Source organism: Gluconacetobacter takamatsuzukensis (genome assembly GCF_014174275.1).
Lineage (GTDB): Bacteria > Pseudomonadota > Alphaproteobacteria > Acetobacterales > Acetobacteraceae > Gluconacetobacter > Gluconacetobacter takamatsuzukensis.
The window spans coordinates 1-114919 of record NZ_JABEQK010000007.1 but is presented as its reverse complement, the minus strand read 5'-3'; the positions used below and the strand labels follow the sequence as shown (position 1 = coordinate 114919).

98 protein-coding genes, 1 tRNA gene and 1 pseudogene (1 of these 100 cut by a window edge) are annotated in these 114919 nt (G+C 66.9%); 46 read left to right on the top strand and 54 right to left on the bottom strand.

The genetic code is table 11. From position 1 onward, the window contains the following. From HLH27_RS10490 to HLH27_RS10480, 3 genes are all read left to right on the top strand, one after another. On the top strand, positions 1 to 1064 hold the 3' portion of the coding sequence (locus HLH27_RS10490) for a Na+/H+ antiporter (protein ID WP_182949976.1). 517 nt of this gene lie to the left of the window's left edge; the window shows 1064 of its 1581 coding nt (coding positions 518-1581); its start codon lies beyond the left edge, outside the window; its stop codon occupies positions 1062 to 1064. A gap of 136 nt (positions 1065 to 1200) precedes the next feature. Further along, positions 1201 to 2043: a helix-turn-helix domain-containing protein gene (locus HLH27_RS10485; RefSeq protein WP_182949975.1), complete on the top strand. Its 843-nt coding sequence runs from the start codon at positions 1201 to 1203 to the stop codon at positions 2041 to 2043. Positions 2044 to 2337: 294 nt separating this feature from the next. Next, the gene (locus tag HLH27_RS10480; RefSeq protein WP_182949974.1) at positions 2338 to 4554 is read left to right on the top strand and encodes a TonB-dependent siderophore receptor; all 2217 of its coding nucleotides are present in this window, start codon (positions 2338 to 2340) and stop codon (positions 4552 to 4554) included. A gap of 60 nt (positions 4555 to 4614) precedes the next feature. On the opposite strand, the gene HLH27_RS10475 is transcribed toward HLH27_RS10480, so the two are convergent. Further along, complete coding sequence (locus tag HLH27_RS10475; protein ID WP_182949973.1) at positions 4615 to 5535, bottom strand: LysR family transcriptional regulator; 921 nt, start codon at positions 5533 to 5535, stop codon at positions 4615 to 4617. A 124-nt stretch (positions 5536 to 5659) separates the two neighbouring features. On the opposite strand from HLH27_RS10475, the gene HLH27_RS10470 reads away from it, so the two are divergent. The 3 genes from HLH27_RS10470 to HLH27_RS10460 all read left to right on the top strand — a co-directional run bounded on the left by HLH27_RS10470 (position 5660) and on the right by HLH27_RS10460 (position 8192). Next, the gene (locus HLH27_RS10470) at positions 5660 to 6760 is read left to right on the top strand and encodes an alkene reductase (protein ID WP_182949972.1); all 1101 of its coding nucleotides are present in this window, start codon (positions 5660 to 5662) and stop codon (positions 6758 to 6760) included. Between the two features lie 136 nt (positions 6761 to 6896). Further along, positions 6897 to 7316, top strand: a complete 420-nt coding sequence (locus tag HLH27_RS10465) for a DoxX family protein (RefSeq protein WP_182949971.1) — start codon at positions 6897 to 6899, stop codon at positions 7314 to 7316. 57 nt (positions 7317 to 7373) lie between these two features. Continuing rightward, positions 7374 to 8192 carry an alpha/beta fold hydrolase gene (locus tag HLH27_RS10460; RefSeq protein ID WP_182949970.1) on the top strand — a complete coding sequence of 273 codons (819 nt, stop codon included), beginning with the start codon at positions 7374 to 7376 and terminating at the stop codon, positions 8190 to 8192. A gap of 174 nt (positions 8193 to 8366) precedes the next feature. On the opposite strand, the gene HLH27_RS10455 is transcribed toward HLH27_RS10460, so the two are convergent. Beyond that, entirely contained in the window at positions 8367 to 11087 is a 2721-nt protein-coding gene (locus tag HLH27_RS10455; RefSeq protein WP_220790371.1) for a TonB-dependent receptor plug domain-containing protein, read from the bottom strand. A gap of 290 nt (positions 11088 to 11377) precedes the next feature. Here HLH27_RS10455 and HLH27_RS10450 point away from each other — a divergent pair, with 290 nt between their 5' ends. Then, positions 11378 to 12313 carry a LysR substrate-binding domain-containing protein gene (locus HLH27_RS10450; RefSeq protein ID WP_182949969.1) on the top strand — a complete coding sequence of 312 codons (936 nt, stop codon included), beginning with the start codon at positions 11378 to 11380 and terminating at the stop codon, positions 12311 to 12313. A 126-nt stretch (positions 12314 to 12439) separates the two neighbouring features. Here the strand turns inward: HLH27_RS10450 and HLH27_RS10445 are convergent, their stop codons facing one another. After that, positions 12440 to 13906, bottom strand: coding sequence for an aspartate ammonia-lyase (locus tag HLH27_RS10445; protein WP_182949968.1), 1467 nt, complete (start codon positions 13904 to 13906; stop codon positions 12440 to 12442). Between the two features lie 203 nt (positions 13907 to 14109). On the opposite strand from HLH27_RS10445, the gene HLH27_RS10440 reads away from it, so the two are divergent. After that, positions 14110 to 15312, top strand: a complete 1203-nt coding sequence (locus HLH27_RS10440; protein WP_182949967.1) for a pyridoxal phosphate-dependent aminotransferase — start codon at positions 14110 to 14112, stop codon at positions 15310 to 15312. A gap of 132 nt (positions 15313 to 15444) precedes the next feature. Here the strand turns inward: HLH27_RS10440 and HLH27_RS10435 are convergent, their stop codons facing one another. From HLH27_RS10435 to HLH27_RS10420, 4 genes are read right to left on the bottom strand one after another with little or no spacing between them, the layout of a single operon-like run. Then, a complete protein-coding gene (locus tag HLH27_RS10435; protein ID WP_182949966.1) occupies positions 15445 to 15876 on the bottom strand; it encodes an acetyl-CoA carboxylase biotin carboxyl carrier protein subunit in 432 nt (143 codons plus the stop codon). After that, a complete protein-coding gene (gene accC, locus HLH27_RS10430) occupies positions 15873 to 17237 on the bottom strand; it encodes an acetyl-CoA carboxylase biotin carboxylase subunit (protein WP_182949965.1) in 1365 nt (454 codons plus the stop codon). Before accC ends, HLH27_RS10435 begins: the two co-directional genes overlap by 4 nt. Further along, entirely contained in the window at positions 17234 to 17701 is a 468-nt protein-coding gene (locus HLH27_RS10425) for a biotin/lipoyl-containing protein (protein WP_182949964.1), read from the bottom strand. Before HLH27_RS10425 ends, accC begins: the two co-directional genes overlap by 4 nt. A gap of 5 nt (positions 17702 to 17706) precedes the next feature. Further along, on the bottom strand, positions 17707 to 18462 hold the full coding sequence (locus HLH27_RS10420) for an SDR family oxidoreductase (protein ID WP_182949963.1): 756 nt from the start codon (positions 18460 to 18462) through the stop codon (positions 17707 to 17709). Between the two features lie 357 nt (positions 18463 to 18819). Between HLH27_RS10420 and pxpB the strand changes: the two genes are divergently transcribed. The 5 genes from pxpB (at position 18820) to HLH27_RS10395 (ending at position 23598) form a co-directional block, all read left to right on the top strand. Next, entirely contained in the window at positions 18820 to 19494 is a 675-nt protein-coding gene (pxpB, locus tag HLH27_RS10415) for a 5-oxoprolinase subunit PxpB (protein WP_182950090.1), read from the top strand. Further along, entirely contained in the window at positions 19491 to 20492 is a 1002-nt protein-coding gene (locus HLH27_RS10410) for a 5-oxoprolinase/urea amidolyase family protein (RefSeq protein WP_182949962.1), read from the top strand. The genes pxpB and HLH27_RS10410 overlap by 4 nt, the downstream gene beginning before the upstream one ends. Continuing rightward, on the top strand, positions 20492 to 21259 hold the full coding sequence (locus HLH27_RS10405) for a LamB/YcsF family protein (RefSeq protein ID WP_182950089.1): 768 nt from the start codon (positions 20492 to 20494) through the stop codon (positions 21257 to 21259). Before HLH27_RS10410 ends, HLH27_RS10405 begins: the two co-directional genes overlap by 1 nt. Before the next feature lie 114 nt (positions 21260 to 21373). Continuing rightward, positions 21374 to 22294 carry a DMT family transporter gene (locus HLH27_RS10400; protein ID WP_182949961.1) on the top strand — a complete coding sequence of 307 codons (921 nt, stop codon included), beginning with the start codon at positions 21374 to 21376 and terminating at the stop codon, positions 22292 to 22294. A gap of 128 nt (positions 22295 to 22422) precedes the next feature. After that, positions 22423 to 23598 (top strand): MFS transporter, encoded by a 1176-nt coding sequence (locus HLH27_RS10395; protein ID WP_246375779.1) that lies wholly within the window; start codon positions 22423 to 22425, stop codon positions 23596 to 23598. A 79-nt stretch (positions 23599 to 23677) separates the two neighbouring features. Here HLH27_RS10395 and HLH27_RS10390 read toward each other — a convergent pair whose 3' ends face one another. Beyond that, positions 23678 to 25225, bottom strand: a complete 1548-nt coding sequence (locus HLH27_RS10390) for an FAD-dependent monooxygenase (protein WP_338029886.1) — start codon at positions 25223 to 25225, stop codon at positions 23678 to 23680. A gap of 277 nt (positions 25226 to 25502) precedes the next feature. Then, entirely contained in the window at positions 25503 to 26678 is a 1176-nt protein-coding gene (locus HLH27_RS10385; RefSeq protein WP_182949958.1) for an MFS transporter, read from the bottom strand. 329 nt (positions 26679 to 27007) lie between these two features. On the opposite strand from HLH27_RS10385, the gene ada reads away from it, so the two are divergent. Both ada and HLH27_RS10375 read left to right on the top strand, forming a co-directional pair. Next, positions 27008 to 28084, top strand: coding sequence for a bifunctional DNA-binding transcriptional regulator/O6-methylguanine-DNA methyltransferase Ada (ada, locus tag HLH27_RS10380; RefSeq protein WP_182949957.1), 1077 nt, complete (start codon positions 27008 to 27010; stop codon positions 28082 to 28084). A gap of 8 nt (positions 28085 to 28092) precedes the next feature. Further along, positions 28093 to 28785 (top strand): 2OG-Fe(II) oxygenase, encoded by a 693-nt coding sequence (locus HLH27_RS10375; protein ID WP_182949956.1) that lies wholly within the window; start codon positions 28093 to 28095, stop codon positions 28783 to 28785. A 36-nt stretch (positions 28786 to 28821) separates the two neighbouring features. On the opposite strand, the gene HLH27_RS10370 is transcribed toward HLH27_RS10375, so the two are convergent. Continuing rightward, entirely contained in the window at positions 28822 to 29523 is a 702-nt protein-coding gene (locus tag HLH27_RS10370) for a glutathione S-transferase (protein WP_182949955.1), read from the bottom strand. 172 nt (positions 29524 to 29695) lie between these two features. Continuing rightward, complete coding sequence (locus tag HLH27_RS10365; RefSeq protein WP_182949954.1) at positions 29696 to 30091, bottom strand: winged helix-turn-helix transcriptional regulator; 396 nt, start codon at positions 30089 to 30091, stop codon at positions 29696 to 29698. A gap of 114 nt (positions 30092 to 30205) precedes the next feature. On the opposite strand from HLH27_RS10365, the gene HLH27_RS10360 reads away from it, so the two are divergent. After that, the gene (locus HLH27_RS10360) at positions 30206 to 30643 is read left to right on the top strand and encodes a nuclear transport factor 2 family protein (RefSeq protein ID WP_182949953.1); all 438 of its coding nucleotides are present in this window, start codon (positions 30206 to 30208) and stop codon (positions 30641 to 30643) included. Between the two features lie 4 nt (positions 30644 to 30647). Beyond that, positions 30648 to 30815: a hypothetical protein gene (locus HLH27_RS10355; RefSeq protein WP_182949952.1), complete on the top strand. Its 168-nt coding sequence runs from the start codon at positions 30648 to 30650 to the stop codon at positions 30813 to 30815. 15 nt (positions 30816 to 30830) lie between these two features. On the opposite strand, the gene HLH27_RS10350 is transcribed toward HLH27_RS10355, so the two are convergent. From HLH27_RS10350 to rplM, 3 genes are all read right to left on the bottom strand, one after another. Beyond that, positions 30831 to 32057, bottom strand: a complete 1227-nt coding sequence (locus HLH27_RS10350; protein ID WP_182949951.1) for an MFS transporter — start codon at positions 32055 to 32057, stop codon at positions 30831 to 30833. A 178-nt stretch (positions 32058 to 32235) separates the two neighbouring features. Then, on the bottom strand, positions 32236 to 32736 hold the full coding sequence (gene rpsI, locus HLH27_RS10345) for a 30S ribosomal protein S9 (RefSeq protein WP_182949950.1): 501 nt from the start codon (positions 32734 to 32736) through the stop codon (positions 32236 to 32238). A gap of 4 nt (positions 32737 to 32740) precedes the next feature. After that, entirely contained in the window at positions 32741 to 33223 is a 483-nt protein-coding gene (gene rplM / locus HLH27_RS10340) for a 50S ribosomal protein L13 (protein WP_182949949.1), read from the bottom strand. A 216-nt stretch (positions 33224 to 33439) separates the two neighbouring features. On the opposite strand from rplM, the gene HLH27_RS10335 reads away from it, so the two are divergent. Both HLH27_RS10335 and HLH27_RS10330 read left to right on the top strand, forming a co-directional pair. Further along, positions 33440 to 34783 (top strand): hypothetical protein, encoded by a 1344-nt coding sequence (locus tag HLH27_RS10335; protein ID WP_182949948.1) that lies wholly within the window; start codon positions 33440 to 33442, stop codon positions 34781 to 34783. Further along, entirely contained in the window at positions 34780 to 35652 is an 873-nt protein-coding gene (locus HLH27_RS10330) for an NADH-ubiquinone oxidoreductase (protein ID WP_182949947.1), read from the top strand. Before HLH27_RS10335 ends, HLH27_RS10330 begins: the two co-directional genes overlap by 4 nt. A gap of 65 nt (positions 35653 to 35717) precedes the next feature. Here HLH27_RS10330 and HLH27_RS10325 read toward each other — a convergent pair whose 3' ends face one another. The 3 genes from HLH27_RS10325 to HLH27_RS10315 all read right to left on the bottom strand — a co-directional run bounded on the left by HLH27_RS10325 (position 35718) and on the right by HLH27_RS10315 (position 37413). Further along, positions 35718 to 35981: a helix-turn-helix domain-containing protein gene (locus tag HLH27_RS10325; RefSeq protein ID WP_182949946.1), complete on the bottom strand. Its 264-nt coding sequence runs from the start codon at positions 35979 to 35981 to the stop codon at positions 35718 to 35720. 87 nt (positions 35982 to 36068) lie between these two features. Next, positions 36069 to 36144 (bottom strand) — tRNA-His (locus HLH27_RS10320). Positions 36145 to 36240: 96 nt separating this feature from the next. Beyond that, positions 36241 to 37413: an aminotransferase gene (locus HLH27_RS10315; RefSeq protein ID WP_182949945.1), complete on the bottom strand. Its 1173-nt coding sequence runs from the start codon at positions 37411 to 37413 to the stop codon at positions 36241 to 36243. A gap of 221 nt (positions 37414 to 37634) precedes the next feature. Here HLH27_RS10315 and HLH27_RS10310 point away from each other — a divergent pair, with 221 nt between their 5' ends. Both HLH27_RS10310 and glnA read left to right on the top strand, forming a co-directional pair. Beyond that, positions 37635 to 37973, top strand: coding sequence for a P-II family nitrogen regulator (locus HLH27_RS10310; protein ID WP_182949944.1), 339 nt, complete (start codon positions 37635 to 37637; stop codon positions 37971 to 37973). Positions 37974 to 38115: 142 nt separating this feature from the next. Further along, entirely contained in the window at positions 38116 to 39576 is a 1461-nt protein-coding gene (gene glnA, locus HLH27_RS10305) for a type I glutamate--ammonia ligase (RefSeq protein WP_182949943.1), read from the top strand. 151 nt (positions 39577 to 39727) lie between these two features. Here glnA and HLH27_RS10300 read toward each other — a convergent pair whose 3' ends face one another. After that, positions 39728 to 41578, bottom strand: coding sequence for a chloride channel protein (locus HLH27_RS10300; RefSeq protein ID WP_408870827.1), 1851 nt, complete (start codon positions 41576 to 41578; stop codon positions 39728 to 39730). Positions 41579 to 41760: 182 nt separating this feature from the next. Here HLH27_RS10300 and HLH27_RS10295 point away from each other — a divergent pair, with 182 nt between their 5' ends. Continuing rightward, positions 41761 to 42747, top strand: coding sequence for an NAD(P)H-quinone oxidoreductase (locus HLH27_RS10295; protein ID WP_182950087.1), 987 nt, complete (start codon positions 41761 to 41763; stop codon positions 42745 to 42747). Positions 42748 to 42891: 144 nt separating this feature from the next. Then, entirely contained in the window at positions 42892 to 43683 is a 792-nt protein-coding gene (locus HLH27_RS10290) for an alpha/beta fold hydrolase (protein WP_182949942.1), read from the top strand. Between the two features lie 80 nt (positions 43684 to 43763). On the opposite strand, the gene HLH27_RS10285 is transcribed toward HLH27_RS10290, so the two are convergent. Beyond that, positions 43764 to 44426: a DNA-3-methyladenine glycosylase family protein gene (locus HLH27_RS10285; protein WP_182949941.1), complete on the bottom strand. Its 663-nt coding sequence runs from the start codon at positions 44424 to 44426 to the stop codon at positions 43764 to 43766. 152 nt (positions 44427 to 44578) lie between these two features. On the opposite strand from HLH27_RS10285, the gene HLH27_RS10280 reads away from it, so the two are divergent. The 3 genes from HLH27_RS10280 (at position 44579) to HLH27_RS10270 (ending at position 47689) form a co-directional block, all read left to right on the top strand. Next, positions 44579 to 45724, top strand: coding sequence for an energy transducer TonB (locus HLH27_RS10280; RefSeq protein WP_182949940.1), 1146 nt, complete (start codon positions 44579 to 44581; stop codon positions 45722 to 45724). Between the two features lie 66 nt (positions 45725 to 45790). Next, positions 45791 to 47248, top strand: a complete 1458-nt coding sequence (locus HLH27_RS10275) for an AMP nucleosidase (protein ID WP_182949939.1) — start codon at positions 45791 to 45793, stop codon at positions 47246 to 47248. A 96-nt stretch (positions 47249 to 47344) separates the two neighbouring features. After that, entirely contained in the window at positions 47345 to 47689 is a 345-nt protein-coding gene (locus HLH27_RS10270) for an acyl-CoA thioesterase (protein WP_182950086.1), read from the top strand. A 27-nt stretch (positions 47690 to 47716) separates the two neighbouring features. Here HLH27_RS10270 and HLH27_RS10265 read toward each other — a convergent pair whose 3' ends face one another. From HLH27_RS10265 to HLH27_RS10240, 6 genes are all read right to left on the bottom strand, one after another. Next, positions 47717 to 48196 (bottom strand): flavin reductase family protein, encoded by a 480-nt coding sequence (locus HLH27_RS10265; RefSeq protein ID WP_182949938.1) that lies wholly within the window; start codon positions 48194 to 48196, stop codon positions 47717 to 47719. 68 nt (positions 48197 to 48264) lie between these two features. Further along, the gene (locus tag HLH27_RS10260; RefSeq protein ID WP_182949937.1) at positions 48265 to 50823 is read right to left on the bottom strand and encodes a TonB-dependent receptor plug domain-containing protein; all 2559 of its coding nucleotides are present in this window, start codon (positions 50821 to 50823) and stop codon (positions 48265 to 48267) included. A gap of 335 nt (positions 50824 to 51158) precedes the next feature. Further along, a complete protein-coding gene (locus tag HLH27_RS10255; protein ID WP_182949936.1) occupies positions 51159 to 51887 on the bottom strand; it encodes an amino acid ABC transporter ATP-binding protein in 729 nt (242 codons plus the stop codon). Beyond that, positions 51884 to 52540, bottom strand: coding sequence for an amino acid ABC transporter permease (locus HLH27_RS10250; protein WP_182949935.1), 657 nt, complete (start codon positions 52538 to 52540; stop codon positions 51884 to 51886). Before HLH27_RS10250 ends, HLH27_RS10255 begins: the two co-directional genes overlap by 4 nt. A gap of 2 nt (positions 52541 to 52542) precedes the next feature. Further along, positions 52543 to 53208 carry an amino acid ABC transporter permease gene (locus tag HLH27_RS10245; protein ID WP_182949934.1) on the bottom strand — a complete coding sequence of 222 codons (666 nt, stop codon included), beginning with the start codon at positions 53206 to 53208 and terminating at the stop codon, positions 52543 to 52545. 54 nt (positions 53209 to 53262) lie between these two features. After that, positions 53263 to 54090: a transporter substrate-binding domain-containing protein gene (locus tag HLH27_RS10240; protein ID WP_182949933.1), complete on the bottom strand. Its 828-nt coding sequence runs from the start codon at positions 54088 to 54090 to the stop codon at positions 53263 to 53265. Positions 54091 to 54577: 487 nt separating this feature from the next. Here HLH27_RS10240 and HLH27_RS10235 point away from each other — a divergent pair, with 487 nt between their 5' ends. The 4 genes from HLH27_RS10235 to HLH27_RS10220 all read left to right on the top strand — a co-directional run bounded on the left by HLH27_RS10235 (position 54578) and on the right by HLH27_RS10220 (position 58087). Continuing rightward, positions 54578 to 55672 (top strand): LLM class flavin-dependent oxidoreductase, encoded by a 1095-nt coding sequence (locus HLH27_RS10235; protein WP_182949932.1) that lies wholly within the window; start codon positions 54578 to 54580, stop codon positions 55670 to 55672. 24 nt (positions 55673 to 55696) lie between these two features. After that, positions 55697 to 56467 carry an SDR family NAD(P)-dependent oxidoreductase gene (locus tag HLH27_RS10230; RefSeq protein ID WP_246375750.1) on the top strand — a complete coding sequence of 257 codons (771 nt, stop codon included), beginning with the start codon at positions 55697 to 55699 and terminating at the stop codon, positions 56465 to 56467. A gap of 130 nt (positions 56468 to 56597) precedes the next feature. Further along, positions 56598 to 57029, top strand: coding sequence for a Rid family hydrolase (locus HLH27_RS10225; RefSeq protein WP_220790370.1), 432 nt, complete (start codon positions 56598 to 56600; stop codon positions 57027 to 57029). 329 nt (positions 57030 to 57358) lie between these two features. Beyond that, positions 57359 to 58087, top strand: coding sequence for a GntR family transcriptional regulator (locus tag HLH27_RS10220; protein ID WP_220790369.1), 729 nt, complete (start codon positions 57359 to 57361; stop codon positions 58085 to 58087). Between the two features lie 216 nt (positions 58088 to 58303). On the opposite strand, the gene HLH27_RS10215 is transcribed toward HLH27_RS10220, so the two are convergent. Next, on the bottom strand, positions 58304 to 59224 hold the full coding sequence (locus HLH27_RS10215; RefSeq protein WP_182949931.1) for a LysR family transcriptional regulator: 921 nt from the start codon (positions 59222 to 59224) through the stop codon (positions 58304 to 58306). 175 nt (positions 59225 to 59399) lie between these two features. Between HLH27_RS10215 and HLH27_RS10210 the strand changes: the two genes are divergently transcribed. The 7 genes from HLH27_RS10210 to HLH27_RS10180 all read left to right on the top strand — a co-directional run bounded on the left by HLH27_RS10210 (position 59400) and on the right by HLH27_RS10180 (position 69174). Next, on the top strand, positions 59400 to 61049 hold the full coding sequence (locus tag HLH27_RS10210; RefSeq protein ID WP_182950082.1) for an MFS transporter: 1650 nt from the start codon (positions 59400 to 59402) through the stop codon (positions 61047 to 61049). Between the two features lie 21 nt (positions 61050 to 61070). Next, positions 61071 to 62147, top strand: a complete 1077-nt coding sequence (locus HLH27_RS10205) for an HlyD family secretion protein (protein ID WP_182949930.1) — start codon at positions 61071 to 61073, stop codon at positions 62145 to 62147. Between the two features lie 166 nt (positions 62148 to 62313). Beyond that, a complete protein-coding gene (locus tag HLH27_RS10200; RefSeq protein WP_182949929.1) occupies positions 62314 to 63849 on the top strand; it encodes an efflux transporter outer membrane subunit in 1536 nt (511 codons plus the stop codon). Between the two features lie 19 nt (positions 63850 to 63868). Beyond that, positions 63869 to 64603, top strand: coding sequence for a pirin family protein (locus HLH27_RS10195; RefSeq protein ID WP_182950081.1), 735 nt, complete (start codon positions 63869 to 63871; stop codon positions 64601 to 64603). 87 nt (positions 64604 to 64690) lie between these two features. Beyond that, positions 64691 to 65737 (top strand): sulfite exporter TauE/SafE family protein, encoded by a 1047-nt coding sequence (locus HLH27_RS10190; protein ID WP_182949928.1) that lies wholly within the window; start codon positions 64691 to 64693, stop codon positions 65735 to 65737. Between the two features lie 4 nt (positions 65738 to 65741). Next, complete coding sequence (locus HLH27_RS10185) at positions 65742 to 66458, top strand: MgtC/SapB family protein (protein WP_182949927.1); 717 nt, start codon at positions 65742 to 65744, stop codon at positions 66456 to 66458. A 298-nt stretch (positions 66459 to 66756) separates the two neighbouring features. Then, a complete protein-coding gene (locus HLH27_RS10180; protein ID WP_182949926.1) occupies positions 66757 to 69174 on the top strand; it encodes a TonB-dependent receptor in 2418 nt (805 codons plus the stop codon). A gap of 273 nt (positions 69175 to 69447) precedes the next feature. On the opposite strand, the gene HLH27_RS10175 is transcribed toward HLH27_RS10180, so the two are convergent. Together HLH27_RS10175 and HLH27_RS10170 are read right to left on the bottom strand one after the other, a co-directional pair. After that, on the bottom strand, positions 69448 to 71850 hold the full coding sequence (locus HLH27_RS10175; RefSeq protein ID WP_182949925.1) for an ATP-binding protein: 2403 nt from the start codon (positions 71848 to 71850) through the stop codon (positions 69448 to 69450). 346 nt (positions 71851 to 72196) lie between these two features. Next, positions 72197 to 72913, bottom strand: a complete 717-nt coding sequence (locus HLH27_RS10170; RefSeq protein WP_182949924.1) for a response regulator transcription factor — start codon at positions 72911 to 72913, stop codon at positions 72197 to 72199. 739 nt (positions 72914 to 73652) lie between these two features. On the opposite strand from HLH27_RS10170, the gene HLH27_RS10165 reads away from it, so the two are divergent. After that, positions 73653 to 73880, top strand: coding sequence for a hypothetical protein (locus HLH27_RS10165; RefSeq protein WP_182949923.1), 228 nt, complete (start codon positions 73653 to 73655; stop codon positions 73878 to 73880). 369 nt (positions 73881 to 74249) lie between these two features. Further along, on the top strand, positions 74250 to 74693 hold the full coding sequence (locus HLH27_RS10160; RefSeq protein WP_182949922.1) for a hypothetical protein: 444 nt from the start codon (positions 74250 to 74252) through the stop codon (positions 74691 to 74693). 199 nt (positions 74694 to 74892) lie between these two features. Here HLH27_RS10160 and HLH27_RS10155 read toward each other — a convergent pair whose 3' ends face one another. From HLH27_RS10155 to tkt, 12 genes and pseudogenes are all read right to left on the bottom strand, one after another. Further along, positions 74893 to 75525 (bottom strand): YitT family protein, encoded by a 633-nt coding sequence (locus HLH27_RS10155; RefSeq protein WP_246375748.1) that lies wholly within the window; start codon positions 75523 to 75525, stop codon positions 74893 to 74895. Between the two features lie 89 nt (positions 75526 to 75614). Continuing rightward, entirely contained in the window at positions 75615 to 75803 is a 189-nt protein-coding gene (locus HLH27_RS10150) for a hypothetical protein (RefSeq protein WP_182949921.1), read from the bottom strand. Positions 75804 to 76081: 278 nt separating this feature from the next. Continuing rightward, positions 76082 to 76330: pseudogene (locus HLH27_RS17345) on the bottom strand (aspartyl protease family protein); the annotation flags it as partial. Positions 76331 to 77097: 767 nt separating this feature from the next. After that, complete coding sequence (locus HLH27_RS10140) at positions 77098 to 77676, bottom strand: gluconokinase (protein WP_182949919.1); 579 nt, start codon at positions 77674 to 77676, stop codon at positions 77098 to 77100. Continuing rightward, positions 77673 to 78377, bottom strand: a complete 705-nt coding sequence (gene rpiA / locus HLH27_RS10135) for a ribose-5-phosphate isomerase RpiA (RefSeq protein ID WP_182949918.1) — start codon at positions 78375 to 78377, stop codon at positions 77673 to 77675. Before rpiA ends, HLH27_RS10140 begins: the two co-directional genes overlap by 4 nt. A gap of 63 nt (positions 78378 to 78440) precedes the next feature. Beyond that, positions 78441 to 79175: a 6-phosphogluconolactonase gene (pgl, locus tag HLH27_RS10130; RefSeq protein ID WP_182949917.1), complete on the bottom strand. Its 735-nt coding sequence runs from the start codon at positions 79173 to 79175 to the stop codon at positions 78441 to 78443. Beyond that, positions 79175 to 79996: a Cof-type HAD-IIB family hydrolase gene (locus HLH27_RS10125; protein WP_182949916.1), complete on the bottom strand. Its 822-nt coding sequence runs from the start codon at positions 79994 to 79996 to the stop codon at positions 79175 to 79177. Before HLH27_RS10125 ends, pgl begins: the two co-directional genes overlap by 1 nt. Before the next feature lie 141 nt (positions 79997 to 80137). Beyond that, positions 80138 to 80980 (bottom strand): Cof-type HAD-IIB family hydrolase, encoded by an 843-nt coding sequence (locus tag HLH27_RS10120; protein ID WP_182949915.1) that lies wholly within the window; start codon positions 80978 to 80980, stop codon positions 80138 to 80140. After that, complete coding sequence (gene zwf, locus HLH27_RS10115; protein ID WP_182949914.1) at positions 80977 to 82509, bottom strand: glucose-6-phosphate dehydrogenase; 1533 nt, start codon at positions 82507 to 82509, stop codon at positions 80977 to 80979. The genes HLH27_RS10120 and zwf overlap by 4 nt, the downstream gene beginning before the upstream one ends. Positions 82510 to 82733: 224 nt before the next feature. Further along, positions 82734 to 83729: a phosphogluconate dehydrogenase (NAD(+)-dependent, decarboxylating) gene (gnd, locus tag HLH27_RS10110; RefSeq protein WP_182949913.1), complete on the bottom strand. Its 996-nt coding sequence runs from the start codon at positions 83727 to 83729 to the stop codon at positions 82734 to 82736. A 108-nt stretch (positions 83730 to 83837) separates the two neighbouring features. Beyond that, the gene (locus tag HLH27_RS10105; protein ID WP_182949912.1) at positions 83838 to 86705 is read right to left on the bottom strand and encodes a bifunctional transaldolase/phosoglucose isomerase; all 2868 of its coding nucleotides are present in this window, start codon (positions 86703 to 86705) and stop codon (positions 83838 to 83840) included. A 123-nt stretch (positions 86706 to 86828) separates the two neighbouring features. Continuing rightward, the gene (gene tkt / locus HLH27_RS10100) at positions 86829 to 88937 is read right to left on the bottom strand and encodes a transketolase (protein ID WP_182949911.1); all 2109 of its coding nucleotides are present in this window, start codon (positions 88935 to 88937) and stop codon (positions 86829 to 86831) included. 412 nt (positions 88938 to 89349) lie between these two features. On the opposite strand from tkt, the gene HLH27_RS10095 reads away from it, so the two are divergent. The 4 genes from HLH27_RS10095 (at position 89350) to HLH27_RS10080 (ending at position 92641) form a co-directional block, all read left to right on the top strand. Further along, positions 89350 to 90420 (top strand): MBL fold metallo-hydrolase, encoded by a 1071-nt coding sequence (locus HLH27_RS10095; RefSeq protein ID WP_182949910.1) that lies wholly within the window; start codon positions 89350 to 89352, stop codon positions 90418 to 90420. Between the two features lie 46 nt (positions 90421 to 90466). After that, on the top strand, positions 90467 to 91015 hold the full coding sequence (locus HLH27_RS10090; RefSeq protein ID WP_182949909.1) for an ankyrin repeat domain-containing protein: 549 nt from the start codon (positions 90467 to 90469) through the stop codon (positions 91013 to 91015). Positions 91016 to 91121: 106 nt separating this feature from the next. After that, the gene (gene hisC, locus HLH27_RS10085; RefSeq protein WP_182949908.1) at positions 91122 to 92192 is read left to right on the top strand and encodes a histidinol-phosphate transaminase; all 1071 of its coding nucleotides are present in this window, start codon (positions 91122 to 91124) and stop codon (positions 92190 to 92192) included. Between the two features lie 164 nt (positions 92193 to 92356). After that, on the top strand, positions 92357 to 92641 hold the full coding sequence (locus HLH27_RS10080; protein WP_182949907.1) for a mitochondrial import receptor subunit TOM20: 285 nt from the start codon (positions 92357 to 92359) through the stop codon (positions 92639 to 92641). 340 nt (positions 92642 to 92981) lie between these two features. Here HLH27_RS10080 and HLH27_RS10075 read toward each other — a convergent pair whose 3' ends face one another. Next, on the bottom strand, positions 92982 to 94664 hold the full coding sequence (locus HLH27_RS10075) for a Na+/H+ antiporter (protein WP_182949906.1): 1683 nt from the start codon (positions 94662 to 94664) through the stop codon (positions 92982 to 92984). Between the two features lie 261 nt (positions 94665 to 94925). On the opposite strand from HLH27_RS10075, the gene gabT reads away from it, so the two are divergent. Then, positions 94926 to 96197: a 4-aminobutyrate--2-oxoglutarate transaminase gene (gabT, locus tag HLH27_RS10070; protein WP_182949905.1), complete on the top strand. Its 1272-nt coding sequence runs from the start codon at positions 94926 to 94928 to the stop codon at positions 96195 to 96197. Between the two features lie 213 nt (positions 96198 to 96410). Here gabT and HLH27_RS10065 read toward each other — a convergent pair whose 3' ends face one another. From HLH27_RS10065 to HLH27_RS10025, 9 genes are all read right to left on the bottom strand, one after another. Then, positions 96411 to 99200: a bifunctional aconitate hydratase 2/2-methylisocitrate dehydratase gene (locus HLH27_RS10065; protein WP_182949904.1), complete on the bottom strand. Its 2790-nt coding sequence runs from the start codon at positions 99198 to 99200 to the stop codon at positions 96411 to 96413. Between the two features lie 635 nt (positions 99201 to 99835). Further along, positions 99836 to 100981, bottom strand: coding sequence for an acyltransferase family protein (locus HLH27_RS10060; protein WP_182949903.1), 1146 nt, complete (start codon positions 100979 to 100981; stop codon positions 99836 to 99838). Positions 100982 to 101080: 99 nt separating this feature from the next. Further along, a complete protein-coding gene (locus HLH27_RS10055; RefSeq protein ID WP_182949902.1) occupies positions 101081 to 101647 on the bottom strand; it encodes a redoxin family protein in 567 nt (188 codons plus the stop codon). Beyond that, the gene (locus HLH27_RS10050; protein ID WP_182949901.1) at positions 101644 to 102183 is read right to left on the bottom strand and encodes a MauE/DoxX family redox-associated membrane protein; all 540 of its coding nucleotides are present in this window, start codon (positions 102181 to 102183) and stop codon (positions 101644 to 101646) included. Before HLH27_RS10050 ends, HLH27_RS10055 begins: the two co-directional genes overlap by 4 nt. A 69-nt stretch (positions 102184 to 102252) precedes the next feature. After that, entirely contained in the window at positions 102253 to 102771 is a 519-nt protein-coding gene (locus HLH27_RS10045; protein ID WP_182949900.1) for a hypothetical protein, read from the bottom strand. Positions 102772 to 102809: 38 nt separating this feature from the next. Next, a complete protein-coding gene (locus HLH27_RS10040; protein WP_182949899.1) occupies positions 102810 to 103361 on the bottom strand; it encodes a methylamine dehydrogenase light chain in 552 nt (183 codons plus the stop codon). Between the two features lie 39 nt (positions 103362 to 103400). Beyond that, a complete protein-coding gene (locus HLH27_RS10035) occupies positions 103401 to 104015 on the bottom strand; it encodes a thioredoxin domain-containing protein (RefSeq protein ID WP_182949898.1) in 615 nt (204 codons plus the stop codon). Next, complete coding sequence (locus HLH27_RS10030) at positions 104015 to 105190, bottom strand: amine dehydrogenase large subunit (protein ID WP_182949897.1); 1176 nt, start codon at positions 105188 to 105190, stop codon at positions 104015 to 104017. The genes HLH27_RS10035 and HLH27_RS10030 overlap by 1 nt, the downstream gene beginning before the upstream one ends. A 64-nt stretch (positions 105191 to 105254) precedes the next feature. Beyond that, a complete protein-coding gene (locus tag HLH27_RS10025; protein WP_182949896.1) occupies positions 105255 to 107792 on the bottom strand; it encodes a TonB-dependent receptor domain-containing protein in 2538 nt (845 codons plus the stop codon). A 327-nt stretch (positions 107793 to 108119) separates the two neighbouring features. Between HLH27_RS10025 and HLH27_RS10020 the strand changes: the two genes are divergently transcribed. After that, the gene (locus HLH27_RS10020) at positions 108120 to 109061 is read left to right on the top strand and encodes a LysR substrate-binding domain-containing protein (protein ID WP_182949895.1); all 942 of its coding nucleotides are present in this window, start codon (positions 108120 to 108122) and stop codon (positions 109059 to 109061) included. On the opposite strand, the gene HLH27_RS10015 is transcribed toward HLH27_RS10020, so the two are convergent. The 3 genes from HLH27_RS10015 to HLH27_RS10005 form a co-directional block, all read right to left on the bottom strand. After that, positions 109058 to 109837, bottom strand: a complete 780-nt coding sequence (locus HLH27_RS10015; RefSeq protein WP_338029885.1) for a sulfotransferase family 2 domain-containing protein — start codon at positions 109835 to 109837, stop codon at positions 109058 to 109060. The genes HLH27_RS10020 and HLH27_RS10015 overlap by 4 nt on opposite strands. A 140-nt stretch (positions 109838 to 109977) precedes the next feature. Further along, on the bottom strand, positions 109978 to 111222 hold the full coding sequence (locus HLH27_RS10010) for a lipase family protein (protein ID WP_220790368.1): 1245 nt from the start codon (positions 111220 to 111222) through the stop codon (positions 109978 to 109980). 32 nt (positions 111223 to 111254) lie between these two features. Beyond that, entirely contained in the window at positions 111255 to 112046 is a 792-nt protein-coding gene (locus HLH27_RS10005) for a class I SAM-dependent methyltransferase (protein ID WP_182949894.1), read from the bottom strand. Positions 112047 to 112306: 260 nt separating this feature from the next. Here HLH27_RS10005 and HLH27_RS10000 point away from each other — a divergent pair, with 260 nt between their 5' ends. Beyond that, complete coding sequence (locus HLH27_RS10000; protein WP_182949893.1) at positions 112307 to 112648, top strand: hypothetical protein; 342 nt, start codon at positions 112307 to 112309, stop codon at positions 112646 to 112648. Here HLH27_RS10000 and HLH27_RS09995 read toward each other — a convergent pair. Beyond that, the gene (locus tag HLH27_RS09995) at positions 112645 to 114783 is read right to left on the bottom strand and encodes a TonB-dependent receptor family protein (RefSeq protein WP_182950077.1); all 2139 of its coding nucleotides are present in this window, start codon (positions 114781 to 114783) and stop codon (positions 112645 to 112647) included. The two genes, HLH27_RS10000 and HLH27_RS09995, sit on opposite strands and share 4 nt — an antisense overlap. Positions 114784 to 114919: the final 136 nt, after the last annotated feature.

The following is a 114919-nucleotide window of genomic DNA, read 5'->3' as shown; positions in this document are numbered from 1 at the left end:
CGGGGCTGTTCGACCCCGTGGCGGCGGTGGGGGCGTTCGGCCTCGTTTCGGTCGGCGGGGTGGCCATCGGGGCGGTGATGGGGTGGGGCGGGCTGTGGCTGATCCGCCGGCTGCGCGACAGCGACCTGATCATTACCGCGACCGTGCTGCTGGCGGCGGCATCGTATATCGGGGCCGACCGGCTGCATGTCTCCGGCGTGCTGGCCACCGTGACCACCGGGCTGATGCTGGGGTGGAGCCAGCATGCCGATTTCAGCGCCAGTACGCGGGTGCGCGGGCTGGCCTTCTGGAAGGTCATGGTCTTTCTGCTGCAATCGGTGCTGTTCATCCTGATCGGCCTGTCGCTGCGCGGGGTGCTGCACCGGCTGGAGGGGACGACGGACCTGCTGCACCAGCTGGTGATCCCGATCGCCGCGATCCTGGGGACCATGATCGTCTCGCGCTTTGTCTGGCTGTTCGGCGCCGATGCGGTGCGGGCGGTGCTGCGGCGCTGGTGGCCGCGCCGGTTTGCCACCCCTTCCCTGCCCGAGACGATCGTCATGGGCTGGTCGGGCATGCGCGGTGTCGTGACCCTGGCCGCCGCGCTGTCGCTGCCCGAGACGCTGCCGGGCCGCGACCTGGCGCTGTGCTGCGCCTTTGCCGCCATCCTGGTGACGGTGCTGTTGCAGGGCATTACGCTGGAGCCGCTGGTCCGTGCGCTGAAGCTGACCGACGACGAGGCCGCGAGCATCCGGACCAACGAGAACACCGCCTGGGTCCGCGTGGCCGAGGCGCAGCTTCGGGCGATCGAAGAGGCCTCTCGCCTGCCGGACGGGGGGGAGCGCCATCCGCGCCTGCTGGAGCAGTATCGGCACCGGCTGCGCGTGACCCGGGATTATGCCCGGGACATGTCGGCCCACCGGCCGGAGGAGATCGCGCATTACGAGGCCGTGCTGGCGGCGATCCGGGCGGCGCGGGCGGAAATCCTGGCGCTGCATCGCCAGGGGCAGATCCACGACCATGCGTTGCGGGCGCTGGAGCAGGACCTGGACATGCAGGAGATCGCGGCGGAGACGCGGCTGTAGGGACGCGCATGGCGGGTTTCGCCTTGGCAGGCCGGCGGCGACGGAGGATAATCGGGCTGGCCGGCCCTGACGGGCCCGGGGTCGTTTTTTCTCTTGCCGGGCGCTGTTCGTGAAAAATGGGCGGGATCGTCGCGTCATGAAACGCACTGCCGATCTTCCGCCCCATCCGCCGCCCGTCGTGGGTTTTGCGGATTGCTATGTCGGCGGCTTCGTGGACCGGTTCCATGCCCATGAGCGGGGCCAATTGTCGCTGTTCCTGGCCGGGAGCGTGACGGTCAGCACGCAGGACAGGCGTTTCGTGCTCGGCCCCGGGCAGGGGATGTGGATTCCCGCCGGCATGATCCACGAGGCCGATTGCCGGACCGACCTGGTGTTCCAGGTCGTCTATATCGATCCCGGCCTGACCGGTGCGGACCTGTCGTGCAGGATGTTCGACGTGTCGTCGCTGATGCGGGGCCTTGTGGACGAGATTATCGCCATGGGGTTCGATTTTGCCATGGACGCGCGCATGGCGCGCATCGCCCGGCTGCTGGTCGATGAAATCGGGCGGGCGCCACGGATCGCGGATCGGCTGATGCTGCCGTCCGACCCCCGGCTGCGCCGCGTGTGCGAGGCGATTACCGCCCGGCCGGGGGATTGCCGCGACATCGATTACTGGGCGCGGGAGGCCGGGATGGCGCGGCGGACCTTTACCCGCCTGTTCCAGCAGGAGATGGGCCTGGGATTCGCCGCGTGGCGGCGGCGGGTGCGGGTGATCGAGGCGGCGTCGCGGATCGCCGCCGGCCAGTCGATCGCGGAGGTCGCGTTCGACCTGGGCTACGACAATGCCGGCAGTTTCAGCACCATGTTCCAGCGGACCTTCGGCGTTTCGCCCAGGACGCTGCGCGCCGGTTCGTCGCCGGCGCTGCGTCCCTACCCCGTTTTGCCGGCGCGGCAGGACGACGATGGGGCGGAACCGGGCGGCGGCGGGGAACGCTGATCCCCGCCGGTCGCGACGCCGTCGCGGCCGTGCGGAACATCCCTGTCTTTTCCGATGGCATGCGGATCGGCTCCCTCCCCCGGTCGGGAGCGTGCGCGCGCACGCGCGGCACGCGCGATCTGCGCAATAGCGGCGATCGGGCACATTTTGCCCGCGTTCGGGCCAAGGGGAGGCGCGTGGCTTGCTGCGGGTTCGGCGCGCGGTTATGAGCGCAATTAATTCTCGTTCTTAACATCAACGTCGGCCGTGCCCCCTTCCCCCGGCAGCAGAAGCCCGCAACACGATGAGTCCGGTATGCAGTACAGCAGGATTATCTATACTATTCTTTTCTCGCTCGTGCTGAGCGAGGCGGCGATTGCTGCCGAACAGGAGACGAAAACCGACAGGCTGCGGCAGACCGGAACGGCCACGCCGAAGGGGGCCGTCGACACGGCGAAGGCAAAGGCCAAGGCCCCGCAGGCGGAGCGGGTGCAGGTACTGGGCCATACGGCCTCGACCGTCGCGTCTTCCGCCACCAAGAGCAATACGCCCCTGGTCGAGACGGCGCAGTCGGTTACTGTCGTGACCCGCAACGAGATGGATGTGCGCGGGGTACTGACCCTCAACCAGGCCGTGCGGTACGCCGCGGGCATTACCGCCGACACCCGTGGCGGGGAAGGGACGCGCTACGACCTGTTCGATCTGCGCGGGTTTACCGTGCCGACCTTTCTCGACGGGTTGAAATTCCAGGACAGTCCCACCGGTTTTGCGGTGGCCCAGACTGATACGTTCCGCCTCGAACGGGTCGAGCTTCTGAAGGGTCCGGCCTCGGCGCTTTATGGCCAGTCCAGCCCGGGCGGCCTGACGGCGTTGTCCAGCAAGCTGCCGACCGACCAGCGATTCTACGGCAGTGTGAACACGACCGGCGGGATGTTCGACCTCTATCGCGTCGATGCGGATGTCGGCGGGTTTGCGACCGATGACGGGCTTGTCCGCTACCGGATCTATGGCACGGCGAACGGGCAGCATACGCAACTGAGCAAGACCGGAAGCCGGCGCTTCAGCATCAGTCCCGCCTTTACGTTCGGGGGGGACGGGCCGACCACGCTGACGCTTCTGGGCAACTACCAGTACGATCCGGAAAGCGGGTCCTATGGCGGGGTGCCGCTGGTCGGATCGCTGGTTCGGGCATCGTATGGCTATCTGCCCCGGAATTTCTATGACGGTGACGTGCCTTCGGAAAAGTTCAACCGCAGGCAGGGGGCGATTACCTATATCCTGAACCATCGCTTCAACGACGACTGGAGCTTCAGCACGCGCGGGCGGTACGACGATATCCGGACCATTTACCGCAGCGTCTACGATAACGGGTATTACGACAGCGACGACGGCACCAGCGGCACGCTGCTTTCGCGTTCGGCGTACGGGACGCAGGAGCATACCTACAACCTGGCCTTCGACAGCCAGTTCAAGGGGCGTGTACGCACCGGGCCGCTGCGGCATATGCTGATGTTCGGGTTCGACTACATGCAGCAGAGGGCGAACGACACGGAAGCCTATGGCGACGCGCCCGACCTGGATGTGCTGCATCCGGACTATCATATGGTCATTCCGGGCCTGACGCCCTATCTGCACTATGTCACGGATTCCCATCAGATCGGGACCTATGGGCAGGACGAGATCCGCTGGCGCCGGCTGATCCTGACCGGCAGCATCCGCAACGATTGGTACCGGTCGCACCAGGTCGAGTCTTTCGAGCCGTCCGACACGCGGCAGAGTGCGAGCCAGATTACGTGGCGTGCGTCGGGCCTGTATCATTTCGATTTCGGCCTGGCGCCCTATATCAGCTACTCGACCTCGTTCCAGCCGCAATCGGGGCTGGTTTCCAGCGACGGGGGCACCACGCTGCGGCAGGCCAGCCCTTCGGTCGGCAAACAGCTTGAAGGCGGGCTGAAATATCAGCTTCCGGGCACCTCGCTCCTGCTGACCGCCGCCGGATTCCATATCGAGCAGAGCAATGTTCTCGTCTCGGTCGCCAATAGCGGCTACAGCGTCCAGAGCGGGCTGGTGCATTCGGATGGTTTCGAGTTCGAAGCCCATGCCGAGCCGTTCCGGAACCTGATGCTGACGGCGGCCGTCAGTGTCCAGAAGGTGCATGACGATTCGACCGGAAAACCGCTGATCCAGTCGGGCAAGGGCAATGCCTCGCTGTTTGCCTTCTACACCATGCCGTCGGGCCCGGTGAAAGGCCTGGGGTTCGGGGGCGGGATGCGGTATTCGGCGAAGGCGTATGGGGGCGAGGCGACGTATGGCAGCGTCTGGCTGCCGCAATATGCGCTTTTCGATGCTTCCGTCAGCTACGATCTGTCGAATGCTTCCCGCTCGCTGCGGGGATGGAAGATATCGGCCAATGTGCGGAACCTGTTCGACAGGAAGTATATCGCCAATTGCTTTGCCTACGGTGCCGATGGCGAATATTGCTATTACGGCGAGCGGCGCAACGCCCAGGCCAGCATAGGGTATAGCTGGTAAAGAGCCTGATATGGTCAGGAGATTCTGGAAGGGTGCGTTATCTCCCTGCCGGATGGGCGATCATGAGCCGCCCTGCCCCGTCGGAACCGCTGCCTGCGATGCGCCGACGAGAGACTGCACGAAATCGGAAAACGCGCGGGCGCGGGCGCTGGTCAGGCGGCCGGCGGGGTAGAGGGCCCACAGGTCCACCGGCGCCAGGTCCCAGCCCGGCAGGCAGCGCACCACCGCGCCGCTTGCCAGTTCCGGCTGGAACATCCAGTCGGCGGCGACGGTCAGGCCCAGATCGGCCAGGACGGCGGCGCGGATGCCCTCGGCGGCGCCGAGATGCAGGCGGGCGTGGAGGGGGACCGTCATGTCCGTGCCGTCGGCGCGGCGGAAGGTGGGTTTGAGCGTGCCGCCGCGCGTGTAGAGGATGGCCTGGTGGACCGGGAGGTCTTCCGGCGTGTCCAGCACCGGGGCGGCGGCGAGGTAGCGGGGGGTGGCGATCACGGAGCGGCGGCCCCGGGCGAGGCGCCGGGCGATGACCGCGCTGTCGTTGAGCGGGCCCACGCGGATGGCGATGTCGATGCCTTCCGCCACCAGGTCCACCCTTCGGTCGTCGAGTTCGATATCCACGTCCAGCCTGGGGTGGGCGGCGAGGAACGTGCCCAGTTTCGGCACGATCTGGATGCGGCCGAAGGTCGTGGGCAGGGCGACGCGCAGGCGGCCGTCGAGGCTGGCGGTGCTGTCGCGTGCCGCGCGATCGGCTTCCTCGGCCTCCGCGACGATGCGGGCCGCGCGCTCGAAATAACGCTGGCCGGCGTCGGTGGGCGCGAGGCCGTGGGAGGAGCGCAGCAGGAGCTGGACGCCCAGCGTGCGTTCGAGCTGCGCGACGGCCTTGGAGACCGCCGGCTGGCCCAGGTGCAGCCGGCGGGCGGCGGCGGTGAAGGAGCCGGTTTCGACGACCCGCACGAAGGCGGTCATGGCCTGGAGACGGTCCATTGTTATTCCAGACTGGAATGGAGACTATGGAATTATCCTGTCTGCCAATCCGATGTGGAACTGTCCATCCTGTATTTCGACGGCCGCCCCCACCGGGTGGCCCCCGATGACAGGATGACCCGATATGACCGACCTGCTGTTTTCACCAAAATTCCTGGGCCCGACGCGGCTGGACCATCGCATCGTCATGGCGCCGCTGACCCGCATGCGCGCCAGTGCCGGCGACATGCCCAACGAGATGATGCGGACCTATTACGCCCAGCGTGCCACGTCGGGCGGGCTGCTGATTTCCGAGGCGTCGCCCGTTGCGCTGACCGGCTATGGGTTCGAGCGGGCTGCCGGGATCTATGACGATGCGCAGATTGCCGGCTGGGCGCGGATTACCGAGGCCGTGCATGCCAAGGGCGGGCGGATGGTGCTTCAACTGTGGCATGTGGGGCGGCAGTCGGCCCGGGTGCTGCAACCCGGGGGTGTGGCGCCGGTTGCGCCCTCGGCCATTCGCGCCGACGGCACGGCGTGGACGCTGAACGGGACCGTGCCCTACGACATGCCGCGCGCGCTGGAGCGGGAGGAAATTCCCGGGCTGGTCGCCGCCTATGGTGCCGCGGCGGAGCGGGCGTTGAGGGCGGGGTTCGACGGCGTCGAGATCCATGGGGCGAACGGGTATCTGCCCGACCAGTTCTTGCAGGACGGGACCAACAGGCGGACGGACGCGTATGGCGGGCCGGTCGAGAACCGGGCGCGGTTCCTGCGCGAGGTGACGCAGGCGGCCGTGGATGTGTGGGGGGCGCCGCGCGTGGGGGTGCGGCTGACGCCCAGCGGGGCCTATGGGTCGATGGCCGACAGCGACCGGCATGCGACGTTCGGCTATGTCGCGCGGATGCTGGACCGGATGGGGATCGGGTACCTGCACATCGTGCAGCCCCGGATCGGGGCCGATGCCGAGGCGAACCCGGTGGATGCCACCATCCTGCGGCCGCTGTTCGGCGGCGCGATCATCGCCGCCGGCGGGTTTACGCGGGACAGCGCGGAGCGGCTGCTGGCCTCGGGCGATGCCGACCTGATCGCGTTCGGGCGCAATTTCATCGCCAACCCGGACCTGGTGGCGCGTTTGCGCCATGACTGGCCGCTCAACCGCTACGACCGCGCGACCTTCTATGGCGGGGATGCGCGGGGGTACACCGACTATCCGTTTCATGACGGCCTGGAGGGGGTGCGGGTGTAACGGTTAATAAATGGAACCGATGTGTTTCAGTTGTTTCCGTTTTCTTTGGACCTGTTCGCTCATAACGTGATGGCAACGTCGACAGACGGAAACCACGGATTTTCCGCTTCACCTTATCCGACCAAGGATGCCTGCCATGTTCACGCCCGCCACCCGCGATGCCGCACTGCTGTTCTCCCGCATTGCCCTTTCGCTGCTCTTCCTTGTCATGGGGTGGGGCAAGCTGTCGGATTATTCCGGCGCCGTTGCCTACATGGCCCAGACCGGTGCCCCCCTGCCCGCCCTGTCGGCGCTGGTCGCGACGGGGGTGGAGCTGGGCATCGGGATTGCCCTGGTGCTGGGGGTGTTTGTCGAGCCGCTGGCGCTGCTGCTGGCTGTCTATACCGTGGCGACGGGTTTTATCGGCCATCATTTCTGGACCATGGAGGGGATGCTCCGGTACGACATGATGATCCATTTCTACAAGAATATCGGCATTGCCGGTGGGCTGGTCGCGCTGGCGGTGGCCGGGCCGGGACGGTTTGCGCTGCGCCTGCGCCGGGCGCCCGGCGCCTGAGGGCCGCCCCCTGCCCCAACGGACGAATACCCATCAGAATCAGGAAAGGACAGGATTATGACACGCTTTACGACTTCCGACGGTGTGGGCCTCTATTACAAGGACTGGGGCGCGGGGCAGCCCGTTCTGTTCAGCCATGGCTGGCCGCTGAGTGCCGACATGTGGGACGAGCAGATGCTGCATCTGGCGGAAAACGGTTTTCGGGCCATTGCCTTCGACCGGCGCGGCTTCGGCCGGTCGGACCAGCCCTGGCAGGGCAACGAGTATGATCGGCTGGCCGACGATATTGCCGAACTGATCGCGCATCTGGACCTGCGCGACGTGATCCTGGTCGGGTTTTCGATGGGGGGCGGCGATGTGACCCGGTATATCGCCCGTCATGGCAGCGAACGGGTGGCCAAGCTGGCGCTTCTGGGCGCGGTCACGCCGCTGTTCATGAAGACGGCCGACCATCCGGTGGGCCCCGAGAAAAGCGTCTTCGACGGGATCCGGGCCGGGCTGCGGGCGGACCGGGCGCAGTTTCTGAAGGATTTTTCTTCAGTTTTCTATGGGATCGATCGCGGGGTACCGGTTTCGGACGGTGTTCTGGCGCAGACATTGCAGATGGTGCTCCAGGCGTCGCTGAAGGCGACCATCGATTGCGTCACCATCTTTTCCGAGACGGATTTTCGGCCGGACATGGCGAAGATCGATGTGCCGACGCTGGTGATCCATGGCGATGACGACCAGGTGGTGCCGCTGGAGGCCACGGGCGCGCTGGCGGCGCAGATGATCGCGGGGGCGGAGCTGAAGATTTACGAGGGGGCGCCGCATGGGTTTGTCGTGACGCATGCGGAGCGGTTGAAGGGGGATCTGCTGGCGTTTGCGCGGGGGTAAGGAAGGGTTCTTCTTTTTCTGAAGAAAAAGAAGCAAAAAGACCTTTATCCGTTTTGGGCCATCGCGTGTCCCGGCAAAAACCCTTGAACAGATCAAAAGTTTTTTGGTTCTTTTTTTCAAAAAAGAACGCCTTTGCCCCGCCCGGATGATTGTTCCGGGCGGGGCAAAGAGACGTCAGAACGTAGCGTCGACGCGGCCGTAGTAGTAGCCGCCGGTCATCGGGATGCCTGCCGCGAAGGTGTCGTAGATGTTGGTCCCGTTATAGCGGGTGGATTGCGGGATTTCGCGGGGGCGGATGTTGAAGATGTTGTTGCCGCCGATGGCGACGTGCCAGTGGGGGGTGACGCGGTAGCCCACTTGCAGGTCGGTCAGCCAGCGGGGGGCGCCCTTGAACTCGTACCAGCATTTTGTCGAATATTGCTGGGACGATCCGTCGGCGCAGGTGCCGGTGGCCCAGTCCTGGTAGGTCAGCAGGCTCTTGGTCTGGCCGTAGCGGCTCTGGCGGATGTTGATGTCGAAATCGCCGATCGTCCACAGGGCGTTCAGGATCAGCTTGCTGCGCGGATATTCCGTGGTGAACTGGGAAATGGCCTGGGCGTTGAGCAGCGGCGTGCCGGTCGCGTTGGTGGCGATGTGCCCGACGCGGGTGCGGTTGAGGTCCAGCGCCGCCGACAGGGCCAGGTTGCCGTATTGTTGCAGGTGCAGCGTGTAGTCGGCCTTGATGTCGACGCCCTGGGTGCGGGTGCTGGCGCCGTTGGTGATGTAGTTGGCCGTGACGTTCTGTGCCGGGATGGTGGAGGGCACGGTGAAGCCCAGGGAGGCGAGGGCTGCGACCGCCGCCGGGCCGCTATAGCTGCTGCTGCTGACCAGGCGGTCGCGGATGGCGATCTGGTAGGCGTCGACCTCGACATGGAAACCGTCGACCGGTTCGAGGACGAAGCCGCCGGAGAGGTTCCATGACCGTTCGGGCTTGAGCGGGGTGGCGCCGAGTTCCTGCGCCGCCGCCGAGTTGGCGGGGAGGAGGCCGCCGGCGACCGTGGGCGACAGGGCGGCGGAGCTGTAATGCTGCTCGGCCAGGGTGGGGGCGCGGAAACCGTTGCTGACCGTGCCGCGGATGGCGATCCGCTTGCTGAAATCGTAGCGGGTGGAGACCTTGCCGTTCTCGGTGTTGCCGGAGTCGGTGTAATGTTCGAACCGGCCGGCGAGATCGATGTCCCAGTGCGGCATGATCTTGAAATCGGTATCGAGGTAGCCGGCCCAGATGTCGCGGCTCCACGACCCCGCATTGGTGGGGGTGAGGCCGACGATGGCCTGCGGGCCGCCGAGCTGGTACGAGGAGGGCTCGCCCGGTGTCAGCTCGTAGGTTTCCAGACGGTGCTCGGCGCCGAAGGCCAGGTTGAGCGGGATGTGGAACGGCAGGGTGAAGCCCCGGCGGAAATCCAGCTTGTTGTCCCACTGCGCGGCGGTGAAGCCCTTGAGGAAGAACTTGTCCTTGACGTAGCCGCAGCCGTCGCCCGACGCGTAGAGCGAGGTGGGATCGACCGAGGCGGGGACGCAGGTGGATTTCAGCATGCCCAGGTTGACGTTGTTGGTCGTGGAGAGATTGACCTGGTCGGCGCCGTAGGTGGTGCTGAGGTTCCAGTCGAAGCCGAAGAGATTGGTGCCCTTGAGGCCGAGCGTGGCCGCGTAGTCGTTTTCCTCGCCCACATCGAGGGGTTCGAAGCCGGCCGGGTAGGCCGAGGGCAGGACGGTGGGCAGGCGATATTGCTCGAAGGCCTGCGAGTGGCGGTGGGCGTAGGTGATGAGGCCGTAGCCTTCGACCTTGTCGGTCAGGGGCTTGCCGAAGCTCAGGGCCAGGGATTCCCGCGTTTCCTCGGGAACGTTGGTGACCTGGTTGGAATAGAGGGGGACCGGGAGGCTGCCGGTATAGGCGCTGCCCGTATAGGCGCCGGCGGGGGCCTGGTCCTCGATCAGCCGGTGGTCGATGGCCTTGATGACGGAATCGTCGCGGTGCATGTACTGGCCGGAGAGGTGCAGGTAGCCGTCATCGCCCAGGCGGATGCCGCCATCGGCGTCGACCTGCGCCGTCCAGCCGTCGCCCAGATAGGCGTTGGCGCCGGTGGTGGCGCTGACATGCAGGCCCGAGGGCTTCTTCTTGGTGATGATGTTGACCACGCCGGCGATGGCGTCGGACCCGTAGAGGGCGGCGGCGCCGTCTTCCAGGACCTCGATATGGTCGATCGCGGCGGCCGGGATCATGTTGAGGTCGGTGGGGGTGGAGCCGAAATTGACGCCCGCGCCGGTGCTGATATTGGCCGTGGTGTGCCGGCGGATGCCGTCGACCAGGACCAGCACGTGGTTGGGGTTGAGGCCGCGCATGCGGATGGACGAGGTGAGTGCGTCCGCGTTCTGGCCCATCGCCTGGATGTTGATGGACGGGTAGGTGCGGGCCAGGGCCTCGGCCAGGTTCGGCAGGCCGGTGCGGGCCAGGGTGGCGGCGGTGACGACCGTGACCGGGCTGGAGCTTTGCCGGGCATGGCGGTTGGGCGCGCGGGTGCCGGTGACGATCACCTGTTCGTCGGCGTCGGCCTTGTGCCTGGGCTGCGCGCGACCATGTGCCTTGGCGGGCGTTGCCTTGACGGTGCCGGTGCCGGAACCGGTGGCATCGGCCGTGCTATCGGGTGCGCGGGCGCCGGCCGGGCGCGCGGCCAGGGTGGTGGCGGCGAGGAGGCCCGCGACGGCCCAGCAGGCGACCGGGCGCAGGGCGGTGCCGGCCTTCCACCACGATGCGGGCGGGACCGGCGCGATTCCCTGCCGTTGCGCGGACACGGCAGCCGGAAGAGCGATATCGGCATTGCCATGGGATCGCGGCAGCCGGGAATATTGAAGCAACATATTCGCCACCCATCTGGTTTGATTGAGGAATGTTCCTGTTATGAAACATGATGTTCACGATGACACCGGCGGCCGCCCGGCCCGTGGGCGCACCACGGGCGATTTGGGAAAATCTTAGACAGCGACACCAACTGCGTATGCAGAAGTTACGATGCAGATATGAATATGGCAGCATAGTTAAATCATATGGGTCGTGGCCGGCGGGGGTGGCGGGGGTGCGCGTGTTCGTTGACGGGGGGCGGGGCGATGCCTACTATCGGGTGCCCCATGCCCGCGATACGGAGTGACAGTTGGACATCAGACGGTTGCAGGCATTTGTAAAAATTATAGATCTCGGCAGTATCTCCCGCGCTGCCGACCTGCTGAACATTGCCCAGCCCGCGTTGAGCCAGCAGCTGGCGGCGCTGGAAAGTACCTTTCGGCAGAAACTGGTGATCCGCAGCAAGAGCGGCGTGACGCCGACGATGGCGGGGGTGGAGCTGTACCGGCACGCGCAGACCATCAGCAAGCAGCTGGACCGGGCGATGACGGAGATTGCCCTTGGCGCGGGGCCGCTGGTGGGGAAGGTTTCCGTCGGGCTTTCGCCCTATAGCGCCGGGTCGACGCTGGCGGTCGATCTGCTCCAGCGGGTGCGGACCAGCCTGCCGGGGGTGGTGCTGCATCTGACCGAGAGTTTCGACGAAATATACAGCGAACTGATCATGACCGGGCGACTGGACATGGCGGTGATCCATGGGGCCGGGCCGATCAAGGGGGTTTTGTTTACGCCCTTGATGAAGGAGGATTTTTTTCTTCTGGCGCCGGAAGCGCTGGATTTTCCGCAGGATTCCGCGGGTGCGGTGCAGCTTGCGGACATCATCGAGATTCCGCTGCTTGTGCCGCCGCGGCACAATTTCGTCCGCCAGCGGATCGACATGGCGTTTCTGCGCAAGCAGCTCGTGCCCAATATCGTCGCGGAGATCGAGGCGGTGCCGACCTTGCAGGAGGCGATTGCGCAGGGGATCGGCAGTACCATCCTGCCCTGGTCGGTCGCCAGCCGGATCGTGGTGCCCGGGCGGTCGAAGATCCACCCGCTGCGCAACCCGGTGATCCAGGAAGACGTGTCGCTGTGCATTCCCGAGACGGTGCCGGAAACCGAGGCTTCGGTCGCCGTGCGGGAACATCTGGTCGATCTGGCGCGGGCCATGGCGACGTCGCGCAACTGGCCGGGCACGCAGGCCACCTGACAGTCCCCTGCCCTGCCTGCGTGAGAGCCTGAGCGTAAATGCGGACTAGCGGCGATCCGACGCGCGTTTCCTGCGCGCCGGTGCTCGGAAACAGACGACGGGCGCGGCCCGGCGGGCCGCTCTCGCTCACCAGTCCGCATCTACGCTCAGGCTCCCGAGATTGGGGCTGGTGAGCCGGTCGGGGCTCAGGAGGTCCGTGAGTCTTTCGCGCGACAGCAGGTCTTCTTCCAGCACCAGGTCGGCGATCCGGCTGCCTTCGGCCAGGGCACGCCTGGCGAGGGCGGAGCAGGTTTCGTACCCCAGCACGGGGACGAGGGCGGTGACGACGCCGAGGCTGTTGTCGGATAGTGCGCGGCATCGTTCGCGGTCGGCCGCAATCCCCGCGATGCAGCGGGTGCGCAGCGTGTCGATGGCCGGGGTGAGCAGGGATATCGACGAGAGCAGGCAATAGCTGATCATCGGTTCGAACGGATTCAACTGGAGCTGGCCGCCTTCGGCGCACAGGGTGATGGTGACATCGTGCCCGGCGACGAGGTAGGCGACCTGGCTGACCATTTCCGGGATCACCGGGTTGATCTTGCCGGGCATGATCGACGAGCCGGCCTGGACGGCGGGCAGGACGATTTCGCCCAGGCCGGCACGCGGGCCGCTGGAGAGCAGGCGCAGGTCGCCCGCGATCTTGGACAGTTTGAGGGCCAGCCGCTTCAGCGCGCCCGAAAACTGGGTGAAGGCGCCGACATCGGACGTCGCCTCGATGAAATCGGGGGCGGATGTGATCGGGTGACCGGTCAGGCGGGCCAGTTCCGCCGTGACGAGGCGCGCATGATCGGGGCGGGTGTTGATGCCGGTGCCGATGGCGGTGCCGCCGAGATTGACCTGGAGGAAGGCGGCGGACTGGGCGCGCAGGTTGCGGATTTCGGCCTGGACCATGCTGCGGAAGGCGCCGAATTCCTGACCCAGCGTCATGGGCACCGCGTCGCGCAACTGCGTGCGGCCGACCTTGAGGATCGGGGCGAATTCCCGGGCCTTGGCGTCCAGCGCCTCGGCCAGGGCCGCCAGTGCGTCCAGCAGGGGGTCGACCGCGAACAGGGCGGCGAGGCGCAGGGCGGTGGGATAGGCGTCGTTGGTCGACTGGGCCATGTTGACATGGTCGTTGGGGTGGAGGGCGGCGTAATCGCCCTTCGGCCGGCCCATGATCTCCAGCGCCAGGTTGGCGATGACCTCGTTGGCGTTCATGTTGGTCGAGGTGCCCGCCCCGCCCTGCATGGCGTCGACGACGAACTGGCTGTGAGAATGCCGGTCCTGCCGGATGCGGATGCAGGCGGCCTCGATGGCCGCGGCGCGTTCCCCGTCCAGGTCGCCCAGCGCGTGGTTGGTGCGGGCGGCGGCCTGCTTGACGATGGCCAGCGCCTGGACCAGTTCGGCAAACCTGCCGATGGGGGTGCCGCTGATGGGGAAATTGGCGATTGCCCGGCTGGTATGGACGCCCCAGAAGGCGTCGGCGGGGATTTCGGCCGGGCCCAGCAGGTCGCGCTCGATACGGCAGGCGGCTGGGCGGGCGGCGCTGTCGTCGTTGCGTATCGTGTCCGCCATGAATTCTGTACCTCGGGTGGGGGCCGGTCGGTTCGTCGGGTGAACCGTATCTGCATCGTAATGGTGGCGGAGCCGCCCCTCACCATACAATAGTTGTATGGGGCCAGATTATTTTCGACAGTATCTCGGGGGATGCGAAAAGACCTAGATTGTCCGGTGCGCCCTGTGCGCCACATATGCCATCGCGCCTGGAGAAAGCATCGATGCCTGGCTTTGCAGACCGACTGAATGGGATTGCGATTTCGGCGTCCGCCGCCATGACGGACAAGGCGTCGGCGCTGAAGGCGCAGGGGGCGCGGATTGTCAGCCTGTCCTCCGGCGAACCGGATTTTCCCACGCCCGACCATGTGGTCGATGCCGCCATTGCCGCCGCGCTGGGCGGGGACACCAAATATCCGCCGCAGGCCGGCAAGCCGGCCCTGAAGGCGGCCGTGCAGCGGAAATTCCTGCGCGACAATCATCTGGATTATGCGCTCGACGAGATCCTGGTGGCCAACGGGGCCAAGCAGATCATCTATAATGCCATGATGGCCACCTGCAATCCGGGTGACGAGGTGGTGCTGCCCACCCCCTACTGGATCAGCTATGCCGACATTGCCCGGCTGGGGGGCGCGCGGATCGTGCAGGTGCCCTGCCCGGCCGACAATGATTTCCGGCTGCTGCCGGCGGACCTGGATGCCGCCATCACGCCCCGGACCAAATGGCTGGTGCTGAACTTCCCCAACAACCCGACCGGCGCCTGCTGCCCGCGCCGGGACCTGGAAGAGATTGCCGCCGTGCTGATGAAGCACCCGCATGTGTGGGTGCTGACCGACGATATCTACGAACATCTGATCTATGACGATTTTGCCTTCCATACGCTGGCGGAAATCGAGCCGCGCCTGAAGGACCGGGTGCTGACGGTGAACGGTGTGTCGAAGAGCTATGCCATGACCGGCTGGCGCGTCGGCTTCTGCGGTGGCCCGCGCGACCTGATCGCGGCCATGAACAACATGCAGGGGCAGGCCACCAGCGGCATCAACACCATTGCCCAGGCGGCCGCCATCGCCGCGCTGGACGGGCCGCAGGATTACCTGAAGGTGCGGGCGGCGGAATATCAGGCGCGGCGCGACCTGGTCGTGGGGCTGCTGAATGCCATCCCCGGGCTGCACTGCCACACGCCGCAGGGGGCTTTCTACGTCTATCCCGATATCGGTGCCTGCATGGGCAAGGTTTCGGCCGGGGGCCGGAAGATCGACAGCGATACGGATTTTGTCATGGCGCTGCTGGAAGAACAGCAGGTGGCCAGCGTGCAGGGTGCGGCGTACGGGATGAGCCCGTTCTTTCGGATTTCCTATGCCACGGATACCGATACGCTGCGGGAGGGGTGCCGGCGGATTGCGGAATTCGTTGGGGGGCTTGTTTGAGGTTCTTCTTTTTCTGAAGAAAAAGAAGCAAAAAGACTTTTATTCGTTCAGGAGTTTTGTGCCGGGAACACGCGAAGCCCCTGAACGAATCAAGGTTTTTTGGTTCTTTTTTTCAAAAAAGAACGAAACCTGTCACGGCCGGATACTCAGGATCGCCGCCCCGTACCCGACCAGCGCGCCCTCCTGCCCCAGAATTTCGGCCACGATGCCGTCGGCTGGTGCGGTGACGGGGACCTGGAGCGTATCGAGGGTCAGTAGCGCGATGGTGTCGCCCTTGCGCACGGTGGCGCCGAGGGGCGCGAAGGGCTCTGCCCGGAGCGGGTGGCGCAGGGCGAGGTGGCCGAAATAGGGTGCGGTGGCGGTGATCGTTTCGGCCGGTGCCGGAGCGGCGGGCGGCGGCGTGACGGGCGATGGGGCGACGGTGAGGCGCAGCCTTGCGCCCGCCGCGTTGGACAGGTCCATGGAGGCGAGGCCGGCCTCGGCCAGCCATGTGGTGATCTGGGCGATTTCCGCGACGTCCGGGAGGGTGGAGAGGTCGGGGAGCAGGGGCGGCTTGCCGGTCATGGGGTTGCCCTCTCCGCGAGCCAGCGTTCGAGATAATGGATGTCGACGCCGCCTTGCTGGAAGTGCGGGTCGGCCAGGATGTCCTGGTGCAGGGGGATGTTGGTGGAGACGCCCTGCACCTGCATTTCGGCCAGGGCCACGCGCAGGCGGGCGATGGCCTGCTGGCGGGTGGCGCCGTGGGCGATGACCTTGCCGATCAGCGAGTCGTAATAGGGCTGGACGGTGTAGCCGGCGGTGACATGGGTATCGATGCGGATGCCGGGGCCGCCCGGCAGGTCCCAGCTGGTGATGCGGCCGGGGGACGGCATGAAGGTGCGCGGATCCTCGGCATTGATGCGGCATTCGATCGCGTGGCCGAGGGTTGCGATATCCTGCTGGCGGATGGCCAGTTTTTCGCCCTGGGCGATCTGGAGCTGGGCAGCGACGATGTCGATGCCGGTGGTGGCCTCGGTAATCGGGTGTTCCACCTGGACGCGGGTGTTCATCTCGATGAAGGCGAAGATGCCGTCTTCGTAGAGGAATTCGAACGTGCCGGCGCCGCGATAGCCGATGCGGCGGCAGGCCTGGGCGCAGCGTTCGCCGATATCGGCGATGATATCGGGGGAGATGCCGGGGGCCGGGGCTTCCTCCAGCACCTTCTGGTGGCGCCGTTGCAGGGAGCAGTCGCGGGCGCCCAGCCACAGGGCCGTGCCGTGCGTGTCGCACAGGACCTGGATTTCGATATGGCGGGGCTTCTGCATGAAGCGTTCGAGATACAGCGTGGGGTTGCCGAAGGCCTGCTGGGCTTCCTTGGCCGTGAGGGTGACGGCCTGTTCCAGCTCGTCCGCGTTCCAGACCACGCGCATGCCGCGTCCGCCGCCGCCGCCCGAGGCCTTGACGATGACGGGGAAGCCGACCTGGGCCGCCATGGCGTGGATGGCGTCCATTTCGGGCGGCAGGGGGCCGTCGGAGCCGGGGACGCAGGGGACGCCGGCATCGCGCATGGCGCGCTTGGCCGTGATCTTGTCGCCCATCATGCGGATGGAGGCGCCGGTGGGGCCGATGAAGGTGAGGCCCCCATCCTCGACCGCGTCGGCGAAGGCCGCGTTTTCCGAGAGGAAGCCGTAGCCGGGGTGGATGGCCGAGGCGCCGGTGGCGCGGGCGGCCAGCAGCAGGGATTCGGCATCGAGATAGGAGCGGGCCGCCGGGGCGGGGCCGATGCACAGGGCGATGTCGGCCTGGCGGACATGGCGGCTTTCGGCGTCGGCCTCGGAATGGACGGCGACCGTTTCCAGCCCCAGGGCGCGGCAGGCGCGCTGGATGCGCAGGGCGATTTCGCCGCGATTGGCGATGAGCACCCGGTCGAAGCGGCGCGCGCTCATGCCAGGCGGAACAGGGGGGTGCCTGCCTCGACTTCCGCGCCGTCCTCGACGAGGATCTGCGCGACCCGGCCCGACAGGGCGGCCTTGACGGCGTTGAAGACTTTCATCGCTTCTACCAGTCCTACCTGCTGGCCCGCCTGGACATCCTGCCCCACCGCGACATAGGGCGGGGTCCCCGGGGAGGGGGAGAGATGGAAGACGCCGTAGGTGGGGGCCGTGATGATGCGCGGGGCCTCGGGCGGCGGGGCCGGGGCGGCCTGTGGTGGGGGGGCGGGAGATCCGGCAGCTCCGGCGGCCGGATCGGCGGACGCGGCCCCTGCCCCGGCCCCGGCCCCGGCCCCGGTCGTGCCCCCGCTCGGACCACGGGTCAGGCGGATGGACTGGCCGCCTTCCGTGATCTCCAGTTCCTGGAGCGGGGAGCGGGCGAGCAGGTCGATCAGGTGCCTGAGCTGCTGGATGTCCACTGGCGTCAGGCCGCGCCGGGGGTTTTCTTCGCGAAGTTCAGGCCGCCGACCACCTGCATGGTCGGCAGGACCTCCATGAAGCTGACATTCATCCGCTGCGGGGCGAGGACGGCGAAGGCGACGGAATCGGCGATGTCGGCCGGCAGCAGGGAATCGTATTCGTCGAAGAAGCGCCTTTTGGCTTCTGCCATGTCGCCGATCAGGCGGCCGAAGACTTCGGTTTCCACCCGGGCGGGGGAGATTTCGGTGACGCGGATGTGCGAGCCGTAGAGGTCGCAGCGCAGTTGCTGCGACAGGGAATGCACGCCGGCCTTGGTCGCGTGGTAGACCGTGTTGCCGCCCGCGAAGGCGTAATGGCCGGCGATCGAGCTGATATTGACGACATGCCCGCGATCGCGCCGGACCATGCCGGGGACGATCAGGTTGGTCAGGTGCAGGACCGCGCGCAGATTGACGTCGATCAGCGCGTCGATATCGTCCGGCGTGGTGTTGGTGATGTTGCCGGTGCGGGACTGGCCGGCATTGTTGACCAGGATATCGATCTCGATCTCCTCGGCCAGGGCCGCGATGGCGGCGTGGTCGGCGACGCTGAGGGCGTGGGGGACGCAGCCGGTGTCCTCGGCCAGCCGGGCCAGGCGGTCCTTGTCGCGGGCGACCGCGTGGACGGTAATGCCGGCCTGTTGCAGCCGGCCCACGATCGCCGCACCGATGCCGGACGACGCGCCGGTGACGAGGGCTGTACGGTAGGGCTGGGTGCTCATTGCTTGAAATCCTGATCCTGCAAGGAAAAATGACGCGCGGCGCGGATCGTGGCGCGTCGGCCCGACATGGTGTTTTTTGATGCTAGTAGCGTAACGACCGGAGCGCCAAGAGCGGTTCGTTCTCGCGTCATAAGATAATGCGATGGAAGGGATCGGGGGGCCGAGCCATAAGATTATCCGATGACATCACACTGAAAATGGCTCTGGCGAGCGGTCGGCAAATCGCCATAGGGTCGGGTGCCGGACAGGGAAGATCTGCCCCATATCGTTGCGATATCGGTTTCAGATCCCGCCTGCCGCGCCACGATGCATGAATGACGATCGGGCTGGAGGCAGCGCAAGGTGAGCAGGGACACGATGCACGATCCGGCCCCCGTTGCCGATGGGCCCGTCATCAGCATGATCGGTACCCGGGCGATGCTGTTCGAGGCGCCGGGGGACTTTACGCTCGGCCGGCAGCGGCGGATCTGGGCGCTGATGGAAGAAGCCGGTGCGCGCAGCGACGTTGCGGAGCTGATCCCCGGCGTGACCAACCTGATGCTGGTGTTTTCCACCCCGCCGGAGGAGCCCCGGATCTTGGCCGACTGGCTGCGCCATGCGTGGGAGACGCTGCCCGAACGGCATATTGCCGGGCGGCTGTTCGAGATCGGCGTGCAGTATGGCGGCGCGCTGGGCGAGGATCTGGCGCATGTGGCGGACCATGCCGGCCTGTCGCCGGCCGAGGTGATCGCGCTGCATCATGCGGGCGAATACACGGTCTGCGCGCTGGGGAGCGCGCCGGGCTTCGGCTACCTGCACGGGCTGGACCCGCGCATCGCCACCCCCCGCAAGGCGGTGCCGTCGCTGAAGATGCTGGCCGGGACGGTGACGATCGGCGGCATGCAGGCGGGGATTTCCGCCCTGACCGGGCCGAATGGCTGGAATTCGATCGGGTTTGCCGAGGTTGCGCTGTTCGACCCGCTGCGGGAGCCGCCGGCGCTGTTCGCCATCGGGGACCGCATCCGCTTCTATCCGGAAAGTATCGAACTGTGATCACGATTCTGGAAAGCCCGGCGCTGAATACGGTGCAGGATCTGGGGCGGCCGGGTTATCGGCAGCTGGGGGTGGGCACGTCGGGGGCCATGGATCCGCTGGCTCTGGAAATCGGCAATATCCTGCTGGGCAATGCGTCCGGGGCGGCCGGGATCGAGGTGCAGACCTATCCGTTCGTGCTGCGTTTCGAATCTGCGTGCAGTTTTGCCGTGACCGGCATCGAGGCGGCGCTGGACCTTGATGGCTGTGCCGTCCTGCCCTGGGCGGCGGTGCATGCGGCGGCCGGGCAGGTGCTGACGGTGTCGCCGCCCCGGCAGGGGGCGCGGGGTTATGTCTGTGTCTCGGGCGGGGTGGATGTGCCGGTGGTGCTGGGGTCGCGCAGCACGCAGTTGCGCGGGGGGTTCGGCGGGCTGTCGGGCCGGCCGCTGGAGGCGGGCGACAGGCTGGCCGTGGCGGGGGGACCGGCTTTGTCGGGCTATGGGGCGGTGCCGCCCTCGGTCGTGTTGCGCCGGCCCTGCGACGGGGGGGATGGGGTGGTGGTGCTGCGGGCGATTCCGGCCACCGATTTCCATCTGTTCACCGAGGCGTCGCGCGCGCGGTTCTGGGACACGGAATGGCAGATCACGCCGCAGAGCGACCGGGTGGGCTATCGGCTGAAGGGCGAGGCGCTGGGGCTGGAGCGGCCGGTCGAGCTGCGGTCCTACGGGATCGTGCCCGGGATCGTGCAGGTGCCGCCGGCCGGGACGCCCATCGTGCAGTTGGCCGATGCCAATACGGCCGGTGGCTATCCGCGGATTGCCGCCGTGATCGAGGCCGATCTGTGGCGGCTGGCGCAGGCGCGCATTGGCCGGCGGGTCCGCTTTCGGCCCTGCGACCATGATGAGGGGGTGGCGGCCATGCGGCCGATCGCCGCGTATCTCGATGATCTGCGCATGATGGTGGGCCTGTATGGCGCATCTGCCCGGCGACGGGCGCCGCGCGCAGCCGGAGCCAAATGATGAAGATCGACCTGAATTCGGACATGGGCGAAGGGTTCGGCCGCTGGAGCATCGCCGACGATGACGGGCTGATGGATGTGATTTCCTCGGCCAATATCGCCTGCGGGTTCCATGCCGGGGACTATGCCATCATGGACCGCACGGTGCTGGCCGCGAAGGCGCGGCAGGTGGGGATCGGCGCGCATCCGGGCCTGCCGGACCTGATGGGGTTCGGGCGCCGGCCCATGGCGGTTTCCGACACCGAGATGGAGGCGATGCTGGCCTGCCAGATCGGGGCGCTGCAAGGCATCGCGGCGCGGCATGGGCACCGGGTGACGCATGTGAGCTATCATGCCGCCTTCGGCACCATGGCCAATGCGGATGAGGGGCGCGCCCTGCGGCTGGCGCGCGTGATTGCCGCGCTGGACCGCGAGCTGACCGTCTTCTGCATGCCCGGGCAGTTGAGCGAGCGCGCGGCGCAGACCGCGGGGCTGCGGGTGCTGACGCTGTTCCTGGCCGACCGGGCCTATACGGCCGAGGGGGCGCTGGTGCCGCGCGGGCAGCCCGGGGCGGTGATCCACGACCTGGCTTCGGTCCGGGCGCGGGTGCGCCGGTTTCTGGAAGATGGCGTGGTGGAGACCATCGATGGCGGGCGGCTGCCGGTGAAGGCGCGTTCGATCCTGGTGCATAGCGACACGCCCGGATCGCTGGCGCTGGCGCAGGCCGTGCGGGCCGAGATCGCGGCGGTGGGTGCCGAGCTGACGCCCGCGCATCTGCTGGCCGACTGACGCCGGGGAAGGATCGGACCGTGCCAGACCGCCCTGCCCTGCCCGGACCCCGCGCGCACGTTATTGCGGTATCGGTACGGTATGAATCCGGAATGACGGGGGCGGTGTCGGCGCATGCGGCATGACCTGAAGCGTGGGGCGATGCTGCTGGCCTCGGCCATGCTGTTTACCGCGATGGTGAACGGGTTGCAGAAGGTCACGGGGCCGCGCCTGCCGGTGCTGGAGATCATCTTCTTCCGGAACCTGTTTTCGCTGCCGTTTGTGATGATGATCGCGGCGCGGACGAAGATGACGCTGAAGACCCGGCATTTCGGCGGGCACCTGATGCGCTCGGTCGTCGGGCTGGCCAGCATGGTCATGGTCGTGGTCACGGTGACGCGGCTGCCGCTGGCCGAACAGCAGGTGCTGTCCTACACCCAGCCGCTGTTCCTGGTGCTGCTGTCGATTCCGCTGCTGCACGAGCGGCCGTCGCGGCATCGGTGGATTGCGGTGTTTCTCGGCTTCTGCGGGGTCGTCGTCGTGGCCATGGGGCGGGACGTGCCCAAGGTCGGGGTGGTCGGGGCCGTTGCCGGGTGGGCGTATCTGGTGGCGCTGGCGCAGGGCGCGGTGGGGGCCCTGACCACCATGCAGATCCGCCAGTTGTCGGCCACGGAATCGAGCACCACGATTGCCCTGTGGCAGGCGATCCTGATGACGATCGCCACCGCGATGCCGCTGCCCTTCATCTGGACCACGCCGCAGATGGGCGATGCGCTGTGCCTGGTCGCGGTGGGGGCCTTTGCCGGGATCGCCCAGGTCTTGCAGACCGAGGCCTTTGCCTCGGCCCAGGTGTCGGCCATCGGGCCGTTTGCCTATTCCGGGCTGCTGTGGGCCGCGCTGATCGGCTGGCTGGGGTTCGGGGAGATCCCGGGCCTGGCCATGCTGGCGGGCGGCCTGCTGATCGTCGGGTCCGGGGTGTGGATGTTGCGCCATGACCGGCCGCAGCGCCCTGCCCCCGCCCTGCCCTCCACCCCCGTCGAAGGAACGCCGTCATGAGCGCCGCCTCCAGCACGCATCCTGCCGGCCCCGATGGAACCGCCGACAGGCCTGCCCCGGCCGCCTTCGCGGCGCCGTCGCGGGGGCCGCATGCCGCGCGGTATGTCTTCTTCGGCCTCGTGTTCCTGATGTACGTCATCAGCTATGGGGACCGGGCGGCGCTGTCGATCGCGCTGCCGGCGCTGGGGAAGGAGTTTTCGCTGACGCCGGTCGAGATGGGCTGGGTTTCGTCCAGTTTCCTCTGGTCGTATTTTCTGTTGAACCTGCCGTCGACGATCGTGCTGGACATGGTCGGTGCGCGGCTGGTGGGCAGTGTCGCGGTCGCGCTGTGGTCGTGCGCGATGCTGCTGGGCGGCATGGTGCAGAATATCTCGCAGTTCCTGATGACCCGCGTGCTGCTGGGCGTGGGCGAGGCGCCGACCTTCGGCGTGGGGGCGACCGTCGTGCGGAACTGGGCGCTGCCGAAGGAGCGCGGGTCGGTGATGACCGTGCTGCTGACCGGCATGCAGCTTGGGCTGGCGGGCGGGACCATCGCGGGGGCCTATCTGATCGCGCTGTTCGGCTGGCGGCTGGAATTCATCCTGCTCGGCGTGATCGGGCTGGTTTGGGCGGTGGTGTGGTGGCTGGTCTATCGCAACCCCGACGCGGGGGTGCTGCGGCAGCCGCGGACGCCGATTTCGGTCGGCGAGGTGCGGGCGCTGTTCCGCTCGCGCTCGTTCTTCGGCATTCTTGCCGTGCAGTGCACGCAGAATTACCTCAACTTCCTCGTCATGTCGTGGATGCCGCTCTATCTGATCCACGAGCTGCAGGTCGATGTGACCGGGTCGGGGACGCGCACCGCGCTGTGCTACCTGGCCGCCGCCGCCGGGGCGGTGGTGGTGGGGCGCGTGGCCGAGCGCATCGTGTTCCGGCGCCATCTGCACCCGCCGCGCCGCCGCTTTATCGTCGCCGCGTGCGTCACCGGGGCCGCGAGCATCGGGTTGCTGCCGCATTTCCACACCATGACGCCGATCCTGCTGGTCCTGTCGTTTTCGCTGTGCTGCCTGATTGCCGCCAATGGGGCCAATACCGCCCTGCTGACCGATCTGGTGGAAGACGGAAGCCGGATCGGGGCCGTGACCGGCGTGACGCTGACCTTCAGCAATTCGCTGGGCCTGCTGGCGCCGATCGTGACCGGATATATCGTGTCTTATACCGGGCGGTTCGACATTGCGTGGTATATGTGCGCGGCGGCGCTGGTGGTGGCGGGCATGTTGTCGATCGTGCTGGTCGAGCGGCCGATCGTGATGAAGAGCGGGGCGTAGGGTCGGCATTGCGGGTGGTCGTGCCGGGGGGAGACGCGCGCCGGGGGCGATCCGGCGGGCGTCTTTCGCGCCTGGGTGATCAGGGTTGCGGTGTGCCGGGCCGGGAGGGGGTTGCGAACCATCGCGAGCCGGCCTGGCATGCCTGTTCATCGTCGTCGGCATGGTCGCCGGCCCAGGCGACGAGGCCGTCGGGTCGTACCAGTATCGCGCTCAGGCCCAGACGGTCCTGCGCGTCGCTGGCGATGTAATCGACTTGGCCAGTCCAGCGAGCCGCGAGGGCCTGGCGTGAGGGACGGGCGGCGAAGTCGAGGAACAGGCCGCGCCCGGTGCGGAGCCGTTCGTTCAGCCTTGTGCCGTCGGCCAGGGCGAAATCCGGTGCGCTTTGGCCCACCAGCGGATGGGTGCCGCCGAGATCGTGGCGGAGCCCGGTGCCCCAGACGCGACCGGCACAATAGCTTGCGCCGTCGCGCGTTTCGACCAGGTCGCGGATGATGGCGGCCAGCGCGCGCGCACCGGGGTCCGGGCGCATGAGGGCGACCTGTGCCCGCGACCAGTCGAGCACCTGTGCGCCGACCGGATGGCGTTCGGCCGCATAGCTGTCGAGCAGGCCGGGTGGTGCGTCGCCCCGGATCGTAGCGGCGAGTTTCCAGCCGAGATTGATCGCGTCGCCCAGTCCGAGATTGAGGCCCTGCCCGCCCAGGGGCGCGTGGATATGGGCGGCGTCGCCCGCGAGCATTATCCGCCCCCGGCGGTAGTCGGTCGCCTGGCAGGCGCGATCGGTCCAGGTCGTGGCGAGCCTGAGCGCCGTTACCGTGACGTCGGTGCCGGAGACCTTGCGCAGCACGACCTGGATATGATCGCGCGTGACGGGCTGGGTGCGATGGAACGCGCCGCCGTCGAAATCGACCATCGCGACCAGGCTGGGGGGCGCGTAGGTGTAGAGGCCCGTCGCGGTATGGTGGCGGCCGGGCTTGAGTTTGTCCGGGTCGGCCAGTTCGACCTCTGCCGCGTAGCCGGTCAGTTCCGGCGCGGTGCCGGTGAAGCCGATGCCGGCCGCCTTGCGTACCGTGCTGCGGCCGCCGTCGCAGCCCACGAGCCAGCGTGCCTCGACCGTTCCGCCGCTGGTGCGGATGCCGATGCCTGTTTCCGACTGCGTGACGGTCTCCACGCCGCAGCCGCGCCTGATTTCGGCACCCATGGCCGTTGCGCGTTGGGCCAGCACGGTTTCGATGCTGGTCATGTCGGATGCCATGCCGCCTGTGGGCCCGGGCAGGCGATAGGGCCAGGTCGCGCTGTCGATCCGGTCGTGGAAGAACGGGATGCCGGCGAAATGACCGGCGGGGCGGCGGCCTTGCTGCATCCAGTGCGCCGTGGCGGGAATGTCGCGGTCGGCGCCGCGTGCCTGGAGGACGGCCAGCAGGTCGCGCCGGTCGAGGCTGTCCATGGTTGCCGCCGAAAGGCCGCGCAGGCCGAACGGCAGGTCCTTCAGCGGGGAGCCGGCCTGCGGCGCCTGCTCCAGCACCAGGACCGAACAGCCCGCGAGGGCCAGCTCGCCGGCCAGAAACAGGCCGACGGGACCGGCGCCGGCAATGACGACATCATGGCATTTCGAAAAATCTTTGTGCACGGAAGGCTCCATTGTCGATGTTCGACCGGAGCGTTCCTGGCATCGGAACCCCGCGCGGACGAACGACCGGATGCCCGGGAGGCATCCGCTGTTCGTCGTGGGGGTCCTGGGTGCGAGGCCAAAGACCAGAGCTTTCGTTACCGAAAGGACCCGGGCTTACCAGACCAGATCTGCCTTTTCCGACACCGACTGCGTAGCAGCGTGGGGCGCGTGCCGCAAATGAAAGGTTTTTTCGGGGACGCGACGGGGTCGGCTGCCCCGTCGCGTTGTGGCCGCCTTATCGGGCCTGGGGGGACAGGCGGCCGGTGCGGGACAGCAGGACCATGAGCACGCCCAGCAAGCTGATGCCCAGCCCGGCGGCGGAGACCATCGGGTAGCCGAACCCGAGGGACAGGACCGCGCCGCCCAGCGCGGCGCCCAGCGCGTTGCCCAGGTTGAACGCGCCGATATTGACCGAGGATGCCAGGCCCGGCGCATCGTGCGCGGCCTGCATGGTGCGCATCTGCAATGCCGGCATCAGGGAGAAGCTGGCGATGCCCCACAGCAGGACGCCGACCAGCGCGCCGGCCGGCGTCTGCGCCGCGAAGGGGAAGGCCAGCATGATCAGGCCCAGGATGGGGAAGAACACCAGCAGCGTGCCGGCCAGCGAGCGGTCGGCCGCCCGGCCGCCAATGGCGTTGCCGATGCTGAAGCCGACGCCGATAAGCATCAGCGCCGTCGTCGTCAGGGCCGGGCCGGCCCGGGTGATATGCTCCAGCATCGGCACGATATAGGTGTAGAGTTCGAACATCGCGCCCGCGCCGATGACCGTGACGCCCAGTGCCATCAGCACGTTGGGGCGCAGGATGGCCTTCAGTTCGGCCGCCGCGTCCGGCCGGGGGCCGGCCTCGGCCAGCGGCAGGGCGAGGGAGAGGGCGGCGGCCGCGACGACCCCCAGCCCCGAGATGGCGGCGAACGCGCTGCGCCAGCCCAGCGTATCGCCCAGCCAGGTTGCCGCCGGCACGCCGAAGATGTTGGCGACGGTCAGCCCCATGAACATGCCCGCCACCGCGCTGGCCTGGCGGTTGGGCGCGACCAGGCTGGCGGCCTCGACCGCGCCCAGCCCGAAGAACGCCCCGTGGGCCATGCTGGTGAGGACCCGCGACAGCAGGAGCTGCGTGTAGTCGCCGCTGGCGGCCGAGGTCAGATTGCCGATCGCATACAGGACCATCAGCCCGATCAGCGCGTATTTGCGCGGGTAGCGTGCCAGCAGCAGGGTGACGAAGGGCGCGCCGCCCATCACGCCGAAAGCATAGGCGCTGATCAGGCTGCCTGCCTTGGGCACGCTGACATGGACGCCGTCGGCCAGGACGGGCAGCAGGCCCATGGGCGTGAATTCGGTGACCCCGATCGCGAACGCGCCGCAGGCGAGGGACAGCAGCGCAAGGCTGGACGAATAACCGGCTTTCGACAAAAGGACCTCTTTTCCCCTGATGGGTTGCGCACGCGGCCGCCACCCGGTTTTCAAGCTGCGCCCATGCTAGCAGCCGTGCCGGTCAATCACGAATACCGGCAGGCCGGTCGGATTTGATCGCATGGTTCGGAGTGTGGGGCGGCGCGGGCGGGGGTACGGTGGGGCACAGCATACCTGACCGGAGACGAACGATGGTGCTTTCTCTCTTTTGCCGCGCGCGGGGCGTGGGCGGACGGATGCCGGAGCGGGCGTGCCGTGCGATCGGTGCCCCGGTGGGGAGCGGAAACCGGTATGATGGGGTGCCGGGCCGGCGGAGTGGAGGTGACGCGATGGGAACGGAAGAGGCGAGCGTGCGGGCGGCGCGGATCACGCGCGATCCGCGTTGGGTCGGGATCGTCAAGCGGGACCGCGGGGCCGATGGCCGGTTCTGGTATTCCGTGACCACCACGCAGGTTTATTGCCGTCCCTCCTGCCCTTCCCGGCTGGCGCGGCCGGAGAATACGCGGATTCACGATACGGTGGAGGAGGCGCGGGCAACCGGCGCCCGCCCGTGCCGGCGCTGCGATCCGGACGGGGCGTCGGCCGAAGCCGGGCGGATTGCGCGGGTCGTTCGGGCCTGCCGGTTGATCGAGGCCAGTGAGGCGCCCCCGACCCTGGCGGTGCTGGCGCGTGACGTCGGGTTGAGTCCCGGTCATTTCCAGCGCGTCTTCACCGGGGCCACCGGGCTGTCGCCCCGCCAATATGCCGAGGCCTGCCGGAGCGGGCGGCTGCGCGAGGCCCTGCGCGCCGCGCCCAGCGTGACGGATGCGCTCTATGCCGCCGGGTATGGGTCGAGCAGCCGCTTTTACGAAAAGGCCGCCGGGATGCTGGGGATGACGCCGAGCGCGCTGCGCCGGGGGGCGCCGGCCGAGCGCTTGCGCTTTGCCGTGGGCGAGAGTGCGCTGGGGGCGATCCTGGTGGCGTCGAGCGACAAGGGGATCGTGGCGATTTTGCTGGGGGACGATCCGGAGCGGCTGGTGCGGGATCTTCAGGATCGTTTTCCCCGGGCGGAGATCGTCGGTGGGGATCGGGATTATGAGGGGTTGGTGGCGCGGGTGGTGGGCTTTGTGGAAAGGCCGGGGGTTGGGCTGGAGCTGCCGGTCGATATTCGCGGCACGGTGTTTCAGCAACGCGTCTGGAATGCCCTGCGGGAGATTCCTGCCGGCGGGACCGCGACCTATGCCGAGATCGCGCGCCGGATCGGGGCCCCGGCGGCCGTTCGCGCGGTGGCGAATGCCTGTGGTGCCAATGCCCTGGCCGTTGCCGTTCCGTGCCATCGCGTCATCCGCCATGACGGAACGCTGTCGGGATATCGCTGGGGGGTTGCGCGCAAGGCGATGCTGCTGGAACGGGAAAAATTCCGGTGATTGGCGGCATGTTTTCCACATTGGACTGGCGGGCGCTGGCCGGGGGACTGGATGGGAACGGGTGGGCCATGCTGCCCGGATTGCTGGATGCCGGGCAATGCCGGTCCCTCTCTGCCCTGTATGATTCCGGGACCGGTTTTCGCAGCCGGGTCGTGATGGCGCGGCATGGGTTCGGACGGGGGGAATATCGCTATTTTTCCTACCCCCTGCCGCCGCTGGTCGCGGCGATGCGGGCGGGGCTGTATCCTTGCCTGGCCCCGATCGCGAATGAGTGGTCGGCACGGATGGGGCTGGCCGTGCGCTTTCCCGATACGCATGCAGCGTTCCTTGCCCGCTGCCATGCGGCCGGGCAGGTGCACCCTACGCCGCTGCTGCTGCGGTACGGGCCGGACGATTATAACTGCCTGCATCAGGATCTTTACGGCGAGCACGTCTTTCCGATCCAGCTTGCGGTCCTGCTGTCCTGCCCGGAGGCGGATTTCAGCGGTGGGGAATTCGTGCTGACGGAGCAGCGGCCGCGCATGCAGTCGCGGGCGGAAATCGTGCCGCTGCGGCAGGGGGATGGCGTGCTGTTCGCCGTCAGCCAGCGCCCCATGCGCGGAGTGCGCGGGGATTATCGCGTAACCATGCGCCATGGGGTCAGCCGCGTCCGGACCGGGACGCGGCATACGCTGGGGGTTGTTTTTCACGATGCCGCGTGAGCCGGACGGGCGGGATCCCTGCCCGTTCCCTGAAAATTACGTGTTCAGGACCTTGCGCAGCGAGGCCTCGATCTGGCCACCGCAATAGGCGTCGCCATAATCCTGTCGCGCCCTGGCGGCCAGTTCGGCCAGCGGCGGCAGGTTGCCCATCCGTCGCGTCAGGGCAGCCGTCATGGGCGCGGATTCCGCGAAAATCGCTGCGATATCGGGGAAGCGGTCCCCCATGGTCGACCACAGGGTCGCCGTCACGATGTCGGCGATACCCGGCGCCTGGGTGCCGAGCAGGAAGCCGGACTCCATCCCGAGGCCGCAGCGTCGCCCGGTTTCCTCCCAGAGGGACATCCACTTCCCCAGACGCGGGATGAAATCCTGCCAGCGTTTCTTCGTCCACATCTCGCGGCCGCCATCCAGCGTGATCTCGTCGATCACATCGTTGGCGTCGTTGACGATTTTCATGGTCAGGGCGCGCTGGGCGGGGGTGGCGGGCATGAGGTTCAGCGTCTCGCCCAGATAGAGGAGGATGGCCGGCATTTCGGCAATGGCGAAGTCCGCCTTTCTGTCGATCAGCATGGGCGGCCCCATGAACGGGACGGGCATGGCCTCCACCGGCCCTTCCATCAGTTTCGCAATCGCGGCGTCGCTGCTTTCGGTCCAAGTTCTGCCGGCATAGGCCAGGACCGCGCGTACGAACTGGCCGCGGAACGGCACGGACCAGTAATAGAGATCGTAGTCGGACATTTCAGGCGCTCGCGATAGGGCGGGCGATGTCCACCGGAAATGCCGTCATGTCATCCTCCTTTCCGAGATCTGTTTTTTTCGGTCGTGGGACGACGAACGCCGTGCCTCGGCAGAATGTTCCCGTCGATCGTGGTGCGTCGCGGCCTGCCGGCCGTCGCGCAGGATGTTGCTGTTATCGGTCGTCGTATCGGGACTGGGCGGTGCGGACCTGGTTCCAGTTTTCCTTTGCCCACTCGACCAGACCCTGCATGGGGTGGAGCAGGCTTCGGCCGAGGGGGGTCATTTCGTATTCGACGCGCGGGGGGACTTCGGGGAAGACTTCGCGGGTGAGCATTCCGTCGCGTTCGAGCGTCTTGAGGGTGGCGGAGAGCATGCGTTGCGAGATGCCGGGCACCGCGCGTTCGAGGTCGGAGAAGCGGGCGCGGCCGCCCAGCAGGTCGAGCGACAGGACGGTGAAGATCGTCCATTTGTCGCCGACGCGGGTCAGAAGTTCCCGGACCGCCAGCGGGTCGGCGCTTCGGCAGACGGATGCGGGGTCCAGCGGTTGCGTCCGGGCGGGCTTCGGCATGACTTACCTCGACGTAAGTAACTGATACGAAAGTGCCTTCTTCTGCCAAGCCGGGTTGTGCCCTACAGAAGGTCCCGTTCGGCACGCACCGTCGCGAACCGCGGAGAGACCAGGATGCCAGATTCGAAATACGCAGCCTACCAGCCCGCCGCCCCCTATTTCGACCTCGTTCGGCGCGCGCTCGGCGACCGGGTGGATGGGGCGCATTTCTTCGATCTCGTCACCGACGAGACCGTTTACGAAGTGCTCTACGACGTGCCCGGCTGGCCGCGTGTCATCACGGGGCGGGACGCACTGATGGCGGCGTTCCGGGGCTATGTCGGCGCCATTGCGCTGGAGTCCGCCGACCGGCTGGTCGTGCACGTGGCCGACGGGGGCGCCGTCATCGTCATCGAGTACGAAGTGCGCGGGACGATCCTGGCGAGCGGGGTGCGCTACGCCAACCGGTTCTGCTCGATCATCACCATCGGAAACCGCAAGATCGTGCATTGGCGCGACTATATGGACTCGCTCGCGGCCTGGGCCGCGCTGACCGCGCCGCGGGGGGTGTGAGGCCGTGCGGCAGATTCTCATGATCGAGGCCAGCCCGCGCGGGGCGGAATCGGCCAGCCGGGCGGTGTCCGATGCGCTCGCGGCGCGGCTTGTGCACCGGGATCTGGCGGCCGAGCCCCTGCCGCATCTGGACGGGGCCACGCTGCGGGCCATCGGGGCGCTGGCGCTGTAGCGGGCGGGGGCGGGTTCAGGACGGGTCGGGTGCCTGCCGCCGCAGCAGGGCGAGCAGGACGACCGCCGCCGAGGCCAGGCCGGCCAGGGCGCCCACGCCCAGCGCCCAGCGGGGGCCGAAACTGTTGGCGACCCAGCCGACGATGGGGGCGCCGATCGGGGTGCCGCCCAGCGCCACGCCGACGCGCAGGGCCATGACGCGGCCGCGCATTTCGGGCGGGGTTGAAAGCTGCATCAGGCTGTTCGTCGTGTTGGTGACGGTCAGCGCGGCCACGCCGATGACGACCAGCGCGGCGGCGAAGAACCAGTAGCCCGGGGCGATGGCGGCCAGCGTGCAGCCCAGGCCGAAGACGCCCGCGCCGGTCAGCAGCAGGTCGAAGCGCGGGGCCTTGCGGACGGCGCCAAGGAAGGCACCCGCCAGCGAGCCGACCGCCATGATGGCCGACAGGATGCCATAGCCGCGCGCATCGGCATGGAAGACGCTGACGGCCATGGTGGAGATGAAGATGGGGAAGTTGAGGCCGAAGGTCCCGATCAGGAACAGCATGATCAGGGTCGCCCGCAGGTCCGGCCGCCCCCATGCGTAGCGGAACCCCTCGGCGAAGCTGCCCCTGGTCCGGTGGGCGCGGGCATTGGGGCGCAGGGCGCCCACGCGCAGCGCGGCCAGGGAGGCCAGCACGCCCACGAAGGACGCCCCGTTGATCAGGAACGCCCAGCCGGTGCCGATGGCGGCGATGACCAGCCCCGCCACGGCGGGGCCGATCATGCGGGCGGCGTTGAACGAGGTGGAGTTGAGCGCCACCGCATTGTGCAGGTCGCCCTCGCCCACCAGTTCGGCCACGAAGGTCTGGCGCACCGGGGCGTCGAACGCGGCCGCGCATCCGAACAGGAAGGCGAAGACATAGACGTGCCAGAGTCGGACCACGCCCGTGACCGTCAGGGCCCCCAGCGCCAGGGCGAGGATGCCCATCGCCGCCTGGGTGACCATGAGCAGCCGGCGCTGGTTGAAACGGTCGGCCGCGTAGCCCGTCCATGGCAGCAGGAGCATCTGCGGCCCGAATTGCAGGGCCATGACCAGCCCCACGGCGGAGGCGTCGTGATGTGTCAGTTCGGTCAGCACCAGCCAGTCCTGGGCCGTGCGCTGGACCCAGGTGCCGATATTGGAGACGAAGGCCCCGGCGGCCCAGATCCGGTAATTGACGTTTCGCAGCGACCGGAAGGCGCGCGGGATGCGCAGCGTCATGTCTGCTCCGGCCCTGGCGGGCGATGCGGCGGAGGAGAGGGATGCGGGCCGGCAGGATGCCGCCCGGATGGCATGGTGACAAAAAAAACGGGGGATATCCAGCCGCGTGGCGGCCGGATATCCCCCGTTTGAAGTCCCCCGGCCGGGGCGCTGGTCGCGCCGCCGGCCGGCAGGGCAATCAGCGCTTGCTGAACTGGAAGGAACGGCGGGCCTTGGCGCGGCCGTACTTCTTGCGCTCGACAACGCGCGAATCGCGGGTCAGGAAGCCGGCGGCCTTGAGGATGCCGCGCAGCGTGGGCTCGTAATGCGTCAGCGCGCGGCTGATGCCGTGGCGGACCGCGCCGGCCTGGCCGGACAGACCGCCGCCCGTGACCGTGCAGTAGACGTCGAACTGGTTGTAGCGGTCGGCCACCAGGAACGGCTGGGTGATCAGCATCCGCAGCACCGGACGGGCGAAATAGGTGCCGACCGGACGGCCGTTGACCGTGATGTCGCCCTTGCCCGGCTTGATCCACACGCGGGCAACCGCGTCCTTGCGGCGGCCGGTGGCGTAGGAACGGCCCTGCGCGTCGCGCTTGGCCTCGTAGACCGGGGCATCCTGCGTGGAGACGACCTGGCCAGTCGCGACGGCACCCTTCAGGTCGGCCAGCGTGCCTGTACGCTCTTGGGTTTCGGACATGGTATCAGGCCCCGATCTTCTGGGTGTTGATGGTGTTCTTGCGGTTCAGCGCCGCGACGTCGAGCGTCGTGGGCTGCTGGCCGGCATGCGGATGCTCGGTGCCTGCATAGACATACAGGTGCTTCATCTGCGCGCGCTGCAGCGGGCCGCGGGTGATCATGCGCTCGACCGCCTTCTTCACCACGTGGCCGGGGTTCTTGCCCTCCAGCCGCTGGGTGATCGTGCGCTGCTTGATGCCGCCCGGATAGCCGGTGTGGTAGTGGAACAGCTTCTGGCCGACCTTGTTGCCGGTCAGGCTGATCTTCTCGGCGTTGATCACGACGATGTTGTCGCCGCAATCGACGTGCGGGGTGAACTGCGGCTTGTGCTTGCCGCGCAGGCGCTGCGCGATGATGGCGGCGAGACGTCCCAGAACGAGGCCTTCGGCGTCGATCAGGATCCAGTCTCGCGTCACCTCTGCGGGCTTCAGCGAGAGGGTGGTCTTCATCTGTTTGTGTTCCGTCTGATGATATGGAGCGGTAACGGGTGGCGCGTTATCCGCGCAGGGACGCATCGCGTCAAGACAAAAACGGGTTTTGCGCCGATTTTTCGGGCAACTAGGCGTGCGGTATCCCCATACCACATGGTGCCCCCGAGACGGAGATTGCCCATCGGCATGGGAATGTTATAGCTGTCGCACCGGCCATAGACGGGTACCCCATACGTGAAAAAGCTGACTTCCGCCCTTGTCCTGCTGCTGATCATCGTGATCGTCGGGGGGCTGGGCCTGCGGCATCTGGCCCAGAGCCGAATGGAATCCGCGATTGCCGACCTGCGGGCGGCGATCGGGCCGGGTGCCAGCTTCACCTACGCCACCGCCGCCCCGCGCATCCTGGCGCGCGGCGCGCGGCTGACATCGGTGACCTATCGCAACCCGGGGCTGACCCTGACGGCGTCGGAGGCGATCGTGGGCCGTGTGACCGGCAATGCGGTCGACGGCCAGCATGTGGGCACGCTGGTGCTGCGGAACGTGCAGATCATGGAACCCGGCGCCACGGCGTCGGCCGCGTCGCTGGTGCTGAAGGGGCTGGTGCTGCCCAATACCGGGCCCGAGTTGTTCCGCGCCGCGCCGCCGCCGCGCCTGGATTCGCTGGTGCTGGATTCCGCGCTGCTGACGGAACTGCATGTGGCGGTGCCCGCCGGCCAGACCGACCTGACCGTCGCCCGCGCCATGATCCGCGATTACGGGCTGGGCCGGACCTCGCACCTGGATGTCGAGACGCTGGGGGTGCAGATCCGGCTGGCGCCCACGCGCCGCATCGGGGTCGGCCACCTGCGCATCGACGGGCCGGATTTTGCCGGGCAGATCGCCAGCCTGCTGCAATCGGGGCATCTGATCCACACTGTCGGCCGCCGCCGGTTCGACATTTCCGCGCTGACCATCGACACCACCAGCCCGCTGCTGCGCGTGGGGCACCTGGAGGCCGAGCAGGAGGCGAGCGTCGGCCAGGACGAGCTTGAGACCACCATCACCGACCTGACCGCCTGGCCCACCCCGCCGGCGGACCAGTCGCTGCTGCGGATGATCGGCTACGACCAGTTTGCCGGGCGCATCCATGCCGTGAGCACCATCCAGCGCCAGGCCGGGACCATGACCCTGCATCCGCTGGAGATCGACGCCCCCGCCATGGGGCATATGAGCATCATGGCCGACCTGGACCAGATCCCGGTCGACGACCCGGCCAACCTGCCGGAGACCGCGCGCATCGTCTCGGCCACCATCGACTGGCAGGACCATTCGCTGGCCGACCATGTGCTGGACGGGCTGGCCCGCGCGCGGCAGGTGCCGCCCGATGCCTATCGCCAGCAGATCCAGGCCGCGCTGGCGGGGGCGCCCGATCCCTCGATGCAGGCGCTGGGGCATTTCCTCGCCCAGCCCGACCAGCGGCTGCGCGTGATGCTGCGCCCGCCCCGGCCGATCAGCGTGCTGATGCTGGGCGTGGCGCTGTCGATGGCCGGCGATCCGTCGACGGCCGGGCTGCTGGGCCTGTCGATCAGCACCCCGTGACCCTGCCCCCCGCCCCCGGCGGGCCCGTGCATGTGATCGGGGCGTCCGGCCGGTCGGGGACCGCGCTGTGCCGGGCGCTGATGGAACAGGGCACGCCCTTCATCCCCGTGGTGCGCGATGCCGGGCGCTGGCGGGCGGCGGGCCTGCCCGGGGAGCCCGTGCTTGCGGACCTGACCGGGCCGCCGGATGCGCTGCGCGGGGCGCTGGCGGGGGCGACGCGGGTGGCCAGTACCGCGCATGCGCGGCATGTGCCGGCCCTGCTGGCGGCGATGCCGGCCGGGGCCACGCTGGTATGTCTGGGCAGCACGCGCAAATTCACCCGCTGGCCCGACGCGCACGGAAACGGCGTGCTGGCCGGCGAGGCCGCGCTGATGGAATCGGGGCGCAACGGGGTGATCCTGCACCCCACCATGATCTATGGCGCGCAGGGCGAGAACAATGTCCGCCGGCTGGCGGCGCTGCTGCGCCGGTTGCCGGTGACGCCGCTACCCGGTGGCGGGCGCGCGCTGGTGCAGCCGATCCATCAGGACGACGTGACGCGCAGCCTGCTGGCCGCCCTGGGCCGGGCATGGGCCGGGCCGCATGCGCTGGTGATCGCGGGCGCCACCGCCCTGTCCTATCGGGATTTCGCCGCCATGGTCGCGCGCCTGTCGGGCCTGCGGCCGCGCCCCGTGGTGCCGGTGCCCGTGGGGGTGATGATGGCGGCGGCTGCGATCATCCGGCTGGTGCCCGGCCTGCCCTCCGTGGGGGCTGCGGAGATCCGGCGGTTGCTGGAGGACAAGGCGTTCGGGATCGGGCCCATGGAACGGGAACTGGGCGTGGTGCCGATTGGCCTGGAGGAAGGGTTGGGGCGGTTGTTTCGCGGCTGAGTGGGAGAAGGCGAGGGCGCTGCCCTCGACCCGCAAGGGGTCTGGACCCCTTGACCCCGATTCAGTCAGGGCGTGGGCGCGATTGTCCGCGCATGGGCGATGGCGCAATCGGGGGCTGTTGCCCGGGCCTGTTCCCAGGCGCGCAGGGTGCCCACGGGAACCTGGAACCCGCCGGCGAACTCGGCCTGCGACAGGCCCAGGTCCGTCCGGGTCTTGCGGATGAGGCGGGCACGCTGCCCACGGTCCATTGCTTCCGCGGTGACGGCGAAATCTGCCGGGTCCGCAGGATCGGCAGGGATGACATGGTGATTCGAGATTTTCTGGATCATGGCCAGACCTGTGTCGCGACGCTTTGGAAATGATGCGTTCGGGATTTCAGGTGGTGCAAGTGAATATGTATATTCACTTTGTGCTGGTGGGGCGAACGACGGGACTCGAACCCGCGACCACCGGTACCACAAACCGGCGCTCTACCAGCTGAGCTACGTCCGCCACAGCGGGCTGTGATGTAGAGAAGTGATTCCCGCCCGTCAATCGTCCAGCGTGCATGTCGGCAGGAAAAAATCCTGCCGCCCGGGTGCGGGGGCGCTATGCGCCCCGCAGATCGGGCAGGCCGGCGCGCAGGCGGGCGATGGCTTCGACCAGCACCGGTTCCTGCTTGCAGAAGGCGAATCGGACCAGGTGGGTCGGGGCGTCGGGCGTGGTGTAGAAGGCCGAGACGGGGATGGCCGTCACGCGGCAATGCTCGGTCATCGCATGGCAGAAGGCCATGTCGTCGCCCGTAAAGCCGGTGGGACGGATGTCGGCCACCACGAAATAGCTGCCGTCGCAGGGCAGGACGTCGAACCCGACCGCGCGCAGCCCGTTGGACAGCAGGTCGCGCCTGGCCTGCATGTCGGAGGCCAGCGTGGCGAAATAATCCGTGTCCTTGTCCAGCCCCACGGCCACCGCGCGTTGCAGGTTGGGGGCGGTGGTGAAGGTGAGGAGCTGGTGGGCCTTGGCGACACAGGCCGCGATGGCGGCGGGCGCGGTGACGTAGCCGACCTTCCACCCGGTCAGCGAGAAGCTCTTGCCCGCGCTGCCGATCCGCACGCAGCGGTCGCGCATGCCCGGCAGGGTCATCAGCGGGATGTGGCGGGCGCCGAAGGTCAGATGCTCGTACACCTCGTCGCAGATCGCATAGGCGTCGTGGCGGGCGAGCAGGTCGGCGATGATCGCCAGTTCGTCGGGCGTGAAGACCTTGCCCGTCGGGTTCATCGGCGAATTGAGCATGATCGCCTTGGTGCGCGGCCCGAAGGCCGCCGCCAGCTCCGCGCGGGGCAGCGACCAGTCGGGGGGTGTCAGCCGCACCGGGCGGGGGATCGCGCCCAGGGCGCGGATCATCGGCACGTAGGTGTCGTAGAGCGGTTCCAGCACCACGACCTCGTCGCCCGGGTCGACCAGGGCCATCAGGGAGGCCGCCAGGGCCTCGGTGGCGCCGGAGGTGACGATGACCTCGCTGGCCGGGTCGACCGTGAGGTTATGGAAACGCGCGTTGGAACGGGCCACGGCCTCGCGCAGTTCGGGGACGCCCGTGAGCGGGGGATACTGGTTGCGGCCATCGCGCAGGGCGGCGGCGGCGGCCTCGACCAGGTCGGCCGGGCCCTCGGTATCGGGGAAGCCCTGGCCGAGATTGATCGCGCCATGCCGCACGGCCAGGGCGGACATCACGGTGAAGATGGTCGTCGGCAGGCCGGACAGCATGCTGTTCAACGGTTTCATGATCGCTCTTTCCTGGCAGCGGGGCGCGCTTGCCGCCGTCCATGCGCAGATGTGCGGAAAATCCCGGCAATTTGCAATCCGCTCCGATTGCCTGTGGGCGCGACCCGTGCCACGGTATCGCGGGCGGCCGGCCAGGCGATTTCCGCGCCGGACGGATCGGGGCGCCCAGGCACAGCGCGGTCCCGGCCCCCGGCACCGCCCCAGGATGTGGCGACGCGGGCATGAAGAAGATCGAGGCCATCATCAAGCCGTTCAAGCTGGACGAAGTGAAGGACGCGCTGCACGAAATCGGCCTGATGGGCATCACGGTGACGGAAGCCAAGGGCTTCGGTCGCCAGAAGGGCCATACCGAACTGTATCGCGGCGCCGAATATATCGTGGACTTCCTGCCCAAGGTGAAGCTGGAGATCGTCTGCGCCGACGACATGGTCGATCGCGCGGTCGAGACGATCGTGGCGGCGGCCCGCACCGGGCGCATCGGCGACGGCAAGATCTTCATCATGCCGGTCGAGGACGTGATTCGCATCCGCACCGGGGAACGCGGCGACGATGCCGTCTGACCCCCCGCACCCCATCCCGTCCCCGCGGCGCCGCGCCGCGGGCGATGGCGGGCCCTGTCATCCTATCGACAACGGGCCCCTAGTTTCGTAACCGTTCCACTGCCGTGTCATGCGGCACCTTCAGTTCAAGGCAGGTATATCGATGGCGAAGAAAGCCCAGAGTTCAGCTCCGACCACCCTTCCGTCCCCTTCCGCTGAGGCTGTCGCCAAGGTCTTCAGCCTGATCCAGGAACATTCCGTGGAGCTGGTGGACCTGCGCTTCACCGATCCGCGCGGCAAGTGGCACCATACCTGCCAGCATGTCTCGACCATCGAGCAGGACACGTTCCGCGACGGCTTCATGTTCGACGGCTCGTCGATCGGCGGCTGGAAGGCCATCAACGAGAGCGACATGGTCCTGCTGCCCGACCCGACGACGGCCGTGATGGACCCGTTCTCGGCCAAGCCGCAGCTGATCCTGATCTGCGACATCATCGAGCCCTCGACCGGCCAGTTCTATAACCGCGACCCGCGCTCCACCGCCAAGCTGGCCGAGGCGTACCTGAAGTCGACCGGCCTGGGCGATACCGCCTTCTTCGGTCCGGAAGCCGAATTCTTCATCTTCGACAACGTCAAGTTCGGCACCGGCCCGAATTTCGGCATCTATCAGCTCGACAGCATCGAAGGCCCCGGCGCGTCGCTGAAGGACTACCCGGAAGGCAATATGGGCCATCGCCCCGGCGTCAAGGGCGGCTATTTCCCCGTGCCGCCGGTGGACAGCGAGTCCGACCTGCGCGCCGAGATGCTGACCACGATGGGCGAGATGGGCCTGCCGATCGAAAAGCACCACCACGAGGTCGCGCAGTCGCAGCACGAGCTGGGCACGAAGTTCAGCACCCTGGTCGAATCCGCCGACTTCATGCAGATCTACAAATACTGCGTGCACAATGTCGCGCATTCCTACGGCAAGTCCGCGACCTTCATGCCCAAGCCGATCTATGGCGACAACGGGTCGGGCATGCATGTGCACCAGTCGATCTGGAAGGGCGGCAAGCCCGTCTTCGCCGGCAACGGCTATGCCGACCTGTCGGACCAGGCGCTGTACTATATCGGCGGCATCATCAAGCATGCCAAGGCGCTGAACGCCTTCACCAACCCCTCCACCAACTCCTACAAGCGCCTGATCCCGGGCTTCGAGGCGCCGGTGCTGCTGGCCTATTCGGCACGCAACCGCTCGGCCTCGTGCCGTATCCCCTACGCGACCAGCCCCAAGGCCAAGCGCGTCGAGGTGCGGTTCCCCGACCCGACCGCCAACCCCTACCTGGCCTTCGCCGCCATGCTGATGGCCGGCCTGGACGGTATCAAGAACAAGATCCACCCGGGCGACGCCATGGACAAGGATCTGTACGACCTGCCGCCCGACGAGCTGAAGCAGATCCCGACCGTCTGCGGGTCGCTGCGCGAGGCGCTGGAGGCCCTGGCCGCCGACCATGAGTTCCTGCTCGCCGGCGGCGTGTTCACCAAGGACCAGATCGAGAGCTATATCGACCTGAAGTGGCAGGAAGTGTTCACGTTCGAGCACACGCCGCACCCGGTCGAGTTCGAGATGTACTACTCCGTCTGATCCCGTTCGGGATTGGAGGAAAGGAGCGCCGGGTCCGAAAGGGTCCGGCGTTCTTTTTTTGAAAAAAAGAACCAAAAAAACTTCTGATCCGTTCAGGAGTTTTGTGCTTGCACGTTCCGCGGCTCCCCGAGCGAATCAAAGTCTTTTTGCTTCAAACCCTCGGCCGTCCTTCCCCCGCCAGCTCGCGCCGGGACCTATCCAGTTCCTCGCTATACCGGCGCAGCGCATGCTGCTCGGTCAGCATTCCGCGCACCTGCCGCCCTTCCGCGCTATCCACCACCACCAGCGCGTCGCTTTCGGCCTGTGCGAAGCGGGTGATGGCGTCGCGCAGGTTCATCTGCGGCACCAGCATCTGGTCGCGATACTGGGCGAAGCGGGACAGGGTTTCCTCCGGCAGGGCGGTATCCACGTACAGGTCCGGCACCAGCACCAGCCCGACATAGCGGCCGGACTGGTCGACCAGCACGAGCCGTTGGGCCGAGCCCAATGGAAAGGCCCGGCGGGCGGCCTGGACCGTCGTGTCCTGGCACAGGGCCTTGACGTCGTGGCGCATCATGCGCCCGACCGTCAGGGTGCGGATCCAGCCGACATCGACGGCCGAGCGGATCGATTCCCCGCGCAGGTGGAAGCGCCAGGTGGCGAAGGAGTAGCCGAAGGTGCGGCGCACCGTCAGGCTGGCGATGACCGAGGCGACCAGCACGGCGGCGGTCAGCGGCAGGCTGCCCGTCATTTCCAGCGCCAGGAACACCATGGTCATGGGCGCGCCCACCACCGCGACGGCCATGGCGCTCATGCCCACCAGGGCGCAGAGCTCGGCCGAAAGGGGGGTAGCCGAGATCAGGGCCAGGCCGCCGCCGAAGGCCGCCCCGGTGAGGACGCCCAGATAGAGCGAGGCGAAGAACAGGCCGCCGCGAAAGCCGGAGCCGATCGAGACCGAGGAGGCCAGCGCCTTCATCGCCAGCAGGGCCAGGACCCAGCCGGTGGGGTAGTCATGTTCGAGCGCGATGCGCATCGCCCAGTGGCCCGAGGACATGACGGTGGGCGAGGCCAGCGCCAGCAGGCCCACCACCAGCCCGCCGACGGCCGGGCGCATCCAGACCGGCAGGCCGGAACGGCGGAACAGGGTTTCGGCCAGCGTCACGCAATACATCAGCCCCACGCCCAGCAGGGCGGCCACGATCCCGAGCGTGGCGATGGGCAGGTAGTCGTCGACCCGCAATTCGGCAGGCAGGACCACGCTGACGCCGGGGGCCGCGCTGTGCAGCAGGCGCGTGACGCCGATGGCGCAGACCGAGGCGGCGGCGACCGGGGCCAGGTTGGCCAGCGAATAGGTGCCGATCACCAGTTCGAACGCATAGAACGCGCCGGCCAGCGGGGCGTCGAACGCCGCCCCGATGGCGCCGGCCGCGCCGCAGCCGACCAGCAGGCGCAGATCCTCGCGCCGGACGCGGAACATGCGGCCCAGGCGTGAGCCGGTGGCGGCGCCGATCTGGGTGAACCCGGCCTCGAGCCCCACCGAGGCGCCCACGGCGTTGGAGAGGACGGTCTGGAGGGCGACGATCGCGCTGTCGCGCATCGACATGCGGCCGCCATGCAGGGCGTTGGCCTCGATCGGGTCGACCGGGCGGCCGGGGAGCCAGCGGGCGATGAAGACGCCCAGCACGCCGAAGAGCAGCCCGCCCAGGGTCGGCACCAGGATCGCGCGCAGGGGGATGATGGCGGCCAGCCCGGAGATGCGGCCCTCGCCGGGGGCGGCGAACAGCACGCGGTGGGCCAGCAGGGTGGCGTGGTTCATGATGCTGACCAGCAGGCCCGCGCCGCAGCCGACGCAGGCGGCCAGCACCACCAGCCACAGCTCGTCCGCGCGGACCAGGGCGCGCAGCAGGCGGGGGACGTAGGGCACACGGTCTTCGCGCACGCTGCCCTCTGCCCCTTCCTGGGGCAGGAAGGCGCCGCGATGGCGGCGCAGATGGTTCAGCAGGCCGAGAGTGGAGGACGGCACGGCAGGTCACTTTCGCGCGGCGGCCGGCCGCCGGCCATGTGCGGCACCGGGGCGCCCGTAGCGACTATTTGAAGTGATGCGCCTGTCGGATCAACCGGAATTCCGCCTTACCATACCGCCCCGTCACCCTTGCGGTCCCCGATCGCGGAGAAATGCCCGTGTCCCCTGCCCTGCCCCCCACCATGCGCGCCGTGATCGTGCGCGAGCCCGGCGCGCCCGAGTCGATGAGCCTGGCCGACATCCCCCTGCCCGTGCCCGGGCCGGGCGAGGTGCTGGTGCGGGTGCAGGCAGCGGGGGTAAACCGGCCCGACCTGATGCAGCGCAAGGGCCTGTATCCGCCGCCGCCGGGGGCGAGCCCGCTGCTGGGGCTGGAGATTGCCGGCGCGGTGGTGGCGAAGGGGCCGGACGCGCCGGAGTGGCCGGCGGTCGGCACGCCGGTCTGCGCGCTGGCCAATGGCGGGGGCTATGCCGAATATTGCGCCGTGCCCGCCGCGCAGTGCCTGCCCTGGCCGAACGGGTTCGACGCCATCCGGGCCGCCGCCCTGCCCGAGACCTTCTTTACCGTCTGGTCGAACCTGGTGATGACCGCGCATGTCGCGGCCGGCGAGCGGGTGCTGATCCATGGCGGCGCCGGGGGAATCGGCACCGCCGCGATCCAGACCGTGCGGGCGCTGGGGGCGGTGCCCTACGTGACCGTGGGGTCGGCCGAGAAGGCGGCGCTGTGCCTGAAACTGGGGGCCGAGGCCGCGATCGACTACCGGGAGGAGGATTTCGTCGCGCGGGTCGACGAGCTGACCGGGCGGCGGGGGGTGGATGTGGTGCTGGACGTGATCGGCGGCCCGTATCTGGACCGCAACCTGCGCTGCCTGGCGCCGGGCGGGCGGCTGGTGATCATCGCGCTGCAAGGGGGGGCCAAGGCGCAGGAGGTGGGGGTTGGGCGCATCCTGACCCGGCACCTGACGGTGGCCGGGACCACGCTGCGCCCACGCGACGGCGCGTACAAGGCCCGGGTGGCCGAGGGGCTGCGCGCGGCGCTGTGGCCGCTTCTGTCGGACGGGACCATCGCGCCGCTGATCCACGCGACCTTTCCGCTTGCCGAGGTTGTGGAAGCCCATAAGCTGATGGAATCGGGCAGCCATTCCGGCAAGATCGTGCTCGACCTGCGTTAGTGTTATAACATCGTCGGACCCGGTCCGGGCGCGTCCGGACGGAGAGGCTGTTTCGACAGTCCCGCCGGCGGTGGCCTGACGGCGGGACTGTCGAAACAGCCTCTGACTGAATCGTGCACAGAAGAAGGTAAGGACAATGCCATCGTGCTGCTGAACGTCATTGCGCGCGGCCCGGAGATTCCGCCGGACGCATCCGCCGCCCGTCCGCCCATCGTGCTGCTGCACGGCCTGTTCGGGCGGGCGCGGAACCTGGGCTTTTTCCAGCGCCGGCTGGCGCGCACCCGGCGGACGCTGGCGATCGACCTGCGCAACCATGGCGACAGCCCGCACGGCCCCATGGACTACAACACCATGGCGGGCGACCTGCTGGACACGCTGGCCCATCATGGGGCGCTGCCGGCGACGCTGGTGGGCCATTCCATGGGCGGCAAGGTGGCGATGACGCTGGCCCTGACCCGGCCGGGGATGGTGCACAGCCTGGTGGTGGCCGATATTCCGCCCGCCCGCACCGGGCACGGGCAGTTCTCGCTGGGCGAGCAGATGCTGCGGGTGCGGTTTCCGCATTATCTGAACCGGGCCGAAGCCGATGCGCTGTTGCTGCCGGAGATCCCCAATGCCGACGTGCGGGCGCTGATGCTGCAGAATATCCGGCTGGGCGAGAATCCGGGCTGGGTGATCGGGCTGAAGGATATCGTGGCGTCGATGACCAATATCGAGAGCTGGCCGTATATCCCCGAGGGCTATACCTATCCCGGCCCGACCCTGTTCCTGGCCGGGGGGAATTCGCCCTATATCCGGCGGGAGCATTATGCGGTGATGCGCCGGCTGTTCCCGAACTATCATCTGGAGCTGATCGAGCATGCCGGCCACTGGCTGCATGTGGAGAACCCCACCCGCTTCGCGGCGCTGCTGGAAGCGTTCACGGACCGCTACTAAGCGCCTGACCGGAAATGTGGGCTGGTGGCGATCCGACGCGCATTTCCGGTCAGGCTCTGCGATCCGGGCCGTGTTTGCAGTTAGCGGACGTATTGGCCGGCGGTTGCCTTCGCCTCTTCGGCCGCGCGCCAGAGATACCAGGCGGCGGCGGAGCGGTGGGGGGACCAGTCGCGGGCGATGGCCGCCAGGGCGGCGGGGCGGGGCTGGGTGTCCAGCCGCTTGATCGCCCGCCAGCCCTCGCGCACGCCGAAATCGTCGACCGGCATCACGTCGGGGCGGCCGAGCGAGAAGATCAGCAGCATTTCCACCGTCCAGCGGCCCACGCCGCGCAGGGCGGTCAGCCGGGCGATCAGGTCCTCGTCGGTCATCGACGCGGCGTCCTGCCTTGAGGGGACGAGTCCGTCGAGGCGGGCCTGGGCGACGCCCTGGATCGCGCGGATCTTGGTGCCCGACAGGCCGCAGCCGCGCAGGTCGGCCTCGGACAGGGCCAGCAGGGCCTCGGGGGTGGGGAAACTGCCGCCTGCCAGGGCCACCAGCCGGCCCAGGATGGCCAGTGCCGCCCGGCCGTGCAACTGCTGGTGGGCGATGGCGTTGACCAGGGCCTCGTAGGGGCTGCGGTCGGCCTCGACGCGCAGGCCGCAGGGCCCGATGCGCGCCACCAGGGCGGCCAGGTCGGGGTCGGCGGCGGAAAGACGGGCGCGGATGGCGCGGTCGCGGGCGGGGGAGAGTGCGGCGGATGTCATGTCGGTCCAGAAGGGCGTAGCAACGCCGGGCCGGTGGTGACAACATGATACGATATCATGACGGCAAGGTATCATGACAACGGAGCCGCCAGCGAGTAGGGTCCCGAAAGACCACGCGCCGCAGGCGACCACGCGGAGACTCCCGGCACTTCATGACGGTGACACTCAGTCCTTCCTCCCGCCATCGCCAGGCCGAGGAGCCCGTCCTGATCCCGCGCGCGGACGTTCGGGAGCGTTCGGCGCGCCTGCCTGAGCCGCCCGAGCGGCCCCACGGGCGCGAGGGGCTGCGCCCCGAGCCCGTCGGCCGCCCGACCGGCTACCACCCGCTGAAACAGCCCGGCGCGCCGATGATCCGGCCGGATACGGTCGCGGAGCCGGGCGTGACCACCGTGCTGGCGGTGTCCGCCGCGCTGCATCTGGTGCTGCTGGCGATCATCCTCCAGGCGGCGCGGCATCATGCCGGGGGGTCGTCCGCCCCCGAATCGCCGACCGTGGAGATGATGTTCACCCCGCCGGCCTCGAGCGGGATGCAGGGGCGCAATTCGCCCGACCAGGCGGGGGGCAGCGGGTCGCGGGCCAAGCCGACGCCGACCACGCCACAGCCGGACCAGCCGCAGCCCAGCGATTCCTCGCCCTCGCCCAGCGTGCCGTCGCCGCAGACGCCGGCGGCGCCGCCGCTGCCGCGCTCGCCGTCGGACCAGACGCTGCCCGACCAGCCCTCGACCGAGATGCCCAACCCGGCGATGCAGAGCCCCGGGCAGGCCGACCACCCGACGGCGCACCCCACGCCGCGCCACACGCAGCCCAGCCGGCAGCGCACGCCCAGCCGCGCGCCCTCGCCCTTCGATCATCCGATGGACCTGTCCTTTGCCCCGTCGCCGGGGCCGGTGCGCCAGCGGCGCGGCCGCGCGGGGGGATCGGGCGGGCCGATCGACCTGTCGGTGGGGCCGGTGGTGCGCAACGGGCAGTTGAACGCCCCCTATGCGAGCCAGACCCAGGTGCGCGGCGTCAGCGAGGATTACGGCGAGGAAATCGACCGCTGGATCCGCACCCACATGTATTATCCCGAGGAAGCCGCGCGGGCCGGCGACGACGGGGCATCGACCGTGCATGTGGTGCTGGACCGCAGCGGGCGGGTGCGCGGGGTGCGCCTGACCGGGCAATCGGGCTCGTACTATCTCGACGCCGCGACCACGGGCATGTTCCATGGGGCCGAGCTGCCGCCCGTGCCGCCGGACATGGCGGGCGACCATTTCGATATCGACGTGACGATCAACTACATCCTGATCCGGCGCTGACCCGTTCGGTGCCGAACCTGGGCCGGGGGGCGCGGGCCGGGGCTCTTGCAGCGGGAGGAATGGCGCATGAGTGACGATTTCGCCGCGATCCGCGACCGTGTGGGGACGGATTTCGAGGCGTTCGACGATGCCGATGCGGCGGTGGGGCGGATTACCGCGCTGTACGAGGCGGCCGTGCATGAATTGCGCACCGCCTTCGGGCGGCGGCAGGCCGCGGGGCCGGTGGCGCCGACCTATCCCTACCTGGCCTTTGCCGTCAGCCGCACGCCGCTGGCCGAGGATGCGCGGCCGCCCTTCGACGTGGTGCTGGAACCGGGATTCTACGGCACCACCCTGACCCGCCCGGAGCTGTTCCGCGATTACTGGCGCGAGCAGATCGGCATCCTGCTGCATCATTACCGCCAGCCGGTGCTGGTGGGCCGGTCGCGCCGGCCGATCCCGCTGCCCTATGTGATGGAAGAGGCCGTGACCGCCATCACCGAGGACGATCTGCGCCTGCTGCAACGCCATTACGCCCTGCCCGACCTGCACGCCACCGACGACAGCATCGCCAATTGCGCGCTGATCCCGCACCCGGACGAGCCCCGGCCGCTGTCGCTGTTTACCGCCGAGCGCACCGATTATTCGCTGGCGCGGCTGCACCATTACACCGGCACCGCGCCGCGCCATGTGCAGCGCTTTATCCTGCTGACCAACTACCAGCGCTATGTGGACGCGTTTCGCGATTATGGCCGCGCGCAGGTGGACATGGGAGGCGAGTACGACCGGTTCGTCGAGCCCGGGGACCAGGTGCACCGGCGCGGCGATCCGGCCCGGCCGCCGCTGGCCGGGTCGCTGCCGCAGATGCCGGCCTATCATCTGTGCCGGCCGGACGGGGACGGGATCACGCTGGTCAATATCGGGGTGGGGCCTGCGAACGCGAAGACCATTACCGACCATCTGGCGGTGCTGCGGCCGCATTGCTGGCTGATGGTGGGCCATTGCGCCGGCCTGCGGCGGACCCAGCGGCTGGGCGATTACGTGCTGGCGCACGGCTATGTCCGCGACGACCATGTGCTGGACGACGATCTGCCGCCCTGGGTGCCGGTGCCGCCGATCGCCGAGGTGCAGGTGGCGTTGCAGGATGTGACGGCGCGGGTGACGGGGCTGCACGACTCCGAACTGAAGACGCGGCTGCGCACCGGCACGGTGATGACGACCGACAACCGGAACTGGGAATTGCGGCTTCAGGCGCTGTTCACGCAGATCAACATGTCGCGATCCATCGCGGTCGACATGGAGTCCGCGACCATTGCCGCCAACGGGTTCCGCTTCCGCGTGCCCTATGGCACGCTGCTGTGCGTATCCGACAAACCGCTGCATGGCGAACTGAAGTTGCGCGGCATGGCCAATGCCTTTTATCGCGAACGGGTCAGCCAGCACCTGACGGTGGGGATCGAGACGATGCGCCAGTTGCGCGCGCAGGGGGTGGACCGCCTGCATTCGCGCAAGCTACGCGGTTTCGACGAGCCTCCGTTCCGCTGAACGCATGGCTGCGAGCAAGGAGACCATCGCGTGACCGATCGACCAGCCCCCGTCCCTGCCCCGCCTTCCGGCCCGCCGACCATCCGGGTGGTGGCGATGCCCGCCGATGCCAATGCGGCGGGCGATATCTTCGGCGGCTGGCTGATGTCGCAGATGGATCTGGCCGCCGGGACCGCCGCCGCGCTGCGCGCCCGGGGCCGCTGCGTCACCGTTGCCATCGACAAGGTGATCCTGCATCAGCCGGTGCTGATCGGCGACGAGGTGAGCCTGTATACCGACATCGTGCGCACCGGCCGGACCTCGATGTCGATCCATGTCCAGACCTGGCGCCGGGCCCGCCATTCGCACGAGACGGTCAAGGTGACGGAGGGGGTGTTCACCTTCGTCGCCATCGACGACGACCGGCGGCCGCGCCCGCTGCCCCCGGAAATACCACGCTGAACGCCTGAAGCCAGTGGTGCCTGCGTGCTATCCCAGCCCGTAGGCACCGTTGCAGTAGACCAGCGGGTTGACCGCGTGGCCGTGCCGGGAGCGTGCGACCCGGCCGATCAGGACCTGGTGCGTGAAACCGTCCAGCACGTCGTGCAGCGTGCAGAAGATATTGGCCTCGGCATCGACCAGATAGGGCGTGCCCTGGGCGTCGATTGCCCAGGTGCCGGTCGCGAAGCGGTCGGCGCCGGGGGTGGCGCCGCTGAATGCGTGCGAAACATCCCGATGACTTGCCGACAGGATATTCACGCAGAAGGGCGATTCGGCAAGGATCGGCTGGAGGACAGAGGATTTCTTGTTGAGGCTGACAAGGATGGAAGGCGGGTCGAAACTGACCGAGATCATCGAGGTGATCGTCATTCCGAACCGGTTTCCCTGATGCCCGCAGGTAATGATCGAGACCCCCGCCGCCAGTCTTCTCATACTGTGGCGGAAATCGTCGAATCCATCGTGGCTCATCTTGTTCCTGACTCCCTGGGGAGCCGGGCGGGAGGACCCGCCGGCAGGGTGATTGTGCAAACCGCCGCTCAGAACGTCGCGTTTACGCGGCCGTAGTAATAGGCGCCGGTGAAGCTGACGCCGGCGGCGTTGGTGTCGTAGTAATACTGGGACCCGAGATAGGTGAATTGTGCCGGCACCCGGCGCGGGCGCACGTTGAACACGTTGTTTGCGCCGACCGCGAAATGCCAGTGCCGGTTGAGGCGATAGCCGACCTCGAGATCCGTCACCCACAGCGGCGTATTCTTGAATTCGCCGAAACAGGTGTTGGAATATTGAAGCGCGTTGCCGTCGAGCGGGCAGATGAGGTTGGCGGGCGTCTGGTCCTGGTAGGTGAGCATCGACGTGGTCTGGCCATAGCGTGTCTGGCGCACGTTCACGTCCCACTGCCCGACCGTCCAGTAGGCGTTGAGGATGATCTTGCTGCGCGGGGCGCCGGAGGTGAGCGCGTTCGCGGTCTGCTGGTTGAGGTCCGGCAGGCCCTGGGCGGTGGTGTTGATATGGCTGATGCGTGTGCGGTTGAGGTTAAGCCCCATGCTGAGGGCCAGGTTGCCGTATCGATGCAGCCGCACCGTATAATCGGCCATGATGTCGAGGCCCTGGGTGCGGGTCGAGCCGACATTGGCAAAGTAATTGACGCTGACGGCGTCGGTCGTCAGGCCCGAGGGGAGGGTCGCGCCCGTCAGGCCGATGGCATCGATCGCGGCCTGGCCGTTGACCGAGCCGCCGCCCGCGATCCGGTCGCGGATATTGATCTGGTACGCATCGACCGAGACGTGGAACCCGTCGACCGGCTCCATCACGAAGCCGCCTTCCACACTGGTCGAGCGTTCGGGGGACAGGTTCTGCGCCCCGACGGAGCGGCCCGCCGCACTGGTCGTCGCCAGCAGGCCGATCGCGTTGGTCGGGCCGACATTGAGGGTGCTGAAATGCTCCTCGGGCAGGGTCGGCGCGCGGAAGCCGTTGCTGATGGTGGCGCGGACGGCGAAGCGCTTCGACACGTCGTAGCGGGTCGAGACCTTGCCGTTCTCGGTATCGCCCGCATCGGTGTAATGTTCGAACCGGCCGGCGAAATCGAGGTCCCATTTCGGAAGGATGTGGAAGTCGCCGTCCATGTAGCCGGCCCACACGTCGCGGCTCCAGTTGCCGGCGTTCTCGGGCATCATGCCCGCGCGGGCCTGGGTGCCGCCCAGTTCGTACGAGGCCGGCACGCCCTGCTTGATCTGGTAGGTTTCCAGCCTGTGCTCGGCGCCGAAGGCGAATGTCACCGGCACCCTGTTTGCGATCTTCCATGCCCGGCGCAGGTCGAGATTGTTGGTCCACTGGGCCAGGCGATAGGAGCCGAGGAAGACGTTGGTGGGCGTGTAGCCGGTGGCGTCGTACAGGTCGACGTTGCCGGTATTCTTGTTGCCCATATCGTCTTCGTCGGCGCCGTAGGTCGTGCTGAGGTCCCAGTGGAAGCCGAGGAAATGGTCGCCCTTGAGGCCGAGCGTGGCGGCGTAGTCGTTTTCCTCGATCAGTTCCAGCGGCGAGAAGCCGGCCGGGTAGATTTCGGGCAGGCGGGCGGGGGTGCGATAGTTTTCGTACCCTTCGGAATGGCGATGCGCGTAGGTGATGAGGCCGTAGCCCGCCACGCCCTCGGTCAGGGTCTTGCCGAATGCGATGCTCAGGTTCTCGCGCGTTTCTTCCGGCGAACTCATGATCTGGTTCGAATTCTTCGGGAAATCGACGCCCGGCGTGTATTCCGAGCTGCCGCGCACCGCGCGGATATCGGTGGTCTTGACCACCATATGGTCGCTATGCGTCTCCTGCCCCGAAATGTGGACGTAGCCGTCATCGCCGAAGCTGAAGCCGCCATCGATGCCGACCTGATACTGCCAGCCATCGCCGTTATAGGCGTTGGCGCCGGTCTGGCCGGTAATATTGAGGCCGTGTCCGGTCTTTTTGGTAATGATGTTGACCACGCCCGCGATCGCGTCGGACCCGTACATGGCGGCCGCGCCGTCGCGCAGGATTTCGATATGGTCGATCGCGTTGGCTGGGATCATGTTCAGGTCGACCGGCGTGGACCCTTCCTGCGGGCCCATGTCGGTTGCGATATTGGCCGTGGTATGGCGCCGTTTTCCGTCGACCAGCACCAGGACCTCGTTGGGGTTGAGGCCGCGCATGCGGATCGAGGAGGTCAGCGCGCCGGTATCGGTGCCCAGCGCCTGCTCGGTGATCGACGGATCGCTGCGCACCAGCGCATCGGCGATGTTCACCTGGCCCGAGCGCATCAGCGTGGCGGCGCTGACCACCGAGATCGGCGCCGTGGAATCGCGCGCATGCCGGTTGAAGGCGTGCGTGCCGGTGACGATGACGGCTTCGGCCGCCACGGCGGGCGCGGGGCTCGGCTTCTGCGCGACGGAGGGGGGCTGGGCCGTCTTCTTTGCTGTGCCGTACGGTGTCTTCTGGGATTTGACGCCGCTTGCGGCATCCGATGAAGAGGCGGACCCGTCCGCGGCCCGGATGGTCTGCGCGCCGGCAATGGGAGATCCGAACGGCAGGACCAGGATGACGGCAGCCACATACTTCTTTTGTGATAGCATGATATTACCCCAAATTGCCATGAGTTCATCAGATGTCTGAAAGGGCCGTGCGGGACGGCCCGGCTACCTCGCGCAGGCTTCTGGTTAGCGTCGTGAGCCCGAGGGCATCACGAACCGTCAGTCGAAAGACAGGAGACCGGACGATGGTCCGGAAAAGGTCTGGTATCGACAGGCTTTTCCGGAGTCCGTTCCTTATGGTTCCGTTATCAGAATGACTTTTCCGCTTATATCCTCGTCTTTTTCGAGTCGCAATACGATTCGGTGCCGGATTGTCGATAATCGACATTTATTCTGGGCACGGCGCGGCCGTGCGGCGGGCGTGGCGGCGCGTGCGGTCAGGACGACGAGCGGCGCGAGAGGAATTTCCGGACGATGTCGGTCTGCGGATCGAGCATGACCTGCTGCACGCTGCCGATTTCGCAGATCGTGCCCTTGCTGAGGAACGCGACGCGATCGGCCGATTCGCGCACGAAATCCATGTCGTGCGTGACCACGACCATGGTCATGCCCTCGCGCTTGAGGGTGCGCATTGTGTCCAGCACCTCGGCCACCAGTTCCGGGTCCAGCGCCGAGGTGACTTCGTCGAACAGCATGTAGCGCGGTTCCATGGCCAGGGCGCGTGCGATCGCCAGGCGCTGCTGCTGGCCGCCCGACAGGTTCCTGGGGTAGGACGCGGCCTTGTCGCCCAGTCCGACATGCGCCAGGTGCCTGTGCGCGTCTTCCAGCGCCTGGCGCCTGGGGACCCTGGCCACGACCCTGGGCGCCAGGGCCACGTTTTCGAGCGCGGTCAGGTGGGGAAAGGCCTCGTATTGCTGGAACACCATGCCGATCTTGCGCCGGAGGTGATTGATGCTGACCGACTTTGAACGGATATCGACGCCGTCGACATGGATTTCGCCGCCCTGAATCGGCTCCAGCCCGTTGATACATTGCAGGAGCGTCGATTTGCCCGACCCGCTTCCGCCGATCAGGCAGAGCAGTTCCCCCTGATGGACGTCCAGGCTGATACCGTCGAGAATCGTCGTCTCGCCGAACGATTTGCGGACATTTCTGATTTCGATCATTCGGCCATCCTTCGCTCTATTCTGCGTGTGCAGAACGTGATGACGTGACAGATGAAGAAATAGGTGGCGCCGATGCCGCCCAGCACCAGGAAGGTGCGGTGGGTCCGGGCGTTGAGGATCTGGCCGGCCTTGGTCAGCTCGATATAGCCGAAGATACCGACCAGGGCGCTGTCCTTGACGAGGCAGAGCGCCGCGCCGACCCAGGCCGGGAAGCCGCCGCGCAGGGTGAGCGGCAGCGACACCACGCGCAGTTCCTGCCACGACGACATCCCGAGCGACCGCGCGGCCCGCCGCAGGCTGGGGGTGACCGCCTCGTAGGCGCCACGGACGATTTCCGCCGTCACCATCGCCATCCATGCGCCCAGCGCCAGCGTGCCGAGCTGGAAGGCGGACAGGGGCCAGCCCGAAATGGAGAGGCAGGTATCGAAGATGATGAGCTGGATGATCATCGGCACGCTGCGCACCACGTCGACCAGGGGTGCGGTCAGGACCCGCATCACCGGGCTGAGTGCCCGCGCCAGCCCCAGCGGAATGCCCAGCAGCGTGCCGAGCAGGACCGCCGTGAAGGAGAGCTGGAGCGTGCGCACCGACGCCATCAGCACGTATGTCGCGTCGCTCCAGTGAAGCTGCTGCCACGCTGCGGTGTAGTGCATGGCTATCTCCGCCCGTACAGGCGCGTATAGAGACGTTCCGCGCCCAGAATCAGCAATTTGGCCATCAGGTAATACAGCACCGCCGCCATCGTGAAGGTCTCCAGCGTGCGGTAATTGACCGACTGGGCCTGCTGGGCCGCGCCCGCCAGTTCCCGCAGGCCGATCAGCAGGCCCAGCGATGTGTTGAGCATGGCCCACACCATCTGGGTCATGACCGAATAGAAGACGATGCGCAGCAGCTGAGGCCACACGATCCACGCATAGGCCTGGGTGGCCGACATGCCGAGCGCGCGGCCGGAGATGTATTGATAGCGCGGCACCGATGCCAGGCCGCCGCGAAAGACCTCGATCAGATAGCCGATATTGTTGAAGGAGATCGCCAGCAGGGTGGCCATGTAGCTGGAGACGTTGAGGCCGTATGCGCCCAGGCCGAAATAGACCGCATAGACCTGGAGCAGGACGGGCGTGTTGCGCGCGATATCGACCCAGCCGCCGGCCACGGCGGACCAGATGCCGCTGCCCTGCCAGCGCATGACCGCCAGCGGGACGGACACCGCCACGCCGATGACCATGGACAGGATGGTGAGCTGGAGCGTGACCAGCGACCCCTGCAACAGGGCGGGCAGGTCCCGCAGCGCCATGGCCCAGTGGAAATGGTAATCCGACATCAGGGACGACAATCCATTACGCTATTTCCAACCTGGATCGGGACGGGACATGCGTCAGGGCGCGACGGTATCGGTCGACAGGTCGGGGAGCGGACCGTTGCCGAAATAGGTGCGGTACAGTTGCGCGAACCGGCCGCTGGCATTCTGGCTCCAGATGAACTGGTTGACCCAGTTCAGGAACTGCACGTCGTCGCGCCGGACGCCGATGGATACCAGGTCGTTGAGCGGGACGGAGCCGGAATTGACGAAATCGGGGAACATGCCGCTGTCCTGGAGGGTCTTGAAGACGCCGACTGCTTGCAGGATCGCGTCGACCTTGCCTTCCTCCAGCGCCATGAAGGCCTCGTTGTCGCCGCCATAGGCGGTGTAGGTGGCGCCCCTGCCCGCCCAGGACCCGGCCATTTCCTTTTTCAGCAGGGCCTCGTTGGTCGTGCCGGCGACGCCGCCCAGCCGCTTGTCGGCCAGGTCCGCGAAACTGCTGATGCCGCTGCCGCGCCGGGTGATGATGATGGTCGCGTAGCTCATATACGGGCGGCTGAAGGCGATCGTCAGGCCGCGCTGGGGCGTGCCCGTGGTCGATGCGATCAGCACGTCGATGCGCCGGGCCACCAATGCTGGAATGCGATTGCTGGCCGGGGTTTCGATGATGTCGGCCCGCACGCCCATGACCTGCGCCATGTCGCGGCAATAGGCGACATCGAAACCATCGGGCTCGTTGCGTGCGTTGCGGTAACCGGAGGGGGGCGAGTCGAGGACGACGCCGCAGCGCAGCACCCCCCTGTCGACCACCGTGTCGAGCGCGGAATCCGCCGCCCGGGCGCCCGGCATGTTGACCGCCCCCATCCAGACACCGACACCGGCCGCCAGAATTCTTTTCAGCATGAACCACCTGCATGTGCGGACTGCGGATTCCGCCGCCGATACATCGCGAAACGGAGCGATCCCGGACCATCATACCGGCCCGCACAACCTGTTTACAACGCAAGGACAGATGCATCGCCGACCATGACGATTGCCGTGATGCCGCATATTGATTGCAGATTGTCTACGATCGGTCAACAGCGGAACGATCCTGATTCGCAACGTATTGTTCCAGCGCCCTTCTGCAAAAATATCTCGCCCCGACATGATGAAACCGCTTGGAGCGTGCCTTTTCGCCGCTTGACATATTGTAGACAATCGTCAATTTTACGCTCACCGCGACGGATCGGATACGCGCAGGCCCGGCCCGCGGGGCATGGGAGAGCCCTTCGTCCGGACAGATTGGCGGATGTGACGTGCCGGGAGCGATCCCGATGAGGCCGGCTGTCGTGCCCGTGCCGCCGACGTGAATTCGGGGATCGTATCTTTATCAATTGGGAGCAAGATCGTGGAACTGGGTCTCTTTAGTCTGATGACATTGCGGGATCATCCCAACGGCGCGGCCGGCGTGATGTCCGATACCCGCAAGATGGTCGAAGCGGCGGAGGAACTGGGCTTCGACATCGCCTGGTTCGCCGAGCATCATTTCGCGAACTATTCCAGCTCCCCCTCGCCGCTGATGATGGTGTCCTATGCGTCCGGGTGGACCAGCCGGATCAAGCTCGGGCCCGGGGTCATCGTGCTGCCGCTGTACAACCCGCTGCGGGTTGCCCAGGAAATCGCGGTTGCCGACGTGCAGTCGGAAGGGCGGCTGGTCGTGGGGCTGGGCACCGGATACCAGCAATACGAATTCGACCGCTACGGGACGCGACTGGAAGACAAGGTCGATGTCTTTCTGGAATATTGGGATGTGATCGAGACGGCGCTGACGAAAGGCGTGGTCGAATACAAGGGCCGGCATTTTTCGGTGCCGAAGACGACATTTGCGATTTCGCCGCAGCAGAAGCCCCTGCCGGAACTGTTTGTCACCTCGTCGCATCCCAGGCTTCTGGAGCGGTTCAAGCGCTGGGGCGGCACGCCGTTTATCGCGGCCAGCACGCTGGGCTCGCCCGTGCTGTACAAGATGGCCGACGGGCTGGATGCGGGCTGGCAGGCCATCGACGAGGACCCGGCGACGAAGCCGCTTGCGATCATGCAATATGTCCATATCGTCGATACGCATGCCGAGGCGCTGGCGGCGGCCGAGCGTGCGCGTTACGTCGGCCGGATGGCGCATTTTCTCCGCCAGGCGGAACTGCCGCTGGACGAGTCGGGCTTTATCCGCAACGAGGCCTTTCCGGGGGAGAATACGCTGGAAGGCTTTGCGAACAACATGGTCGTCGGGGACCCGCATGTGGTCGCCGAAAAGATGGTGGCCGACATCAAGCGCCTGAACCCGACCAATTATACCTGCAATTTCCAGTTCGGCTGCATGCCGCTGGACAGCGCGATGAAGTCGCTTCAGCGTTTCCGCAGCGAGGTGCTGCCGCTTGTGGAGCGGGAAGTCGGCCCCATCGGCGCGATCGGCGCCGCGCGGCGCGGGGCCGTTGCGGCGGGTAACTGACCGGGCACACAGACCAGGAGGATCATGAGCATGTCGATGGTTTTTTCCCTTGCCGGTCGGACGGCCCTTGTCACCGGGGGCGCTTCGGGCATTGGCCTGGCGACGGCCAGGATGCTGGGCGAATTCGGCGCGAAGGTCGCGATCAATTACCTGCCGGGCGATCCGCGCGGGGCGGAGGCGCTGGCCGCCCTGAAGGCGGACGGGTATGACGCGGTCGGCGCCCCGGCCGATCTGGGCGATGCCGAACAGGCCGCCGAAATGGTGCGCAAGGCGGTCGGCGAGCTGGGGCGGCTGGACCTGCTCGTCAACAATGCCGGCACGCCCGGGTTGAAGCTGCCGGTGCCGATCGGCGATCTGGACGGGATTACCGAAGAGCTTTGGGCGACCCTGCTGAATGTGAACCTGATGAGCGTGTTCCGCTGTTCCAAGGCCGCCGCCGGCGCGCTGAAGGAAAGCGGCGGGGCCATCGTCAATACCGCCTCGATCGCCGGGTTCGGCGCGGTTGCGAGTTCCATCGCCTATAGCGCGTCGAAGGCCGCCGTCATCAACCTGACCAAGAACCTGGCCCGGGCGCTGGCGCCCGATGTCCGGGTGAATGCGGTGGCGCCGGGCTGCGTCGAAAGCTCGTGGAGCATCGAATGGTCGCCGGAAAAGGCCGCCAGCACGATCGAGGCCACCCCGCTGCGGCGGATCTGCTCGACCCGCGATGTAGCCGAGCTGATCGTGTATCTGGGGTTCGGCGGGCGGATGATTACCGGCCAGACGGTCGCGATCGATGGCGGTATTTTCATGTGATGGGCCGTTTGCCGGAAGCCTGGTGCGTGGGGGATGCAGACAAGGGCTTTGCCCTTGACCCACCAAAGGGCGGTCGCCCTTTGGAAACCCATTCGTGTTGGGTGCCGGCGTCGCTTGGTCGGGTGAGGAGATGAGTGTGATCAAGGAAATCATCAAGGTAAAATCGGGTAGTATCCTTGAAGACAAGGAAAGCTATTCGCGCGTTACGGTGCTGGGCGAGTGGATTTTCATGTCGCTGACGGCGGGGCGCGACTACAAGACACGCCGGATGCCGGAGACGGCGCGGGCGCAGGCCGAGCAGGCGTTCCGCAATGTCGAGGGCGCGCTGGCGGCGGTGGGGTCGTCGCTGGCCGACGTGATCCGCTCGCGCGTCTTCATTCCGCGCCAGGAGGACGTGAAGGAGGTCATGGAACTGATCGGGGAGAAATATCGCGGCATCGACCCCACGAGCTGCGTCACCTGCGCGCCGCTCGGCGGGCCGGAATACCTCTTCGAGATCGAGATTACCGCCTATCGCGGCGCGGGATCGCTGGAAACGAAGCATATCCGGATTTCGCTGTAAGAGGCTGTTTGAAAAGTCGGCCTGCTGAGCGAGAGTGCCGCGCAGCGGCATGGCCGGCGTGTATTTTTGAGCATCGGAACGGAGCGGCCTTGATGGCCGTGAGTACCGAAGCGGAGAAAATGCGCGTCGGATCGCCAGCAGGGTGACTTTGCAAACAGCCTCTAAGGGGGCCGTGCCGGCCGGGGTGCCCGTCGGGTTCGATCGGGTGTTCCGGCCGCATTTTTGCGCGTCTTTTGCCATATCGGGCCTGGTCCCTGCCCCGCCGGTGCGTCGACAGGGGTGCGCGGATGTAATATGTCTCTTCGAAAGCCAGCCTAGAGGAGAGAGATGTGGCCGTTCTGGGGAAAGCCAAGACGCCGCTTGTACCCATCAGGACGCTGGAAAGCTCGGAATTCGCTTCTGAACAGATCAGGAACGCGATCATCTCCGGCGAATTCCAGCCGGGCGACCGCCTCGTGGAACAGCAGCTGACCGAAATGCTGGACGTGTCGCGCCATCCGATCCGCGAGGCGCTGCGGGTGCTGGCGCGGGAAGGCTTTGTCGAGCTTCGGCGCAACCGGGGCGCCATCGTCAGTGCCGTCGATGCGGCGGATGTTCTGGAAGTCTACAAGATCCGCATGGCACTGGGCAAAATCGCCCTGACCTATCTGATCGAGGAACTGGGGGGGATGGATGCGCGCAACCTGCGTGTCCTGGAGAAGCTGAGCCAGAACGCGACCCGTTTCGCGCAGATGGAGAAGCAGGAAGAGACCATCCAGAACGACCTGAAGTTCCAGCAGGCGATCATCGATGCGACCGGGTTGCAGAGGACGATCCGTTGCTTTTCCGAACTGACGGGCGATGTGCGCCGGTTCAACTGCCTGCTGGGCGCGGTCTATACCGACCGGTCCACCGATGCGGAGCGGTATGTCGTCGCGCTGTACCACGCGATCCGCGACCGGGACCTGGCCGCCGCGCAGCGCATCTGGCAGGCGAAATTCGACAAGGCGGTCGAGCGGTACCTGGCATTGATCAAGGATGTCGGTTCCGACGGGATCGCGACGGACGCGAAGCGCTGACGGGCGACCCGTTGCGTGGCCGGCGCGTGCGCGCGGGCTGAGGGCGACGGGGGTCGGCCGGGCATGAGGGTGTTTCAAAGTCGGCCTGCCGAGTGAGAGTGCCGCGTAGCGGCACGGCCGGCGTGTATTTTCGAGCATCGGAGCGGAGCGGCCTTGATGGCCGCCCGCCGCGAAGCGCAGAAAATGCGTGTCGGATCGCCGGCAGGGTGACTTTGGTCAATTCAGTTCGCTCTGGATCTGGCGGGCGACGCGGAAGGTGGTTTCGCGCAGCCAGCGGTGGACCGGGTCGTTGTCGCGCCTGGGGTGCCAGGCCTGGAAGGCTTCGACGCGAGGCAGCGGGAACGGGTAGTCGAACAGCGCCAGGCCGCGTTCGGCCAGCGGTACCCGGTAGAGGGCCATGTCGGGCAGGGTCACGATCAGGTCCGTGTCGCGCATGCTGTCGATCATCGCCTTGTAGTGGGGCACGACCAGGACGACGCGGCGGGACAGGCCATGCTGGTCGCGCAGGATGCGGTCGATCGGGCCGTGGGCACGGCCGCGGCGCGAGATGCTGATATGGTCGTAGCGGGTCAGGGTTTCCGGCGTGATGCCCTGGGCGAAGATCGGGTGGTCCTTGCGGACCAGCGCCTTCATGATGTTGTAGAAAATGGTCTGGCGGCGGATTTCCGGCTTCAGCATGTCGGTCGCGCCGATATAGAGGTCGATCGCGTCCTCGCGCAGGGCCTGGTTGGCGGCGTCGTCGACTTCGGGCGCGAAGACCAGTTCGCAGTTCGGGCAGTCGTGCCGCAGCGCCCGCATCAGCGGCAGCGCCAGCGGGGCGATGACGACGTCGTTGGCGCGGATGGTGAATTTGGGCGCCATGTTGCGCAGGTCGGCCAGTGCCCGGGTTTCGATCAGCCCGTCGGCGGCGCGCACGACCTCCTGCACCCGGTCGCGGATGCCCAGCGCGAAGGCCGAGGCGATGAGGTGCCGGCCCGAGGGCACCAGGATCGGGTCGCCGAACACGGTGCGCAATTTGGCCAGGTGGCGGCTCATCGCCGGTTCGCTGACATGCATGCGCCGTGCCGCGCCGGACACGCTCTGTTCTTCCACCAGGACCTGAAGGAAGCGCAGCAGGTCGAGATCGTATCCACGCATCCGCGCACCCTATCTTTTCGCATCGGGAAAAGGCCAGCGGAAACGCTTCCGGAAAGTGGAAGCCTGGCCTGATCGGAATGGAGGTTTCGCGCGTTTCGATTTCGCTGAACATCCCGCCATGATTTCCGCCCCCCCTGCACCGCGCGGCGACGCGGCGGCCCCGGACGGGCCGGCCATGCCGGCACCCGCGCCCTTGCCCGCGCATGCGCCCGCGGCGGGAGCGCCGGTGATCCATGGCGCGCCGCCCGTGCCATCGTACATCCCGCCCTTCGGGCTGCGCACCGTCATCGGCTGCCTGGGCATGCTGCTGGCGGTGCATGTGGCGGGCTTCAACGAGCATGTGACGGAAATCGGCCTGTCCGACATTCGCGGCGCCATGCATATCGGGCACGACGAGGGGACCTGGTTCACCACGATCTACGAGGCGTTCAACATCGCCGCCATGGCGTTCACGCCGTGGTTCTACATGACGTTTTCGATCTACCGGTTTTCGATCTTCATCACCGCGGTCATGGCGCTGCTGGCCGTTCCCGCACCCTTCATGCCCGACATCGCCTCGCTGTGCGTGCTGCGGGCCTTTCAGGGGACGGCGGCGGGGTGCCTGCCGCCGGTGCTGATGACCGTGATGCTGAAATACCTGCCGGCGGAGATCCGTGTCTTCGGCATCGGCGGCTATGCCATGAGTGCCACTTTCGGCCCCAATCTGGGCCTGCCGCTGGAGGCTTTCTGGTTCGAGCATGTCGGGTGGCACTGGCTGTACTGGGAGATCATTCCCCTGGCCGCGCTTTCGATCGCGATGCTGGCCTATGGGCTGCCGCGCGACCCGATGCATCTGGAGCGGTTCGCGAAGTTCAACTGGTTCGGGCTGCTGGTCGGGCTGCCTGCCATCTGTTCGCTGGTGATCGTGCTGTACCAGGGCGACCGGCTGGACTGGTTCCGCTCGCCCGTCATCACGCATCTGGCGCTGTGGGGCGGGGCCGCGTTCGTCGTCTTCCTGATCAACGAATCGTTCCATCCCAGCCCGTATTTCAAGATTCATTACTGGCTGTCGCGCAATATCCAGGCCTCGCTGCTGTCGCTGGTGGGCATCCTGGCGATCTGCGGGCTGATGGCCGAGCTGCCGGCGACCTATCTGGAAGCGGTGCGGGGCTATCGGCCGATCCAGACCGCGCCGATCTCGCTGGTCGTGGCGCTGCCGCAATTGATCATGCTTCCGCTGATCGCCGCCATCTGCAACAGCCGTCGGGTCGATTGCCGGTATGTGCTGGCCGGCGGCATGCTGTTGCTGGCGCTGGCGGCGTGGTGCGGCACCTGGCTGACGCCCGACTGGGTGCGGGACAATTTCTACGTCATCCAGATCCTGCAGGTGTTCGGCCAGCCGATGACGGTGATCCCGACCCTGATGCTGGCGACGCTGGCGCTGGGGCCGGCGGACGGGCCGTTCATTTCCGGCATGGTCAACATGCTCAAGGGGCTGGCCAATGCCGTGGCCTTCGCGCTGTTCGCCGCGCTGACGCGGCGGCGGGAGCAATATCACTCCACCATGCTGCTGGACCATCACGGCACGCACGGGCTGGCGTTGCAGGGGCTGGGCGAGCCGATCGGCCAGCAGCTTGCCGGTACCTCGCCCGATGCCGGGCATGTGGCGCGCAATGCGCTGGAGGTCTTTCACACCTTTGTCCACGAGCAGGCGCTCGTGCTGGGGCTGGCGGATATCTATTTCATCCTGATCTGGGTCTGCCTGTTCTACGCCGTGCTCAACCTTGTGCTGCCCCGCCGCGTCTATCCGCCCCGCGCGCCTTCGGCGACGGCTCCCGCCCACTGAACTTTCGCGGACCCCTATCGCATGATCTACAGAAAACCCCTGCTTTACGCCGGCAGTACCGCCATCGTGCTTGCGCTTGCCGCCTGGGGCGGCAGTCGGCTGGTGCTGGGCAACGGTGTCGACCAGTACACCAACGATGCTTACGTCACCGCCGATTTCACCGCCGTTGCCCCTAAGGTGTCCGGCCGCATCGACCGGGTGCTGGCCGAGGATAACGAGGCCGTGCATGCGGGCGACGAGCTGGCCCATATCGAGGACGACGATTACCACGCCGCGCTGGATGTCGCGCGCGGCCGGCTGATGGCCGCGCAGGGGGCGGTGCGCAACCTGGAGGCCGAGCTGGCGCGGCAGGATTCGGTGATCGCGGGGGCGCGGGCGGCGGTGCAGGCCGACCGGGCGACGCTGCAATTCGCGCGCCAGAACATGGCGCGCTATCGCGACCTGTCGTCGGGCGGGGCGGGCACGGTGGAGCAGAAGCAGGCCACCGAGGCGCGCGAGAAGGAAACCGAGGCCGCCATGGCGCGCGACGAGGCCGCGACCGACAGCGCCGTCCGCCAGGTGGACGTGCTGAAGGCCCAGCTTGCGCGCGCGCAGGGCGAATTGTTGCAGGCGCAGGGCGATGCGCGGCAGGCGGAGCTGAACCTGTCCTACTGCACGATCCCTGCCCCCGTCGCCGGCATTGTCGGCGAGCGCGGGGTGCGGGTGGGTGCCTATGTGCATCCCGGCACCGCCATCCTGGCCGTCGTGCCCACGCAAGCGGCGTATGTGCTGGCGAATTACCAGGAAACGCAATTGACGAAGGTGCAGACGGGGCAGAGTGCGACCGTGTGGGTCGATACCTTTCCCGGCCATCCGCTGAAGGCGCATGTGGATTCGCTGGCGCCTGCGACCGGCGTGGCCTTTGCGCCGATCCAGCCGGACAATGCGACGGGCAATTTCACCAAGGTCGTGCAGCGTGTGCCGGTCAAGCTGACCTTCGACCCCGGCCAGAAGCTGGCCGCCCGGGTGCGCGTCGGCATGTCGGTGGAAGTCAGCATCGATACCGCGTCGCAGCCCTCTGGCCCCCATGCCGACGATGCCCGCTATGTCTGGCGCTGAAAACCTGCCGGGACATGCGGGCGGGCGGCGATCCGACGCGCGTTTCCTGTGCTCCGGTGCTCACGGCCATTTAGGCCGCTCCGCTCCGGTGCTCGGAAACACACGACGGGCGCGGCCCGTTGGGCCGCTCTCGCTCGCCCGCCCGCATGTCCCGGCAGGTTTTGCCATGCGTTGCGTCGGATGGACTGCGCGCGGGGCGCTGGCGGGCCTTTGCCTGGCGGCGCTGGGTGCCTGCACGGTTGGGCCCGATTATCGCAAGCCGGCGGTCGGGAGTGCCGTCGCGTGGCACCAGAGCGTGGCGCCGGGGGCCAGCCATCCGGTCGTGGCCTCGACCGATCCGCGCTGGTGGCGGCAGTTCGACGACCCGGTGCTGACGGCGCTGGAGCAGGATGTCGCGGCGGCGAATCTCGACCTTCAGGCCGCGTCGCTGCGGTTGATGGAAAGTGCGGCCGAGCGGCGGATTGCCAGCGCGGCGCAGTTTCCGCATGTCGAGGCCAATGCGTCCTATGCCCGCGAACGGGCCAGCACCAACGGCATTCTGGGCCTGCTGGGCACCATGGAGCGCGAGCAGGCGGGCACGATTGCCAGCGGCACGCAGGGGTTCGGCCCCACCGCGCTGCCCGGCAGCATCGGCAACCCGTCGTTCAACCTGCCGCAATACGGCATGAATGCCTCGTGGGAAGTCGATCTGTGGGGGCATGTGCGCCGGCAGGTCGAGGCGGCCACGGCGGCGATGCAGGCCAGCGAGGATATGCGCCGCGACGTGCTGGTGTCGCTGATGGCCGAGACCGCGCAGGATTATATCGACCTGCGCGGCGTGCAGGCGCGGATGGCCATTCTGGACCACAATATCGCCATCGCGCGCGACAGCGTGCGGCTGACGACGATGCGTTTCGACCAGGGGGCCGCGACGCGGCTGGACGTGGCGGATTCGACGGGGCAGTTGCGCGGTTTCGAGGCCCAGCGTTCGCCGCTGGAGCGGCAGCAGGTACATTTGCTCAATGCGCTGAGCTTTCTGGTGGCGCGGGAGCCCGGGGCGCTGAATGCGCAGCTGGGCAGGCCGGCGCCCATTCCGCCCGTGCCGGCCGAGTTGCCGGTGGGGCTGCCGTCGCAACTGGCCGAGCGGCGGCCGGATATCCGCATGGCGGAGGAGCGGCTGCATGTCGCCACCGCCAGCGTGGGCGTGGCGGTGGCCGATTTCTTCCCGCGCATCACGCTGTCGGGGAGCCTGGATATCCAGGCGTTGCAGTTCAGCGGGCTGGGATCGTGGGCGTCGCGCCAGTACGGGTTCGGGCCGACCGCCACCCTGCCGCTGTTCGAGGGCGGGCGGCTGACCGGGCAGCTTCGCCTGCGCAAGGCGCAGCAGAAGGAGGCCGCGATCATGCTGCGGCGGACCGTGCTGAAGGCGTGGCAGGAGGTCGACGATGCGATGGCCGACCTGGCGACCGCGCAGTCCGAGCGCGACCGGCTGCGCGAGGCGGTGCGGGAGAACGAGATCGCGGTCGAGACCGCGCGGGCACAATACAAGGCCGGGTCTTCGGACTTCCTGACCGTGCTGACGGTGCAGAACCAGCTTCTGGCGTCGCAGGCGCGCTTTGTGGATGCGACGACGGAAATCTCGCGCGCCGTGACGCAGCTTTACCGCGCGCTTGGCGGCGGGTGGGAGGGGACCTATCCTGACGCCCCGCCATCGCATGGCTGAGGAGAAGGATCTGGAGCCGATGATCGCGATCCGGCGTGCCGGCAGCCTGGGCGAAGTGCGGCAGGGCGATGCGGTGCTGCACTGCCATTTCGCCTTCGGGCCGTACCAGGACCCGCTGCATGTCCATGACGGCCGCCTGCGCGTGGTCAACAGGGTGCAGCTGGCCGCCGATGCCGATTATGGGCTGGGGCCGGAACAGGATGTCGATATCGCAAGCTGGGTGATCGACGGCGCGCTTGTGGCGCACAGCGCGCTGTTTGCGGACGAGACCATCGGGACCGGGGGGCTGCATCTGGTCTCGGCCGCCGCCGGGTGCCGGTCGATGGGCTGGCGGGCGGGTTCGGCCGGGGCGTCTTTCCTGCAATTCTGGTTTCTGCCCGACGAGGAGGGGGGCACCCCGGCGCAGGAGGCGCGGCCGGCCTTTGCCGGGCTGGAGGATGGGGGTTTCCGCATTCTGGCCTCCGGCTTTCCCGAGGATGACCCGGAGGATGTCGGCACCATTGCCGATGGCGCGCCGGTGGTGCTGCGTGCCCGCGCCCGGCTGCTGCATGCGGCGATCCCGCAGGGTGAAGGCGCGTGTTACCGGACCACGCCGGGCCGCGCGCTCTATCTGGTGGTGGTGCGGGGCACCGTCACGCTGGACAGCGCGTGCCTGGGCCCCGGCGATGGGGCACGGATCGACGGCGAGACGCAATTCATCGTCGTGGCGAGCGAGGATTCCGTGATCCTGCTGGCGGATATCGCGGCCGGCTGACAGGGCTTCGGGCCGGCGGGCCCGTGTGTCGTGGAAGGCGACGGGAAAATCGCGTACGCTCGCGCCGCACCGTCACCGGGGGGACCCATGGCTATCGCCGCGCTGCTGTTCATCGTTGCTGTTGCCGCCTTTGCCCTGAGCGCCGTGTCGGGTGGCGGGGCGGGGCTGATGATCCTGCCGGTGCTGGGGCTGCTGCTGGCGCCGGCGCAGGTGCCGGCGGCGCTGTCGGTGGGGACGGCGCTGAGTGCGCTTTCGCGCATTCTCTCCTTTTTCCGGTCCATACGCTGGGATGTCGTGGTCCGCTTCGTGCCGCCGGCCCTGCCGGCCGCGTGGGGCGGGGTGTGGATGCTCAGCCGGTTGCAGCCGGTCTATCTGGACCTGCTGCTGGGCCTGTTCCTGATCGGCAACCTGCCGTTGCTGCTGCGCCGGGGTGGCGGGGCGGCGGGTGCCGCGCGGCCGGTCCGCCCCGCGCTGCTGCCCGCGCTGGGGGCGGCGGCGGGGTTCGTATCCGGCTTTACCGGGGCGGTGGGGCTGCTGTTCAACGGGTTCTATCACCGGATGGGGCTGCAAAAGGAGCAGATCGTCGCCACCCGCGCGGCCAATGACGTGCTGCTGCACCTGACCAAGCTGGGGCTCTATCTGTCCTACGGGATGCTTACCGGGCCCGCGCTGCGGGTGGGGCTGGTGGTGGCCGCCGCCGCCATTGCCGCCACGCTGCTGGTGCGTGCCGTGATCCATCGGCTGCATGACGCATTGTTCCGCCATGTGGGGCATGCCGCCGCCTGTGCCGCCGGGGTGGCCATGCTGGTCCAGGCCGGCCAGCAGATCACGCGGCAGGACCATATGGCCGCGCGCTATGCCGTCGCGGGCGACGACGTGGAGGCCGCGCTGGTCTGGCGCCAGCATGTCTTCTCGATCGAGGTCGAGAGCCCGGTGGATATCGAATTCCGCCATATCCACCCCGCTTTCGGGTCGGGACGGGTTCCACGGCAGGGCAATGGGTGGTACCGGACCTCGGTCCTGCATCTGTCGCCGGCGCAGGGCATCTTCGTGACCCGCCGCCTGTCGCGCGCGGCCGGCCTGAGCACGCAGGCGGGCGGGTCTTTCGACCGGGACCGTCTTCAGGAGGCCTGATGCGATGCATTTCATCCAGACATTCAACGGGCCGGCCTTTCTCGATACCATCGTCAGCTATCTCTCGGCCTTTCTGTTCGGCACGCTGATCGGGGCCGAGCGCCAGTACCGGCAGCGCACGGCGGGGCTGCGGACCAATGTGCTGGTCGCGGTGGGGGCGGCGGCCTTCGTGGACCTGGCGCAGCGGATCGCGGGCGATGTGGAGGCGGTGCGCGTGATTTCCTACGTCGTGTCGGGCATCGGCTTCCTGGGGGCCGGCGTGATCATGAAGGACGGCACCAACGTGCAGGGGCTGAACACCGCCGCCACCCTGTGGTGCTCGGCCGCGGTCGGGGCCTGCACCGGGTGCGACATGGTGGCCGAGGGCGGATTGCTGACGATCTTCGTCATTGCCGGCAATACGCTGCTGCGGCCGCTGGTCAATGCCATCGACCGTATTCCGCTCCAGGGGCGCGGGGTGGAGGCGAGCTATACCGTCAGCCTGCTGACCGACCGCGCGCATGTGGACGCGCTGCGCGACCTGCTGGTGGCGCATCTGGAACAGGCGCGCTTTCCCGTGGCCGACGTCGAGCTGACCGACCGGGGCGCGGACCAGGTGGAAATCGCCGCCACCCTGACCAGTACCGCCGTCGACCGGGCCGAACTGCAACGCGTCATCGCGCATCTGGGCGCCACGCAGGCGGTGGCGCATGCAAGCTGGCTGGTCACGCCCGAATCGTGACCGGGCCGGAGGCGCCGCGAATCGGCAGCATGCCGCGCGGCAGGCCGGGCGCGGGCGCCCGGAGGCCCCGCCCGGGGCCGGCGGGCGTGCTCAAAACGGCAACAGACTGATGTTTCTTTTATCCTTGAGGTGCCTGCCACGCCTCCGTAATTTCGATGACGAACCGATCCGGGAGGCGATCATTCGTCTTTCGTAGTAAGACGGGCTATCAGGCTCGCCCGTCTCGGCATCATGCGTGGCGCGAACCGCGCCCGGCACGAACCGGACGCGCGAAGGACGAAGTGAAAAGGATCGAGGAATGACGTATCTCTCCCGCACGCCCGGATTGCGGGGCCGGTTGCAGGCCATGACCTGCCTGGCCGGCGTGTTCTGTATCGCCACGGCGCCGCACCAGGGAGCGCGGGCGGCGACCGGCCAGCAGCAGCGTCATGCCTCGACCACGCCCACCGCGACCAGCCCGGCCCCGGCCGCCGCCCCGACGCAGGCCCCCGCCCGCGCGGTGCCGGCCGCGCGCACGCCGGTCCGCGCCGCCCCGCGCGCCGCGGCGGAAGATATCTCGGTCACTTCGTCCCGGCAGGCGCTGAACGGCGGCGGCGGCATGATGCGGCTGGAGACGGCGCCGCACACCGTGCAGACCGTCGCCAAGGAATATATCGACATGCGCGCGCCGACGAGCACGGCGCTGGACCTGATCAAGAACCTGCCCAGCCTCAGCGTCTCGACCCCCGACACCGCCGGCATGCAGGGCGGCATGATCCAGGTGCGCGGCCTGACCGACCTGGACATGGGGCTGATGGTCGACGGCGCCCCGGCGGCGGCGGCCAAATACATGGCCGAGGACATCGATTCCGAAAACCTGGAAGAGGTCAACGTGACCCCCGGCAGTTCGGGGACCGACCTGCCCGTCATGTCCGCCGCCGGCGGCGTGATGGACGAGCGCAGCCACACGGCGGCGCACAAGTTCGGCGGGCTGATGGATTTCTCCTATGGCACCAACAACCTGTCGCGCGAATTCCTGCGCCTGGAATCGGGCGAGATCGGCAATACCGGCGTGCGCAGCTACATCTCGTTCTCCAACACCCATAACCGGTCGTGGATGGGGGCGGGCATCAACGAGCGACGGCATCTGGATTTCGGCATCCAGAAGGACTGGCAGAACGGGTCGACCGCCAAGGTCTTCGTGTCGTGGAACAACGAGAACTTCACCATCGACAATTACCCGACCGCGCAGGAATTCTACACCTACAAGCATACCGGCCAGGGCTGGGGCCGCACCGCCGACCGCAGCAACGACAATTACTGGAACAACAGCAAGGACCACTGGAACCAGGTCTTCCTGACCGCGCCGGTGCATATCGTGCTGCCCGCGCGCTTCAGCCTGGACCTGCAACCCTATTTCACCTTCGGCCAGGGCTGGGACGCGTCGCCGAACAACCCGATTTCGAACGACGACGGCACGCCCTATAGCGGGCCCAACCAGACCGGCTTCTTCCTGCAGAACGACACGCGCGGGGTGGGCACGGTGGCCAAGCTGGGCTACCAGATCGACCCGCATAATGCGTTCTCGGTCGGGTACTGGTACGAGAATACCTATACCAACCAGTCCTATCCCACCGGCAACACCCAGGCCAACGGCAACCCGCCCAGCCCGTGGTACCTGTACAAGACCGGCGATTTCACCTTCGGCCAGAATGCCGGGTACGAAATCCATTCGCTGTTCGTGCAGGATACCGCGAAATACCTGCATGACCGGCTAGTGATCCATGCGGGCTTCAAGTTCGCCATGATCAACAGCTGGACGTCCAGCTTTGCGAACATCGACGGTACCAAGGTCAAAGGGTCGGTCTGCGACAACAGCGACAATTTCCAGCATTGCAGCAACAACCGCACCGAGCCGCTGCCGCAGCTTTCGATCGGCTACACGTTCAACGAGCATCACCAGATCTATGTCAACGCCGAGGGCGATTATCGCCAGCCCAGCGCGGTGGACATGGGCTGGCTGCCCTCGGGCCCCAATTTCCTGAAAAACCAGTATTCCATCAAGGAAGAGCTGGGATATCGCTATCACGACAAATACGTGATGGTCGACCTGGCGCTGTTCAACTACAATGTCACCAACCGCATCGTGAACCAGTATGTGGGCATGAACAGCTTCGCGCCCATATCGATCGGCAACCAGACGATGCGTGGCTTCGACGTCATGGTGTCGGGCCGTTCGATCCACGGGTTCAGCCCCTATGCGTCGTTCGAGTATCTGAACGCGCGGCAGGACAGCAACGTGATGGATCCGTACACCAACACGCTGATCCACTCGAAAGGCACGCAGGCGGTGATGGCGCCGCACGTGATGGCGAATTTCGGCCTGACCTATACCTACAAAGGCTTCTTCGCCAACGGCAGCGTGCATTATACCGGCCCGCAATCGGTCAGCATCGCCGGCGACCAGCGCATGCCCGGCTATGTGACCGACACGCTGTCGCTCGGCTATCACTTCCCCGCCTTCATGTTCGCCAAGTCGCCGACCTTCCGGCTGAACTTCACGAACCTGACCGGTTCGATCGTCCGCACCGGGCCCATGGGCGTGGTCTATCGCGGCAGCGACCTGAACAGCCACAACGTGTATAGCGGCAACCTGGCGCCCACGCTGGGCTACGGCAACTCCTTCATGGTCGAGCCGCGCTTCAGCATGACGGGGACTGTTTCGACCGCTTTCTGAGCGGATCTGTCCGGCTTCTCCTTCGGGAGAGGCCGGGTGTGTGGTTGGGAGGGGTTCGCAGGGCTCTGTCCTGCACCCGGAAGGGCGGGCGCCCTCCCTTCACCCCCATTCGTTACCAGATCGACCGGGGACACTTCCGCCCTTGTTCCAGTGTTGTCTGCGGTCATATTGTGAAGCGCAGGCAGGACGATGGAATCACGACAGATTCACCTGAATCAATCTATTCATGGATAGGCTTGGAAGCGGGGCACGCCCGGGGGACGGCCAGTAGATTTATCGCCTCATATCCTTTCTATACTTGTTCAGATGACGCCTACTATTCTCGCCGGTGGATCGAATTCCAACAATCTTGTTAGCGCGAGTGCCCGGATCATCGTTATTGAACGAGCTTTCAAGCTGGGTGCACAAGTTGAAAAGCCTTGAAAGACCGAGAGATGAGGCGGCGCCAGCGAGGCGGTGAATCGCTTCAATACAGGCGGTGTCGTCCCTGGTCGTTTCAATGCTGTGTAGACGTTGTTCCAGAGACTGGTTGAAGATGTCGATCGCCTTGCACATGGCGTCTGCGCCAGCATAGTCCAGTTGGGCGGATAAGAAGGCTGTGTCGAGAAGCGGATGCCGGATCTGGGCCATGTCGTCCTCCCCGTCCTCGTCCTCGCTGGTGTGGGAGCGGCCCAGGGTCTCTAAAACGGCTGATCGCAGGCTCGATGGCCCGAAAGGCTTGGCCAGGAAACTGTCGATCCCCGATGCCATCATTTTTTGCGCGTCAGGCGTCACGTTGGCGGAGACCGCAATAATTGGCGTCATGCCGACCCTTCCGCCAAGGGATCTGATCCTTGCCGCCGTTTCATATCCGTCAAGTCCAGGCATACGAAGATCCAATAACAAGATATCAAACGAGCTTTGCCCGATCAGGCGGATCGCGTCTGCGCCATTGTCTATGGTAGTGATATCGGCCCCGGATGCTCTCAGGCCCCATTCGACGACGAGCCTGTTTTCCTCCACGTCGTCGGCGATCAACACACGTATACCAGCAAGGGAAAGCGCGCCCTGAGATGGGCGGGCGGCGTGTGCCGCGAGAGGGTGTCCATTGAGGATCGAAAAGAGGCTGGACCGCCCTATGGGATAGAATTCCAACTGGCCATTCCCAAGTAACAAGCGAGCAAGAGTGCCGGCTGACTGACCTATGGGAGTCAGGACGATAACGCGGGAACATAGTGAACAGGCAAGACGATACCACATTTCGATCGATGTCTTGCAAGCGGATAATGGAAGGACAACCAACGCTGTGGAATGCTGCGAAGGGGCCGATATGGCAGTCGGTTCATCCACGACCCGTGTCGCAACGCCTGACCCGACGCAGACAGCTTCCAGGGCGGAGCGCGTATTGCTGCCCGGTCCCACTATGATGACTTCGTTCATCGGAGGGGCGGGTGGCGGCACGCCAAAGGCGCTTGTCGGCAGAGTTACACGGAATATGCTTCCATGGTTTGGACGGCTCTCTACAGCAATCGCACCGCCCATGGCTTGGACCAGACCCTGCGCAATGTTCAGCCCGAGACCGGTCCCGCTCGTCGAGTCATCAGAGCCTGGGCTGATCTTGGAAAATCGATCAAAAATTCGATTCTGGTCGGCCGATGCGATGCCAATTCCGGTGTCGCGGATGGACAGGACGAGCTCGTGAGAGCCGTTTGTTCGCGCGAGACCGACATCGACGCCAATCCATCCAACGCGCGTATACTTGATGGCATTGCCTATCAGATTGTACAAGATCTGCCGAAGACGAGTGGGATCAACAGAGATATTTTTTGGCAATCCCGGCGCAATCACAAGAACCAGTTCGATGCCTTTGCGGTGCCCCAAGGGGGCGAGGCTTCGGATGACCTCTTCGACAATAGCCTCGACATCGACTTCGACTGGAACAATCTTGAGGGACTTTTCCTCGATTCTGGCAAAATCAAGTGTATCGCTTACGATGGCGGCCAGAGCTTGTGCCGAATCGACGATATTGGACAAATAATTGGCGTTGAGACCGCCTCTGGTTTCCTCTGCCAGTAGTTCTGCCATATTGATGATGGCATTCAGCGGAGTACGGATTTCGTGGCTCATCGTCGCAAGAAAACGGCTCTTGGCGTCATTGGTGGCTTCGGCGTGTTTCACGGCATCGAGGAGCTGCCTGTTCTTTGCCTCCAATTGAGCCGTGCGCTGGGTAACCCGAGCTTCCAGTTGCCGGTTGAGCGCTTCCAGTTCGGCGTGTGATTTCTTGATTTCGGTAATATCGTGAGAAGCGAAAACTGCCAGTGTCCGGCCCGAATATGAGACGCGTTTAGCGCTGACGATGATATCGCGCAGTTTTCCGGTTCTGGTTCGCATTCTCCCTTCCAGATTCTCGACGCGGCCATATTTCGTCAACTGGCGCACAACCTCGGAACGGAACGAGTCATGTTCCCAGATATTCATGTCTCGCGCGGTTTTTCCGATGACATCACCGCGCTGATATTCCATGGCTGTGAGCCACGCTGGATTGACGTCCAGATGCTCGCCCGTTTCCAGAACGGAAATGGCCGTGAGACCGGGATTGAGTTGAAAAGCCTGCGCATGGATCAGATCCAGAGTCAGGGTGTCATCGCCCAGGAAGATGATGGCGCCGTTCCCTATCCCATCCCTGGTCGGTGTCATCGGCTCCAGCCGATAGTGAACGGTCTTCCGGCCTCCTGTCAGGCGAAGCATTCCCTCCACGGTGGAAGTGCAGGAAAACCATGGCGACAACCCGGAATCGGAGACAGGTTCAAGCCAAGCCTCAATCGAAGCTCCAGCGACGGAGCCGTTTCGAGGGGCGTGTATAATGCGCGTAAAACGTGAGCTGCAATAGGCAACGACACCCTCTGGTGTAAGGATGCCGAATGCGATGGCGTCTACGGCATGGTCAAACAGCGAAGTCTCTCCTGTATGAACCGGCCCATGTTATCAGAAATGGAAGCGCATGGAATGCTTCTTCGAATCTTCGTCGCGTATCTGAAGCGATCTATAATCGCCTTGCAGTCAAACGGTAGCCAAAGCCATGCACGGTCTCGATCAGCGGCGTAGAGATATCGAGAGTATTATGTAATTTGAGGCGCATACGATAGATGGCCTTGTCAACCGCACGTGTTGTGATCTCTTCATCATCATTCAGTAGAATGAGCAAGCGATCACGATGAAGCGGTTTGGTGCCGTTTCTTATCATGGCCTCCAGAATACGGTATTCGTTTTCGGTAATGTAAATATATTTGCCATTGGCAGCAGATATTTTTCGCGCACTCAGGTCTACCGACCAGCCTTCAAAATGATAAATAGGCGCGGGCTTGTTCTCGACAGCATCCTTGCGCATGCGTGTCGAGAGGTTGCGGATGCTGGCGATAAGCTCCCGTGGATGGAGCGGCTTCTGTAGATATTGGTCGGCCCCGCTTTCAAGGCCCTTCAACCGGTCCGTTGCCTCACGGCTGGAGGTGATCACGATAATGCCCGCGGAACTGGTGGTCCGCAGCTCCGACACCAGTTCAAGGGCATTCCCGTCCGGAAGGCAAAGATCAAGCAGGATGACGTCGAAGCGGGCCTGGACGATCTGTTGCCGCAGCCCGGACAAGGTTCCGACAACCGTGACGGCGAACCCGGCACCGATCAGTACCGCGCTGTAGATATCGCGAGTTATTTCATCGTCTTCGACTAATAGAAGATGGACTGAGGAACGATTGGGCATCATGCTCTATAATATCTCTCTTTTATGTGCCGCATGCAATGTTGGGTTATGCACAGTGAGGAAATCCCCACCCAGGGATCCACACCATACCGGCTTGAGTTATTTCCGATGCGTCCATCGCCGCTCGGGAATCAACAAAATCTCCTGAAAACCGAACCCCTTAAGGCCATTTCCGGCGCCCAGATCTCCACGGCGTGGAGAAATATCCCATCATTGGGACATTTCTGGCGCAATTCCGAGATGGGGGGACGTTATAGATGGCTTCTGCCCGAGGTCTGAATGAGGGAAGTCTGGAGAGGAGAGGGTATTCTTGAAATATCATGAAAATGATTAATGTTCCCGGGAATGCTTATTGATATCGAGCCCCGGGTTTGCCGTTCTGTCGCGGGCAGGATCGATCGATCAATGACCGATGCTTCGTCTGGACCGGAAAGGCGGAAATGCAGGTGAGCTGGAATTTTGGGTCTGGGCTACCGATCCTGCCGCATTTCCTGGATGACGATTATCCGGCAATCCTGAGCCGCAGGCTTTCATGTTATTATCAGGGCTGAAGATATTCATATGTCAGACCTGACCGGAATATACGTCTTCGTCCCGCATTCCGTTGGCCTGGCCTGCAATAGATTTTAGCCGCGGCCGTTCGATTGAACGTTACTGGAGGTGATCATCTTGCTGCGTTGGTTTCTGTATTTTTCTCCGCTCGGGTGAATCTTTTCTCTATTCTCCCCGTCAGAGGTGCGTGATGACCGATAGCGCATTTTCTTTTTTCTTGAGAGAAAATCTGAAGCGATTGTACGACGATTCTCTTTTTTCTCCCATTCCGGATACCCTGGTCCGGCTTCTGGAACCATCCGATAAGGAAGGGAGCGATCTCCTGACCGCTGAACAGGAGCGTGGCGCGGTCTGTCAGGAAGGCACGCGGATCAATACAAATACTCTGGATTCCGGAGATGAAAATTCTCCACCATAATCCGGACTGTATCGAGAGACATGGGGGCTCGGAGGACAGGCGCACTTGAGCGCACCGCTCTGATGGAAATGAGAGACGAGGCAAATGATGCGGCCGTTTGTCATAGGCGGCTTTCCGTGCGCCGGCGTTGTTATGCCCGGGCTGATAGGCCGCGTAATGGCCGTTTCTCCGGGGAACGACAGGTCGGCCCTTGCCGCAATATTTCCGTCATGGTGGTCCGCCTTACGTAGCCGACTGCGGCGAACGGGACGGGCATCATACTTGCCCGTAATGTTCTGCCGTTCGTCTTGATCATCGGTCACCCAAGCCCGTCACTTTCCCCGGGTGAACGGGGAAGACGGTCTGAAGGATTATGGAAAGATCTACCGCATGCGCATCTTGTTCATGGGTTCGGCGACTCTTCTTTTCGCGGCCAGCGCGGTCATGGCTGCGCCGAACAAGCCTTTTCCCTCGGCAACGGAGAGCATTACCACCGCGTTCGGCGTCAAAGTGTTCCAGGATCGGCATGTCGACCATGGGATGATTTCTGTCCATGCCAGCTTTGCGGGTCGAACGGAGTCGACAGTCCAGCGTGTGTTCGTCGATAACGGACCAACCACATTTAAGTTTGAAAATCAGGAGGCCGAATATGATGTCGCGCTTTGGGCTGAATCATCTCTCGCCAGCATCCACCTGTTCGCATGTGCGAAAAGCAAAGGTGCAAGCACCTGCTCGGATATTCCGCTAAAGGCACGCGATGCGACTCGCGCCGTTCTGAGCAATCCTGTCAACGGTCACTTGCTATGGCTCGATATTGACGAGCCATCCAAATAGACCCTCCCGACCATGCTCGTGCCTGTGCCCAGGCAGGTGCCTGTTCTGGGCTGAACCCCGACTGAGGAACACGCATGCGTTCCCGATCTTTTGCCGATCTGCGGCATCGATTGACGTCGGGGTGCAACCACGAACTTTCCCGCGTCGGATCGCTTCTGGATCGCGACCAGGATGTGGTTGCGGGCGGGGTCGGTGGCTTTCAGTAGCCGGTGTAGCGGCCGGGGCGGTGGAAGGTGGCGACAACGCCGCTGATGGCGATGGCGCTGATGGCCGAGAGGCCGACATGGGCGAGGTCGATCTTGAGGGTCGACAGGGCCAGGATGAAGCAGTCGATCCCGAGCTGGACCTTGCCCACGTTCCAGCCCCGGTTCTTGTAGAGCCACAGCGTGACCACGCCGGTGCCGCCGACGCCGGCCTGGTGGCGGGCCAGGGAGAGGATGCCCATGCCGATGACGGTGCCGCCGAAGAAGGCGGCCCAGAGGGGGGCGATGAAGCCCAGGGCCATGATGTGGGGGAACAGCAGCGCGAACAGGGTGATGCTGCTGCTGACCAGGAAGGTCTTGACCGTGAAGGCCCAGCCCATCGTACGGCTGGCGAACACGAGGAAGGGGATGTTGATCAGCGTGAACAGCGTGCCCGCCGACAGCGGCAGGATATAGGACAGCAGCAGCGCCACCCCCGCCACGCCACCCGTGACCAGCCCCGCCCGGTGCAGGCAGGCCAGGCCCAGCACGATCAGCGAGCAGCCGATCACCAGCGCATAGGCGTCCTCGAACAAAGAGTGACGAAGGGCTGAGGATTCGCGGGAAGACGGGCTGGGCATGGCGGCCATGGATCACGGATCGGGGGATGGAACTTTCTCCTAGAAAGCCCGCTCCGGCCTGTAAAGGGCGGCCATGCCATAGTCCTTGCCCGGGGTCGCTACTGCGTCGCGCGGTCGACCTCGCGGCCCAGTTTCTCGGCCGGGCCCTTTGGCGGGTCCACCGTGTCCTGCACCTTGTTGCCCAGATTGTCGATCTTCTGGCCCAGGGTCTCGGGCTTCTTCTTGCACCCCGTCAGGGCGACGCAGCACAGGGCGGTGGCCAGGGCCGCGTGGACGAACAGACGCATTGGTAATCCTCTTGTTTTTCGTGAGGATAGAACGTCTTCGGTGCCCGAAGTTTCCGTGGTGGTCAGTGTGCCGGTGCGGATGGGGGCGTCGGCGTGGGTGTGGCGGTGGGGGACGGTACGGCCGGGGCGGCGTCGTCCTGGACTTCGGCGTCGGCCAGGCGCGACTGGGCGAGGCTGGCGGTGCGGGTGGCCTGGCCTGCGGCGTCCGGCCGGGCGTCGGAGAAATAGAGCATGCGGGTGGGGAACGCGAACAGCACCCGGCGGCCGCGGAAGAAATCCATGCCCAGCACGTTGAACTGCGCATCGGTCACGTCCGCGGCCAGCGTGTCGGTGTGCCAGGTGCCGATCGCGGCTTGGGTGAAGCGGTGCCTGTGGCCGATGATGGCATTTCCGGCCTCGGTGCGCGAGCGGGGGTCGGCGTCCAGCACCGTGCTGCCGACCCCGATATCGGCCGCGTCGGCCGTGCGCACGATCGAGGCGTTGGACCCCGGTTCGACCTGCATGCCGACCGGCGCGCCATCGAGCATGACCTGCACCGTGACATCCATGCCCAGCGGGTTGGGCATCAGCAGCGCCGAATAGGCGTGCGCGCCCACCAGCGCCGGCAGGGACGGGCATGGCGCGGCCCCCGTTTCCTTGAACAGGGTGACGACATGGCCGGGGAAATCCATCAGCACGTCGTAATTGCCCAGGATATCGTAGCCCACCACGCCCAGGATCGGGCGGCCCGCCACCTTTCTCTCGCCTATATAGCCCATGATGACGGCCGGGACGTGGTGGGCCGTGCCGCGATCGAGCTCCAGCCGGTCGATGATGGTCTCGGTCGTTTCCCCCGCGCCGGTGACGGTCTGCATGCGGATCTTCTGGCCACGGTCGTAGCGCATGTCGGGCCGTTCGAAAACGCCCAGCATTTCCTGCGACAGGCTGAGGAAGGCCATGCCCCTGGCCGCGTCGAGCGTGATCGGCACGCCGGGGCTGCCCTCGCCCGTCAGCAGCGGCAGGGACAGCACATGGGCGATGCAGCGGCCGTTCCGCGGGGCCGGCGGCGCGTCGTCCGCGACCGGCGGTGCGGCGGCGGGCGATGTCGCGGGTTGGGTCGCGGGCTGCGCGGTGGGCTGGGCGCGCGCCGGCGCCGTCGGCAGCATCGGCAGCAGCGGCAGCATTGCCAGCGGCAGGACCGGCCGCAGGGCGCGGCCGGATTGCGCCGCGCGCCGCAATGCCGACATCACAGGGCCCACATCATCGTCCCGACATGATCCCCTGCCCCGTTTCCCCGCCCTGGTGCCTCAGGGTCTCACGCCCTGCCCTGGCGGTCGATATGGTAGCGGATTTCGGTGAGCACGCGGGCGATGACCTCGGCCGGGGGGCCCTCGCATTCCACCACCAGCGCGTGCTCGTCGGGGGTCGGCACTTCCAGGGTCGCAAGCTGGCTGGGCAGCAGGGTGGGCGGCATGTAATGCCCCTGGCGGCGGGACAGCCGGGCCTCCAGGATCGGCCGCGAGACCTCCAGATAGATGAACGTTACCCGGTGCGAGCCCTGACGCAGGATGTCGCGATAGGAACGCTTGAGCGCCGAGCAGGTGAGGATGCCGCCGCCGCCATCGGCCAGGCGCTCCGCGATCCAGGCGTGGCAGCGCTCCAGCCACGGCAGGCGGTCCTCGTCGGTCAGGGGGATGCCGGCGGACATCTTGTCGACATTGGCCTGCGGGTGGAGGTAATCGCCCTCCTGATACGGCCAGCCCAGCAGGTTGTGCAGGCCCTCGGCCACCGAGGTCTTGCCGCTGCCCGACACGCCCATCAGCACGATGACATGCGGGGGGATGCCCTGCGCCACCGGCAGCGGCGCGTGCCGCCCGGCCTCCTGCGCGCTCATGCCGCCACCAGGCGGGTCAGGCCCTGGCGGCCGGCCACGATGACCTCGGACGTGCGGCCGACGAACAGGCCGCTGTCGATCACGCCGACGATGTCGCCGATTTCGGCCTCCAGCGCCCTGGGGTTTGCGATGGGGCCGAAGGTGCAGTCGAGGATAAGATTGCCGCCGTCGGTGACGAACAGTTCGCCGTCGCGCTTGATGCGCAGCGCCACCCGCGCGCCGAGGTCGCCCAGCTGGCGGGCCGTGCTTTCCCACCCGAAGGGCGTGACCTCGACCGGGACCGGGGAGCGGCTGCCCAGATGGTCGACCAGCTTGCCCTCGTCGACGATGATGACGAAGCGCCGGGCCGCCGCCGCCACGATCTTCTCGCGCAGCAGGGCGCCGCCCAGGCCCTTGATCAGGTCCAGCGAGCCGCGCTCGACCTCGTCCGCGCCGTCGATGGCCAGGTCGAGCTGCGCATGGGTGCCGAAATCGACCAGTTCGATGCCCAGCGCGCGGGCCTGTTCCGCCGAACGCTCGGAAGTCGGGATGCCGACGAAGCGCAGCCCCTCTGCCCAGCGGCGGCCCAGCGCGTCGATCATCAGCGCCGCCGTGCTGCCCGTGCCCAGGCCCACCGCCATGCCGTCCTGCACCATTGCCGCGGCTTCCTCGGCCGCACGGCGTTTCAGCTCGACCATCGGGTCGGAATTCTGGCCGCTCATCCTGTTCCCTTTCCGGGACCTACCGGGACTGCCGGCGGTCCACTCGTTTTTATCCGCCGATCCTCATACGCCGGCAGCCGCCTTGTCGACCAGCCATGTCAGGTCGCCTTCGGTCGTGATGTGGCTGGCCGGTTCCACCGGGTCGCCGGCGCGCACCCGGGCGAAGACCGCGCGCTTGCCCGCCCCGGCCAGCATGAAGACCACATGCCGGCTGGAATGGATGGCCGGGTAGGTCAGCGTCAGCCGCGTATGCGGCGCGTCGTCGGGCACGCAGGTGGAGACCCACAATTTGCGCTCCTCCAGCACCGGCTGGCGCGGGAACAGCGAGGCGGTGTGGCCGTTGTCGCCCAGCCCCAGCAGCACGACGTCGAACAGCGGCCGGCCGGGTTGCAGGTCCGCGGCCCCGTACAGCGCCTGCAATTCCGCCTGGTAGCGGGCGGCCGCCTGGGCCGGGTCGCCGTCGGTGGGCATGGGGTGCACCTGTGCCGGCGGAATCGCGACATGCGACAGCAGGGCCGCCTGCGTCATGGCGTAGTTGCTGGCCGGGTCGGAGGGCGGCACGAACCGCTCGTCGCCGAAGAACAGGTGGGTGCGTGCCCATGGGAAGCGGATGGCGTAGTCGGCCGAGCCCAGGATCTCGTACAGTCGCTTGGGCGTGGAGCCGCCGGACAGGGCGACCACGAACGGGCCGCCTGTCTTGGCCAGCGCCTGTTCGGTCAGCCATTCGGCCATGTGGCGGGCAATGGCCTCGCCGTCGTCCAGCACCACCACGCGGCCGGTTGTCACGTCGTGACCCATCAGGAATCCTCCCCCAGAATATAGCGCTCGACCCCGATCGCGAACCCTTCCTCTTCCGAGGACGTGGTGACGTGGGTGGCCTGCGCCTTGACCTCGTCCGATGCCTGCCCCATCGCGATGGACAGGCCGCTGGGGCGGAACATCAGCACATCGTTGGGCTGGTCGCCCAGTGTCGCCATCTGTGCCGCCGGGATGCCCAGCAGCCGTTCCAGCGCCGCCACCACGCCGCCCTTGTTGGCATCGTGATGGGTGACATCGACATAATAAGGCTGCGACCGCGCGGCGGAGGCCGCGTCGCCCAGCGCCTGTTGCAGATCGTGCTCGACGCGCTTCATCAACTCCAGATCGTCGGAGACGCCGGTGATCTTGATCACCTGGTCCAGCGCCGCGCCGACATCGGCCGCGACCTTGGGCGGGAATTTCACCGTCCATTGCTCGCGCGCCACATGCGGCGCCGCGGCGTCGGAGACGATCCAGTCATTGCCGTTATAGACCCATGGATCGACCTTGTGGTCGCGCAGGATCTGCAATGTGCGGCGGGCGATCTCGGGCGTCAGCGTGTGGGATTCGATCACCGAATAATCGGGCCGTACGATCAGCCCGCCATTGAAGCCCGCGATCGGCTGGTCGATATGCAGCGGGTCGATGACCATCTTCATGCCCAGCGGCGGGCGGCCGCTGGTGATGGTGAACAGGATGCCCCGTGCCCGCAGGCGTTCCACGGCGCGGATGGCGCGCGGGGTCAAGATCTTCTCCCGCGTCACCAGGGTGCCGTCGACATCGGCCAGCACCAGCCGGATTTGGTCCGCTTCAGTGCCCATTCCGTTATCCTTTTCTCAATGAAGGTCGGGCTCTGCCCGAACCCGGAAGGGGACGGTCGTCCCCTTCACCCCTGTTCGTTTCCCCAACGACTGGTTTCCAAAGGCGACTGCCTTTGGCGGGGTGCGGGGCAAAGCCCCGCGTTAGGCTCTGGGCAAGACATAATCGTGCATCGCCTGGGCCCAGCCGTCATGCGTGTTGGCGCCGGTCACGAAATGGGCGTGGGTCTTGACCGCGTCGGGGGCGTTGCCCATGGCGATGGCGACGCCGGCTTCGTCGAGCATCGGTACGTCGTTGTTCATGTCGCCGATGCACGCGACCTCGCTGATATCCACCCCCATCAGGCGGGCCAGTTCCATGGCCGCGTAGCCCTTGTTGGCCTGGGGGTGGGTGATGTCGAGATAATAGTCCGACGAGCGGTGCACGCTGGCATGGCCGGCCAGCAGGGCGGCCAGCCGGGCCTCGGCCTGGGCCAGGCGGGGGAAATCGGTCGATGCGCCCATGATCTTGCCGACATCGTGGTAATGGCCGGTGAAATCGGGCACCACCAGCGGCTCGGTCTGCACCGTTTCGCGCTCGCGCGCCACATAGGGGCCGTGCGGGTCGGTCACCAGCCAGTCGCGGCCGATGAACAGCCAGGCGCTGACATCGTCCTCCTGCAAGGCCCCGACCGCCTCGCGCGTCGTGGCCGGGGCCAGCGACAGGCGGGAGAGGATGGTGCCGTCGGCGCGGGCCACCAGCCCGCCATTGAGCCCGGCATAGGGCGTATTGTTTTCCAGCGGGCCGAGGAACATCTCCATTCCGCGCGGGGCGCGGCTGCTGACCAGGCACAGGGTGATGCCGGCCGCGCGGAGGGCCCGCGCCGCATCCAGCACCCCGTGCGTCAGGCGCTTGTCGGGCGTGACCAGCGTGCCGTCGATGTCCGACACCACCATGCGCACGCGCCCCGACGGGCCGGGGCGCCCCTGCGAGCCCGGCGTGCTCATGCGCCCAGCGCCAGCCAGTGGCGGCCGTCGCGGGCCAGCAGGGCATCGGCCTCGACCGGGCCGGACGAGCCGGCGGCGTAGGCGCAGAGCGGCGCCGTGCCGCCATGGCCGCCCCAGTCGAGCGCCGGCTGCACGACCTGCCACCCGGCCTCGATATTGTCGGCGCGCTGGAACAGGGTCGCGTCCCCGATCAGGCAATCGTAGATCAGCGTTTCGTACCCGGTGCTGGGCCCGTCGCTGAACCATTCGGAATAATCGAACTTCATCCGCACCCCGCCCAGGCGCACGGTCGGGCCCGGCACCTTGGCGCCGAATTGCAGGGTCACGCCCTCGGTCGGCTGGATGTGCATGGTCATGATGTTGGGGGTCAGCCGCTCGACCGGCGTGTCGCGGAACAGCGCGTAGGGGGCGTGGCGGAAATGGATCGCGATTTCGGTCCGGCGTTCGGCCAGCCGCTTGCCGGTGCGCAGGTAGAACGGCACGCCCGCCCAGCGCCAGTTATCGACCGCCAGCTTCATCGCGACATAGGTTTCGGTCTGCGAATCGGGCGCCACGTCGGGCTCGTCGCGATAGGCGGGGACGTCCTCGCCGCCCAGCATGCCGGCCACGTACTGGCCGCGCACCACGTCCTCGGACCCCACGCAGTGCGCGGCCTTCAGCACCTTGGATTTTTCGTCGCGCACCGCGTCGGCGTCGAAGGAGACCGGGGCCTCCATCGCCGTCATGGCCAGGAGCTGCATCAGGTGGTTGGGCACCATGTCGCGCAGGGCGCCCGTGCCCTCGTAGAAGCGGCCGCGCCGCTCCACCCCCACGGTTTCGGCCGCCGTGATCTGGACATGGTCGATATTCTGGCGGTTCCACAGCGGTTCGAAGAACCCGTTGGAAAAGCGCAGGGCCAGGATGTTCTGGACCGTTTCCTTGCCCAGGTAATGGTCGATCCGGTAGATCTGCCGCTCGCGCAGCACGCCCAGCAGGCGGCGGTTGAGTTCCCGCGCCGAGGCCAGGTCGTGGCCGAAGGGTTTTTCGACGATCACGCGGCGGAACGTGCCGTTGGGCTCGGCCACCAGGCCGGCCTCGCCCAGACGGTCGCCGATGGGCCCGAAGAAACGGGCGGCGACGGCCAGGTAGAACACCGCATTGCCCGTGCCGATCCGCTCGGCCAGGCTGGCATAGGTCGAGGCCTCGTCGAACGAGCCGCGCAGGTAGGAAATCCGGCTGCTCAGCCAGGTCCAGATATCCTCGCGCAGAGTGGTGGCGGCCGTGCCGCGCCGGGCCACGAATTCCTGCAATGCCTCGTTGAACTGCGCGCGCAGCACGTCGTCGGACAGGTCCGCCCAGTCCACGGCGACGATCGAGAATCCGTCATCCAGCAGGCCGGCACAGGCCAGGTTGTAGATGGCGGGCACCAGCAGCCGCTTCGTCAGGTCGCCGCCGCCGCCGAAAATGACGAAGACGCATGACGGGGCACGCCGGGGCGGATGGCTGCTCCCTTCGACCTCGGAGGACGCGGACGCGATGATTCCATCCATGTCGGACGTTTCCCTGTACTGTTTGGTGTCCTGGATCTCTTCTTTTTCCGAAGAAAAAGAAGCAAAAAGACTTTGATTCGTTCAGGGACATTGTCTGGCGCAAATGCGAGGCACCTGACCGAATCAAAAAGAACGAAACCTGCCCACGACACGATCACGCTTTCGATACTTGTCCGTGGAACGCGTTCCACGGACAAGACTTTACCGTTACCGACGAAATATCCTTACTTTTTCTCGACATGTCCGCCGAAGCCGAAGCGCATGGCGGAGAGGATCTTCTCGGCGTAATTATTGCCGGTGCGCGAGCGGAAGCGCGTGAACAGGGATGCGGTGATGACAGGGGCCGGCACCGATTCCTCGATCGCGGCTTCCAGCGTCCAGCGGCCTTCGCCGGAATCCGCGACCTCGCCGGTGAATTCGGACAGGGACGCGTTCTTGGCCAGGGCTTCCGCCGTCAGGTCCAGCAGCCAGGAGGAGACGACGCTGCCGCGGCGCCAGACTTCGGCGATATCGGCCATGTTGAGGTCGAAGCGCTGATCTTCGGGCAGCAGCGGCGAATTCTTGGTCTTCATGATGTCGAAGCCTTCGGCGAAGGCCTGCATCATGCCGTATTCGATGCCGTTATGGACCATTTTCACGAAATGGCCCGAGCCGGCGGGGCCGCAATGCAGGTAGCCCTTCTCGGCGCGGGGATCGAGGTCCGGCTTGTTACGGTCGGGCGTCGGGGGAACGTCGCCCTTGCCTGGGGCCAGGGCTTCGAGGATCGGGTCGATATGGTCGGCCGAATCCTTGGTGCCGCCGTACATCATGCAGTAGCCGCGCTCCAGCCCCCACACGCCGCCGGAGGTGCCGACGTCGATATAGTGGATGCCCTTTTGCGCGAGCTGGGCGGCGCGGCGGATATCGTCCTTGTAATAGGTATTGCCGCCGTCGATCAGGATGTCGTCCTTGCCCAGCAGGCCGGACAGTTCCTGCACCGCGGCCTCGGTGATTTCGCCGGCGGGCAGCATGACCCACACGATCTTGCGCGCGGCCGTCAGCTTGCCCACCAGGTCGGGGACGCTGTCGGCGGCGATGCCGCGGCCGCCCTCGATCCGGTCGCGGACCTTGCCCACAGTGGCGGGATCGCGGTCGAACAGGACCACCTCATGCCCATGGCGCGACAGGCGGACAGCGATGTTGCCGCCCATGCGACCCAGGCCGATGATGCCGATTTGCATAATGTTCCGTCTCCATGGCGCGGCACCACGCCGCGCGTAAGCCAGCCCCCGGAGATCCTTCATGAAACCGGGGGTGCCCCGCCCGCGCGGCGGGCGGGGCCGTCCAGATCAGAGGGCGGCGTCGATCGCCTGGCCCAGGGCCCGCAGGCCCGATGCCAGGTCGCCCGAGACATGCACCCGCAGCGCGCGCCGGCCGCGTTCGGCCAGCACGTCGAAATCGCCCCGCGCCTGCGCGGCCTTGACCACGCCGAACGTGTATTTCTCGCCCGGTACCGGCAGGTCGGCCACGTCGTCGGCCGTGATCTGCAGGAACACGCCGCTGTTGGGTCCGCCCTTGTAGGCCTGCCCGGTGGAGTGCAGGAAGCGCGGCCCGAATTCGGCCGCCGTCGCCACCTTCAGCGCGTCGCGGATGGCCAGGCGGGTGGCCTGGATCCACGCGATGGTGGCGGCGTCGCGTTCGACATAGGCCAGCAGGCCGACATAATCGCCTGCCTTCACCCGGCCGAAATGGGCCTTGAGGATCTCGGCCGTAGAGCCGCCCTTCAGCGCCGCCGCGTTGGCCGGGTCGGCGAAGAAGGCGAAGGCGCCGTCGGTCGCGAACGGGGTTTCCGCCGGCAGGGTGCCGGTTTCGTTATAGGCCGTCGTCAGCTTCTTGGTTTCGATCTTGGAGGCCTCGACATCCGGCTGGTCGAACGGATCGATGCCCAGGATCGACCCCGCGACGGCGGTTGCGAATTCCCAGTGGAAGAATTCCTGCGCGATCTGGAGCGGGTGGTGCAGCGTGATCGTCACCACCGGTTCGCCGGCCGCGACCAGGGCCTTGATCGCCTCGTCCTGCTCCGCATCGGGCTTTGCGGCCAGGCGCAGATAGGCGAAGACGCGGTCCTTGCCGTAGAGCGCGGGGGCGCCCAGCGTTTCCTGGTCGATCGGGACCAGGCCCTTGCCGATCTTGCCGGTCGATTCCGCGATCAGCTGTTCCAGCCACGCGCCCAGATCGTGGATGCCGGGCGAGGCGACGATCGTCACCTTGTCGCGGCCGAACTGGGTGCCGGCCACGCCCAGCACGGTGCCGAGCTGCACGCCCGGGTTGAGCGCGGGCGGCACCGAGGCGGCGGAGGCGCGGGCGCCGTACAGCGCGCTGTCCAGGAACGGCTTGAGCGGCACGCCGGAGGCGGCGGCCGGGACGATGCCGAAATTGGACAGCACGGAGTAGCGGCCGCCGATTTCCTTCTCGCCGTAGAAGATCTTCCAGAACCCGTCCTTCTTCGCGACCTCTTCCATATGCGAGCCGGGATCGGTCACGGCCACGAAATGGCCGCCCACCTTGTCGCCCAGGACCTTCTTCGCGGCCTCGAAGAAATAGGCCTTGAGGATGTTGGGCTCCAGCGTGCCGCCGGATTTGGAGGAGACGATGAAGAGCGTCTTCGCCAGATCGATCTTTTTTTCGAACGCGCGGATCTGCTGCGGGTCGGTGCTGTCGAGCACGTAGAGATGCGGGAAGCCCTCATGCTTGCCGAAGGTTTCGGCCAGCACCTCGGGGCCCAGGCTCGATCCGCCCATGCCCAGCAGCAGGATGTCCTTGAAGCCCTTCTGCTTCACTTCGGCCTGGAAGGCCTCCAGCGCCGGCAGGTCGGCCAGGCGGTCGTCGACGATGCCCAGCCATTTCAGCCATTTGGCCTCGTCCTTGCCGGTCCAGACCTTGGCGTCGCGCGCCCAGATGCGGCGCACCGTGCCGTCCTGGCGCCAGGATTCCAGGCTGGCCTTGACCGCCGCGTCGATATCGGCGGGGAGGTCCAGCGTCGTTTCGGTCAGCCTGTCGCCCAGCAGCACGTTCTGCTTGCGCGCGACCGAGCCCAGCAGATCGTCGAACGCGTCGGCGAACGAAGCCACGCCTTCATCGACCAGCGTGACCGTCACGCCCGCCAGGTCCAGCCCCAGGCGCTTGGCCTCGGCCAGCACGTGGCGCGCGCCCTCGACATCCTCGGTCAGCGAGGCGCGGACCTTGCCGTGGTCGCGGAAGGCGTCGAACGTTGCCGGCGGGATGGTGTTGACCGTGTCGGGGCCGATCAGTTCCTCGACATACAGCACGTCGCTGTAGGCCTTGTCCTTGGTGCCGGTGCTGGCCCACAGCAGGCGCTGCGTCTGCGCGCCCAGGGCCGCCAGCTTCTGCCAGCGCTCGGATTTCGTCACTTCCTGCCAGTGCAGGTAGGCCAGCTTGGCGTTGGCGATGGCGACCTTGCCGCGCAGGGCCTTGAGGGAATCGGCGTCCTTGTCGCCGGCGGCCACGCGCTGGTCGATCTTCTTGTCGATCTTGCCGTCGATGCGGCTGACGAAGAACGAGGCGACGCTGGCGATGCCCGAGACCGGTAGCCCCTTGGCGTGCCGGTCTTCCAGGCCCGCGATATAGGCTTCCAGCACGTCCTTGTAGGCGTCGAGCGAGAACAGCAGCGTGACGTTGATGTTCAGCCCGTCGGCGATCACGGTGCGCACCGCCGGCGCGCCCTCGTCGGTGCCGGGGATCTTGATCATCAGGTTGCGGGCGTCGACGGCCTTCCACAGGCGCCGTGCCTCGTCGACCGTGCCGTGCGTGTCGCGCGCCAGGTAGGGCGAGACTTCGAGGCTGACATAGCCGTCCAGGCCCTTGGTTGCCTCGTAGACCGGATATAGGACCTTCGCCGCCGCCTTGATGTCGTCGATGGCCATCGTCTCGTACAAGGTACCGGCATCGACGATGCGATGGGCCAGGATGTCCTTGTATTGCGGGTCGTAATCCGTGCCCTGGCCCATCGCCTTCTGGAAGATGGCGGGGTTGGAGGTCACGCCCTTCAGCCCGTCCTCGTCCACCAGCTTCTTCAGGCTGCCATTGTCGGTGTACGACCGCTGGATGAAGTCCAGCCAAGGGGACTGGCCGAACGATTCCAGTGCCTTCAGCGGATTGGCGCTGCCCTGCACACCCGCCTTGTGTACGACGTTCATGGTGTTGCTCCTTCAGATTTCATGACGGTGACGGCCGGCGCGGGGCCTGCGGTTACCGTCTGCTTTCCGGTCAATCCGGGCCGGCCGCCCCCGCGCGCCAGGCGCGGGGGGCGGCGCGGGTGATCATTTGGCCAGCAGCGCGCGGGCCTGGGCCAGCACGGCGTCGACCGTGAAGCCGAACTTCTTCAGCAGGGCCGCCAGCGGGGCGGAGGCGCCGAAGGAATGCATCGCGATGATCGCGCCCTGGAGGCCGACATAGCGGTCCCACCCGATCGGGGACGCCATTTCGACCGCCACGCGGGCGGTGACGGAGGGCGGCAGCACGCTGTCGCGGTAGTCCTGCGGCTGGGCCTCGAACAGGTCCCACGACGGCATGGACACCACGCGCGCCTTGACCCCTTCGGCCTTCAGCGTCTCGTAGGCCGAGACCACCAGCCCGACTTCGCTGCCCGTCGCCATCAGGATGATGTCGGGCGTGCCGTCGCTGTCGGCCAGCACGTAGGCGCCCTTGGCCAGGCCCGAGGCCGGGGCGTAGACGGTGCGGTCCAGCGTCGGCAGGTTCTGGCGGCTGAGGATCAGCACCGACGGACAGTCGGTCAGCGGGATCAGGGTGCGCCAGGCCTCGGCGACCTCGTTGGCGTCGGCGGGGCGGATGGTGGTCACGCCCGGCGTGGCACGAAGCTGTACCAGCTGTTCGATCGGCTGGTGGGTCGGGCCGTCTTCGCCCACGCCGATCGAATCATGGGTGAAGATATACACCACCGGCTGGTTCATCAGCGCCGAGAGGCGGATCGGCGGCTTCATGTAATCGGAGAAGATCAGGAAGCCCGAGCAATAGGCGCGGATGCCCGACAGCGAGATGCCGTTGCAGATCGAACCCATCGCGTGCTCGCGCACGCCGAAATGCAGGTTGCGCCCGCCATAGGTGCCGTTCCATTCCGGCGGCTGGAACGCGCCCGCGCCCTGGAAGGTCAGGTTGGTCTTGGTCGAGGGCGACAGGTCGGCCGAGCCGCCGATCAGCCACGGCAGGTTCGGCGCGATGGCGTTCAGCACCTCGCCCGAGCTCTGGCGCGAGGCCACGCCCTTGGCGCTGGCGTCGTAGACCGGGATGTCCTTGTCCCACCCGGCCGGCAGGCGGGCGGACAGGATGGCGTCCAGCTCTGCCGCCAGGTCGGGATATTCCTTGGCGTAGGCCGCGTACAGCGTCTTCCACTGCGCGCTGGCTTCGGCACCGCGGGCGCCCAGGCCCTTCTGGAAGATGGCCTGCACGCCGGGGGGGACGTAGAAGGGTTCGTCCTCGGTCCAGCCATAGGCCTTCTTGGCGCCGCGGATTTCCTCGTCGCCCAGCGGCTCGCCATGGGCCGAGGCGGTGCCGGCCTTCTTGGGTGCGCCGAAGCCGATGACGGAATGGACGATGATCAGGGTCGGGCGGGTGGTCTCGGCCTTGGCATCGGCCAGGGCGGCGAGGAACGCCTGCTGGTCGTTGGCGTTGCGGACTTCCAGCACGTGCCAGCCATAGCCCTCGAAGCGCTTGCCGACATTCTCGGTGAAGGCGATGTTGGTCGAGCCTTCGATCGAGATCTGGTTGCTGTCGTAGATCCAGGTCAGGTTGCCCAGCTTCAGGTGGCCGGCGGTCGACGCGGCCTCGCTGGCCACGCCTTCCATCATGTCGCCGTCACCGCAGAAGGTGTAGACATGATAGTCGAACAGGTCGAAGCCCGGCTTGTTGAAGCGGGTGGCCAGCCATTTCTCGGCCATCGCCATGCCGACGGAATTGCCGCAGCCCTGGCCCAGCGGGCCGGTCGTGGTCTCGACGCCCGCCGTGTGGTGGTATTCCGGGTGGCCGGGGGTGCGGGAATCGAGCTGGCGGAACTGCTTGAGGTCTTCCAGCGTCAGCGCCGGGGCGTCCAGCACCTTGCCGTGCTTCACGTCGCGCACGCCGGCCAGGTAGATCAGCGAATAGATCAGCATCGACGCATGGCCGATGGAGAGCACGAAACGGTCGCGATTCGGCCAGAGCGGGTCGGCCGGGTCGTAGTTCAGAACGTTCTGCCACAGTGCGAACGCAGGCGCGGCCATCGCCATCGGCGTGCCCGGGTGCCCCGAATTCGCCTTCTGGACGGCATCCATCGACAGGGTGCGAATGGTGTCGATGCACAGCAGGTCCTCGGCGGACGGCCCAGCCGCCCCACCCTCGAACGCCCGGACGGGCTGGGTGATCATAGAACGCATTAAACCATCTTCTCCGTATGAGGGTGACCCTGTCTCGCTCATCTGACCGGGCTCCGCGCCCGATAGCCGCCTCATGCGGCAGCGCGCATGGAGGCGGACAAGCTTCGTCACAGATGGGCGGGGGATGACCCGTCCACTGGGACCCTGTTCTTCATGTTTTTGTCATCCGGTTAAGGTCCTGACGGTCGGACCGGATGAAGAACCGGGGCGACCTTGTCACGGTCTCCCCTTCCTGGGCAAGTCGCCACGCCCGCACGGAGGCGGCTGCCGCCATTACAACGCCTCGCGGCCGCAGGTTTCCAGTACGGGATTTTCACGAATCCTCGACCGATTTTCCCGGCACATCCCGAAACACGCTTTTTCCCCGCCGGCCGGACAGGCCATAAGAAAGCCGGCAACAGGAGATCTGCCCATGCCGCCATCCACGCTGCCGATGTCGGATCATTGCGACGGGCGCCGATTCTTCAACCCGCCCTCCATCCTGCCCCTCGCCCCCCGGCGCGAGCGGGTCGGGCTGGCCGAGATCCTGCGCTGGCAGTGGCGCCGCCGCCGGCTGCCGGCCTGGGCCGCCCCGGCCATGCCGCCGCCCGCCGGCGACCCGCATGCCCTGCCCGCGCCCGGGACCGTGCATGTCACCTTCATCGGGCACAGTACCTTCCTGCTGCGCCTGCCGCGCGGCGACGGACGGGCGCTGACGGTGCTGACCGACCCGATCTTCTCCGACCGCTGCTCGCCCGTCGGCTGGGCGGGGCCGCGCCGCGCGCTGCCGCCGGGGCGCAGCCTGGATGCCCTGCCCCGGGTGGACCTGGTGCTGGTGTCGCACTGCCATTACGACCATCTGGACCTGCCCAGCCTGGCCGCCCTGGCCCGGCGGGACGCGCCCATCGTCATCACCCCGCCGGGCAATGCGCGGCACATCCGCAAGGCCGGGCTGCGCGCGATCGTGGAATGCGACTGGTGGGAGGGGCACGATATCGACGGCCTGCGCGTGACCGCCACCCCGGCGCGGCATGGATCGGCCCGCACGCCCTTCGACGCCAACCGGGCGCTGTGGTGCGGATTCGACATCCGCCCGGCGGGGGACGGGCCGGCGCCGTCGGTCTTCTTCGCCGGGGATAGCGGCCATGGCCGGCACTGGGCGCAGATCCGCGCCCGGCTGGGGGCGCCGGATATCGCGCTGCTGCCGGTGGGGGCGTATGACCCGCGTTTTCTGATGGAGCCGGTCCATGTCACGCCCGAGGAGGCGGTCGCGGCCATGATCGACCTGGATGCGGAGCAGGCGGTGGGCATGCATTACGGCACCTTCCGCCTGACCGACGAGGCGTATGACGAGCCGCTGCGCCGGATGGCCGCCGCCCGTGCCGCCGCCGGGCTGGCGGAGGCGCGTTTCGTCGGGCTGGGCCATGGGGAATGCCGTGTCATGACGCCAGGGCGCCGCGCCCGCGCGCATCGCGACCTCGCGCGGGAGGGAATCAGCGGCTAGAACCCGAACCAGATCACCCGCCCAGACCACCCTCAGCGAGGCCGCGATGACCCACACCGATCCCGACACCCCGACCGCCCCGGTGGATGAAGACGCCGCGTCCTTCACCCCCGAGCAGATCGTCCGCCTGTTTCTGGACGCCGCGCGCGACGGGCAGGCCGACCTGGTCGCCAGTTTCCTGGAAGCCGGGATGGACCCGGACCTGCGCAACGAGCGCGGGCATTCGGCGCTGATCCTGGCGGCCTATAACAGCCATGCCGACACCGTGGCCGCCCTGCTGGCCGGGGGCGCCAGCGTGGACCTGCGCGACGACAAGGGGGCGACGGCGCTGGCCGGCGTGGCCTTCAAGGGCGACCTGGCGGTGGCGCGGCAGCTGATCGCGGCCGGGGCCGCGATCGATGCGCCGAACCATGCCGGGCGCACGCCGCTGATCTTTGCCGTGATGTTCAACCGCGGCGCCATGGCGGCCTTCCTGCTGGAAAGCGGGGCCGACCCGGACCTGCGCGACGGCGAGGGCAACAGCGCGCGGCTGCTGGCGGCGCAGCTGGGCCTGACCGAGGTCACGGCCCTGATGCCGGCCCTGCCCACCGCCTGACGGCCATGCCGGACGGGCGTTTCCGTCCGGCGCGCGTTGGACTAGAACGAACGCGGCCCGGCATCCCTGCCGGGCCGTCCCATGCCTTGCGTCAGCGGAACCCGTCATGAGCCGTTTCTGGAGCCCGATCGTCCACAGCCTGACGCCGTATGTTCCCGGCGAGCAGCCGAAGCTGGCGAACCTGATCAAGCTCAACACCAACGAATCGCCCTATGGGCCCTCGCCCGCCGCACTGGCCGCGATTCGCGCCGCCGCCGACGAGACGCTGCGCCTGTATCCCGACCCGGCCGCCGACCGGCTGCGCGCCGCCATCGCGCGGGCGCATGAAGTGGAGATGGAGCAGGTCTTCGTCGGCAACGGGTCGGACGAGGTGCTGGCCCATACGTTCCAGGCCCTGTTGCAGCACGACGCGCCGCTGCTGACGCCCGACATCACCTACAGTTTCTACCCTGTCTATTGCGGCCTGTACGGCATCGCGCACGAGCCGGTGCCGCTGGACGCGGCGATGCGGGTGGATGTCGAGGCCTATCGCCGGCCATGCGGCGGGATCGTGCTGCCGAACCCCAACGCGCCCACCGGCATCGCGCTGGGGCTGGACGAGATCGCGACTCTGCTGCGCGCCCACCCCGAGCGGGTGGTGGTGATCGACGAAGCCTATGTCGATTTCGGCGCCGACAGCGCGATCGGGCTGGTGCGCCGGCATGCGAACCTGCTGGTGGTGCGCACCCTGTCCAAGTCGCACGGGCTGGCGGGGCTGCGCGTGGGCTATGCGATCGGCCAGGCGGACCTGATCGAGGCGCTGAACCGCGTGAAGGACAGCTTCAATTCCTATCCGCTGGACCGTCTGGCGCAGGCGGGCGCGGAAGCGGCGATCGCGGATCGGGAATGGCTTGCGCGAACCACGGGAAAGATCATAGAAACGCGAAGCGGGCTGGTATCCAGCCTGAAGAATCTGGGGTTCGAGGTCTTGCCCTCGCAGGCGAATTTCGTGTTCGCCCGCCACCCTGACCGTGACGCCGCCGCTCTGGCCGCCGCCCTGCGGGAGCGGTCGATCATCGTGCGTCACTTCAGGACACCCCGGATCGCGGAATGGCTGCGCATCACGGTGGGCACCGACGAGGAATGTCGGAGCCTGGCCGAGGCGCTGAAAGCCATCCTGAACCGAAACGCGGACTGACCGCCGATCCTCCACCGGATACGGGCCTCTGGCCCCCGGCGGGGGCGCCGTGCGGCCAGGGGCTTCTTGTGCCCGCTTGTGGCCGTTCGCGCGTCTGGCGCGTTTCTTCACCTCTGTCCGGGCGTGCCCGGGCCATTTCATTTTCTCACATGGACACCACCATCATGCGCGCATTTCACGGCCAGATGTCCGACAACCAGCCGATCCGGCGCACGCACGCGGAAAAGCAGAAGCAGTTGCGCGACCTGCGCGAGACGCTCGCGACCATGAAGTCGCACACCGCGCCCACGCTGCGCGAGAGCGTGCAGAAGCGTATCCGCCAGCTCGAAGCCGAGCTGGCCGCCGCCCCGGTGCTGAAGGATGCCGGGCCCGGCCCGCGCAGCCCGCGCCCCGAGGGCCGCGGTCCCCGCCCCACCGGCGGCACGCCGCGCCGCCCGCGCTCGATCTGATATCAGCGCGACCCGGTGCCGGCCCCCCGGCACCAACGCCGGCCCGGCATAGGGCCTGCGAACGGGCGCGGCCCGCAATGACCGCGCCCGGCATGCGTTTCCGAACATCGAAGCGCGGAAAGTGCCCGCAGGGCGCCCCCAGATCCAGACGGACCGCTATCGACCCGACCGGTGGGAAATCCTGCCCGGCACCGTGGGCTGGTGAGTGGGAGCGGCCCGGCACGGGCCGCGGCCGGCGTGCGTTTCCGAGCATCGCAGCGGAGCGGCCTGATGGGCCGTGAGCAGCGAAGCGCAGGAAATGCGCGTCGGACCGCCGCCAGCGCGCGGTGACGGGCAGGATTTAGCCGACGCGGGGGAGGCTGCGGGCGCGGTTCCTCAGCACCTGCTCCTCGTAATCCATTTCCTGCATCAGGACGGATTCGGTCTCGTCATTGATATATTGCGCGTCGCGCAGGTTGCGCAGTTCGATCCGCGAGGTGCGCAGGTTGTTCAGCCTCAGCGCCAGTTCCAGGCGCATGCGGCGGATGGAGACGATCTGGGCGGCGCTGGCCTCGCCATTGCTGTTGCGGCGGAGCTGGTTCAGCCGGTTTTCATATTCCTGCATCAGCCGGGCGATGATCTCGATCCGCATTTCGCCGGCCTCGTCGCGGGCCTTGGCGCGGGTGGTCAGGCCCTGCTGCTCCTCGCGCATCGCGCGCAGCATCGTGCGCACCAGGACCAGGCGGGCCCAGCTGACCTCGCGCGCCTGGGGGTCGACCAGGCCGTCCATCAGGCCCCTGGTCAGCCAGGGCAGCGAGAAGCTGGCCGTCAGCAGCGACACCAGGATGACCCCCACCGCCACCGTCACCAGCAGGTCGCGCGCGGGAAAGCCCGCCACGCCGTCCGCCGCCTGGGGCAGCGACAGCACCGCCGCCAGCGTGACGGCGCCGCGCACGCCCGCGACGGTGGTGACGAGCAGGCCGCGCCAGCCGGGCCAGCGGAACACCCCGTGATCATGCCGGGCGCGCCAGGCCGCGATGCCCAGGATCAGCGCCAGCCCGGCCACCCGCAGGATGCACATCGCCAGGTGGATGGCCACGATCAGCAGCAGCAGCAGCCATGGCGAGCGGTCGGCGGCGCGCACCAGCGCCATGCCGTTGGTCGCCAGCGCCGGCAGTTGCAGGCCCAGCAGCAGGAAGATGACGGAGTTGAAGATGAACCCCACCATGTCCCACATCGTGCGGGCCTGGAGGCGGGTGGTGATCTGGGTTTCCTGCAGCACGCCCGTCAGCTTGATGGTCATGCCGCCCGCCACCGCCGCCAGGATGCCCGAGCAGCCGATAGCCTCGGCCGACATGTAGGCGGCGAAGGGCAGCAGCAGCATGAAGGTGATCTGCGTCGGCGGATCGTCGTAGCCCCGGGCGAGCAGGATCTTGTCCAGCCGCGCCGCCGCCAGGCAGACCAGCACGCCGATGGCGATGCCGCCCAGCGACAGCAGGCTGAACGTGGTCAGCGCGCCGCGCAGCGAGAACGCGCCGGTCATGGCCGCGACGGTGGCGAAGCGGAAGCAGACGAGGCCCGAGGCGTCGTTGAGCAGGGATTCGCCTTCGAGCATATGGACGATGGTGCGCGGCACCGAGGTGCCCAGCATGCCGCCGACGGCCACCGCGTCGGTCGGCGACAGCACCGCCGCCAGCGCGAAGCAGACCGGCAGCGGCAAGGGCGGCAGCATGAGGTGAATCGCGTAGCCGCACAGGATGGTCGTCGCGAGCACCATCGGGCCCGCCAGGGCGAAGATGATCGTGCGCAGCTGCCCGAATTCGCGCATCGGCATATGGAACGCGTCGCGGAACAGCAGCGGCGGGATGAACAGCAGCATGAACATGTCGGGGTCCAGCGCGACATGCAGCCCGGCGATCGACCCCAGCACGCCCAGGCCGATCTGCAACAGCGGCAAGGGGACGGTTACCGGAAGCAGGCGGGCGGCCAGACTGCTGAAAGCGGCGACAAACAACAGGATCAGGCTGAGGATGACGTCATGCATGGGCGGTGTTCGACTTGTTCCCCCCCTTCGGCGCGCGAGGCATGCACCGCCCCCGGTCCGAAGTGGGCGCACCATACACACGCCCCCCCCGACTGACCACCTGAGGCGCCATGACAGGATGGTGACAGAAAGGCACCACCGACGACCGACAAGGCGTCTCCCGCCCCGGGGGCGCGGGCGGTACAACCCATCGGTACGGCGCCGGCGACGGCGGCCCCTCCCCCCGCGACCGGGCCCATCAGACAACGAGGACAGGCGACCATGTCATCCACCAATTCCGCCCTTCAGGCGCGGCGCGAGGCGGCTGTGCCGCGCGGCGTCGGCTCGGCCACCACCATCCATGCCGCCCGGGCGGAAAATGCCGAATTGTGGGATGTCGAGGGCAAGCGGTACATCGATTTCGCCGGCGGCATCGCGGTGCTGAACGTGGGCCATCGTCACCCGAAGGTGATGGCGGCGGTGCGGCGGCAGCTGGACCTGTTTACCCACACCGCCTTCCAGGTCGCGCCCTACGAATCCTATATCGCGCTGGCCGAGCGGCTGAATGCGCTGGCCCCCTTCCCCGGCCCGGCCAAGACCATCCTGTTCACCACCGGCGCCGAAGCCACCGAGAACGCGGTGAAGATCGCCCGTGCCGCCACCGGGCGCAGCGGCGTGATCGCCTTTACCGGCGGCTTCCACGGCCGCACGCTGCTGGCCTCGGCCCTGACGGGCAAGGTGCTGCCCTACAAGGCGCCGTTCGGCACCATGCCCGGCGGGGTCTATCACCTGCCCTTCCCGGCCGGCGATATCGCGGTTGCCGACAGCCTGCGCGCGCTCGACCTGCTTTTCGCGGCGGATATCGACCCCTCGCACGTCGCCGCCATCATCATCGAGCCCGTGCAGGGCGAAGGCGGCTTCCGCCCCGCCCCCACCGCCTTGCTGCAGGCCCTGCGCGCCATCTGCGACACGCACGGGATCAAGCTGATCGCCGACGAGGTGCAGACCGGCTTTGCCCGCACCGGCAAGCTGTTCGGCATCGAACTGTCCGGCGTCGCGCCCGACCTGGTGTGCGTGGCCAAGTCGCTGGGCGGCGGGCTGCCGCTGTCGGGCGTGATCGGCCGGGCCGAGCTGATGGATGCAGTGGGCCCCGGCGGGCTGGGCGGTACCTATGCCGGCGCGCCGCTGGCCTGTGCCGCCGGGCTGGCGGTGCTGGATGTGATCGCCGAGGAAGGGCTGGTGGAACGTGCCAACGTGATCGGCGCGCGCATCCGCAACCGGCTGGACGCGCTGCGCGGCAAGCCGGGCCTGGTGCCCTTCAGCGCCGCGCGCGGGCCCGGTGCGATGATCGGCTTCGATATTCTGGAAGCCGACGGCAAGACCCCCCGCAAGGGTGGTGCCGGCGCCATCTGCGCCCGTGCCGCCGAGCACGGCCTGATCCTGCTGTCCTGCGGCGTGCTGGGCGAGACCGTGCGTATTCTGGTGCCGCTGACCGCGCCCGATAGCGTGATCGAGGAAGGGCTGGCGATTATCGAGCGGGTGCTGGGGGCGTAATTGCCTGCGTGAAGGCAGGTCCAGGGTTCCACCCTGGAGCCGGAAGGGGACGGTCGTCCCCTTCACCCCTGTTCGTTTTGGGGCTGTTTCACGAGGGCCTCGGGCCCTGCCGGGTCCGGGCAGAGCCCGGATTGGGCCGGCGCGTTCACGTTTCCCCCGAGGGGGAAACGTCACAGGGCAAACGGGCCTGGAAGGCCCGTTTGCCCGGACGCCTTAGTAGTGGACGGAGCGGGAGTCGAGCGGGGTCGCCTTCGGCGGAGCGAAGGTGGTGAGATCGATCCCTTCGACGGCGGCCTTGTATTCGTCATTGCTCGGCATCCGGCCGAGGATGGCCGACAGCACCACGACCGGGGTCGAGGCCAGAAGCGATTCACCCTTCTTCTCGCTGGAATCCTCGACGACGCGTCCCTGGAACAGGCGGGTCGAGGTCGCCAGGACGGTATCGCCCTTTTCGGCCTTCTCCTGGTTGCCCATGCACAGGTTGCAGCCCGGACGCTCGAGATAGAGGATGTTCTCGTACTCGGTCCGCGCGTTGGCCTTCGGCAGCAGGTCGTTGAATTCGAAGCCCGAATAGCGCTCCAGAATTTCCCAGTCGCCTTCGGCCTTCAGCTCGTCGATGATGTTGTAGGTGGGTGCGGCGACGACCAGCGGTGCCTTGAACTCCACCTTTCCGGCTGCCTTCTCCAGATTCTTGAGCATCTGGGCCACGATCTTCATGTCGCCCTTGTGCACCATGCACGAGCCCACGAAACCGAGGTCCACCTTCTTGGTGCCGCCATAGTACGAAACCGGGCGGATCGTGTCGTGGGTGTAGCGCTTGGACACGTCGGGGTTGTTCACATCCGGATCAGCGATCATCGGCTCGTCGATGATATCGAGATCGACCACGACTTCGGCAAAATATTTCGCATTGTCATCGGGGGCCAGCGCGGGCTTTTCGCCCGAACGGATCTCGGCAATGCGGGCGTCGGCCTTGGCGATCAGGCCCTTCAGCGTGCCCGCGGCATTTTCCATGCCCTTGTCGATCATGATCTGGATGCGCGACTTGGCGATTTCCAGCGATTCGATCAGCGGCTCGTCCTGCGAGATGCAGATGGAGGCCTTGGCCTTCATCTCCGCCGTCCAGTCGGTGAAGGTGAAGGCCTGGTCGGCCAGCAGCGTGCCCAGATGCACCTCGATGACGCGGCCCTGGAAGACGTTGTCGCCGCACTGCTTGAGCATCTGCGCCTGGGTCGCGTGCACCACGTCACGGAAATCCATGTGCGGCTGCATCTTGCCCTTGAACGTGACCTTGACCGACTGCGGGATCGGCATCGTCGCCTGGCCCGTGGCCAGGGCCAGCGCCACGGTGCCGGAGTCGGCGCCGAAGGCCACGCCCTTGGACATGCGGGTATGGCTGTCGCCGCCGATGATGATCGCCCAGTCATCCACGGTGATGTCGTTCAGCACCTTGTGGATCACGTCCGTCATCGCGTGATAGACGCCCTTGGGGTCGCGCGCGGTGATCAGGCCGAAATCGTTCATGAACTTCATGAGCTTCGGGATGTTCGCCTGGGCCTTCTTGTCCCACACGGATGCCGTATGGCAGCCCGACTGGTAGGCACCGTCCACGAGCGGCGAAATGACGGTGGCCGCCATCGCCTCGAGCTCCTGCGCCGTCATCAGGCCGGTCGTGTCCTGCGAGCCGACGATGTTCACCTTCACGCGGACATCGGACCCGGCATGCAGGACCTTGCCCGGCGTGACGCCGACGGCGTTGCGATTGAAGATCTTCTCGACCGCGGTCAGGCCCTGGTCCTTGACCGTGATTTCCTTGTTCGGGGCGAAGACCGGGGTCGGTTCGATCCCCAGCGTCTGGGCCGCGAAGGTCTGGAGCTTCTTGCCGAAGACGATGGCGTAGGAGCTGCCCGCCTTCATGAACTCCATCTTCTGCGGCGTGAACGCGGCGGCGACGTCGACCAGTTCCTTGCCGTTTTCGTCGCGGAGCTGCTTGCCCTTCACGTCGATCTTCAGGACCGTGCCGGTCTCGACCGAGTATTTCTGCTCGAGGATCGGGTTGCCGTCGTTATTGAGGATCGGCTTGCCGTCCGCGCCGGTCTTCTTGACCCAGTTCTTCAGGTTCAGGCCGATGCCGCCGGTCACGTCGACCGTGGTCGCGAAGATCGGCGAGATGCCGTTGGTGCCCGCGACGATCGGGGCGAAATTGACGAACGGAACGTAGGGGCTGGCCTGCTTGCCGGTCCACAGCGCCACGTTGTTGACGCCCGACATGCGCGACGAGCCGACGCCCATCGTGCCCTTTTCGGCGATCATCATCACCCGCTTGTCGGGGTGCTGCTTCTGCAGCGCGACGATTTCCTGCTGGGCTTCCGGCGAAATCATGCATTTGCCGTGCAGCTCGCGGTCCGAGCGCGAATGCGCCTGGTTGCCCGGCGACAGAAGGTCGGTCGAGATATCGCCCTCGGCCGCGACGAAGGTCACGACCTTGATCTCGTCCTCGACATCGGGAAGCTTGGTGAAGAATTCGGCCTTGGCGTAACTTTCGAGCACGTCCTTGGCGATGGGGTTGCCCGCCTTGAAGGCGTCGCGCAGGCGGAACATGTCGGCGTCGTAGAGGAAGACCTGGGTCTTCAGCACCTCGCCCGCCTGCTTCGCGAGCGGGCCGGCATCGCCCAGCGCGATGTCGAGCAGCACCTTGATCGAGGGGCCGCCCTTCATGTGCGACAGCAGCTCGAGAGCGAAGGCGGGGGTGATCTCGGGGACGACCGCTTCGCCCAGCACGATCTTCTTCAGGAAGGCCGCCTTGACGTCGGCGGCGCTCGTGGTGCCGGGCAGCGTGTTGTAGATGAAGAACTTGAGGGCCTCGGGCCGGTGTTCGTTACCGGCGTCCTGGATCAGGGTGATGATGTCCTGGACGAGCGCACCGTCGTCGATCGGCTTGGGAGCGAGCCCTTGATTTGCTCTGTCCTTGATTTCGGTCAGGTAATCTGAATAGGCTTTCATCGCAATCCCAACGTCATTGATGTGTATGGACCCGAAACGCGGCCCCGCAGACCGGACATGGTCAAGGCGGCCCGAGGTTCTGACAAACCCCGGTTACGCCAACCCCTCCTGACTGACAAGACACGGCATTTCAGCAGAATAGTCCTTTGAATTCAGTGTTGATGGCTTGAAAATGGCGACCTGCATGCCAATTGGACTGGAATAGGCAAATCACCAACTTTACCCCACTGTTGTTTCTCGATCTGACGGATGACGCAGCCTTTGTCATGTCAATTTTCCGGCACTGGCAATCTATCGGCACGACTCATCACAGAGACTGAAAGCAGACTAGCCGGCATGTCGGAAAACGATCGGTCATGCGATAGTCTTCAATTGATATTCGATACCTTTTGAATGCTTTCTCCCGGGAACAGACGAAAAACGCAAAGCGGAAATTCTGCTTTTTCCTTGATAGAATCGGGGATTTCGGCAAAATTTTCTCAATCTATAATATAAAAAAGCAATCCATCAGACTATTCCGGAGGTTTATGACAGGCGGGCTCGATATGGGTCGGCTTACCTATGATTTACACGCATACCTGACTGTATTTTGGGCCGGATCGGGCGACATGATGCGCTTGATGGAGTCGAACAATTTACAGCACGGATCTGGCCATCCGGCTGCGTCGCAGAAAGGCCGTCAGCGCCCAGCTTGAGAGCAGAACCGCCATGAAGACGGTGGCGGCTTTGGGCAATGCGCCCCATTGGCGCGACAGGAGCGCCGTCTGGGTCCAGGTCAGGAAGACGTAGTGAAGGAGGTAGATGCCGTAGGCGTTATCGACCAGGCTATCCATCCAGCGTGGGCCCTGTTCGATGAGGCGGAGGAACAGGCCGGTCAGCGCCATGCTGGACGATACGCAGCACAGCACGAATAGAAGCGCGATGGCGGCGGCTTGCCAGGAAGGGGCAGGCAGCAGCCGGAGATGGTGCAGCGATGCAAGTTGCAGCCCGAGAAGAAGCCCAAAGCCCGTACCGGCCAGCAGGCCGCAACCGGTCCAGTGGCGGGCAAGGGGCCCGTTTCGGCTGAACAATGGGTGATGGACTCCGGCCACGCCGGCGGCGGCGCCGGTGATGAAGAATAATGTGTAGAGACCGACCCGGCTTTCCTGCACGGCGAATGGTCCCAGGCTGAACCAGCGATCCGGTCCCGCTATCGCCCATGCTGGGAGGTAGGCCGCCCACGCTGCGGCCAGGAATGCGAGCAGGCATCGTGCCGGGTGGGCGACGATCAGGTCCGGTACCGCGGCGAGCTTTTCCGGCAGGGTCGGCCATCGCCGCATCAGGGCGCTGCCGAGCAGATCGAGTGCCAGCAGGAACCAGATGAACCATGCGGGACCGCCTGGCCATCCGAAGCGCGTGAAATACCCGAACCAGTATTGCCCCGGCGAGAGATCCAGGCCCGTCTGCCGGATCGAGGGGTAGTAGGCCAGGGGCATGATCAGCGTGACGCAGAGGGCGAAGGGAAGCCCGAGCCGCCTGATGCGGTCCCGGGCATAGCGCCAGGCCCCTTTGCGCCGGAGGCTGGGCAGGACGAACACCCCCGACACCAGAAACATGAGGGACATGAAATAGGTGTCGTTGAAATCCTGAAGAATGTCGAAGCCGATCCAGCGTTGCGGATCGACGATCGGGGCACTGGACCAGAGATAATGCGCGCGATCGAAATGGCCGTACCGGCAATAGGCGAGGATCGTGTGATGCAGCAGGACCAGCATGGTCACGCAAAGCCGAAGGGCGTCCAAGGCCCGGTTTCTGTCCTGGATCACATATCGAATTCAAACCAGATCGCCGGCCACCGTCAATTCGGGAAAGCTGGAAGTCGCTCTTTGGAAACTACCCCCTCACGCCGCCGCTGGGCGGCTGGCGACGGTGGGGAGCAGGGCTTCGACCTGGCGGCGGGTGTTGACGACGTCGCGGGCGAGGATGGTGCCGTTATCGTCGAGCAGGACCAGGGTGGGGAGGCGGTTGACCTGGAGGACCAAGCCGAGTTCGACGCCGGTGACGAAGGGGATATCGGGCAGGGCGAGGCGGTCGCGCATGGCGGCGAGTTCGGGCGGGGCGCCGTCGCCGACCAGGACGGGGTCGAGGCCGCGTTCGCGGGCGACGTCGAGCGCGATGGGCAGGACGCGTTTGCACACCGGGCAGTCGGCGCCGACGAAGAGGAGCATGCGGATGGTGCCCGCCGGCAGGCGCTCGCCGACCGGGAAGGGCGTGCCGTCGAGCGTGCGCATGGTGATGCGGGGGACGGGCTGGCCGACTTCGAGCCCGCGCTGGGGGTTCTGCTGGCCGATGGGGGCGATGCGTTCGTGCAGGATGCCGATCTGGCGCGCCAGGGCGAGCACCACCAGCACCAGGGCCACGATGGCGGCGAACAGCAGCCCCTGCGACACGATCAGGACAGTCATCATGCGGAATGTTCCTCGGGGGCCGGGACGGCCGATATCAGGTGCGACAGGGCCAGGACCAGCGCCAGCAGGCAGGCGCCGGCCGCCGCCGCCTGGTAGTGCAGCAGCAGGGAGGCGGGCAGGCCCGTGAGCGCGGGCAGCAGGGCGGCCGGGGCCAGCAGGGCGCTGCGCGCCACGGCACCCCACGACAGGCGGGCGGAATCCATGCCGGGCAGGCAGCCGCAGGACAGGTCGGACCGGCCGCGCAGCAGGTTGATCGCCATGGCCCCCGCGAACAGCACGAACAGCAGGGCCGCGCCGATGCCGGCCCATAGCGGCGCCATGCCGGCCAGCAGGGCAGCGCCGACGCCGGTTTCGGCCGCCGCGAGGCCCCATGCGGCGGGTTCCAGCAGCGGATCGGGCAGCAGCCGGTAGGCGGCCAGGTTGGTCAGGAACCCGTCATGGTCGCGCAGCTTGGCGATGCCGGCGGCCAGCAGCAGCGTGCCGATGCCGCCGGCCAGCAGGGCGCCGGCCAGCGGCAGGAGGGCGGAGTGGGTCATGCCCGGGGCCCGCGATGGGAAGTCTGTGTCATCTGCCTCGTCCGTTTCCGGTCGTTCCGGTGGGGGCCATTATTGGCCTGTGCGCGCGGCCTGCGCCACATCGTAGCCATGCAGCCCCGCGGCCCTCGGGCAGGCCTGGACGACCGCCCGCACCACCTGCTGCCGATAGAGATGCAGGTCGGCCACGCGCAGGGGGTCGGCGCGCAGGGTTGCGATTTCGGCCGTCGTGTAGGGGCGGCTGTTGGCCGGTACGCTGGCGCCGCCGAAGGTGAAGACCACGAAATTCATCATGCGGGCCAGGTCCTCGGACGACAGGTTGGCGAAGGCCACGTTGGGCAGGCGGACCAGATAGTCCCGCCCCTGCGGCGTGCAGAGGAAATAGCCGACCTGGCCCGCCAGGTCGGGCACGACCTCGCGCCCCGAGCGCCCCTGCACGCCGTGGCAGCCGCCGCAGCCCATCAGGTAATGGCCCTGCACCGCCGGGATGACCGGCAGGGCGCCGGCCGTCGGTGCCGCGCGGGCCAGCCCCAGCATGACGAGGACCGGCAGGAGGGCCACCAGGAACAGGATCGGGAAGCGATGGCGCATCGTCGCACGGCGCCGCCTTGCGGCGGCGCCCCGGCCCGTCAGCCGGCCTGGCCGATGATGGCGGCGGTCGAGCAGTGATAGGCCGTCGACGCCGTGCCGAAGCACCAGATGATGTCGTTGCTGGCCTGGGGCCGGTAGATCGGCATTTCGCGGTCGGCCGTGTTGCAGCCGCAGGATTTGGGGGCGGCGCAGATATTGCGGCCGCAGCAGTCGCGATAGGCGATGACGTAGGACCGGCCGTCGTCGGGGTTGCGGCAGGTGCCGATCCACGACACCGGCGAGGGCTCGGTGCCCGGGGGGCAGGTGTGGATGCCGCCGCCGCAGCAGCCGCACAGCACGCCGTCGATGGCGCAGTGGCGCCAGTAATTGCATTTGGTGGGGTCGGTGCTCTGCGCCCTGCGCTCGAAATCCGTCAGGGTCGGGGCCGGGGTGGCGGGCGCGGCGTCGGCCCGGCGGACCGGCAGCAGGGGGAAGGCAGGCGCCACCGCGATGGCGGCCCCGACCCGCCCCAGCACGCCGCGCCGCGAGGATCGGGCCGCCAGCCGGCGGGTCACGGCTTCGCCCAGCGTGTCGAGGAAGGAAACCGGCATTGGCGTGTTACTCCTGGCGAGGCCGGGGGGCCGGCGCTGTCATGCCGCGCGGGGCCGCGCGTCCAGATAGGATTGCACCGAGACGTGGCCGGTTTCGCCAGCCACAACCAGACTTTCGAGATGTTCGCGATTGTTGACCAGGCCCTTGGCCACGATCCTGCCCGACGCATCGAGCAGCAGGGCGAAGGGCAGCTTGTCGATGCCCAGCTCGCGCCCGATCTCGGGGTCGTTGACGAAGCGCGCGGGGGCCAGCCCGAAACGGGCGACCAGCTCGTGCTGCATCGCGTCGGTATCGTCACCCAGGCACAGCAGGGCGATGGCCTCGCGCCGCACGAAATCCTGTGCGATGGGCAGCATCTTGCGCGAGATCGGGCAGGTGCCGGACACGAACAGCAGCAGCGTGCGCGTGCCCGCGGGCTGCGTGCCGCCCACCGTCAGCGCCGTGCCGTCCAGCGCGCGCACCGGCCGGGGCGGCAGCACCTGGCCGGGGGGCGGGCCGCCCGACGTCATCAGCGCGCCGACCGGGGCCACCTTGGCGAACAGGTAGCGCATGCGGCGGAACAGCAGGACCAGAACCGGCGCCAGCGCCAGCAGCAGCAGCCAGTCCAGCGCCTGGGCCCAGGCCAGGACGGCGAGCGAGGAAGCCGGTGCCATCAGCCGTTGCGGCCGGGCAGGAGGTCGGGGGCCACGATCATGGACTGGGCGTGGGCCTCGACCGTGCGGCGGACGGTGCCGGTGCGGGCGTCGATGACCGTCATCGTGCCGTCGGGCGACGTGGCGTAGAGCAGCGGGGCGGCGTCGCCGCTGACGGCGATGCCGCGCGCGGGCTGCGGCAGGTCGATGCGGCGGACCAGCGCGTGGCGGGTGGGATCGAATTCCCAGATTTCGGTGCCGTCGGTCTTGTGCGTCCAGTGCGGGCCGACATGCATCAGCACGAACAGGTGGCCGGTGGCGCGGTTCCAGGCGAAGGGCTGCTTGCCCCCGGGGCGCCAGGCCTGTTCCTGCACGCCGGTGCCGGCCACGGGCTGGCCGGCCGCCGCCTGGAGCGACCAGGAGGCCGCGATGTCGGGCTTCTGGCCCAGCGCGGCCTCGTAGACCTTGCCGGTATAGGAGACGAACAGGGCGTGGCCGGTCGCGCGGTCGACCAGCCCCTGCTCGAAGATCGGGTCGTTGTTGGCGTCGAAGAACGGGGCGGTGTGGGTGACGGTGGGCTGGTCGCCCGCATAGCCGACATTGGTCAGCGACCCGTCGCCGCACAGGCTGGAGAACCCGCCCTGCTTCCACGGGAAGACCAGGGCACAGCCGGGGATGTCGACCGTGCGGGCCACCGCGCCCTTTGCCAGGTCGACGATCGTGACCGATGTCGCCGGGCTCATGTCGAAGACATAGCCCCATTTTCCATCGGGGCTGACATCGAAATCCTGCCCCTTGTAGACCGCCAGCGCGCGGGGCGGCAGCGGGATCTCGCGCCGCAGGGCCAGGGTATGGCTGTCATATTCCTGCAGCAGGTCCTGCCGCGTGCCGTGGTCGACGCGCGACCAGATCGTGTCGGCGACGTAGAAGGTGCGCCGGTCGGGCGACAGGGCGATATTGCCCAGGATGCTGGCCGGCAGCGTGCCCAGGATCCTGCCCGCATCGGCATCGTAGAGCGTGTAGGCGTCGCGGTCGGTCGCGGGCAGGACCCAGTGCGCGCCGACCGGCGGCAGGGTTGCCACGTCGCTCTGCTCGGCCTGCAGGACCGGCGACGCGGCCAAGGCAGCGCCGGCCGGTGCGGCCAGCATGGCGGCCATTGCCGCGCGCCGCGCGGCCTTCATGTTCCAACCCAGCATCCGGCCTTATGCCCCCTGTTGAACGCGGCGTGTCCGGACCGCATGGCCCGGACGTGCCCCCCTGTCAGTATTCGGCGCTGATCGTGCCGAAATATTCGCGCACCGCGCCGCGCTCCAGCGACTGGTAGTCGCCGCCGTCGCCGGACTGGCCGCCGATCGGGAAGCCGTTCTCGCCCATCATCGCGATATATTTCTGGTTGAAGAGGTTATAGACCTCGAACGCCAGGGTCACGTTCTTCAGCACGCTCAGATTGCCGAAGCGGTATTTGGCGCCCAGATTGGCCATCCAGTACGGCGAGATGCTGGTGTCGTTCATGTACGAGAAATAGCGCTTGCCGTAGTAGTTGACGTCGAAATGGGCCGATGCGCCCTTGTACTCGTAGGACAGGCTGGTCTTGTACATCAGCGCCGGGTAGGCGAGCATCTGCTTGCCCTTGATGTCGCAGACACCGTTGAGCGGGCAGATATTGACGTCGTCGCCATAGGTGAAATGGTTGTAGCTGATCGAGTTGGTCCAGGCCAGGCCGCGCGCAAGCCCCTCGAACGGTTGCAGGGTCAGCGCGGCGTCCGCGCCCCACATCGTCGCGTGCTTGGAATTGACCACCGAGGTGATCGGGTTGTTCAGCGAGCCGACCGAGGCCGAGATCAGGCGGTTGTAGACGTCGGAATGATAGCCGTCGACCGAGGCCTGGATCTTGCGCGAGGTATAGCGGTAGCCGACGACATAGGTGAAATCGCGCTCGTTCGGCAGGTTGCGCTGGAGATCGCGGAACGCGGATTGCGAGGACACCGCCCAGGGCGAGACCGAGCCGCCCGAGGGCGCGACCATGAACGGGCGCATGTTCTCGGCGAAGTCGAAATAGACTTCATGCCCGCGTCCGAAATGGTAATCGAGGTTGACGGCCGGCAGGAAGGCAGCCGCCGAGGTCATGGACCCGCTGGGCAGGCCGGAATCGGCGCCGACACCGGTGCCGTAGCCGGCATCGACATTGCCGTAATAGGCGCCGCCCGACGTGGTCTGCAGCATCGAGCGGAAGCCGTACGTGACCGTCAGCCCTTCCACCGGGCGCCAGGCATCCATGACATGGAACTGGAAGCTGTTTGTGTTCCATGTGAAACCGTAGCCCTGCTGGAACGCGGCGCCGTAGGTCGTGTACGGGCCGATCGTCTTGAGCGGGGCGCCCTGGCCGTAGACAGGCTCGTTGTACCAGAACAGGCCCGAGCGCTGGGAATTGTTCTCGTACCAGCCGCCGACATTGATGGTGTGGCGCCCGATATGCCAGGTGAAGGCGCTGGTGAAGCCGAAGCGGCGATAGGAATTCTGCCACACTTCTTCGGACAGCGGGGCGCCGGTGCCCAGCGACTGGGTCCACGGATCGCCGTAGGTCGCGTGGTTGTCGGACGCGCCGGCATAGAACACCGTGTTCCAGCGCAGGGCGTTGGTCAGCGCCAGGTCGGCGTTGATGCTGCCCAGGTAATCCTGCGTCGACTGGCCCGCATCGTAATAGGCGGTACCCGCGCCCTCGTTGGTGTTCTGCCACGTTGCCGGAATGGTGGGCGTGGTGCCTTTCGGCAGGATCAGCGGCGTGCCGCTGCCGACATCGTAGGAGCCGGGGCCGGTATAGGCCAGGCCGTTATCGTTGACCCACGCATATTCCGAGGCATTGTAGGCGCCCTTGTAGTTCGGGGCCCAGGATTCGGTCCGCCAGCCGGCGTTCTTGAGGATGCTCAGCGATTTGTCGGCGTAGCCCCAGACCTCGGCATCGTTCCAGTTGAACATGGCGGTGATGCGGCTGTCATGGCCGATCGGCTGGACGAGCTTGCCGTTGACCGTCTGCATGAAGCCCGGCGTGTCGGCATCGTATTTCCGCTCGTCCGCGCGGGAATAGGCGGCGTAGAACTTGGTGCCGGTCTGGTTCAGCGCGCCGCTGTCGGCGCGGACATAGGTGCGCAGCGTGCCGTAGCTGCCGAAGACCTGCGACACCTTGGCGCCGGCCTTGTCCTTGGGGTCGGACGTATGGAAGCGCATCGTGCCGCCCAGGCTGGAATTGCCCGGCAGGTCGACGCCGCCGGCACCCTGCGAGGTTTCCACGCCCTGGATGTCGTCGGAGATCCACGCATTGGCGACGTTGATGCCGTTGACGCTGGTGTAGGTCTGGTCGTTCAGCGGCACGCCGTCCAGCGTCATGCCGATCGAATCCTGGAAGAAGCCGCGCACATAGACGCTGGTACCCCAGGTATCGAGGCCCAGCGGGTCGCTGGAGCTGAAGCTGACGCCCGGCATCTGGCCGACCGATTTGAGAATGTTCGTGCCTGCGACCTGCGATTCCAGCATCGCGCGGCTGATGCTGGCCTCGGCGCCATGCGAGGTGTGGTGGCTGGCCACGACATTGACCGCTTCCTCGGCCGCGCGGGGCGCTGCGGTGGGGCGGACGGAGACATGCGTGCCGGAGGGTGCCGCCGCCTTCTTGCCCGGCTGGGCCGCGCCGTGGCGCACAGGCGACGCCTTCTTCGCGGAGGGAGCCGATGCCGTGGCGGGTTCGGGCGCCGTCTGGGCGAAGGCCGGGGCGCCGATCACGCCCCCGATGACACCGCCCAGCATCGCCGTTCCGAGAAGTCGGGCACGCAAGAATTGTCCGTTTCGCACCAAAACCCGTCCTGATCGCATGTGCCGTCTTTCCCCCAACGCCGCGTCGCGCGTTCGTAACATCGGTCGTCCGCCTGAATTCAGTCTCGAAACAAGACGGTTCCGTTGACAAGATCTTTTGTTCCGGAACGCAGGCTTTTCCTGAAACAGATGCGTCCGTATCACACCCGTTAGTCCATCGAAATAATTTGCAAAAGTTGCCTTCGTTGCCATTGTGGTGACCAAAAGGCACCACTATCCTGTTGGTCACGCCCGCTCGCTTCCCTCGGTTTCCGGCATTCCATGGCAGACAGACGCCCTTTCCCGCCCTTCGGACCGCTTCGCGCCTTCGATGCGTTCGGCCGCACGCGCGGCATCCGCCGCGCGGCCGAATGGCTCCAGATCGATCACGCCGTCGTCAGCCGCCATCTGCGTGCCCTGGAAAAATGGGCCGGGGTGCCGCTGCTGGACCGCGCGGGCGGCGGGCTGACCGAGGCCGGGCGGATCTATCACGACCGGATCGCCACCGCGCTGGACGAGATCGCCCGCGCGACCGAGGCCCTGCGCGCGGGCGACCTGCCGCAACTGAGCGTATGGTGCGTGCCGGGCTTCGCCTTTCACTGGCTGGTGCGCCGGCTGGGCAGCTTCCGGACCGAATATCCGGATATCGACCTGCTGCTGCGCCCCACCGATGCGCGCGCGCGCTTCTGGTCCGACGGGGTGGATGCCGATATCCGTTACCAGATCGACGGCAAGCCGCACGAGTCGCAGCCGGGCATCCGCCAGGCGGAACTGGCGCGGCCGCCGGTCTTTCCAGTCGCCAGCCCGGATTTCATGCGCCGTGCCGGGCCGATCCGCACCGTGGGGGACCTGCTGTCGCAGCCGCTGCTGGCCGAGGAGGACAGCAGCGAATGGCTGACCTGGCTTGCCCGGCAAGGGGTGGCCGCGCCATCCATGATCCCTGCGGCGCGGCTGTGGCATGCGCATCTGGTCCTGGCCTCGGCCCGCGAGGGACAGGGGGTGGCGCTGGCCAATCCGTTTCTGCTGGAAGACGATCTGCGCAACGGCACGCTGGTGCGCGTGGGGCCGCCGGGGGCGCCCTTCGACGGTGTTGCGATCGGGGCCTATACGCTGCTCATCCCCGAAAACAGCTGGGAGCGCCCGGCGCTGGTGCGCCTGCGCTCGTGGCTGACGCATGTGGCCGGTGCGTTTGCCGATGCGCCCGTCGGCCCCCGGGAGAGCTAGGCAGAGGCCTGGGTGAACAGCGCGATATCCTGGCGGTAGATGGCCTGGATGCGCGCGCGTTGCCGGGGAGTCGGGGCCAGACCGTGGGGGCGGCCCTCGTTCAGGCGCGGCAGGCTGACGGAGCCCAGTTCCGGCATCAGGGTGGACAGGCGGGCGACGTCCTCGATGCGCAGCAGGTGGCGCACCGCCGGCCGGCCGGCCCGGTCGGTGACGTACCAGGATTGCGGGCGGAAGATATGGTCCACCCCGTAGACCGAGCGGGCCTGTTCGACATGGTCCAGCGCGTCGTCCAGCGAGCGGAAGCCCATGTAGCGGTCGCGGAAGCCGGGGGCCACCATGCGGTCGCGCGTGCCGCCGTTGCGGGCGTAGCTGTAGGCCGACAGGAAGCGGTCCACCGGTTCGCGCAGGATCGCGAAGCTGGGCAGGTCGCGCGCCAGGGCCGGCGCCACGTCCTGGAAATAGCGGATGGATTCGTGCGAGAGCGTGCGGCCGTACAGCGCGGTGGCGATCGAGGTGCCGGCATTCTTGGGCACATGGACGAACAGGATTCCGCGCCGGGCGATCAGCGCCATGCGCGCGCGCCGCTTGACGCCCATGGGCAGGCGGATGCCGGCCCGTGCCGTCCATTCGTGGATGTCGGTCGGCAGGTGGAAACCCGCCAGACGGGTCAGGCACGCGAAGGTGCGCGACGGCAGGGACGCGACGGGAACATGGTCGAACGGGCCGCTCTCCCTGACCGCATGCGAGGGCAGGATCGTCTTGTGTGGAGCGGCCACGGTGATTCCTCCGGTCGAAACAGCTGCGGCAATCTAGCAGCGGAAATGATGGCGGAAACCCGTACGTGCCCTCGCGTTACAATTGGAAATTATTTGTAGGACTGGACATAATTATTTCCCCGTCGAATCGGGGTCTTTGTCTATTTTACCGGGACCGGGGACATATTCTTGCCGGATTCCGTCCAGCCGGTATCGGGCGCGCGGGCGACGGGAGCGCAGTCGGGCGTGACGGGTGCGCCGGTCATGACCGCCCGGGTGAAGGCGGCGGAATCGGCCAGCGATGCCATGACCGTCTGCCCGTGATCCAGCCCCTTGTAGAGATGGGCCTGGACCGTCGTGCCCGCCCGGCACGCATCGCGCACCAGCAGGAGCTGGCCCAGCGGGGCCACGTCGCGGTCCTCGGCCCCCGTGCCGACGAAGAGGGGCGCGGCCAGTTTCAGCGTCGGGAAGGCCATGGCCCGCAGCGCGGGTGCCAGCGCGTGCGGCAGGGTGGGGCGGAAGCTGTTGGCCCGTGTCAGCCCGTCGTCGCGCACGATGTCGAGCAGGTCGGACAGGCAGGTCTGCGATGCCGCGTGGAAGGCGCGCATCGCCCGGGGGGTGAAGGCCGCCGCCGGGTCGAAGGCCGGGTCGAGCCCCGCCGCCGATGCCGCGATCAGCAGCGCATAGGCCACGACCGGATCGACCTGCCCCTTCGGCATCCGCCCTGCCCCGCCATGCATGAGGCTCTTGGCGATTTCGGGCGTCATGTAGGGGATGCCGGTGGCCACCGTGCCCCTTATATCGAGCGTGGGCGCATAGGCGGGCGCGTAGGACGCGGCGGCGAAGGCGGCGCCCGCGCCCTGCGACTGGCCGACGATCATGACCGTATCGCGCAGGTCCGGCAGGCCCGACAGGGCGGCGCGCACGCCGTCCAGCACGCTGTAGGCCTCGGCCCGGGCATTGAGGTAGGGGTGCGTGCCGCCGCCGCCCAGGCCCTGATAGTCGGTCGCCACGATGGCGAAGCCCCGGCGCAGCCACGCGCCCAGATAATCCTGGTCGCGCAGCGAATGCGGGTTGCGCGACGGCGCGCAGGCCGCCGCGATGCCCACCGTGCCGTGCGCCCACGCGACGATCGGCCACCCGCCGGGCGGCGGCGGGCCGGGCGGATAGATGACCTCGCCGGTGACGGGCACGAGGCCGGACCCCGTGACCCCGTCGGTGGACAGGTAGGTCACGGCCAGCGCCCGCCCCGAGCCCGGCACGCCGTCGGCCGCATCGAGCGGCGCCTGGCCCGTCAGCGTTCCCGCGACGCGCGGGGCGGGTGGCGCGGGGGACCGCACCGGTGCGGTCTGGCAGGCGGCCAGGGCGGGCAGGAACGCCGCCATCAGGAGAGAGCGCATTTTCATGATCTGGCCCCGGATCGCGGCGGTTGCGGACATTATCGTGCCGGCTTGCGGAATTTCAGCACGACCTGGTCGGTATGGCCGCGGATCGCGGGGTCGAACACCGGCACCGTATGGGTGTCGTCGGGATTGGCCAGCACCGTGCTCTGGCTTTCGAAATGGAAGCCCGCGGCCTCGACCTGCCGGCGGACGATCGCCGGGTCGATGCGGTGCAGCTTTGCGATGTCGGGGTCCGCACCGGGATTGGCCACATGGTCGATCACCACGAACACGCCGCCCGGGCGCAGCGCGGCGAAGACCGACCTGTCGAACGCCAGCGCCGCGTCGGCGCCGGCCCCGTAATAGACATCGTGATAATTCTGCGCCGTCCAGACCAGGTCGAGCGGGCGGGGGAACTGGAGCGCGTCCAGCGGCTGGACCAGCACGGAGACATTGGCGAAGGCCGGGGTCGCGGCGATGGCCTTGACCGCGTCGGCCGCCGCCGGCTTCTTTTCGACCAGCCAGGTCGGGACCACGGCCCAGACATGGCCCCGGCCGGCAACCACGTTGCTGAACAGGCGGGTGAAATAGCCCTTGCCCGGCATGATGTCGGCCACGTTCATGCCCGGCTTGAGGCCCGCGAACGCCAGCAGGGCGGCCGGCTTGCGGTCCTTGTCGCGGGCGAAATCGTCGGCCGGCCGGTCCTTGTCGGCGATGGCCCCCGCGATGCCGATCGCAGCCCCGCGCTTGCCCTGGTAGAGGGGCGACTGGGCGCATGCCGGCGCGATGGCGGCGGCGGAGACGGCCGCGCCCACGATGACGGTCACGAAAAGACTGCGAAGGGCCATGCCTTGTTTCTCCATACCCGCGCCGCTGGGGCGCGCCGGCGGCCGGTCTGCCGCCTTGCTGGCTTCCGGGAGGATCGGGGGCCGGAGGACCCGGCCGGGAAGCACGACGACCATAAGACCGATCGGAAACAGGCGACAAGGGCGCGCGGCGGCACGCAGGGAATCAACGCCCCGGCGGGCCGATCGTTGCCGCCCATGGCCTTTCGAGATCGATACCTGTAATCGGCCCCGTCCCCGTGGCCCGCAGGGGACAGGAGCCGATGACCGGACAGCCGGCGCCCGGCCTCCTGCACCGGCGGCATGTCGCCATGACCTTGATCGGCGGGGTGATCGGCGCCAGCCTGTTCGTGGGCTTTTCCGCGTCGATCGCCACTGCCGGGCCGGGGGTAGGCCTGTCCTGTCTGCTGGGTGGGCTGATCGTGCCGGCCGAACGGGCGACGCTGGCGCGGCCCCGGGGTCGGCGGAGAGGAGGCGGGCGCGATCGTGGAGAGCGAAGGTCAGGGCTCCCCCTGGAAACCCGTTCGCTGTCGAATGATCGGGGTGCGGGGCCCGGATTCTTGCCGGCCGGATCGAAATATCCGGCCGGCGTCAGGCGTTTTTAGAATTCGGCGGAAACCGTGCCGAAGAACTCGCGGGGGGCCGCGACATACAGGACCGGGTTGTCGTCGCCCGAGACCGATGCCGCGCCGTAGACGCCGCCGATATAGTTCTTGTTGAACAGGTTGGTGATGCCGAAGGTCGTCTTGAGGTTGTTGGCGAAGCCGATGCGCCCGAAATTGTAGGCGGCGCTGAGGTTCGACGTCCAGTAGGCGGGGATCTTGACGTCGTTCATGTACGTCATCGGCCGCGCGGCGTTATAGGTCGCGTTGAAGTTGAAGGTCGCGTGGCGATAGGTATAGGACAGGTTCGCCTTGTACATGAACTTCGGGTAGAAGACCTGGTGCTTGCCCTTGTAGGGCAGGTTCGCGTTTTCGTAGACCGCGTCGTTCCAGCTGAAGCTGTTGGAAATCTCCAGCCCGCGCACCGGGCGGATGGTGCCCATCACGTCCGCGCCGTTCATGCTCTCGCGCCCGATATTCTCGATCGAGCTGTACTGCGCGCCGGTGGGGCCGGCGGTGATCGCTGCCAGGCGGTTGTAGTAATCGGTGTGGTAGTAGTCGACGCTGGCCGAGAACAGCTTGGAATCGTAGCGGTAGCCGACGACATAGTTCCAGGTCCGCTCGGGCTTCAGCTTGTTCTTGTTGGCGTTGAACACGGTCTGCGCCGGGGTGCTGGCATTGCCCAGCCCGCCCCACGGATTGCCGCTGCCGCTCTGCGTGCCGTAATCGTAGGCGCGCATGTTCTCGGCAATGTCGAAATACACTTCATGGTGGTCCAGGAAGTGATAATCGAAATTGAAGTGCGGCAGGAAGGCGTCGGCCGCCGTCATGCTGCCCGATGCGGGGTGGCTGTAATAGACGCCCCAGTCGCCCAGGCTGCTGGAATTGTCGACGCTGGTGCCGCCATGCGTCGTCTGCAGCAGCGAGCGGAAGCCGGCGGTGACGGTCATGCCCGGGATGATGTGATACGTGTCCTGCAGGTAATACTGGAACGTATTGGTGTTGAACGAATCGGCCCACCAGGTCGTGGCCTGCGAGGATTTGAAGCCGCTCTTGGAATTATGGGCCTGGTCCACGCCGTCTTCGTACATCCGCATCGCGTAGTCGAACGTGTCGTTCTCGTACCAGATGCCGGTCTTGATGTCGTTCTTGTCGACGGTGATGTCGAAGCTCTGGGTGAAGCCGATGCGGCGGACGTCGACATGCCCGGCTTCCAGCGCCATCGGCACCTGCGAGGTGGGCGAGGTCAGGAACGGATTGCTGCCGTTGTAATCGCCGCTGGATACGTGGGCATAGGCCACGGACTTGGACAGCACGTTGGGGAACAGTTGGTAGTCGGCCTTGAGCGCCGACAGGTAGTTGCGCTGCGTCTGCGTGCCGTCATAGGCGTAGTCGCCGACCTCGTCGGGCGTCAGCACGCCCTGCACGCTGCCGGGCACCGTGCCGGCCTGGGCGGCGGCGGCCCATTCCTTGGCCTGCGCGTAGTTGGGCTTCAGATAGGTCGTGTCGCGGCCCATCTTCTGCCACATGTTCTTGGTCAGACCCAGATAGTTGTACTGGGCGAAGTTCGAATAATCGAAGATGGCCGTGATCTTGCCCTTGTCGCCGAGCGGCTGCACGAGCTTGAAATTGGCCTGGTGCTCCTGCTGGTCGCCGAAGCCTTTCCACAGATCCTGCGCGGTGCGGGCGTAGGAGGCGTAGAACTTGGTGCCGGTGGAATTCAGCACGCCGCTGTCGACCCGCGCGAAGGTGCGGAACGCATCGTAGCTGCCGAAGCTCTGGCTGACGCGGCCGCCGGCCTTGTCCAGCGGATCGGCCGACGTATAGGTGATCGCGCCGCCCAGCGTCTGGGCCGACGGGGTGTCGAGCGCGCCGGCACCCTGCGACACCGTCATGCCGGCCAGGTTCTCCTGGATTTCCATCTGGTCGATGCCCAGGCCGTTCCAGTTATGGAAGCCCTGGCCGCCCATCGGGATGCCGTCCAGCGTCGCGCCGATCTGCGTCTGGTTGAAGCCGCGGATATACAGCGTGTTGGCCACCGTATCGAGGCCCAGCGCGTCGTCCGAGCCGAAGCTGACGCCCGGGGTCGTCAGTGCCAGCACCTGAAGCGGGCTGGTGCCGGCCACGAACTGGTCCATCGTCGCACGCGTCACCGCCGTTTCCGCGCCGCGCGAATGGAAGCGCGCGCCACTGACCTCGACCGTCTCGGCCGAGGCCGGGACCGCGCGCGCCGGGCGCGCCACGCGGGCCGCCCCGCGCGCGGCCGGACGCGCG

Bases quoted from the DNA above. Each gene is read 5' to 3' on its own strand.
- HLH27_RS10170 (WP_182949924.1), bottom strand. From the start codon at position 72,913: ATGATGCCCAATCGTTCCTCAGTCCATCTTCTATTAGTCGAAGACGAT.
- HLH27_RS10440 (WP_182949967.1), top strand. From the start codon at position 14,110: ATGCCTGGCTTTGCAGACCGACTGAATGGGATTGCGATTTCGGCGTCC.
- HLH27_RS10045 (WP_182949900.1), bottom strand. From the start codon at position 102,771: ATGCGCCATCGCTTCCCGATCCTGTTCCTGGTGGCCCTCCTGCCGGTC.
- HLH27_RS10005 (WP_182949894.1), bottom strand. From the start codon at position 112,046: ATGGCCCTTCGCAGTCTTTTCGTGACCGTCATCGTGGGCGCGGCCGTC.
- HLH27_RS10375 (WP_182949956.1), top strand. From the start codon at position 28,093: ATGTTTTCCACATTGGACTGGCGGGCGCTGGCCGGGGGACTGGATGGG.
- pgl (WP_182949917.1), bottom strand. From the start codon at position 79,175: ATGGGTCACGACGTGACAACCGGCCGCGTGGTGGTGCTGGACGACGGC.
- HLH27_RS10475 (WP_182949973.1), bottom strand. From the start codon at position 5,535: ATGGACCGTCTCCAGGCCATGACCGCCTTCGTGCGGGTCGTCGAAACC.
- HLH27_RS10200 (WP_182949929.1), top strand. From the start codon at position 62,314: ATGCGTTGCGTCGGATGGACTGCGCGCGGGGCGCTGGCGGGCCTTTGC.
- HLH27_RS10035 (WP_182949898.1), bottom strand. From the start codon at position 104,015: ATGGCACCGGCTTCCTCGCTCGCCGTCCTGGCCTGGGCCCAGGCGCTG.
- HLH27_RS10310 (WP_182949944.1), top strand. From the start codon at position 37,635: ATGAAGAAGATCGAGGCCATCATCAAGCCGTTCAAGCTGGACGAAGTG.
- HLH27_RS10160 (WP_182949922.1), top strand. From the start codon at position 74,250: ATGCGCATCTTGTTCATGGGTTCGGCGACTCTTCTTTTCGCGGCCAGC.
- HLH27_RS10265 (WP_182949938.1), bottom strand. From the start codon at position 48,196: ATGAGCCACGATGGATTCGACGATTTCCGCCACAGTATGAGAAGACTG.
- HLH27_RS10455 (WP_220790371.1), bottom strand. From the start codon at position 11,087: ATGTTGCTTCAATATTCCCGGCTGCCGCGATCCCATGGCAATGCCGAT.
- HLH27_RS10195 (WP_182950081.1), top strand. From the start codon at position 63,869: ATGATCGCGATCCGGCGTGCCGGCAGCCTGGGCGAAGTGCGGCAGGGC.
- HLH27_RS10325 (WP_182949946.1), bottom strand. From the start codon at position 35,981: ATGATCCAGAAAATCTCGAATCACCATGTCATCCCTGCCGATCCTGCG.
- HLH27_RS10215 (WP_182949931.1), bottom strand. From the start codon at position 59,224: ATGCGTGGATACGATCTCGACCTGCTGCGCTTCCTTCAGGTCCTGGTG.
- accC (WP_182949965.1), bottom strand. From the start codon at position 17,237: ATGAGCGCGCGCCGCTTCGACCGGGTGCTCATCGCCAATCGCGGCGAA.
- tkt (WP_182949911.1), bottom strand. From the start codon at position 88,937: ATGCGTTCTATGATCACCCAGCCCGTCCGGGCGTTCGAGGGTGGGGCG.
- HLH27_RS10140 (WP_182949919.1), bottom strand. From the start codon at position 77,676: ATGAGCGCGCAGGAGGCCGGGCGGCACGCGCCGCTGCCGGTGGCGCAG.
- HLH27_RS10395 (WP_246375779.1), top strand. From the start codon at position 22,423: ATGTACGTCATCAGCTATGGGGACCGGGCGGCGCTGTCGATCGCGCTG.
- HLH27_RS10445 (WP_182949968.1), bottom strand. From the start codon at position 13,906: ATGGCGGACACGATACGCAACGACGACAGCGCCGCCCGCCCAGCCGCC.
- rpiA (WP_182949918.1), bottom strand. From the start codon at position 78,377: ATGAGCGGCCAGAATTCCGACCCGATGGTCGAGCTGAAACGCCGTGCG.
- HLH27_RS10465 (WP_182949971.1), top strand. From the start codon at position 6,897: ATGTTCACGCCCGCCACCCGCGATGCCGCACTGCTGTTCTCCCGCATT.
- HLH27_RS10360 (WP_182949953.1), top strand. From the start codon at position 30,206: ATGCCAGATTCGAAATACGCAGCCTACCAGCCCGCCGCCCCCTATTTC.
- HLH27_RS10315 (WP_182949945.1), bottom strand. From the start codon at position 37,413: ATGAAACCGTTGAACAGCATGCTGTCCGGCCTGCCGACGACCATCTTC.
- HLH27_RS10255 (WP_182949936.1), bottom strand. From the start codon at position 51,887: ATGATCGAAATCAGAAATGTCCGCAAATCGTTCGGCGAGACGACGATT.
- hisC (WP_182949908.1), top strand. From the start codon at position 91,122: ATGAGCCGTTTCTGGAGCCCGATCGTCCACAGCCTGACGCCGTATGTT.
- gabT (WP_182949905.1), top strand. From the start codon at position 94,926: ATGTCATCCACCAATTCCGCCCTTCAGGCGCGGCGCGAGGCGGCTGTG.
- rpsI (WP_182949950.1), bottom strand. From the start codon at position 32,736: ATGTCCGAAACCCAAGAGCGTACAGGCACGCTGGCCGACCTGAAGGGT.
- HLH27_RS10400 (WP_182949961.1), top strand. From the start codon at position 21,374: ATGCGGCATGACCTGAAGCGTGGGGCGATGCTGCTGGCCTCGGCCATG.
- HLH27_RS10420 (WP_182949963.1), bottom strand. From the start codon at position 18,462: ATGAGCACCCAGCCCTACCGTACAGCCCTCGTCACCGGCGCGTCGTCC.
- HLH27_RS10365 (WP_182949954.1), bottom strand. From the start codon at position 30,091: ATGCCGAAGCCCGCCCGGACGCAACCGCTGGACCCCGCATCCGTCTGC.
- HLH27_RS10205 (WP_182949930.1), top strand. From the start codon at position 61,071: ATGATCTACAGAAAACCCCTGCTTTACGCCGGCAGTACCGCCATCGTG.
- HLH27_RS10075 (WP_182949906.1), bottom strand. From the start codon at position 94,664: ATGCATGACGTCATCCTCAGCCTGATCCTGTTGTTTGTCGCCGCTTTC.
- HLH27_RS10370 (WP_182949955.1), bottom strand. From the start codon at position 29,523: ATGTCCGACTACGATCTCTATTACTGGTCCGTGCCGTTCCGCGGCCAG.
- HLH27_RS10185 (WP_182949927.1), top strand. From the start codon at position 65,742: ATGCATTTCATCCAGACATTCAACGGGCCGGCCTTTCTCGATACCATC.
- HLH27_RS10210 (WP_182950082.1), top strand. From the start codon at position 59,400: ATGCCGGCACCCGCGCCCTTGCCCGCGCATGCGCCCGCGGCGGGAGCG.
- HLH27_RS10150 (WP_182949921.1), bottom strand. From the start codon at position 75,803: ATGCGTCTGTTCGTCCACGCGGCCCTGGCCACCGCCCTGTGCTGCGTC.
- HLH27_RS10485 (WP_182949975.1), top strand. From the start codon at position 1,201: ATGAAACGCACTGCCGATCTTCCGCCCCATCCGCCGCCCGTCGTGGGT.
- glnA (WP_182949943.1), top strand. From the start codon at position 38,116: ATGGCGAAGAAAGCCCAGAGTTCAGCTCCGACCACCCTTCCGTCCCCT.
- gnd (WP_182949913.1), bottom strand. From the start codon at position 83,729: ATGCAAATCGGCATCATCGGCCTGGGTCGCATGGGCGGCAACATCGCT.
- HLH27_RS10295 (WP_182950087.1), top strand. From the start codon at position 41,761: ATGCGCGCCGTGATCGTGCGCGAGCCCGGCGCGCCCGAGTCGATGAGC.
- HLH27_RS10480 (WP_182949974.1), top strand. From the start codon at position 2,338: ATGCAGTACAGCAGGATTATCTATACTATTCTTTTCTCGCTCGTGCTG.
- HLH27_RS10000 (WP_182949893.1), top strand. From the start codon at position 112,307: ATGACCGGACAGCCGGCGCCCGGCCTCCTGCACCGGCGGCATGTCGCC.
- HLH27_RS10260 (WP_182949937.1), bottom strand. From the start codon at position 50,823: ATGCTATCACAAAAGAAGTATGTGGCTGCCGTCATCCTGGTCCTGCCG.
- zwf (WP_182949914.1), bottom strand. From the start codon at position 82,509: ATGGATGGAATCATCGCGTCCGCGTCCTCCGAGGTCGAAGGGAGCAGC.
- HLH27_RS10010 (WP_220790368.1), bottom strand. From the start codon at position 111,222: ATGAAAATGCGCTCTCTCCTGATGGCGGCGTTCCTGCCCGCCCTGGCC.
- HLH27_RS10120 (WP_182949915.1), bottom strand. From the start codon at position 80,980: ATGAGCACGCCGGGCTCGCAGGGGCGCCCCGGCCCGTCGGGGCGCGTG.
- HLH27_RS10030 (WP_182949897.1), bottom strand. From the start codon at position 105,190: ATGCTGGGTTGGAACATGAAGGCCGCGCGGCGCGCGGCAATGGCCGCC.
- HLH27_RS10105 (WP_182949912.1), bottom strand. From the start codon at position 86,705: ATGAACGTCGTACACAAGGCGGGTGTGCAGGGCAGCGCCAATCCGCTG.
- HLH27_RS10225 (WP_220790370.1), top strand. From the start codon at position 56,598: ATGAGTGTGATCAAGGAAATCATCAAGGTAAAATCGGGTAGTATCCTT.
- HLH27_RS10090 (WP_182949909.1), top strand. From the start codon at position 90,467: ATGACCCACACCGATCCCGACACCCCGACCGCCCCGGTGGATGAAGAC.
- HLH27_RS10055 (WP_182949902.1), bottom strand. From the start codon at position 101,647: ATGATGACTGTCCTGATCGTGTCGCAGGGGCTGCTGTTCGCCGCCATC.
- HLH27_RS10165 (WP_182949923.1), top strand. From the start codon at position 73,653: ATGACCGATAGCGCATTTTCTTTTTTCTTGAGAGAAAATCTGAAGCGA.
- HLH27_RS10250 (WP_182949935.1), bottom strand. From the start codon at position 52,540: ATGCACTACACCGCAGCGTGGCAGCAGCTTCACTGGAGCGACGCGACA.
- HLH27_RS10350 (WP_182949951.1), bottom strand. From the start codon at position 32,057: ATGACGCTGCGCATCCCGCGCGCCTTCCGGTCGCTGCGAAACGTCAAT.
- HLH27_RS10245 (WP_182949934.1), bottom strand. From the start codon at position 53,208: ATGTCGGATTACCATTTCCACTGGGCCATGGCGCTGCGGGACCTGCCC.
- ada (WP_182949957.1), top strand. From the start codon at position 27,008: ATGGGAACGGAAGAGGCGAGCGTGCGGGCGGCGCGGATCACGCGCGAT.
- HLH27_RS10470 (WP_182949972.1), top strand. From the start codon at position 5,660: ATGACCGACCTGCTGTTTTCACCAAAATTCCTGGGCCCGACGCGGCTG.
- HLH27_RS10040 (WP_182949899.1), bottom strand. From the start codon at position 103,361: ATGCCGGTTTCCTTCCTCGACACGCTGGGCGAAGCCGTGACCCGCCGG.
- HLH27_RS10280 (WP_182949940.1), top strand. From the start codon at position 44,579: ATGACGGTGACACTCAGTCCTTCCTCCCGCCATCGCCAGGCCGAGGAG.
- HLH27_RS10025 (WP_182949896.1), bottom strand. From the start codon at position 107,792: ATGCTGGGCGGTGTCATCGGGGGCGTGATCGGCGCCCCGGCCTTCGCC.
- HLH27_RS10065 (WP_182949904.1), bottom strand. From the start codon at position 99,200: ATGAAAGCCTATTCAGATTACCTGACCGAAATCAAGGACAGAGCAAAT.
- HLH27_RS10285 (WP_182949941.1), bottom strand. From the start codon at position 44,426: ATGACATCCGCCGCACTCTCCCCCGCCCGCGACCGCGCCATCCGCGCC.
- HLH27_RS10180 (WP_182949926.1), top strand. From the start codon at position 66,757: ATGACGTATCTCTCCCGCACGCCCGGATTGCGGGGCCGGTTGCAGGCC.
- pxpB (WP_182950090.1), top strand. From the start codon at position 18,820: ATGCACGATCCGGCCCCCGTTGCCGATGGGCCCGTCATCAGCATGATC.
- HLH27_RS10230 (WP_246375750.1), top strand. From the start codon at position 55,697: ATGAGCATGTCGATGGTTTTTTCCCTTGCCGGTCGGACGGCCCTTGTC.
- HLH27_RS10460 (WP_182949970.1), top strand. From the start codon at position 7,374: ATGACACGCTTTACGACTTCCGACGGTGTGGGCCTCTATTACAAGGAC.
- HLH27_RS10020 (WP_182949895.1), top strand. From the start codon at position 108,120: ATGGCAGACAGACGCCCTTTCCCGCCCTTCGGACCGCTTCGCGCCTTC.
- HLH27_RS10155 (WP_246375748.1), bottom strand. From the start codon at position 75,525: ATGGCCGCCATGCCCAGCCCGTCTTCCCGCGAATCCTCAGCCCTTCGT.
- HLH27_RS10125 (WP_182949916.1), bottom strand. From the start codon at position 79,996: ATGGGCACTGAAGCGGACCAAATCCGGCTGGTGCTGGCCGATGTCGAC.
- HLH27_RS10175 (WP_182949925.1), bottom strand. From the start codon at position 71,850: ATGACACCGACCAGGGATGGGATAGGGAACGGCGCCATCATCTTCCTG.
- HLH27_RS10270 (WP_182950086.1), top strand. From the start codon at position 47,345: ATGCCCGCCGATGCCAATGCGGCGGGCGATATCTTCGGCGGCTGGCTG.
- HLH27_RS10240 (WP_182949933.1), bottom strand. From the start codon at position 54,090: ATGCTGAAAAGAATTCTGGCGGCCGGTGTCGGTGTCTGGATGGGGGCG.
- HLH27_RS09995 (WP_182950077.1), bottom strand. From the start codon at position 114,783: ATGGACCAGTTCGTGGCCGGCACCAGCCCGCTTCAGGTGCTGGCACTG.
- rplM (WP_182949949.1), bottom strand. From the start codon at position 33,223: ATGAAGACCACCCTCTCGCTGAAGCCCGCAGAGGTGACGCGAGACTGG.
- HLH27_RS10080 (WP_182949907.1), top strand. From the start codon at position 92,357: ATGCGCGCATTTCACGGCCAGATGTCCGACAACCAGCCGATCCGGCGC.
- HLH27_RS10190 (WP_182949928.1), top strand. From the start codon at position 64,691: ATGGCTATCGCCGCGCTGCTGTTCATCGTTGCTGTTGCCGCCTTTGCC.
- HLH27_RS10095 (WP_182949910.1), top strand. From the start codon at position 89,350: ATGCCGCCATCCACGCTGCCGATGTCGGATCATTGCGACGGGCGCCGA.
- HLH27_RS10275 (WP_182949939.1), top strand. From the start codon at position 45,791: ATGAGTGACGATTTCGCCGCGATCCGCGACCGTGTGGGGACGGATTTC.
- HLH27_RS10405 (WP_182950089.1), top strand. From the start codon at position 20,492: ATGAAGATCGACCTGAATTCGGACATGGGCGAAGGGTTCGGCCGCTGG.
- HLH27_RS10050 (WP_182949901.1), bottom strand. From the start codon at position 102,183: ATGACCCACTCCGCCCTCCTGCCGCTGGCCGGCGCCCTGCTGGCCGGC.
- HLH27_RS10435 (WP_182949966.1), bottom strand. From the start codon at position 15,876: ATGACCGGCAAGCCGCCCCTGCTCCCCGACCTCTCCACCCTCCCGGAC.